Raw genomic sequence first — 115343 nt, 5'->3', positions numbered from 1 at the left:
TGGGGCGGAGTGTGGTCCTCGGACTGGTCGTGCGCGACGGCGTCATGCCGACCGTGGTCCGCCGCGGCGTCGCCAGCGGCGCCCGGGCCCGGTGCCTGACCGGGCACTTGACCCGGGGCCTGGGCCGGGGCTTGGACCGGCGCCTGCGCCTGTGCGGGAATCGGAGCCTGCACGGGAAGGGGGACGGCGACGGGAACAGGGCCGGGACCGGGGGGCTGCGCCGGAAGCGGAGCCTGGGCCTGAACCCGAGATTGGGCCTGAACCGGAGCCTGGGCCTGAAGCGGATCCTGCGCCTGGGGTTGGGCCTGCACTTGGGACTGCGCCGGAACATGAACGGCTCCGGACCCGGAGGGTCCGCCTGCCGCGGGGACCGCGCCGGCTCCCGGCGCGGGAAGGGGACCCGCGCCGCCGGGCGGCACCGGTCCCCCGGCCCGGGCCCGGTCCGCCGCGCTGGTGCCGCCGGGGCCGTCCGGCGTCCGGTCCGCCGCCGCGGGCGGCAGGGCGAACACCGCGCGGGGCCCCGCCTCCTGGGCGGCGGCACGCTCGTTCGCGGCGGCCAGCGCACGCCGACGACGCCCCGTGGGCTGCCCGTTCTCCGCCTCCGCCTCTGCTTCCGCCTCCGAGCCCGAGGCCATGCCCATGCCCGAGGCCGTGGTCGACGTGCCCCGTGGTTCCACCGGTGCGCTCGCGAGCGCGGGTAGGGCGGGCGGCAGGGCGTTCTGTGGCTGCTGCGGCTGCGGCTGCGGCTGCTGCTCGTCCGGCGCGTGCCGGGCCCGTCGTCCGCCCGGAGCCGGGACGCCCTGGGGCGGGACGGTGCCGCCGAGTCCCGTGCCCGAGGCGGCGGTTCCCGCAGCGTGCTCCGCCGCGGTGACGACGGCCCCCTCGCTCACACCGCCCTCGGCCCCCGCGTCCCCGACGACGGCGACCTCGGCCGACCGCCCGCGCCGCCGCCCGGTGCCGCCGGAACCCTCGGCGCCGTCCGCGCCCTCGGCCTCGCCCACCGCGGGCGGAAGCTCGCCCGGGATCTCCTGAGCGGCCGGGCCGCGCCTGCGCCGGCGTCCGGTCGGAGCCGACGCCTCCGCGTCCGCGCCGCCGTCCGCGCCGGGGAGCGGAGCCTCACCCTCCAGGAACGCGTCCACCGAGGAGCGCCGGGCCCGCCGGCGTCCACCGACGCCCTGCTCACCCGGGGTGTCCTCGCCCGCGTCCGCGCCCGCGCCGGGACCGGCCGCGAGGGCGGGCAGCGCCATGGCCGCCGGAGCCGCGACGGCGCCGGCCCCGCCGCCCAGCGGCACCTCCAGCACATAGGCGCTGCCGCTCATGCCCGGCACCTCGTGCGTCTGCAGCACCCCGCCGTGCGCCCGGACGATGCCCCGCACGATCGGCTCGTGCACGGGGTCGCCGCCCGCGTACGGCCCGCGCACCTCGATGCGCACGACCTCGCCGCGCTGAGCGGCCGCCACCACGACGGTGTTGTCCATGTAACCGCCCGCGGAGACGGGCGCGTTGCCGGTCGCGTCCACGCCCGCCACGTCGGCCACGAGGTGGGCGAGCGCGGTCGCGAGGAGCCGCGCGTCGACCTCGGCTTCGATGGGCGGCGCGTGCACGGCGAACTGGACCCGTCCGGGCCCGATGAGGTCCACCGCTCCGTCGACGCCGGCCGCGACGACGGCGTCCAGCATCACCTTCGTCCGGACGACGACCTCCGCGCCCGTGTCCAGCCGCTGGTAGCCGAGGACGTTGTCGATGAGCGTGGTGATCCGCGAGTAGCCGGCCGACAGGTGATGCAGCACCTGGTTGGCCTCGGGCCACAGCTGACCGGCGTCGTCGGCGGCGAGCGCGGCGAGCTCGCGGCGCAGTTCGTCCAGGGGGCCGCGCAGGGAGCCGCCGAGCAGGGTGAGCAGCTGCTCGTGCCGGCCGGCGAGCGCCTCGTACCGGTCCTTCTCCCGTTCGCCCAGCGCGGCGTAGCGCTCCTCGCCCGCCGCGAGCTCCTCCTCGTGCCGCTCGCGCAGCTCCTCCAGCTCGGTGACGTGCTGCTGGCGCAGCGCGGTGAGGTCGGAGGCGTGTTCCTCGGAGAGCTTCTCCAGCTCCGCAGCGTGCCGCTTCTCGACGGAGTCCTTCTCCTCGGCGAGGGCGTCGAAGGGCCGTCGGTCGGTGAAGGTCATGACGGCGCCGACGAGCTGATCGCCGTCGCGCACGGGCGCGGTCGTCAGGTCGACCGCGACCCTGTCCCCGCTCTTGGACCACAGCACCTGGCCGCGCACCCGGTGCTTGCGCCCGGAGCGCAGCGTGTCGGCGAGCGGCGACTCGTCGTACGCGAAGGGCGAGCCGTCGGCGCGCGAGTGCAGCACGAGGTCGTGCAGCTCCTTGCCGCCGAGATCGCTGGCCCGGTACCCCAGAATCTGGGCGGCGGCCGGGTTGACGAGCACGATCCGCCCGTCGGTGTCGGTGCCGACGACGCCCTCGGACGCGGCCCGCAGGATCATCTCGGTCTGCCGCTGTGAACGCGCCAGCTCGGCTTCGGTGTCGACGGTGCCGGAGAGATCGCGCACGACGAGCATCAGCAGCTCGTCGGAGGCGGACGTGTAGCCGTAGCCGTCGTACGCCTGCTGGCCGTTCTCGAGGTTGGCGCTGGTGACCTCGACCGGGAACTCGGTGCCGTCGGTCCGGCGGGCGACCATCCGGGTCGGCTTGGTCTGGCCGCGCGGGTCCATGTGGTCGGGCCGCCGCATGGAGCCCGGGATCAGCTTGGAGTCGAACTGCGGGAGCAGATCGAGCAGCCCCCGCCCCACCAGGGCCGTGCCCGGCGTCTCGAAGGCCTCGAGCGCGATCGTGTTCGCGTTGACGACGGTCCCGTTGGCGTTGACCAGCAACAACGCGTCGGGAAGCGCGTCGAGTATGGCTGCGAGGCGAGCAGCGCCTCGGGATGGCCTGCTGCTCACGAGTCGCTTCCTCCCTGTTACCGCACTTTGCCGACCGCTCGGGCCATCTTGCCAACCGGTCCGCAGCGTGTCACGCGAGGGAGTCTAAGGGCTGGGGTCCCTTCGGCGACGCCGGATGAGAGGGAGCTCGCACGACGAAGCACCACAGAACGTATGTCCGTGCCCGTCCCCACCGGCCCTGTCGCCCTCCGGCCTGCCGCGAAGCCCGCTCGACGCGTGATCCGAACGGTCCGCGACTTCGCGGGACCTTCGCCCGACCTTTACGGAACCGGTGCCTCCGCCCCACCCTTCCGCTCCACCCGACGGACCCCGATCCCCAGGGATCAGTGATCGCGTTTCCGGGACCGGGGGTCCGGGACCGGGGGTCCGGCGGCGCGGAGGCCCGGACCGGGGGTCAGCGGCCCACCGGGCGCAGATCGGGCAGCAGCGGCACGAGCCGGTCCCACCGCTCGATCTCACAACCGTTGCTGCGGTCGTACGCGGCGTCGACCGGACGCCCGGCCCAGCGTCCGGTGACATGCGCGGTGGCCGGCCCGCCGTACCGCATCGTGCAGACTCCGCCCTCGGGCACGGGCGCGAAGACGTCCCGCCCCCACCGGGTGTCCCGGTCCACGGCGTCGCACGCGCCCGCCGGGTCCGGATGACTGCCGCCGGCCGGGTGGCAGTACACCTCGAAGGTCCCGTCCACCCCCGCACCGGCGTGCCGGACGGTGACGGCGAGATGGTCGCCGGAGACCTGGTCCTCCTCCCGGACGGGCGGAGGCGCGAGGGGGACGGAGCCGCCGACGAGCGGCGTGACGGCGGTGAGCGCGTCGACCGTCCCGGCGTACGCGGCGCCGGGGCCCGCGCCGGGGCCCGCGCCCGAGGCGGCGATCACGACGGCGCAGGCGGCGGAGGCGGTGACGGCGAACCGTCGGAGCGGGGTGACCTGGGACATGACCGTACTAACGGCGCACCGCCGAGGACGTTGCGCCCGGACAACGCCTTTGCCCTGCGACCGGGGTGCCTAGTACCGTGGATGCCGATTGGTGACACGACGCTCGACTGTGTCATCATCTGCACGCACCACTCGCACACACGCGAGCGGTTGTGCTGGAGGCGTCGCCTAGTCCGGTCTATGGCGCCGCACTGCTAATGCGGTTTGGGACTTCAATCCCATCGAGGGTTCAAATCCCTCCGCCTCCGCGCGAACGACGAAGCCCCGGTCTCACCCGACCGGGGCTTCGTCGTTCCCTCACCCGGCCCTGCCCTTGCCCCGACCCACCCTGACCCGACCGAGCCTCCGAAGCCCCTTCGGAGGGGTTTTCGCAGGTCACAAGGGGTATGGCGAACGGATTTCACATGACGGCGGCAGTCATGTAATGTTCTTCCTGTCGCCGCGAGCGGGCCGGAAGGGCCGGAAGCGAAGACAGAAAAACCGAATAACAAGCACTCGTAGCTTAACGGATAGAGCATCTGACTACGGATCAGAAGGTTGCAGGTTCGAATCCTGCCGAGTGCACACAGGTCAAAGGCCCCGCCGGTTCATCCGGCGGGGCCTTTGACGTCAGCGGGTGACGGCAACGGCTACATCGGCAACTCGGGCGACGTCATGAAGGCGTTCGCTTACAAGATCTCGTCCCGGTGTCATGGTGATCGTGTTGTGCCCGGGAGTCTTCATGATCGTGCGAGCTTGCTGCGGCGTCCGACGGGAGCATGGGAACGCCCGGCCGCAGCAGCGGTCGATTCGGTGATTTGGCGGATCGTCGTTTCCCCGCCGTCCGGGACATGGCAACGGCGTCAGAGCAGTCCCAGGTCGCCGAGTTCCTTGTGCAGGTCTGCGCGTGGGGTGTCGGCGGGGGTGGGGGGCGTGGCGCCGCGGGGGCGGCGGTCGCGGAAGAGCCATGCGCCGAGCAGGCCGCCGGCCAGGCCTCCGAGGTGTCCGAGCCAGCTCACTCCCGGGGTTCCGGGCACGGCCACCGTGAGCAGATAGGCGAAGGAGGCGGCCATGACGACGCCGATCAGCGTGTCGATCAGGTGTCGGTCGAAGAGCCCGCGCACCACGACATAGCCGAAGTACCCGAAGACCAGACCGCTCGCGCCGACCGTGTCCACGCCGCCCCGTTCGAAGAACCAGACCGTGACACCGCTGGAGACGGCGACGAGCAGGGTCAGCCCCAGGAAGCGGGTCACGCCCCGGTAGGCGGCGAGGAAGCCGAAGACGAACAGCGGTCCGGAGTTGCTTTCGATGTGCGCCCAGTTCCAGTGGAGGAAGGGCGCGGTGAGCACGTGCGGCAGGGCGCCGGCACCGCCGGGGACCACTCCGAACTTGCTGGAGAAGGCGTAGCCGTCGGCGTAGTTGGCGGGTGAGCAGTCGGCGAAGAGGCTGGCGAGGCGGGCGTAGTGCGGCTGGCTGGGCCTACCGTTGCTGTTGATGGCACAGGTGTGGAAGTGCTCGGGGCTGCGGTGGTCGGCGCAGGGCCCCGTGCTGACGTGGGACGGGGGGCGTCGTAGCCTGCTGTCCTGGGGGAAGCGGGTCTCCTTCGAGGTGGCGGCGGGGGGTGTGCGGCAGTGCGTCGGGGCCCGGGGACATCCGTGTCCCCTGCGGGCGGGGGTCTCCGGGAGGAGCACGGGGGCCCGGTGCGAGGAGTGCGCGCGGTTGGACCGGGCGCACTCCGTGGCGGCGGACGGGATCGCCGACGATCCGCGGCCTTACCACGTGTACCTCGCGTGGTTCGGTCCCGGCCTGGTCAAGGTCGGGATCACGGCGGTCGAACGCGGCCCGGCGCGGCTGCTGGAGCAGGGCGCCGTCTGCTTCACATGGCTCGGCGCCGGTCCCCTGATGGCCGCCCGGCGCACCGAGGAACTCCTGCGGGCCGCGCTGCGGGTGCCGGACCGGATCCCGTACGCGGAGAAGCGGGCGGTGCGCGCCGTGTTGCCGGAAACGGAGGAGGAACGGGCGGCCGAGATCAGGGAGGTGTACGGGAAGGCCGTCCGACTGGGCGGTTGGCCGGAGTCGTTGACGCCCGAGCCCTTCCGGCCGGTCGACCACGTGCGGGCGTTCGGGCTGGCGGGCGCGCCCGCAGCCCTCGGGGAGGTGCGCGAACTCGTGGCCGGGGGGTCGCTGAGCGGGGAGCTGGTGGCGGCCGCCGGGCCCGATCTGCATCTCGCCGCACCGGGTGGGGTGGTCGTCCTCGACACGCGGCTGATGCGGGGGTGGGAGCTGGTCCCGGCGGCGAGCGGCGAAGTCGCCTTTCCCGTCCGGCACTTCGAGCTGCCGGCGGACCACCGTCAGGAGGGGCTGTTCTGACCCCGGCTCGCGTCGGGCGGGTGCATGAGCGCGTCGGCCGGGTGCAGGTGCGCGATGGCCGGCTCGTGACGGCCGGCTCGCGATGGCCGGCTCGCGGCGGCCGGGCCCCTCGGTAGCAGCGGCCTGATCCTGTCGATCTCGGTCGGACCCCCTGCGATAGCGGCCTGATCCCGTGGATCCCGGGCGGCTCCCGGCGATTCCGGCCGGGGCCGGCCGGGGCCGGTCGGGTCTCGGGAGGGCGTCGCCCAGGTGGGGCACAGGAAGGATCCCGCGGGGGCGGTCTCCGGGGGCCTCGGGGAGGGCGGTCCCCGGGGGGTGCGGAAGGTGTCGTTCGCGGGCATTCCGGCTCGTGCGGCCGGGGCGCGGCAAGGGGTTCCCAGGTGTTCCCTGAGAGGCGCCTGTGCGTTTCTCAGGGAAATCACAGATGAGTGAAAGAGTGCTCTCAGGGGGCCCCGACAGGGTGTTCATCATGACCACGACCTCGCCCCAGGGGCGCACCGAACTGCTGAGGCCGGACGGGAGCCCCGTCCGAGTGCTTGTGGTGGACGACGAGATGTCGATCACCGAACTGCTCTCCATGGCCCTGCGCTACGAGGGCTGGCAGATCCGCAGCGCCGGGGACGGCACGGGCGCCCTCCAGACGGCCCGTGAGTTCCGGCCCGACGCGGTCGTCCTCGACATGATGCTGCCGGACATGGACGGGCTGACCGTCCTGGGGCGGCTGAGGCGTGAGCTGCCGGACGTTCCGGTGCTGTTCCTGACGGCCAAGGACGCGGTCGAGGACCGCATCGCCGGTCTCACCGCGGGCGGCGACGACTACGTCACCAAGCCGTTCAGCCTGGAGGAGGTCGTGGCCCGGCTGCGTGGGCTCATCCGCCGCTCCGGCGCCGCCGACCGGCGCTCCGAATCCGTGCTCGTCGTGGGGGACCTCACCCTCGACGAGGACAGTCACGAGGTGTCGCGGGCCGGCGACAACATCCATCTGACGGCGACCGAGTTCGAGCTGCTGCGCTTCCTGATGCGCAACCCGCGGCGCGTGCTCTCCAAGGCGCAGATCCTGGACCGCGTGTGGTCGTACGACTTCGGCGGCCAGGCCAACGTCGTCGAGCTGTACATCTCCTACCTGCGGCGCAAGATAGACGCCGGCCGTGAGCCGATGATCCACACGCGCCGCGGAGCCGGCTACCTGATCAAGCCCGCCGTGTCATGAGCGGACGCCGACGACCGCGTCCGCAGAAGCGACGAGCGGGTAAGCCGCGCACCCTTCGGACGCGGCTCGTCGTCGTGTCCGTGACGCTGATCGCGGTGGTCTGCGCGTTGATCGGCACCGTGACCACCCTCGTACTGCGCGATCATCTCTACGGGCAGTTGGACGACAGCCTGAAGGAAGCCGCGATGCGCGTCTCCGGCGGGCCGGTCGGCAGACCCGGCGGCAAGAACGGCAGCGGTGGCGGCAGCGGTCTGCCGCAGCAGCGGGTGGCCGACATCGGCAAGTTCGTCAGCCAGGGTCTTGGGCCGCACGAGGCCCTCGCGGCCACGGTGGTCAACGGCTCGATCACCAGCGGCAAGGTCAGCCACAAGCGGACCGACGACAACGACATCCCGCAGATGAACGCCGAGGACCTCACCGAGGCCCAGATGAAGAAGCTCGGCTCGGTCGCGCAGGACGGCAAGCGGCACACCGTCGAGATCTCCGGCCTCGGCACGTACCGCGTTCAGTACATCCGCGGCAACAACGGCGACTTCTACGTGGGCATCCCGACGTCCGACGTCGACGGCACCATCAGCACCCTGATCCTCGTCGAGATCAGCCTCACCTTCGCCGGGCTCGTCGCCGCCACCCTTGCGGGCACCGTGATGGTCGGCGTCGCCACCCGCCCCCTGCGCAAGGTTGCCGCCACCGCCACCCGCGTCTCCGAACTCCCCCTGCACACCGGCGAGGTCAACCTCAGTGAGCGGGTGCCGGAGGCGGAGACCGATCCGCACACCGAGGTCGGGCAGGTCGGCGCGGCGCTGAACCGGATGCTGAACCACGTCCACGGCGCGCTGCACGCCCGCCAGGAGAGCGAGATGCGCGTCCGGCAGTTCGTCGCGGACGCCAGTCACGAGCTGCGCACGCCCCTCGCCTCCATCCGCGGGTACGCCGAGCTGACCCGGCGCGGACGCGAGGAGGTCGGACCCGACACCAAGCACGCGCTCGGCCGTATCGAGTCCGAGGCCGGCCGGATGACCTTCCTCGTCGAGGACCTGCTGCTGCTGGCCCGGCTCGACGCGGGCCGCCCGTTGCAGTTCGAGCAGACCGACCTCGTCCCGCTGGTCATCGACACCGTCAGCGACGCCCGCGCCGCCGGACGCGAACACGTCTGGCGTCTCGAACTGCCCGACGAGCCCGCCCTGGTGTCGGCCGACTCGGCGCGACTGCAACAGGTGCTCGTCAATCTGCTGGCCAACGCCCGGACGCACACCCCGCCCGGCACCACGGTCACCGCACGCGTGCAGCGCCGCGGACCGTGGCTGTGCGTGGACGTCCAGGACAACGGGCAGGGCATCCCGGCGGACCTCCTCCCGCACGTCTTCGAACGGTTCGCGCGCGGCGACTCCTCGCGCTCCCGCGCCTCCGGCTCGACCGGCCTGGGCCTCGCCATCGTCCAGGCCGTGGCGACCGCGCACGGCGGTGCGGTGACCGTCGACAGCGTGCCCGGACGCACCGTGTTCACCGTGCACCTGCCCGCGCTCGGCCCTGCCCTGCCCCAGCCCGCCCCCGAAACGAACTGGCAACTCGACTCACAGGTCGAGCACAGTGCCACCACATGGGTGCGACAGGGCGCCTGACGAGAGTCGACGACATGCGAACCGACTCTTCTCCCGGCACCCTGCCGGCGCGGGAGCACCTCCCGGCCGCCGCAGCCGGTACGCCTGTCCTGGACGTAGTGATCCCCGTCTTCAACGAGGAGAAGGACCTCCAGCCCTGTGTCCAGAGACTGCACGACCATCTGACGCGCACGTTCCCGTACTCCTTCCGCATCACGATCGCGGACAACGCGTCGACCGACACGACGCCCTCGGTGGCGCGGCGGCTGGAGGCGCGGATCCCGGAGGTGCGGAACGTCCGGCTGGAGCAGAAGGGCCGCGGCCGTGCGCTGCGGACCGTCTGGTCGGCCTCGGACGCCCCGATCCTCGCGTACATGGACGTGGACCTGTCCACCGACCTCAACGCGCTGCTGCCGCTGGTCGCGCCGTTGATCTCCGGTCACTCCGACCTGGCGATCGGCTCCCGCCTGGCCCGTGACTCCCGTGTGGTGCGCGGCCCCAAGCGGGAGTTCATCAGCCGCGCCTACAACCTGATCCTGCGCGGGTCGCTGCAGGCCCGCTTCTCGGACGCGCAGTGCGGGTTCAAGGCGATCCGGCGTGACGTCGCCCGGCTTCTGCTCCCCCTGGTGGAAGACACCGGCTGGTTCTTCGACACTGAGATGCTGGTGCTCGCCGAACGCGCCGGTCTCCGTATCCACGAGGTGCCGGTCGACTGGGTCGACGACCCGGACTCCACGGTGCACATCGTGAGGACGGCGACCGACGACCTGAAAGGGGTGTGGCGCGTGGGCAAGGCCCTGGCCACCGGTTCGCTGTCCCTCGACCGGCTCCGCCGCCCGTTCGGCGACGACCCGCGCGACCGCGACATCCAGGACGTTCCCCAGGGGCTGGCCCGTCAGCTGGTCGGGTTCTGCGTCGTCGGCGGTCTGTCCACCCTCTTCTACCTCCTGCTCTACAGCGGTTTCCGCCAGTTCAGCGGCTCCCAGGTCGCCAACGCGCTCGCCCTGCTGGTCTCCGCGGTCGCCAACACCGCCGCCAACCGGCGTCTGACCTTCGGGGTGCGGGGCCGCGGCGGAGCCGTCAAGCACCAGGCGCAGGGTCTGGTCGTCTTCGGCATCGGCCTCGCGCTGACCAGCGGCTCGCTCGCCGCGCTGAACGCGGCGACCTCCGAGCCCGCGCACTCCACCGAGCTGGCGGTGCTCGTCGCCGCCAACCTCGCCGCCACGGTGCTGCGCTTCCTGCTCTTCCGGGTGTGGGTCTTCTCCGACCGACGCGACGGTGAGGACCCGGCGACGACGACCGCAGCCCCCGCCTCCGCCACGGCCCCCGCCTCCGCCGCGGCCCCCGCCTCCGCCACGGCCCCCGCCTCCGCCGCGGCCCCCGCCTCCGCCACGGCCCCCGCCCTGCCCCTCTCCTCCGCCGCCCCCGGCTCCGCCGCCTCCCCCACGGGTCCGTCGTCCCCGGCGCACCCGGCCGCGGGTCCGTCCGCGACGATGCGTCCGACGACCGCGTCGGCGCAGGCCGGCGGCCCCTTCGTGCCGCTGTCGCTGCCGCAGCGCCCGGTCGCCCACCCGCACGGCGCCGCGGAGACCGCGCACCGCCTCCGCGCGGGCGAAGCCGACGGCACCCTGAGCGACGCCACCCGGAGCGACGCCACCATGCGACTGCAGCCGGTGCGCCCCCATGACACCGAACCGGGGGACGCCCGATGACCACCCATCTCGACCAGCCGACGGCCTGGGGCCCGCCCTCCACCGCGGCTCCGCAGGAACCGCCCGTCCCGGCCCCCGGCGCGGGCGAGCCCGAGCAGCCCCTGTCGCGCAGACTCTGGCGCGGCCGGCCCGAGGACCCCCGCTGGGCCCGCCCGGCCTTCCTCGGCCTGCTGGCGGCCACGCTCCTCCTCTACCTCTACGACCTGAGCGCCTCCGGATACGCGAACTCCTTCTACTCCGCGGCCGTCCAGGCCGGAAGCCAGTCCTGGAAGGCCTTCTTCTTCGGCTCGCTGGACGCCGGCAACGCCATCACCGTCGACAAGCCTCCGGCCGCGCTGTGGCCGATGGCGCTGTCGGTGAGGATCTTCGGCCTGAGCTCGTGGGCGATCCTCGCGCCCGAGGTGCTGATGGGCGTCGGCACGGTAGCCGTCGTGTACGCCTCCGTGCGCCGCCGGTTCAGCCCCGCGGCCGGTCTGATCGCGGGGGCCGTGCTCGCGCTGACCCCCGTCGCCGCGCTGATGTTCCGGTTCAACAACCCGGACGCGATGCTGGCTCTGCTGATGGCCGTGGCCTGCTACTTCACGGCCCGCGCGGTGGAGGACGGCCGGACGAAGTGGCTGGTGTGGGCCGGGGTCGCGATCGGCTTCGCGTTCCTCGCCAAGACGCTGCAGGCGTTCTTGATCCTGCCGCCGCTCGCGCTGGTCCACGCGGTCTGCGCGCCGGTGCCGGTGCGGAAGCGGTTCGGCCAGCTGGCCGTCGCCACGGGCGCGCTGATCGTGTCCGGCGGCTGGTGGGTCGCGATCGTCGAGCTGTGGCCCGCGTCCTCCCGCCCGTACATCGGCGGCTCGCAGAACAACTCCTTCCTGGAGCTGACCTTCGGCTACAACGGTCTCGGCCGCCTCAACGGCGAGGAGACCGGCAGCGTCGGCGGCGGTGGCGGCGGCAACACCGGCCAGTGGGGCGAGACCGGCTGGGACCGGATGTTCAACTCCGAGATCGGCGGCCAGATCTCCTGGCTGCTGCCGGCGGCGCTGATCCTGCTGGCCGGCGGCCTGGTGGCGACCCTCCCCCACGCTCGGCTTCGCTCGAGCGGGGGGACCCCCATGCTGAGGCGGACGTCGGCGACACGGGGCCTGTTCCTGGTCTGGGGCGGCTCGCTGCTGATCACCGTGATCGTCTTCAGCTACATGGCGGGCATCTTCCACCAGTACTACACGGTGGCGCTCGCTCCCTACATTGCCGCCGTGATCGGCATGGGCGCCGGGATCCTGTGGGAGAAGCGGGCCGAGATCTGGGCCTCGATCACCCTGGCGGCCTCGGTCGTGGCGGCCGCGGGCTGGAGCTACGTCCTGCTCGACCGCACCCCCGACTACCTGCCCTGGCTGAAGTGGCTGGTTCTGGTCGGAGGTCTGGCCGCCGCGCTCGGTGTGACCTTCGCGGGCCGCGTCGACCGCCGGCTCGCCCTGGCTGCGGCCTCCGTGGGCCTGGTGGCCGCGCTGGCCGGTCCGACGGCGTACACCGTCAGCACGCTGCAGCAGGGCCACACCGGATCCATCGTGACGGCCGGTCCGGCCGGGGCGAGCATGATGGGCGGCGGCCCGCGAGGCGGCGGTGGCCGAGGCGGCTTCGGCGGCGGCCCCGGCGGCCAGAACCAGCAGAGCCGAGGCCAGGGCCAGGGCGGCGGCACGGGTGGGTTCCCCGGTGGAGCCATGCCGGGCCAGGGCCAGAACCAGGGCCAGGGCCAGAACCAGGGCCAGCGGAACGGCATGCCGGGCGGCGGGACCGGCGACGGCGGCGGCATGGGCGGCGGTGGCGGTGTCGGCGGTCTGCTGAACGGCGCCTCGGTCACCGACCAGGCCAAGAAGCTGCTGGAGGCCGACTCCGGGAAGTACACCTGGGCGGCGGCCGCGATCGGCGCTCAGAACGCCGCGAGCTACCAACTCGCCACGGGTGACGCCGTGATGGCGATCGGCGGCTTCAACGGAACCGATCCGTCACCGACGTTGGCGCAGTTCGAGCAGTACGTGGCCGACGGCAGGATCCACTACTTCGTCAGCAGTGGCTCGGGCGGCGGCACGGCCGGCAGCAGCACCGGTACGTCCTCGCAGATCACGTCCTGGGTCGAGGCCAACTTCAAGAAGGTGACGGCCGGTTCGGCCACCTTCTACGACCTGACGCAGAAGACGGCCAGCTGACCGTTCCCGGGGCGGGCTGAGGCAAGGGCGGTGGCGAATGCCACCGCCCTTCTTCGCATCCGAGGGCGCGGACCGCCGAGGAAACGTGTTGTACAGCGTATGGGAGTCATTCTACGGTGTACGACATGGCAAAGACCCCGCCCTCGTCCCCGCCTCCGCCCTCGTCCCCACCCCCCTCCCCGTCTCCGCCGCTGCCTCCCTCCCTGTCTCCCTCTCCGCAGGGTCACCCGCGACGCTGGCTGATCCTCGGCGTCATCTGCCTCGCACAGCTCACCGTGGTGCTCGACAACACCGTCCTGAACGTCGCGATCCCCTCGCTCACCCGCGAACTGGGAGCGGCCACCTCGGACATCCAGTGGATGATCAACGCGTACTCGCTGGTGCAGGCCGGTCTGCTGCTCACCGCGGGCAGCGCCGCGGACCGGTACGGCCGCAAGAAGATGCTGGCGGCGGGCCTGGCGCTGTTCGGCGCCGGTTCCCTGGTGGCCGGTCTCGCCGACTCCACCGCCCAGTTGATCGCGGCGCGGGCGGGGATGGGCGTCGGCGGCGCGCTGCTGTTCACGACCACGCTCGCCGTGGTGATGCAGATCTTCACGTCCGAGCAGCAGCCGAAGGCGATCGGCGTCTGGGCCGCGGTGAACTCGCTGGGCTTCGCGACCGGTCCGCTCATCGGCGGCTTCATGCTGGACCACTTCCGGTGGGGGGCGATCTTCCTGATCAACCTGCCGGTGGCGGCGCTGGGCCTGGTCGCGGTCGTCTCCATGGTCCCCGAGTCGAAGAACCCGCAGGGTGAACGGCCCGACCTGCTCGGCGCGTTCCTCTCCACGGTCGGCATGTCCTCGCTGGTCTTCGCGATCATCTCCGGTCCGTCGCACGGCTGGACGTCGTCCGGGGTACTGGTGAGCGCGGCGGTGGCGGCCGTCGCCCTCGCCGCGTTCGCCTACTGGGAGAGCCGGATCCCGTACCCCATGCTCGACCTGGCCTTCTTCCGCAACCGGCGGTTCACGGGCGCGGTGGCCGGCGCGGTGCTGGTCACCTTCGGGATGGCCGGGGCGCTGTTCCTGCTCACCCAGCAGCTGCAGTTCGTCCTCGGATACGGCCCCCTGGAGGCGGGCCTGCGGACCGCGCCGCTGGCGCTGACCGTCGTGGCCCTCAACTTCACCGGCATGTCGGCCAAGGTGATGACCAGGCTGGGCGGGCCGTTGTCGGTGCTGGTGGGGATGGTGTCGGTGGCGGCGGGGCTGGCGTCCATCGCCGTGGCCGCCGACGGATACGCCGGGACGGCGGCGGGGCTGGTGCTCATCGGTGCGGGAACGGCGGTCGCCGGCCCGGCGATGGCTCACGCGATCATGAGCTCGATACCGCCGGCGAAGGCGGGCGTCGGGGCCGGTCTCAACGGCACGGTGGCGGAGTTCGGCAACGGGCTGGGCGTCGCCGTCCTCGGGGCGGTGCTGACCGCGCGGTTCGCGGCGGAGTCGCTGCCGACGGCGCTGGCCGGCGCCGCGTCGGCGCGGGAGAGGTCACGCATCCTCGACTCCTTCTGCTCCGGCCTGGCGACCAGTCAGCTGCTCGGAGCGTCGGCGGTCCTGCTGGGCGGGGTGGTGGCCGCGGGTCTGCTGCGCAGGGCGGAGCGGGCCGAGGGGGCGGAGCAGGCGGAGCGCGAGGAGCGCAGGAGGCACAAGGAGCACAAGGAGCACAAGGAGCGCACGGAGCGCACGGAGCGCGGAGGACGCGAGGAGCACGAGGAAGGCCAGGAAGGCGAGGGGAAGCCGCCGGTTCCGGCTGCGTGAACGCGGGGGCGGACACGCGTCCCCGTCCGGCCGCGCGCCCGGGGCCGGCAGCGGCCGCCGGTCTCGTCGTCGCCTCCGCTTAGCATCTTCACCAGTGACCGGAAGTCCAGGAAGGTGCCCAGCCATGGCCGAGACCGCCAAGGATGCCGCGCGGCACAGTGTGTGGCTGGAGGGCAGGGCGCGTCGGCGGGGGCGGGGCGGGGGGCAGCCCTCCGGGCTCGACCGGGACCGGATCACCGAGGTCACCGTGCGGCTGCTGGACGCCGAGGGGCTGGCCAAGTTCTCCATGCGGCGACTGGCGGCCGAGCTGAACGTGACGGCCATGTCCGTGTACTGGTACGTCGACACCAAGGACGACCTTCTCGAACTCGCCCTGGACACGGCCTTCGGCGAACTGGAGGACCTGCCCGACCCGAACGACGAGGACGCCGACTGGCGCGAGCAGATCCGCGCGCTGGCCACCGCCTACCGCGGACTGCTGGTCCGGCACCCCTGGCTGTCTCCGCTCGCCGGCCGCTACCTCAACATCGGCCCGAACTCCCTGCGCTTCGCCCGCACGGTCCAGCAGGTCGTGCTGCGCACGGGCCTGCCCGCGTACGGCGTCACCGGCGCGATCTCGGCCGTCTTCCAGTTCGTGTACGGCTACGGGACGATCGAGGGCCACTTCTTCGCGCGGGTCGCCGACACCGGCCTGACCCCGGACGAGTACTTCCGCGACGCCATGACCGCCACGGCGGAGGCCCCGGACACCGCGGACGTCGTCGAGCAGTCCCGGAACCTCATGGCGGCCCGCGGCGGCGACACGGTCGCGGAGATGATGAACCGCGACTTCACCTTCGCCCTGGACCTGCTGGTGGCGGGCATCGAGGCGATGGTGCGACGCGGCTGAGCCGGGGCCGCCGACCGGCTCCCGGCCCCTGCCGGGCGTCCCGCCGTCAGTCCTGCTGGGCGAGCCGGGCCGGGAAGCCGCCGGTGGCCACCGGGCCCCAGCGCTGCGGCGTGATCCGGATGATCGACTTGCCCTGCTTCAGCATGGCCTGCCGGTACTCGTCCCAGTCGGGGTGTTCGCCGGCGATGTTGCGGTAGTACTCCACCAGCGGTTCGACGGCCTCCGGCGTGTCGATGACCTCGGCGGTGCCGTCGATCTGGACCCAGGGGCCGTTCCAGTCGTCGCTGAGCACGAGGACGCCGACCCGGTCGTCGCGCTTGGCGTTGCGCGTCTTGGCCCGCTCGGGATAGGTGGAGACGACGATCCGCCCCGAGTCGTCGACCCCGCAGGTCAGCGGCGAGGCTTGGGAGCTGCCGTCGGTGCGCCGGGTCAGCAGGATCGCGCGGTGACGGGGGCGGACGAAGTCCAGCAACTCGTCCAGGGAGACCTTGGTGTTCGTCGCGATGTTCGGTGCCATGGGGCCAGCCTAGGCGGCGGACCACCGGATCCGGCTGACCCTGCTGGACCTACGACCGCGCCGCCGCCCCGCCCGGGACGTAGGGCCTCGGACCCGCCCCGCCCGGGACCCGTAGGGCCTCGGACCCGCCCCGCCCGGGACCCGTAGGGCTTCGGATCCGCCCCGCCCGGGACCCGTAGGGCTTCGGATCCGCCCCGCCCGGGACCCGTAGGGCTTCGGACCCGCCCCGCCCGGGACCCGTAGGGCTTCGGATCCGCCCCGCCCGGGACCCGTAGGGCCTGGGACCTGTCCCCCGTCCTGGACCCGTCCTACACCCCCGGCAGGGTGTCGCCCTGCACCGCCTGGACGTCCAGTTCCACCTTCAGGGTCGTGCCGATGGCCGCGATGCCCGCCTGGACGACCTGGTTGTAGTTCATGGCGAAGTCTTCGCGCCGCAGCTCGGTCGTGGCCCGGAACGCCGCCCGGGTGCCGCCCCACGGGTCCGCGCCGGTGCCCAGGTAGGCCAGCTCCAGGTTCACCGGGCGGGCGACGCCGTGCAGGGAGAGGTCGCCGTGGACGGTCCAGCGGTCGGGGCCGGATGGGGTCAGGCCCGTCGAACGGTAGGTGATCTCCGGGTACGTCTCGACGTCGAGGAAGTCCGCCGAGCGCAGGTGGGTGTCGCGCATGGCGTTGCCCGTGTCGATGGAGGCCGCCCGGATCACCGCCTCCACGCGGGAGTGGGCGACGTCCTCGGGGGCGACCTCGATCGCGGCCGTGAAGTCGGTGAACCGGCCGCGGACGCTGGATATGCCCAGGTGCTGGGCGACCGCGCCGACGGTCGAGTGCGCGGGGTCCACGGTCCAGGGGCCGGGTGGGGGCAGTTCCGTGCCGCCCTGCCGGGCCAGGGTCACGGTCCCGACCTCGGCGCGTCCGCTCGCCGTCACGATCGCGCTGGACGCGGCGGGCGCGTACCCGACGGCCGTGACGATCACCGTGTAGGCGCCCGGGGCGAGTTCGGTCGCGTCGCGTACGGCGCCCTCCCCGTCGGCCCCGGCGCGCAGCACCTGGCCGCCCTTCATGTCGGTCACCGTGACGACCGCGTGCGACACGGCCCACCCGTCCCGCGTGCGGATCTTCGCGGTCAGTCCCATCTCACGTACTCCTCATGCTGCGAACTGGAACCGGCCCGGTGCGGGGGGTCGCCCCGCACCGGGCCGGAGCCGATATCTGTCCGGACTACTCGCCGGGGTGGGCGAGTTCGATGTCGTGGCCGTCGACGCCGGCGCCCGACACGGTCAGCGCGGTGGCCACCGGCGGGTAGCCGGTCGCGATGACGGTGTAGTCGCCGCCGTCGAGGTCGGCGAAGGCGTACGCCCCGTCCGCGCCGGTGGTGGCGGTGCCGACCACGTTGCCCGCCGCGTCCACGAGCGTCACCCGCGCGTCGGCCAGCGGACCGTGCGGCGCCCGGACGACGCCCTGCAGCTGGGCTCCCGCGTCGAGGACGACCTCCGCGCGGGTCACGCCCGTCGCGCCGATCTCGACGGGCAGGGCGCGCGGCCGGAACCCGGCGGCGTTGACCGCGACGGTCACGGTGCCCGGGACCAGCTCCGCGAAGGAGAACTCGCCCTGCTCACCGGTGGCCGCGGTGGCCAGCAGATCGCCGCGCACATCGGTGACGATCACCATCGCGTCCTTGACGGCCTCGCCCGACTCGGCGGCGCGGACGACGCCGCTGAGCCCGCTGGTCCCGCTGAGCAGGATGTCGTACGCGACCGGCTCGCCGTTCACCACGATCGTGGACGCCTGCGGCTGGAAGCCGTCGGCAGAGGCGATCAGCACGTACGAACCCGTGCCCGGCGCGTCCAGAGCGTAGGAGCCGTCGCCCTGCGCGACCGAGCGGCCGAGCTGCCGTCCGGCGAGCGAGATGAGCGTGACGGCGGCCTGCGGGACGGGCGCGCTCTCCGCGCCGCGCACGAAGCCGTGCACGGGGACGCCGCCCGAGGGCGTGTGGGGTGCTTCGACGGTGGCGACGGCGGAGAGCCGCTGGGTGCCGTCGCCCTCCGCGCCGGCCTCGGCGCCCGGTCCGGCGACGGCCCAGCTGGGGACCTTCTCACCGGCGGAGGCCGTGTCGGCGGCGGAAGCAGCCGCGGTGGCCGGGATCCCGGCCGTGACCGCGGTGGCGTCCGCAGGGGAGCCCGTGGCCGGGGCCGTGGCCGGGGCCGTGGCGGTGTCCGGAGTGGCGTCCGCGTCCGTGTCGGCGGCCTGCGCCAGCGCGCCCTTGGTCCGCAGCGGGACCTCCTTGATGAACAGGGTGATGAGGAAGGCCAGCAGGGCGAGGCCGCCCGCGATCAGGAAGACGTCCGCGATGCCGTGGCCGTACGCGCTCTCCATGACCGTGCGCAGCGGCGCGGGCAGCTTGTCCATGTCCGGGATCTCGCTCGACGAGCTCGAACCGGCGGCGAGGGAGGCGTACTTCGGGCCGAGGCCGGCGATGCCGTCCTGGGCGTAGTCGGTGATGCGGTGGGCCATGACGGCGCCCAGCGCGGAGACGCCGACCGCACCGCCGAGGGAGCGGAAGAACGTGACCGTGGAGCTGGCCGAGCCGAGGTCGGAGGGGGCCACCTGGTTCTGCGTGGAGAGCACCAGGTTCTGCATCATCATGCCGATGCCGAGACCCAGCAGGGCCATGAAGACGGCCATCTTCCAGTAGTCCGTGTCGTACCGGATGGTGCCCAGCAGGCCGAGACCGGCCGTCACCAGGACGCCACCGCTGACCAGCCAGATCTTCCACTTGCCGGTCCGGGTGATGAACTGGCCGGAGACCGTGGAGGAGATGAACAGACCGCCGATCATCGGGATCGTCATGACACCCGACATCGTCGGCGACTTGTCCCGGGCGAGCTGGAAGAACTGGCTGAAGAACACGGTGCCGGTGAACATCGCGACGCCCACGAAGAGCGAGGCCAGCGACGACAGCGTGATGGTGCGGTTGCGGAACAGCCGCAGCGGGATGATCGGTTCGGCGGCCTTCGACTCGACGAGCACGAAGATCAGGCCGAGCACGATCGAGCCGCCGACCATCGCGGCCGTCTGCCAGGACATCCAGTCGTACTTGTCACCGGCGAAGGTGACCCAGACGAGCAGCAGCGAGACCGCCGCGGAGATGAAGAACGCGCCGCTCCAGTCGACCTTGACGTCCCGCTTCACGACGGGCAGGTGCAGGGTCTTCTGCAGCACGATGAGCGCGATGACGGCGAAGGGCACGCCGACGTAGAAGCACCAGCGCCAGCCCAGCCAGCTCGTGTCCGTGATGACGCCGCCGAGCAGCGGGCCGCCGACGGTGGCGACGGCGAAGGTCGCGCCGAGGTAGCCGGAGTAACGCCCGCGCTCGCGCGGGGAGATCATCGCGGCCATCACGATCTGCGCGAGGGCGGACAGACCGCCGACGCCGACGCCCTGGACGACGCGGCACGCGATCAGCATGCCGGCGTTCTGGGAGAGTCCGGCCGCGGCCGAACCCAGCACGTAGATGACGAGCGCTATCTGGACGAGCGCCTTCTTGCTGTACAGGTCCGAGAGCTTGCCCCACAGGGGCGTGGCCGCCGTCATGGACAGCAGCGCCGCGGTGACGACCCAGGTGTAGGCGGACTGGCCGCCGCCGAGGTCGCCGATGATCTCCGGGAGGGCGTTCGAGACGATCGTGGAGGACAGGATCGCGACGAACATGCCGAGCAGCAGCCCGGAAAGGGCTTCCATGATCTGCCGGTGGGTCATCGGAGCGTCACCGGCGGAGCCGTGGGACCCTCCGCCGTGCTTCGCGTGAGCCCGCACACCGGCTGGTGTGGTCGTTGCCATGGGCTTCCTTCTCTTACGTTGCTTGTGCGGGTGTACGGGTGGTCTGTGTCCGTTCGCCTGCCGGAACGGCGGGAATGGCCGGAACGGCGGGATCGGCAGGTGCGGGGGGCCGGGGCGCGGGAGGAGGCGGCGGCCGGTGCGCGACCGTGCGGCAGTCGCCGAAGCTGGCGCGCAGCCGGGTCAGCAGTCCGATGAGCTGGCCGACCTCGGCGTCCGTCCAGTCGTCCAGCCGTTCGGCCAGGAGGCCGGCGCTGCGGCGGGACAGCTCGACGAGCATCGCGTGACCCTCGGGGGTGAGGCGCAGGATGCGTGAGCGCTTGTCCGCCGGGTCTGGGGAGCGTTCGATCCAGCCCCGCTCGGTGAGGTGCGCGGCATGGCGGCTGGTCACGGACATGTCGACGGCGAGCAACTCGGAGAGGTTGCTCATGCGCATGTCGCCGTGGCTGCCCAGCAGGGCCAGCGCGGCGGCCGACCCGGCGGAGCAGTCCTGCGGCAGGATCCGCCCGAGGTCCCGCTTCACGGCCCCGACGGCACTGAGCTGACGCGCCAGCTCCTCGTACTGCGCCTGCCCTGCCATCACACCTCCCGGTATCGTTGCTTAGGGCAACCATAGGGGCGGTTGGTTGCTGCAGGCAAATAAAGCCGGGGTGCGGTGCCGCAAAAAGTTGGCAAAGGCACGTATTGCTACGGTAAATATGCAGGTGAAAAGCCTGCTCGGCGATGCGGGCAGCCGCCCGGCCGGGACGCCCTCCTGCCGGACTCCGGGAACTCCATGACGACCCCCGCTTGGGCTCGCCCACCCGTTTTCGCTAGTGTCTCGGCCCATGGCTAACACGCAGGGCCCCCAGGGCAACCACGACCCCGCCGGCAGCACCCAGATGTTCCGCGCGTTCGTCGACGAGGGCGCCCCTCGGGCCGCCCAGCCGGCCCCCGCGCCGGCCGGCTCCCGCATCGGCCTGATCGTCGGCATCGTCGCCGCCGTCGTGATCGTCGCGGCAGTCGCCTGGCTCGCGCTGAAGTAACTCCCTTACGCGGCAACGCGGGTGGGCGCGGGCGACCGGGCGGGCGCCGGACGCGCCGATCGACACGGGACACCGTCCCGACGACGTCGACGCGCCCACGCCCGCGCCTTCCGCACGCCCGCGTGTTCGTCCGGGAGTTCCGCACGCCCGCGTGTTCGTCCGGGAGTTCCGCACGCCCGCGTGTTCGTCCGCGAGTTCCCCTCGCCCGTGCTTTCTCCCCGTGCCCGTGCCTTCCGCTGCCTTCCGCGTGCCTGTGCCGACGGCTTCCCCGTGCACGCACTCGTCGTCCTCTCGGCGCCTCGGCGAGGGCGCCCCGGCCTCGCGGGCCGCTGCCTCACGGGCCGCCGCTGCCCGACTGCCTCACAGGTCCCCGCCCCACCGGCCTCCGCCCCACCGGCCTCCGCCCCACCGGCCTCCGCCTCGCCGGCTGCGTCTCACCGACTGTGTCCCGCCGGCCCCAGCCTCACCGGTCTTTGCCTCACTCACTCCCACCGCACCGACACGTCGCGCGTCTCGATGTGCATCCCCAGCGGTACGCGCCATGCGTCGACGCACACCGTCCAGGTCCGCTCCTTGCGCGTCCCCGCGGCGATCGGGACGGGAAGCGGGGCCGTCGACTCGCGGGTGGCCCAGTCCGTGCCGAGCGCGTCCACGACGTGGGAGCCGAAGGTGATCGTCCCCGAACCGACCGCGGTGCCGCCGGAGTTGACGAAGGTCAGGGTCACGTCCTCGCACCACCGCTGATCCGTCTTCGCGCGGAAGGGCTCGCTCACGGCGAGGGAGGCCGGTCCGGCGGACGCACCGCCCGGCGGACCCGAGGACGTCGACGAAGGCGCCGATGGTGATGGCGACGGCGATGGCGGTGGTGATGGCGGTGCGGGGGAGGCCTGGGGCGTGCGACCGACGGGGCCGCCCTCGACGGGTGCGCCCCGCGCCGGAGCCTGTCGGCTGCCGGAAGCGGGCGCGGGGCCGGGCGTCCTGTCGCGCGGCTCGGTGACGGCCGTCGCCCCCGTCCCGCTCGTCGCCGGCCCGCCCGGACCGGGTTCGCCGCCGGGGGAGTCGCTCGGCCCGTCCAGCGGAACGAGACGCACCCCGCCCGTGGGGCCCGCCGAGCCGTCCGCGCCCGACGCCGCCGGGCCTCCGGCCGCGCCGATGGCGACGTAGTCCCCGCCGTGCCCGCCGCCTCCGCAGCCGACGGCCAGTCCCGCCGCTCCCACGACGACGGCGGCAGCCGCCGACGCGCCCCATACGGCGCCCCGCCGGCCACGTGCCCGTGTCGGACTTCGCATCACCGCAGTGTGCCTGACGCGCCGTCAGGACAGAAGCCTCCGGCCGGAGGTGGCTTACAACCGCACCAGGACCGACGGACGGCCGCAGCGAGCGCGACGCATGCGACCGACCGGACCGGCCCTGACGCAGGCGGCCGACTCGACGCATGCGACCTGCTCGCGCGCGTGTGACGAGCGCGGGGCGGGACGCGCTCCCGAGGGGAGAGGCCCACCCCACGCCGGACGACCGGTCGCGAGCCGCTGCTCTCCTAGTCGGAGATCAGGCCCTCGCGCAGCTGGGCGAGGGTGCGGGTGAGAAGGCGTGAGACGTGCATCTGGGAGATGCCGACCTCCTCGCCGATCTGCGACTGGGTCATGTTGGCGAAGAAGCGCAGCATGATGATGCGGCGCTCACGGGGCGGAAGCTTGGCCAGGAGGGGCTTGAGGGACTCCCGGTACTCCACGCCCTCCAGGGCCGTGTCCTCGTAACCGAGGCGGTCCGCCAGGGAGCCTTCGCCGCCGTCGTCCTCGGGGGCCGGAGAGTCCAGCGAGGAGGCCGTGTAGGCGTTGCCGACCGCGAGGCCGTCGACGACGTCCTCCTCGGACACGCCCAGCACCGCGGCGAGTTCGGCGACCGTCGGCGAGCGGTCCAGCTTCTGGGAGAGCTCGTCGCTGGCCTTGGTGAGGGCCAGGCGCAGCTCCTGCAGCCGGCGCGGGACGCGCACCGACCAGGACGTGTCGCGGAAGAAGCGCTTGATCTCGCCCACGACCGTCGGCATCGCGAACGTCGGGAACTCCACGCCGCGTTCGCAGTCGAAGCGGTCGATCGCCTTGATCAGGCCGATGGTGCCGACCTGGACGATGTCCTCCATCGGCTCGTTGCGCGAGCGGAAGCGGGCCGCCGCGTAGCGCACGAGGGGGAGGTTGAGCTCGATCAGCGTGTCCCGGACGTAGACGCGCTCGGGGCTGTCCTCGGCGAGCGTGGCCAGTCGCAGGAACAGGGAGCGGGACAAGGTGCGGGTGTCGATGGCCCCCGTGGCCGTGAGAGCCGGGGCCTCGGGGGCCTCGGCGGTGACGTCGTCGAGCACGTCGGGCTCGACCGGCGCGACAGGCGCGACGGGCGTGGACTCGCTCGGCGTGAGCGTGAGCGTGAGCACCTTCGAGCTGCCCTGTTCTGCGGACATGCCACCCCCTTTGGGTCGCGGGACGGTCGCGGCGCAACGCCCCCGCTTGAGGAACGTCAGCCTTCACCTGAATACCGGAGCCGAAGCCCCGGCAAACGCTCTTCCGGCAGAATGTCACATGTCGGCAACGCGCTGTAGTGACATGTCGACATGTGAGTGACGAATCAGCCCTGGAAACAGGGGGTCTGACGGCTTTTCAGCGCGAATCCGCCGGGAACGGCTCCGGTGGGTGATTCGCTCTCAGCGGTGACGACTCGGTCGTGCTTGCGATCCCTTATCGAGTGACGTGTCCCCGGCCCGTTTTCCGTCAGGCCTCGATGCGGTTCGCCGAGCGGAGCCGCTGGAAGGAGCGCGCGAGCAGCCGGGACACATGCATCTGGGAGACGCCGAGTTCGGCGCTGATCTGGGACTGCGTGAGGTTGCTGTAGTAGCGCAGGAGGAGGATGCGCTGTTCCCGCTCCGGGAGTTGGACGAGGAGGTGGCGGACGAGGTCGCGGTGCTCCACGCCGTCCAGCGCCGGGTCCTCGTAGCCGAGGCGGTCCAGCAGTCCGGGCAGGCCGTCGCCCTCCTGGGCCGCTTCCAGCGAGGTCGCGTGGTACGAGCGGCCCGCCTCGATGCAGGAGAGCACCTCGTCCTCGGCGATGCGCAGCCGTTCGGCGATCTCGGCCGTCGTCGGGGTGCGGCCGAAGGCGGTGGTGAGGTCCTCGGTGGCGCTGTTGACCTGCACCCACAACTCGTGGAGCCGACGGGGCACGTGGACCGTGCGGACGTTGTCGCGGAAGTACCGCTTGATCTCGCCGATGACCGTGGGCATGGCGAACGTGGGGAACTGCACGCCCCGGTCCGGGTCGAAGCGGTCGATGGCGTTGATCAGACCGATGGTGCCGACCTGGACGACGTCCTCCATCGGCTCGTTGCGGGAGCGGAAGCGGCCGGCCGCGTAGCGCACGAGGGGGAGGTTGGCCTCGATGAGGGCCCCGCGCACCCGGTTGTGCTCCGGCGTGCCCGGCTGGAGCTCCTTGAGCTCGGCGAAGAGCACCTGGGTCAGCGCCCGGGTGTCCGCCCCACGCCGCCGTTCCGGGGTCGGCTCCGCTTCCGTGGCGGCTTCCGGCACGGTTTCCAGGGCGGGGGCCGGCGCGGGTGCCGGGGGTGCCTCTTCCTGAGGCGGCGCAGTACTGGCCGACACGGTCAACGCCACCTCTTCGTCAGGTCAACATCGGTCAACTCATCCGTCAAAAGCGGTCATAGCATCACAAGACATGTGCACTGTGTGCAAGCACCCCATAACGCCGTGTTGAAGGATAAGTTGGGATCTTCTCGTCTCTTCGGACGTGCGAAAGCCCTCCGCCGTCAGGGCGGAGGGCTCCGTGCTGCCGAAGGGGCGTGCCGAGCGGGACGGCTCAGAACTCGTAGTCCGCGACCACCCAGGTGGCGAACTCACGCCACAGGGCGACGCCCGACTGGTGGTCGGGGTGCTCGATGTAGCGCTTCAGGGCGTCCGCGTCCTCGACGGCCGAGTTGATCGCGAAGTCGTAGGCGATGGGGCGGTCGCTGACGTTCCAGCCCAGCTCCCAGAAGCGCAGTTCCTCGATCTTCCCGCCCAGCGCCCGGAAGGCCGCCTCGCCCTGTACGACCCGGGGGTCGTCGCGCTCGACGCCCTCGTCGAGCTTGAAGAGGACCAGGTGGCGGATCATGGGCACTCCCTGTGCGTGCGACGGCCTCGGCTACTTGGCCCCGTCGGCGAGCCAGGTGAAGAAGTCGCCGATGGCCTTGGCGGCGTCCGATATGCCCTGGAAGCCTATCTGGACGTAGTCCGCCGCCTTCGCCGGGTCCGTGATGATCACGTACAGCACGAAGACCACGAGCATGTAGACGGCGATCTTCTTGGCGTTCACCGCCACCTGGCCTCCCCTGTAATGCCCGCTCGGGCCCTTGTTGACGGCGGCGAGTGTATCCGTAAGTGCGATTTACACACCGCTTTTTGAACGCCACGGCGCGTTCGTGAACGGTTCGCGCGGGGCGGGGCGTAAGGCGACGGGATCACGGCCGGGGGAAGCCTGCCGGCCGGGGCGGAGTACGACGAAGGGCCCGGTCCACTGGACCGGGCCCTTCGTCTACAGCGGTAGCGGAGGGATTTGAACCCTCGGTGACTTGCGCCACACTCGCTTTCGAGGCGAGCTCCTTCGGCCGCTCGGACACGCTACCGAGGGAGACCTTACAGCAAGGTGAGCCCCGGTTTGAAATCGGTATCGGGCGGCCGTCTCAGCGCTCCCGGAAGAACTCCGTGAGCAGTTCGGAGCACTCCTCGGCGAGGACGCCCTGGACGACCTCGGGGCGGTGGTTGAGCCGGCGGTCGCGGACGACGTCCCACAGGGAGCCGACCGCGCCCGCCTTGTCGTCGCGCGCGCCGTAGACGACCCGGTCCACCCGGGACTGGGTGATCGCGCCCGCGCACATCGTGCACGGTTCGAGGGTCACGACGAGGGTGCAGCCGGACAGCCGCCACTCCCCGATCGCCTCGGCCGCCCGCCTGACGGCGAGCACCTCGGCGTGCGCCGTCGGATCGCCGCCGGCCTCGCGTTCGTTGTGGCCGGTCGCGAGGACCGTCGTGCCGTCCGCGGCCAGCACGACGGCGCCGACCGGGACGTCTCCGCCCCGGGCGGCCAGCCGGGCCTGGTCCAGGGCGAGCCGCATCGCGGCCCGCCAGCGGTCGCGTACGGGGTCCGACGGCGTCTGCGGCGCCGTCAGCGGACGGTCTCCAGGACCTCCGAGGCGCCCAGGGCCTCGGCGATCTCGTTGACGGCGTCCTCGGACAGCGACCTCAGTTGCTTCTCGCCGACGCCGAGGTCGTCGAGGATGCCGGGGTCGCCGACCGGGCCGTGCGGCACGGACTCGGCGGAGCCGCCGCCCACGACGACCTGGACGTCCTCGTCGTCGTCCTGGTCGTCGTCGGTCTCACCGTCCTCGGTGCCGTCGAGGTCGAGGACGTCCAGGTCGTCCGCGTCGCCCGGGTCCCGGCCGAGCAGCTCGTCGGTGAGCAGGATCTCGCCGTACGAGCTGCGGGCGGCCGCAGCGGCGTCGGACACGTAGATGCGAGGGTCCTCCTCGCCGTCGATGCGGACGACCCCGAACCAGGAGCCCTCCTGCTCGATCAGCACGAGCACCGTGTCCTCGTCGGGAGAGGCCTCCCTGGCCAGGTCGGCCAGATCCGACAGGGTTTCCACATCGTCGAGCTCTGTGTCGCTCGCTTCCCACCCGTCTTCGGTGCGCGCGAGCAGTGCGGCGAAGTACACCGTGACTCTCCCACTGGTCATAGGCGTGCCGGTTGGGGGTCCCCCCGGCGGAGGTTGCGGGCGGAGAAAGAGCTCAGGCTCCGAGCCCCACCCACTCGGAATCGTGGCAGAAACAAGGCGTTCAGGGGACGTCTTCGGCTCCCTGTGTCCGGTGGTTTTGATCCCACGTCCGCAGCGACGTCCGTGAGGGGTCACCAGCGCACCGGTTGCGGCCACGAGCGGATCGTACGCGGCTTTGCCGTGCGCTCACGCACGCCCACCCCCGTACGGCACCCGTGACGGTGGCGATCTTCCCCGTATGCCCCAAGTCGCATACGGCCACGGCGATCACGGGACTACCAGCGGAACGTGCGCATGCGCATCGCGTGGCGCAGCCGGGCGGTCTTGGCGCGGCGTGGCTGGACGCGGTCGCGCAGTTCGCGGGCTTCGGTCAGCTCGCGCAGGAACCGGGCGCGCCGTCGGCGGCGCTCGGCGTCGCTCTCGGCGCGGGCGGCCGCGTCCGGCGACTCGTCGTCGGGCAGGTCGGGCAGGTCAGGCATCAGCACACCACCCCGGGTACCCCGGTCCGTCTCCATACCTGTCCCTCACTTTCCCTCCGACGAGCGGTTTGATGCCGACGAACGGCCCAAGCCGAGGGGAGAGGTTCACTGTGTGTGGGAACGCCGGGCGGGTTCGGCACGGTTACTGTTGTGGACATGCGTCTTCACGTCGTCGACCACCCTCTGGTCGCCCACAAGCTCACCACGCTGCGCGACCGGCGCACGGACTCCGCGACCTTCCGCCGGCTGGCCGACGAGCTGGTCACCCTGCTCGCCTACGAGGCCACGCGTGACGTGCGCACCGAACAGGTCGACATCACGACGCCGGTCGCCTCGACCACCGGCGTCAAGCTCTCCTACCCGCGGCCGCTGGTCGTGCCGATCCTGCGCGCGGGCCTCGGCATGCTGGACGGCATGGTCCGGCTGCTGCCGACCGCCGAGGTGGGCTTCCTCGGCATGATCCGCAACGAGGAGACCCTGGAGGCGTCCACCTACGCCACGCGCATGCCGGAGGACCTCTCCGGGCGCCAGGTCTACGTCCTGGACCCGATGCTGGCCACCGGCGGCACGCTGGTCGCCGCGATCCGCGAGCTGATCCGGCGCGGCGCCGACGACGTGACGGCCGTCGTGCTGCTCGCCGCCCCGGAGGGCGTCGCGATCATGGAGCGCGAGCTCGCCGGCTCGCCGGTCACCGTCGTCACCGCGGCCGTCGACGACCACCTCAACGAGCTCGGCTACATCGTCCCGGGTCTGGGCGACGCCGGCGACCGCCTGTACGGAGCGGCCGAGTAGGTCGTTCCCCCGGCCGTTCCCCGGGTCGCCCTGGCCCGTTCCCCTGGTCGCCCGGCCATTCCCCTGGTCGCCCTGCGGGGGCCCTCGGCGGGCACCGGGGCGGGCGCGCTGGGGCGGGCCCGTTCGCGGCTTCTCGGCGGGGCTTCAGCAGCCCTTCTTCGTGGTCGCCGCCGGGTGCGGCGCGGTCAGGGCCGTCAACGCCTTGGCGGCGTCCGCCTGGCCGGTCAGCGCCTTGAAGCCGTTGCCGATGATCAGGTCGACGGCCGTGCCCGCGCGGGCCGCGTCGGTGCGGCGCTCGGCGGCGGTCAGCTGGGTGGCGAGGACCGGCAGCGAGGTGTTGAGCGAGGACGCGGGGCCGAGCAGCAGCCCGGCGCCGGTGACCTTCTTGTCGTACTGCTTGGGGGCGTTGCCCACCTCGCCGATCCGGAAGCCGCGCTTCTTCAGCTCGTCGGCGGTGGTCTTGGCCAGACCGCTGCGGGTCGTGGCGTTGAAGACGTTCACCGTGATCTGCGCGGGCCTGGGCACCGCGCCCGCGGCGGACGCGGACAGGGAGACGGCGGCGGACGCGGAAGGGCCGGCTCCGGCCTTGGTCCTGTTCGGCCCGGTCGTGTCCCGGGAACAGGAGGCGCCGGCGGCCGTGGCCGCCCCTCCGCCGCCCGTGAAGACGTCGATGAGCTGCAGGGTGCCCCAGCCGGCCACGCCGAGCACGGCGCCGCAGCCGACGACCACGACGGCCAGCCTGCCGCGTCGCCGGTGGGGGCGCATGCGGGGGTACTTGTCCCCCGTGATCCGGTACTTACCGCCCATGCCCGGGGGAGTCAGCATGCTCATGGGCGCAGCGTAGTGCGCCCGGGCGGCCGTGACTAATAAACGATCATCCGACACCGGCTGCGGGCAGGGGAAAGAACCCGAAAGGGTCAATCAGGAGTCGCTGCGGGACACGCGGCGGGCTGTCGGAGACACCGTGCGGCGGGCCCCGGAGGGCTCGCGCACCGCCGGACTCCCCGGTCCGGTCCGGCGCGGCCGGGTCAGTCCAGCTCCAGCACGCGCGCGTGCAGCACCTGGCGCTGCTGGAGCGCCGCCCGCACCGCGCGGTGCAGCCCGTCCTCCAGGTACAGGTCGCCCTGCCACTTCACGACGTGCGCGAACAGGTCGCCGTAGAAGGTGGAGTCCTCCGCGAGCAGGGTTTCCAGGTCGAGCTGCTGCTTGGTGGTCACCAGCTGATCGAGGCGGACCGGGCGCGGCGCGACGTCCGCCCACTGCCGGGTGCTTTCCCGGCCGTGGTCGGGGTACGGCCGGCCGTTTCCGATGCGCTTGAAGATCACACGGAAAGCCTACCGGTCCAGACGTTCCGGGCGCAGCCATGGAGACGGAGTGCGACGCTGGAAAAGACGTGATGAACAGGGGTAAAACGGAATGAGGGCTTGACGATGAGTGAGTCGACGAGCGCCGCTGACATCGCCGCCGGGTACGCCTTCACCGGCCCCGCCCTCGACCTGGGCGCCGTGCTGTGGGACGGCGCGTGCCTGCCCGACGCGCCGGTGCGCCTCCCTCTCGCGGTGCTGAACAGGCACGGGCTCGTCGCGGGCGCCACGGGGACCGGCAAGACCAAGACGCTCCAGCTGATGGCCGAGCAGCTCTCGGCGCAGGGCGTGCCGGTCTTCCTCTCCGACGTCAAGGGCGACCTGTCCGGGATCTCGGCCCCGGGGACGGGGAACGACAGGGTGCGGGACCGGGCCGCGGAAGTCGGCCAGAAATGGACGGCGACCGGCTTCCCCGCCGAGTTCTTCGCCCTCGGCGGCCTCGGCCACGGCGTCCCGTTGCGCGCCACGGTCACGAGCTTCGGACCCCTCCTCCTGTCCAAGGTGCTCGGGCTCAACCGGACACAGGAGCAGTCCCTCGGCCTGGTCTTCCACTACGCGGACCAGAAGGGCCTGGAGCTGCTCGACCTCAAGGACCTGAGGTCGGTCGTCGCCTTCCTCACCTCCGACGACGGCAAGGCGGAGCTGAGGAGTCTCGGCGGCCTGTCGAGCGCCACCGCAGGGGTGATCCTGCGCTCCCTCACCGCCTTCGAGGCGCAGGGCATGGCGAGCTTCTTCGGCGAGCCGGAGTTCGACACGGCCGAGTTCCTGCGCACGGCCCCCGACGGCCGCGGCATCGTGTCGGTCCTGGAGCTGCCCGCCGTCCAGGACAAGCCGCAGCTCTTCTCGACCTTCCTGATGTGGCTGCTGGCGGACCTGTTCCACGACCTTCCGGAAGTCGGCGACGCCGACCGGCCGAAGCTCGTCTTCTTCTTCGACGAGGCCCACCTGCTGTTCGAGGACGCCTCGAAGGCGTTCCTCGACTCCCTCACGCAGACGGTCCGGCTCATCCGCTCGAAGGGGATCGGCGTGTTCTTCGTCACACAGACCCCGAAGGACGTGCCCGGCGAGGTCCTCGGCCAGCTCGGCAACCGCGTGCAGCACGCCCTGCGGGCCTTCACCCCGGACGACCAGAAGGCGCTTCGGGCCACGGTGAGGACGTTCCCCGACTCGGCCTACGACCTGGAGGAGCTGCTCACCGGTCTCGGCACCGGCGAGGCCGTCGTCACCGTCCTCGACGAGCGGGGTGCGCCGACCCCGGTCGCCGCCACCCGGCTGCGCGCCCCCGAGTCCCTGATGGGCCCGGTGGACGGACCAGGTCTGGACCGGGCTGTGCGGGCGTCCCCGCTGCGCGAACGGTATGCACAGGCTGTGGACAGAGAGTCGGCGTTCGAGAAGCTCGCGGCCCTGGCCGGGACGGGGGCCGCACGGCCGACGCCCGGGGCGGATGCCGAGCGGGCCGGACGGGAGGGGGCGAAGGCGGCGAAAGGGTCCAAGGGATCGACGGGGGTGGCGAGCCCGACGAGCCCGAAGGGACCCAAGGGGCCCAAGGGGCCCAAGGGATCGAAGGGGCCGGAGGAGGAACGTTCCGTCGTGGAGCAGGTGGTGGGGAGCGGGATGTTCAAGTCGCTGGCCCGTTCCGTCGGCACGCAGATCGGCCGTGAGATCACCCGCTCACTCTTCGGGACGGCCCGGCGGAGGCGGTAGCCACGCGGACCCCGGGGACCGTGAGTCCGGCCCATCCGCGCCCGCGTCTGCTCCCGCGCCCGTCTGCTCCCGCGCCCCCGCCCGGGGCGTTCGCCGGTGCTTCAGTTCTTCGCGGTCGTGGTGGTCGTCGGGGCCTTGGTGGCTTTCGCGGCCTTCGCCGCCGCCTTCATCTCCTGTTTGTGGGCTCGTACCTTCGTCAGCGACTCCGGGCCGGTGATGTCGGCGACGGAGCGGAAGGACTTCGGTTCGCCGTAGGCGCCGGCCGCCTCGCGCCAGCCCGTGGGGCGCACGCCGAGCTGCTTGCCCAGCAGCGCGAGGAAGATCTGCGCCTTCTGCTTGCCGAAGCCGGGCAGCCGCTCGAGGCGTCCGAGGAGTTCCCCGCCGTCGGCGACGTCCTTCCAGACGGCCCCGGCGTCGCCGTCGTAGTGCTCGACGAGGTACGCGCACAGCTGCTGGACGCGCTTGGCCATGGAGCCGGGGTAGCGGTGCACGGCCGGTTTCTCGGAGAGCAGGGCGGCGAAGGAGTCCGGGTCCCGGGCGGCGATGTCGTGGGCGTCCAGGTCGTCGGCGCCGAGCCGGTCGGCGATCGTGCGGGGCCCCTTGAACGCCCACTCCATCGGGACCTGCTGGTCCAGCAGCATCCCGACCAGCGCGGCGAGCGGAGAGCGGCCGAGGAGCTCGTCGGCCTCGGCGTCCTGGGAGAGGTGAAGGGTGACGTCCATGCGTCGATGATCCCGCCTGCGACCTCAGCTCGCGCGCCAGTACCCCAGCGCGTGCAGCCGCTCCCTGGGCACGCCGAGCTCCTTGCGCACGTACGCCGAGAGCGTCCGGGTGGTGCCGGTGTCGCAGGCGATCCAGACGTACGGGTCGGGGGTGGCGCGCAGCAGGCCGGGCAGTTCCGCCTTCACCCGCTCGACGAGGTGGGCGCCGGAGTCCCGGCGCGGCACGTGCCGTATCTCGTGGCGCGTGGGGTCCGTCAGGAAGGGCAGGCCGTCCGCGTCGTCGGCGCCGCCCTCGAACCAGACGGTCGCCGGGGCGGAGCCCAGCGCGCTCTCGCCGTCGCCGAGCAGGGAGTTGACGGCGGGCAGCGAGGCCGGATCGCCGATCACGAGGACGTGGGAGGGGGCCGGGGACGGCGGTGCGAAGCCGGTGCCCTGGACGGTCGCGTCGATGGTGTCGCCGGGCTTCGCCGCCCGCGCCCAGTCGCTGGCGGCCCCGTCGTGCAGGGCGAACTCCAGACCGAAGACCCCGGCCGCAGGGTCGGGGTCGACCAGGGTGTAGGCCCGCTGGTGCGGCCGGCCCGCGTTGTCGAACCAGAGCCGCACCCACATCGTGGGATGGACGCCGGTGGCGGCGAGCAGCCCGCCGTCGGAGAGGCGCAGCCGGCGGTAGCGGTCGGTGACGTCCTGCGTGTCCGTGACGGTGAGGGTGAAGTCCTTCGCCCGCATCATGCGGAGGACCGCGCCCTCCCAGCCCCGCCCCTGCGCCATGACCTGTCCACCCCTCGCGTACGATTCCGGCACGACTAGTTAGGGAAGCCTAACCTAAAGCGCAAAGGGGCCGCAGGGTGACCACCGAGATCTACCGCGACGCCTGGGGCGTCCCGCATCTGCGCGCCCGCAGCGCCCTCGAACTCGCCCGTCTCCAGGGGCTGGTCACGGCCCGCGACCGCGCCTGGCAACTGGAGGTCGAACGGCACCGCGCGCGCGGCGCCTCGGCCGCCTTCCTCGGCCCCGACGCCCTCCCCTGGGACGTGTTCGCCCGCCGCGCCCGCCTCGACGACACGGCGAGCCGCTGCTTCGCCGCACTGGAGAGACAGGACCCGGAGACGGCGGACTGGGTCCGGGCGTACGTCGACGGCGTCAACGAGGGGCTGGCCGCCGCCGACGCCCCCGAGTTCACCTCGGTCGGCCTCGCTCCGGGCCGCTGGGAGCCCTGGACCCCGCTCGCCGTCTGGCTGGCCACGCACATCCTGTTCGCCGGGTTCCCGGCCAAGCTGTGGCGCGAGGAGGCCGCCCGCCACCTCGGCCCCGAGGCGGTCGGCCTGTTCGCCGCCGACGGACCCGGCTCCTCCGGCAGCAACGGCTGGCTGGTCGGCGGGGACCGCACGGTCACCGGCCGGGCGGTCATCGCCGGCGACCCGCACCGCTTCGTCGAGGACCCCGGCGTCTACCAGCAGATCCGCCTGGCCTGCGACGAGTTCGACGTCGTCGGCCTCGCCGTCCCCGGCGTCCCCGGCATCGCGCACTTCGGCCACACCGGCACGGTCGCCTGGGCCATCACCAACGCCATGGCCGACTACCAGGACCTCTACCGCGAACGGCTGCGCCGCACCGGCGCCGGCGTCGAGGCGCTCGGCCCCGACGGCCTCTGGCGGCGGGTCGCCCGCCATACCGAGACGGTGCGCGTCGCGGGCGGCGAGAGCGTCGAGGTGGAGGTGCTGGAGACCGATCGGGGGCCGGTGATCGCGGGCGGCCCGGAGGGCCTCGACGACGGCGCTCCGCTCGCCCTCACCCTGCGCTACCCGCCCCGCGTCACCGTCGACCTGGGCTTCCAGGCGCTGCTGCCCCTGCTCAGGGCCCGCCGGGTCGACGACGTGGACCGCGCCTTCGACCTGTGGGCCGAGCCGGTCAACGTCGTCCAGGCCGCCGACGCCGAGGGGGGCGTCCTGCACCGCGTCGCGGGCCGGGTGCCGTTGCGCGCCCGGGCCAACGGCACGCGGCTCGTCCCCGCCTGGGAGCCCGGTCACGAATGGACCGGCTGGCACGAGACGCCCCGTGCGGGACTGACCGACGGCGTCGCCGTGATGGCCAACCAGCGAGGCCCGGCAGCGGAGTTGGGCGTCGAGTTCGCCGCGCCGCACCGCGCCGACCGTATCCGCGCCCTGCTCGCGCAGCGCCGGCGCTGGTCCGCGTCCGACATGCCGGCGCTCCACACGGACACGTATCTCGCCTCCGCCGCGCCCTTGTTGGACCGTCTGCCGGCCCTCGAGGGACTGACCGGGCCGGCCGCCGCACTGCGCGAACGCCTGCTGCGCTGGGATCGCCGCATGGACGCCGGCAGCGGGGACGCGGCCCGCTTCGCGGCCTTGCGCAGCGCCCTCGTCCGCCGCCTGGCCGCCCACCCCGCCTTCGCGCCCCTGGCCGTCCCGCCCGCCTACCCGGAGGTCTTCCTCCCCTGGCTGGCCCTGCTCCCGCGCGTCGGCTTCGCCCTCGAACACCTCCTGCGGGCAAAGGAGTTGTACGGGATCGACCGGCAGCGGCTGCTGCGCGAGGCCGTGGAGGAGGTCGCCGAGGCGTTCGCCGGACAGCCGGCCGCCCGCTGGGGCGACACCCACCGCCTCGCCCCCTGGCGGGCCCTGCCCGACCCGTCGGACGAGGCCCCGGCCCTCGATGGCGACCACGACTGCGTGCTGTGCACCTCGGCCGTGCCCGGCTGGACCGACCTCGCCGCGCGGGGTCCCGCAGCCCGCTACGTCTGGGACCTGGCCCGCCGCGAGGACAGCCTGTGGGTCGTCCCGTTCGGCGCGTCCGGCCTCCCCGGCCACCCCCACCACCACGACCAGCTGCCCCTGTGGCTCAAGGGCGAGCTGGCCCCGGTCGTCACCGACTGGGCACGGCTGAAGAAGGAGAGCGACCATGGCTGACCGCCGCGCGCCCGCATACGTCCACGTGGAGACCGTCGAGGGGTTGGGCGCCGTCGGCCTGCGTCCCCTCGCCCCCGAGGACGACGCGACGACCGTCCACGCGTGGGTGAGCGAGGAGCGGGCCGCGTTCTGGGGCATGAACGGCCTGACGCGCGACCGGATCGCCGAGATCTACGCCCACCTGGCGACCCTGGACACCCATCACGCCCTCCTGGCCGAGCTGGACGGCGTCCCGGTCGCGCTGCTGCAGACCTACGAGCCCGCCGCGGACCGGGTCGGGGAGGTCTACGCGGTGGAGTCCGGCGACATCGGCGTCCACGTGCTCATCGCGCCGGCCGACGAGCGGGGCCCCCGGTCCGGCTGGTCGGCGGCGCTGATGGGCGTGTTCGCCTCGTACGTCCTGCTCGGCCTGGACCGGCGGCGCGTCGTGGTGGACCCCGACGTGCGCAACACCAGGGCGGTCGACCGCTTCCTTCGGCAGGGCTTCGAGGCGGGCCCCGTCGTCACGCTCCCGGAGGTCGACCTTCCCGACGTGTACCTGCCGGAGAAGAAGGCCCAACTCGCCTTCCTGCGCCGGGAGACCGCGTTCCCCGGGTGACGGCCCCGGCGAGGCCCGGGAACGGGGGCGTCCGGCGCCGGCCCGGGCGCACGCGTCGACCGGGCCGGCACGGTGAACCGGATGCCCAGTGCATGCGTACGTATCTGCGAGCACGCGAGTCTCGGATCACGAGTTCCGAGCAGGTCGAGCAAGGCGGAGCGGTGACGTGAGCGAAGGCCACGAGGACGGACGACGACAGGGCGGCGGACCCCACGGCGTCGATCGCCGGAACGACGATCGCCGGAGCGACGATCGCCGGAGCGGCGGTCGCCGGAGCGGCGGTCGCCGGAGCGGCGGTCGCCGGAGCGGCGGTCGCCGGAGCGGCGGTCGCCGGAGCGGCGGTCGCCGACGGCGGCTCCGAGGGCTGGTGCTGCTGGGCTCCGTGCTGACGCTGCTCCTCCTCGGCGGCGGACCGGCCTCCGCGCACGCGGCCCTGCGCGGCGCCGACCCCGTCGACGGAAGCGTCGTCAAGACGGCCCCCCGCTCCATCACGCTCGCCTTCACCGAGTCCGTGGGCCTCCTCGACGACTCCTTCCGCGTCTTCGACCCCGACAACCAACGGCTGCGCATCGGCAAGCCCGAGCACGCGGACGGGCGCGCCGACACCGCGCGGGTGACGCTGCCCGGCGGCCTCGGCACCGGTACGTTCACGGTGGCCTGGCGGGTCGTGTCGGCGGACAGTCACCCGATCGCCGGCGCCCTCACCTTCTCCGTCGGCAAGCCCTCCGCCGTCCCGCCCGCCCTGCCCAGCACCTCCGTCGAGGACCCGGCCACCAGCGGCCTGTTCACCATCGGCCGCTACGTCGCGTACCTCGCCGCGGCCCTCCTCATCGGCACGGCCGCCTTCGTCGCCGTGTGCGGCCCGCCGGACGTCCGGCCGCTGCGCAGGCTCCTGCTGGCCGGCTGGTGGGCGCTCGTCGGATCGACGGTGTTCCTGCTCCTGCTGCGCGCCCCCTACGAGACCGGCGCCGGCCCGGCCGAGGCCCTGGACCCCTCGGGTCTCGCCCGCACCCTGGGCACCCGCCCCGGCCTGGCCCTGGTCACGCGCCTCGCCCTGCTGGCGGCCGTCGCGGTCCTGCTGAGGTGGCAGCGAGGGCCCGTGCGGGAACGCAAGGGCGAGCGGCCGTCGCGTCCGGCGCTGCTGGCCGGCGCCGCGCTGGCGGTCGGCCTCGCCCTGACCTGGGCGTCCGCCGAGCACGCCTCGGCCGGCATCCAGGTCCCGGCGGCGATGGCGTCCTCGGTACTGCACCTGCTCGCGATGGCCGCCTGGCTGGGCGGCCTCGCGGCCCTGCTCACCCTGCTCCACCGCGCGTCCGTCCCCTCGCGCGTGGTCAACCGCTTCTCCCGGCTGGCGGCCCTGTCGGTGACGGTCCTGGTGGTGACGGGCGTCTACCAGTCCTGGCGCGGCCTCGGCTCGGTGTCCGCCCTGACGGACACCACGTACGGGCGGGTCCTGCTGGCCAAACTCGCCACGGTGGCGCTGCTGCTGCTCGCGGGAGCATGGTCGCGCCGGACGGTGCACGGGGCCGCCCGGACGATCACCATGCCCACGGCGACGACCGCCGCCACGCCCGAGGCGACGACCGCGAACACGACCACGACCACGACCACTAACGCGAACGCGACCACGAACGCGAACGCGAACGCGAACGCGACGGTCGGGGCGGCTGTGGCGTCCGTGGCGGTGAGGAAGGAAGTCCGGGTTCCGGAGCCGGTGGGCGGCCCGTCCGACCGGCCGTCGGACGACGACTCAGCGTCGTCCGGGATCGCGCAGGCCGAGGACACCCGCCCCGAGCAGCCCGCCGACCCCGGGAACGAGCCCGCGGACCGGCGGAGATCCTCCGCCGAGGGGCCTCACCACGACCACCGGCCGCTCGCCCCGGCCGGCGAGGACCGGCGCCGGTCGTTGCGCCGCTCCGTGCTGGCCGAGGTCGCCGTCTCGGTCGTCGTCCTGGTCCTGACGACCGTGCTGACCGGCACCCTCCCGGGCCGGGCGGCGACCGAGGCGGCGGCGGCCGAGCAGTCGGCCGGGCTGCCCGTGGCCTCCGTGACCGACGTGCCCTTCTCCCTGGACTCCCCGCAGACCGGCGACTTCCGCGGCAAGGTGCAGGTCACCCTCGACCCGGGCCGGGTCGGCGGCAACCAGCTCCAGGCCGTGGTCTACGGCCCCGACGGCGGCTTCGTCAGCATCCCTGAACTGCGCATCTCCTTCAGCCTTCCCGCGCGGGACGTCGGCCCCCTCGACTCCGGGATCACCGACCGGGGCGGCTACTGGGGCGCCGACGCCGTGAACCTGCCCATGCCGGGCGAGTGGGAGATGAAGGTGACGATCCGGGTGTCGGACATCGACCAGGTCAGCGTGTCGGAGCCGGTCCGGATCGAACGCTGAGCCGACCACCCGGGCGGGGACGGGCGGGGCCGGGCGGGGACGGGTGGTGGCTCAGCGGGCCGCCTCGGGCGTCGCGTGCCGGGCCGCCAGGGCGCGCTCCGCCTCCTCCAGCCGGCGCGAGCAGCGGGCGTCCGGGTCGTAGGCGACGGCCGTGCTCACACACGTGCAGAACACCCGGGCGTCGCGGGTGACGCGGCTGGTGACGCGGAAGGACGAGCGGCGCAGGTCGCCGATCGTCGTGGTGATGGTGACGGGCTCCGGCTGCAGCGTCAGAGGCTCCGAGTAGTCGAGCTCGTGGCGTGCGTAGACGAACCGGGGGCGGATCTCCTGGCCGGGCAGCCCGGGGCGCAGATAGAACATGTCGATGTGGGCGTCCTGGATCATCTCCAGCAGCCGGACGTTGTTCACGTGGTTCATCGAGTCCAGGTCGCTCATGCGGACCTGGCGCAGATACAGGTGCGGCCGGCACTCCGGCACGGTGCTCGTGCGGCGGATGTCGGCCGCCAGGGCGTGGGTCACGACGTCACTCCTAGAAAAGGGCTGCGGGCCTACAGGGCCCGCTCGATCAGGTCCGCGGCGGCGCCCGCCCCTCCCGCCGCCGCGATCTCCCGGCGCATGTCCGCCACGGCGGCGCGGATGTCCCGGTCGGAGGAGACCCGCAGGACGGCCTCGCGCAGCGCCTCCGGAGTGACGGTCTCGCGCGGCAGGTGGACGCCGAGCCGCAGGCGCTCGATCTGCGCGGCGTTGACCCGCTGCTCGGCCATCTGCGGCACCGCGACCAGCGGAACGCCGTAGTGCAGCGCCTCCATCGTGCCGCCCATCCCGGCATGGGTGACGAAGGCGTTCGCCTGCGCGAGCACGGCCAGTTGGGGCACGTGCGGATGCACCTCGACGCTGTCGGGAAGCGGCCCCAGCTCGTCCGGCGGGACGGCGCGGCCGACGGACATCACCACATGCCAGGGCAGCTCGGCGAAGGCCTCGACGCAGGACCGGTAGAACCGGGGCCGCCGGTTGAACTGCGAGCCCAGCGACACCAGCAGCACCGGCCGGTCCTGCCGTGGGGGCTGCCAGGAGCCCTGGTAGGAGCGGTCCCCGAGCGCCGGTCCGACATAGGCGACGCGCCGCGCCATGACCGTGCCGGGCCTGCGCTGGAAGGCGCGCGGGAAGAACGCGACGGCGTGCTCCGGCTGCACGAGATCCTGGATCCGCGCGCTGTCCACCCCGTGTTCCGCGAAGGCGGCCACGAGTTCCGCGAAGCCGGGCACCTGGGGGAGGCCCGGCACGCCGAAGAACTCGGGGACGATGCCGTCGTAGGCGAGGTGGGTGGGCGAGGCCACCACCGTGGGGATCTGCCAGCGCGCGCCCAGCAGCAGACCCGCCAGCCCGTAGACGTCGCACAGCGCCAGATCGGGCCGGTCCCTGTCGTACGCCCTGGCCAGGGCGGGCAGACCGGCCAGCGCCAGCCGGACGACCCGGGCGAACCCCTCGCCCATCTCCTCCGGCGCCTCCGAACCGTCCCCCGTGTCCGGGTAGAACACGGGCTCGGCGCCGGCCGCCTTCACCTGGTGCACGAAGTCCTCGGTGACGGCGTAGGTGACCCGGTGCCCCCGTCGTACGAGCTCCTCGACGACCCCCAGCGTCGGATTCACGTGTCCGTGCATCGGGACGTTGAACACGGCGATGTGCGCGGGATTCGCACGGGTACCAGGCACGACACGTAACTCCTGTCCGGCGCGGAGCCGGTGCGGGGACCAAAAAGGGTGACGGCGCGTCCCAACGCGGACGCGGAGTCCCGATTAAAGGCGCTCGGACACCGCTCCCGACCGCAAACCTGCTGCAGTGTCACCCCATCAGGGAGCCCGCGGGCCCGCGCGTTGACACCCGCGCGAGGCGCGACACGTGACCGCCGGTCGCATCGGCCGTTGGGGGTACAGGACGTCGTCCGCCAGCGGCCGGTCCACGACAGGACCGGTCCTCGACAGGGACGGCCCATGACAGGAGCAGTCTCATGCCCGGATCGCATCTGCCCTTGCTGGAAGAGGGGATGGCCCGCTGGCCGTTCGGCCCGCCCAACGCCGGGATCGCGCTGGACTTCACGGGCGCGCCGCCCGCGCCGGACGAGCTGCGGGCGTTGGTGGAGGAGCGGTGGAAGGCGCTGCCGCGGCTCACCCGGACCCTGGTCGCCCCGGGCGCCCGGCCGGGTCTGGCCTGGTGGACCGGCCGGCACCGCTGGGCCCGCGCGGACGGCCACGAGCTGGGACGACAGGTCGACTGCGTGGACGGCACCCTCCGGGACGCGGTGGGGCGGTGGTTCCACACCCCCTTCCCCGCCGACCGCCCGCCGTGGGGCCTGCACCTCCTGCGGGGCTCGACGCAGGGCGAGTTCTCCCTGCTGTTCCGGATGCACCACAGCCTGCTCGACGGGCGCTCCCTGACGACCCTGCTGCGCTCCCTCTTCGACGACGGCCGGCCCCTGGACGGCGCCGCCTCCCTTGCGGTGCCCGGCCCCCGGCGGCGGACGGCGCGCCCCGCCCCGGCGGCGGGCGGGCCGCCCGGTCTGCTGACCGCGGGGCGCGCCGTGCCCCTGCCGCACCAGGGCCCGCGGGAGCCCGCCTACGCGCTCGTCGGGCTGCGCGCCGACGTCCTGCGGGCGGCGCGGGAAGCCGCCCCGGGCCGTAGGGCGACCACCAACGAGGTGTTCCTGGCGACGGTGTCGGGAGTCCTGCGGTCCCGGCTCCCCGACGGCGGCTCCGGCGCCGGTCCGGACGCCGGTCCCGGCATCGGTCCGGGCACCGGTCCGGGCGTTGCCCCGCGTCCGGTCTGGCTTTCGGTCCCCGTCGACGAACGCCCGGACGACTGCGGGGAGTTCCTCGGCAACGCGTTCGCCAACGTGCGGGTCCCCGCACCGGTGACGCTGGCCGACCCCGCGGCCCGGCTGACCGCCTGCACCGGCCTGCTGACGACCGTCACCCGGGCCCGGAGCACCTCGGAGAGACTCGTCGAGGGCACGCTCGCGGCGCTTCCCGGGGCGACCATGGCGCTGGCCGGCGGCACGATCTTCGCGCCCGCCTACGCCCCGGCCGCCTGCTCCTACGTCCACCTGCGCGAACAGGGCCAGACCCTGGCCGGACGACCGCTGCGCAGCCTGAACATCGTCCCGATGGTGCCCCCGGCCGGCACGGTCACCTTCGCCCTGGGCGGCTGCGCCCAGGGGCACACCCTGAGCGTCGCCACCAACTCGGGAAGCCGGGACGCGACCCTCCTGGCAGAGGCCTTCCTGACCGAGCTCGCCGCACTGGCCGAGCGAGGCCGGGAGCAGACGGCGGACGACGCCGGACGGGGGTGAACGCCGTCAGGCTCGACGGGCGCGAGATGCGAGGCGGTCGGCGAACGCGACGACGAGGCCGCGCAGTTCGTCGGGGCGCTCGACGACGAACGGCCGGTCGAGCGAGGCGAGGAGGGGCGGCAGCCAGTCGAGCCGTTCCGCCCGCAGCCCGACGCGCAGCCAACGCTCGGCCGCCGGACCGCTCGCCGGACCGCTCGCCGGACCTGTCTCCGGACCTGTCTCCGGATCGGCGTCCGGATCGGCGTCCGCCGGGGGCTCCGCCTCTTCCAGGGTCGCCACGGTGGCAGGGAGGCGGGCGCGGATCTGATCGACCGTCGCGTGGATGCGCAAGGTCACCTCGTGGCGGTACTCGGCTGCGGCGAACCCGGACACCACGCGCTGCGCCGGATCGACTCCGGCGGGCGCCTCGAACGAACCGGATAGGGTCCGCGCGGTCGCGATGCGATCGAGCCGGAAGGTCCGGTCCTCGCCGGCCTCGGGGTCCGTGCCCGTGACGTACCACCGGCCCGCATGGGCGACGATCCCATAGGCGTGCAGCCGGCGTTCGCTGCGGCGGCCGTCACGGTCGGTGTATCTGATCGAGAGCGGACGCCGATGGCGGACCGCGTCGGCGACGGTGAGCAGGACCTCGGCGTCCGGGCCGGTGAACTCCCCGGGCGCGGCCGTGAAGGCGAGAGACTCCAGGACGGTGTCGAGCCTGCGGGCCAGGCGGTGGGGCAGCACCCTGCGGATCTTGGCCGCCGCCGTCTCGCCCGCCGTGTCCGCCGTCGTCATGAGCCCCGACCGGCGGCCGGCGAGCAGGCCGAGCAGCACGGCGAGCGCCTCGTCGTCGCTGAACATGAGCGGCGGCAGACGGTACCCGGAGGCGAGCCGGTACCCGCCGTAGCGGCCCCGCACGGACTCCACCGGCACGTCGAGGTCGATCAGCTGGTCCACGTACCGGCGCACGGTCCGCCCGTCCACGCCGAGCCGGGCGGCGAGCTCGGCCATCGTCCGGACGCCGCCCGACTGCAGCAGCTCCAGGAGAGTCAGTACGCGTCCGGTGGGTCGAGACATGTTTCGGAGCCTAACGCGGATAGTGGACCGATTCTGACCACTATCCGTCCTAGTCTGCGGCGTACAGCGACTCCACCGACCTGGGAGAACACCATGGACTTCGTCTCGATCCGCATCGTCACCAGCGACGTCGCACGCCTGGTCGCGTTCTACGAGAAGGCCGCGGGGGTGCCGGCGACCTGGGCCACCGAGGACTTCGCCGAACTCACCACCCCGAACGCCACCCTGGCGATCGCCGGCGCCCGCACCATCGCGCTGTCCGCTCCGGGGTCCGCCCGCCCGGCGGACAACCACAGCGTGATCATCGAGTTCCTCGTCGACGACGTGGACCGCGTGCACGCGGACCTCTCCGTCTTCGTCGCCGACTTCGTCAACGAGCCCACCACGATGCCGTGGGGCAACCGGTCGCTCCTCTTCCGCGACCCCGACGGCAACCTCGTCAACTTCTTCACCCCGGTGACCCCGGCCGCCATCGAGAAGTTCGCCCGCTGAATCCGCACGGGACAGAGCGACCGCCACCGAGTGCGCGCGTACGACGAAGGGCCCCACCGCGAACGGTGGGGCCCTTCGACATCGTGCCCGGTGAGGCACTGGCGGAGGATACGAGATTCGAACTCGTGAGGGTGTGAACCCAACACGCTTTCCAAGCGTGCGCCCTAGGCCTCTAGGCGAATCCTCCGCGGCAAACAATACAAGACGTTGAGGAGTGCTCGCGAACTCGTTCCCCCCGCTCAGATCCTGTAGCCTGTGCGGAGCCCCTCACGCGGCGCTATCTGACTGAACTCCCCCAGGGCCGGAAGGCAGCAAGGGTAGGTCGGCTCTGGCGGGTGCGTGGGGGGCGCTTTGCGTTCACGGGGACCGGGCGGCGGTCGGGCGGGGGCCGGCGGGAACCGGGCGTGGGTCCGATGTCAGCGGTCGCCTATAACCTCGTATGCGTGTCGTCTCTCGCGCTGTACCGCCGCTATCGCCCGGAGTCGTTCGCCGAGGTCATCGGGCAGGAGCATGTCACCGACCCGCTGCAGCAGGCGCTACGGAACAACCGGGTCAATCACGCGTACCTGTTCAGCGGGCCGCGTGGATGCGGGAAGACCACCAGCGCGCGGATCCTGGCCCGGTGCCTGAACTGCGAGCAGGGGCCCACGCCGACGCCGTGCGGAGAGTGCGAGTCGTGCAAGGACCTGGCCAGGAACGGCCCGGGCTCCATCGACGTCATCGAGATCGACGCCGCTTCCCACGGTGGTGTGGACGACGCCCGTGACCTGCGGGAAAAGGCGTTCTTCGGCCCTGCCCGCAGCCGCTACAAGATCTACATCATCGACGAGGCCCACATGGTCACGTCGGCCGGTTTCAACGCGCTGCTCAAGGTCGTCGAGGAGCCCCCGGAGCATCTGAAGTTCATCTTCGCCACCACCGAGCCCGAGAAGGTCATCGGGACCATCCGGTCGCGGACGCACCACTACCCGTTCCGGCTCGTGCCGCCGGGAACGCTGCGGGAGTACCTGGGCGAGGTGTGCCGGCAGGAGGGCATCCCCGTCGACGAGGCGGTGCTGCCGCTGGTCGTGCGCTCCGGCGCGGGATCCGTGCGTGACTCCATGTCCGTCATGGACCAGCTGCTCGCCGGTGCGACCGACGCGGGTGTGACATACGCCATGGCGACCTCCCTCCTCGGTTACACGGAGAGCTCGCTGCTGGACTCCGTCGTCGAGGCCTTCGCCACGGGGGACGGGGCCGCCGCCTTCGAGGTCGTCGACCGGATCATCGAGGGGGGCAACGACCCCCGGCGGTTCGTCGCCGATCTGCTGGAGCGGCTGCGGGACCTCGTCATCCTCGCCGCCGTCCCCGACGCGGCGGACAAGGGGCTGATCGACGCCCCGGCCGACGTCATCGAGCGCATGCAGGCCCAGGCCGGCGTCTTCGGCGCCGCCGAGCTGAGCCGGGCCGCCGACCTGGTCAACGAGGGCCTCACCGAGATGCGCGGCGCCACCTCGCCCCGCCTCCAGCTGGAACTGATCTGCGCGCGCGTGATGCTGCCCGCCGCCTATGGGGACGAGCGGTCCGTCATGGCCCGCCTCGACCGCATCGAGCGCGGCGTGAACTTCTCACCGGGCGGCGCCGCGTCCGGGCAGGGCCCCGTGCAGGGGGCGCCCGCCATGCCGGCGATGGGGTACGTGCCCGGGCCGCAGGCGCACGGCGGCGGCGCCATGGCCGACGACGCGTCGATCCCGCCGGGCGGCGGGGCCGCCGCGGCCCGCGCGGCGGTGCGGGGCCAGGGACCGGGCCAGGCCGCGGCGCCCTCCCCGGCCGTGACGTCCGCGCCGCCCACCGCGCCCGACCACCCCCCGGCCGCTCCCCCCGCGGCCCCTCCGACGCAACCGCCCACACCCACGCCCACGCCCACACCGGTTCCCGCTCCCGCGCCCGCCGCCGCCCAGGCGGTCCCGCCGGCGGACGAGCCTCCCGCCCAGCCCGCTCCGGGCGCCTGGCCCACCGCCACGGCGGTCGGCAGCGGGCGGCGACCGGGCGGCTGGCCCACGGCCGCACCCGCGGGCGGCGGCGCACGGCCCCCGGCGAGCCCGGCCCCCGCCCCCCAGGCGGGTCCCGCGGCCTCGGCTCCGGCAGCCGCCCCCGCGCCGGCGTCGGCGGCCGCGCCCGCCGGGTACGCGCCCCCCTCCGGCGGTCCCGACCCCCGCATGCTCTGGCCCAACATCCTCGAAGCCGTCAAGAACCGGCGCCGCTTCACCTGGATCCTGCTCAGCCAGAACGCCCATGTCGCCGGCTTCGACGGCACGACCCTCCAGATCGGCTTCGTCAACGCCGGAGCCCGTGACAACTTCACGAGCAGCGGCAGCGAGGACGTGCTGCGGCAGGCGCTGGCCGAGCAGTTCAACGTCCAGTGGAAGATCGACGCGGTCGTCGACCCGTCCGGCGGTTCGGGCCCCTCGCCGTCCGGCGGCTTCAGCGGCGGCGGTGGCGGCGGCTTCGGCGCGGGCGCTCCCGGCGGCTACGGGACACCCGGCGGGTCCGGTGGATCCGGCGGCCCCGGCAACGCGGGCGGTTACGGCAGTCAGGGCGGCTCCGCGGGCTCCGGCGGTTCCGTCGGCTACGGGGGGCACGGCGACGGCGGGACGGCGAACCCGTCGGCCTCCTCCTCTTCCCCGGCCTCGGCCGCCGGGCCGGGGGGCGGCGGCCCGGCCCAGCACAGACCCTCCTCGGCGGCGACGCAGTTCTCCGCGCCCGCCGGTTCCGCGCCGGGCCCGTCCCGTCCCCCCGCCCCGGAGCCGGTGGCCCCCGAGGACGACACCCCCGAGGACGACGATCCCGACCTCAACGAGTCCGCCCTCTCCGGCTACGAGCTGATCGTGCGTGAGCTGGGAGCGACCGTGGTGGAGGAGTTCACCAACGAGTAGCGGTCCGGTCGGTCCGGTCGGTCCGGTCGGTTTGGCGGAAGGCCCGGCGGCCGTCGGTGGAACGCCGCGCTCGGAGCGACGCCGCGCTCGGAGCGACGCCGCGCTCGGAAACGGCGTCGCGCTTGGAGGAACGCACAGGGCCCCCGGCCCTGGTCCCTCGGCGGCCCGCACAAAGCGCGCCGCCCGCGCCGGTTAGGCTGACCCCCGTGAACGTCCTCGTCATCGGCAGCGGCGCCCGCGAACACGCCCTGTGCCGCTCACTGTCCCTCGACCCCGCCGTCACCGCGCTGCACTGCGCGCCCGGCAACGCCGGCATCGCCGAGGTCGCCGAGCTGCACCAGGTCGACGCCCTGGACGGCGCGGCCGTCCGCGCGCTGGCCGTCGAACTCGGCGCCGAACTGGTCGTCGTAGGCCCGGAGGCGCCGCTGGTCGCCGGTGTCGCCGACGCCGTGCGCGAGGCGGGCATCCCGGTGTTCGGCCCCTCGAAGGAGGCCGCGCAGCTGGAGGGCTCCAAGGCGTTCGCCAAGGATGTGATGGCGGCGGCCGGTGTGCCGACCGCCCGCTCCTATGTCTGCACCACCGCCGAAGAGGTCGCCGAGGCCCTGGACGCCTTCGGCACGCCGTACGTCGTCAAGGACGACGGTCTGGCCGCCGGCAAGGGCGTCGTCGTCACCGACGACCCGCAGGCCGCCGCCGCGCACGCCGCCGCCTGCGACCGGGTCGTCATCGAGGAGTTCCTCGACGGCCCGGAGGTCTCCCTCTTCGCGATCACCGACGGCGTGAGCGTCGTCCCGCTGCAGCCCGCCCAGGACTTCAAGCGCGCGCTCGACGGCGACGAGGGCCCCAACACCGGCGGCATGGGCGCGTACTCGCCGCTGCCGTGGGCCGACCCGAAGCTGGTCGAGGAGGTCATGGAGACCGTTCTCCAGCCGACCGTCGACGAGATGCGCCGCCGCGGCACCCCGTTCTCCGGGCTGCTGTACGCGGGCCTCGCGATCACCGGCCGCGGTGTCCGCGTCATCGAGTTCAACGCCCGCTTCGGCGACCCCGAGACGCAGGTCGTGCTGGCCCGGCTGAAGACCCCGCTGGCGGGCGTCCTCGCGGCGGCCGCGACCGGTGAGCTCGCCGCCCTGCCGCCCCTGCGCTGGAGCGAGGACGCCGCCGTCACGGTCGTCATCGCCTCGCACAACTACCCCGGCGACCCGCGCACCGGCGACCCGATCACCGGGCTCGCCGAGGTGGCCGCCGAGGACGCCCCGCACGCGTACGTGCTGCACGCCGGCACGAAGCGGGACGGCGACGCGGTCGTCAGCGCCGGCGGCCGTGTCCTGTCCGTCACCGCGACCGGCGCCGACCTCACCGAGGCCCGCGACCGCGCGTACCGGGCGGTCGCGCGCGTCGGCCTCGACGGCTCCCAGCACCGTACGGACATCGCCGCGAAGGCGGCGGCCGACGCGTAACGCGGCTCCCGCCACAGGCCCGGTACCGGACCTCCGGCCGGCGTTCCACCAGGTGTTTCTCAGGCCCCGGGTCACCAGGGCCCTCCGCACGGAGGGTCCAGGGAACCCGGGGCCTGATCGTTGCCCAGCGTCATACACCTTTCCCCAAAGCAATTCCATCGAGTGACGCTCCAGCATCCGGCTGACGGGGGCCGGACCGCCAACTAGGGTGCGGCGCAAGCCTCCCGGCCCTCGTTCCGGCACTTGGCCCACCGGCATTGCGATGTCAGTGGTCGGTGCCACAGTGGGGGAGTGAGCACTGCGAAGACAGCCGGGGGCCACAGGACTGCAGGGAGGGGGTGACGTCCGGTCGTGACCGGTATGGGTGTGGAGGTGGGCGCGCAGGCAGCCCGTGCCCGGGCACTGGCCGTGCTGCGCATCCGCAGCCGGGCGCTGGCCGTCGCGCTGCTGCCCGCGGCAGCCGCCGTGATCCTGGGCGCGGGCGGTGCCACCGGGCACCTCGTGGGCCCGGGCTGGGACAGCGCACGCGCGGTCGTGGGCGCCGTCGCCGCCGTCGTGCTGCTCGCCGCCGCGGTGATCGGGCTGGTCGTCGCCCGGGCCCGGCCCGCCGTCAGCCCCACGGTGGCCGTCGCCGAGGGAGCGGCCCCCGATCTGTACCGGCTGGTCCGCGACCTGGCCGACCGCCTCGACGTTCCCGCGCCCTCGGCGATAGCCCTCACCCCGGACTGCGACAGCTGGCTGGAGGACCGCACCCATGCGGCCCACGGCCCGCCGCCGCCCCGCGACGGCGACGAGATAGCCGGTCCGGGCGGCGCCCACGGACCGCTCCACCGGCGTACGGCGGCCGCGCCCGTCCTCGTCATCGGCTCCCCGTTCCTGTGGTGGATGCGCGTCGGCGAGCTCCGCGCCGTCCTCGCACCGGTCGTGGCCGGCACGGGCCCCTCGGCGCACCCCGACATAGCCGCCGCCCGGCGCTTCGTGCGCGGGCTGGACGCGGCCGTGGCCGTCTGCGCCCACCAGGGCAGCCGGCGGCCCGTCCTGCGGCCCGCGTGTTCGGGCATCGGCTGGGTCGCGCGCCTGATGCTGCGCGGCTGTCAGCTGCACGTCGGCGAGATGGAACGCGGGGTGGCCGCCGCGGCCGCCGAGCGCGCACAGGCTGTGGACTACGGGCTGCGCATCGTCGCCCAGGAACAGGTGGGCCTGGCGTACGCGGGCTGGGACCGGCTGCTCACCCGCGTGGCGCTGCCGGCCTGGCGCATGGGCCGCTGGCCCTCCCGGCTGGACGCGGGAGTCGTCGCGGCGCTCACCGAGCTGTCCCGGCGCGACCGGCTGGCGGAGGGTTTCGCCTCCCGCCTCGGCGAACGCCCCGCCTGCGACCTGCTCGAAGAGCCCGGCACCGTCGACGAGGCCGCCTCGCTGCTCGCCGCCCGACTCTTCCACGGCGGCCCCGCGGAGCCCGGCCCGGACTGGTCCCCGGTGGCCTGGGACGACTACCCGGACGAGGTCGTCGACCGCAAGTGGCGCACCGACGCGGCCCGCCTCCACCGCGTCCTGGACGCCCTCGGCGTCCGCCGCGCCCCCGACCCCGCGACCGTCCGCCACCCCGGCGGCCCCACCCTGGCCAGGGTCCTGGACCACCTCACGGACGGCCTCCCCCCGGCCCCTGGAGCGACGTACGGCACGTCGGACCCGGGCCACCGGCCGGCGGAACAGCCTCCGACGAGCACGGGCCCCTTGGCGGGCACGGGTCCCTCGGCGGGCACGGGCCCCTCGGCGGGCACGCGCCCCTTGACGGGTACGGCCCCGGCGGCGGACAAGGCCCCCAGCCCGAACCCGAATCCGGGCTCCTCGCCCTCCTCCGGCTCCGCGCCCTCTTCCGCCGCCCCGGGGGAGCCCCTCATCCCTCCTGAGGCCGGCCCCGGCCCCGCCCCCGCGGCGGCGTCCACCGATCACCGGGAGACCGCCCCCGACCTCGCGCGCCTGGTCTCCGCCTTCGGCCCCGACAGCGACGGGAACGACGACCCCCCGCCCGCCAACCCCCGCAGCGCCGCGCTGGCCGCCCGGCTCGGCGCCGAGGTCGGCCGGGAGGAGGCGGCGGTCGTGCCCGCGGCCGGCGCCGGGCCGCTCGCCGCCGGTCAGGGGCCCGACTCGGCCCTCTGGGACGACACCGCGTTCCCGCTGTTCCCCCTCCAGCCCCCGCGCACCGACCGGGAGCTCCTCGCCGACCACGTCACGGCGATGGTCTGCTGTGCCGCGATGGACACCGTCGGCGCGACGCCGGGCCTCGACTGGCTCGACGGGCCGACCCTCCTGGTCGACGGCGAGCGGGTGCCCGACCTGACCCCCCGGGTCCTCAGCCTCGTGGAGGACGGCGACGCGGCCCCTCTGCGCACCTGGCTCGTGGAGCTCGGCATACGACCGGAGAAGCCGGTGCGGCTGGGCTGACCACGCCCGGCCGCACCGCCGCCCCGGCCGCACCGCCCCGCTGTCGCAGCCCGCAGCCTTCCACCCCACCACCCGCAGCCTCCCGGAGCTCGAAGCCCGAGGCCCGAAGCCCGAGGCCCGAGGCCCGAAGCCCGAGGCCCGAAGCCCACGGCCCACGGATTACGACCCAGGGCCCCCTGCCCAGTGCACCGCAGGCGTCCGTCCAGCCCCGTCTCGTCCCGCCCCGCGTCCGCCGCCGGGGCTATCGGAGGAGCGAATTCCACTTTCGGCCAATTCGCAACGAATAGTGACTGCCTGCGCGCGTTATGTGATGTGCTGGGATCGATAGAGCCCATGGCAAGGGCTTGCGACATAGGACAGGCCGCACAAGACCGAACACACACGGCGGTCACGTCCGTACGAGCCATCACGGGGGCACGAGGGAGGGGAGCACCATGGGACCCGGACCAGGACCGGAGCACATCCGCCGATGGGAGTCGGGAGCACTGGCCCACGCCGTGACCGACCCCTTCGGCCAGGGCCCGGTGCCCTGGCTGCGCGGCAGCGAGACGTACTTCGACGACACCGGCCAGGTGGTCCCCTGGTACGTGGACCCGGCGGTGCCCGTCGCGGCGCAGGGCGCTCCCCGCATCCCCGGCCCCCGCCCCGCTCCGAGGGCCGGCGGCCCCCGTTCCGCCGACGACGTGGGCCGTCAGATCAAGGGGTTCGTCTCGACGGGCGCGGTCGCTCCCGGGGGCGCCGTCGACTTCCACGTCACCGTCGACCCACCCCAGGAATTCAGCGTCGACGTCTACCGCATCGGCCACTACGACGGCGACGGCGCGGCCAAGATCACCACCAGCCCGCGCCTGTCCGGCATCGTCCAGCCGCCGCCCCTGACCGCCGACCGCACGGTCTCCTGCCACCACTGGTGGCTCTCCTGGCGTCTGCAGGTCCCGTCGTACTGGAACGTGGGCGCGTACGTCGCCGTCCTCACCACCGTCGACGGCTACCGCTCCCACGTGCCCTTCACGGTCCGCGACCAGCACCCCGCCGACCTGCTCCTGCTGCTGCCCGACATCACCTGGCAGGCCTACAACCTCTACCCCGAGGACGGCCGCACCGGCGCCAGCCTCTACCACGCCTGGGACGAGAAGGGCCGTCTCCTCGGCGAGGCCGACGCGGCGACCACGGTCTCCTTCGACCGGCCGTACGCGGGCGCGGGCCTACCCCTGCACGTCGGCCACGCCTACGACTTCATCCGCTGGGCCGAGCGCTACGGCTACGACCTCGCCTACGCCGACGCCCGAGATCTGCACGCCGGTCACATCGACCCCGGCCGCTACCGGGGCCTGGTCTTCCCCGGCCACGACGAGTACTGGTCCACGAACATGCGCAGGACCGTGGAACTCGCCCGCGACAGCGGCACCTCGCTCGTGTTCCTGTCCGCCAACTCCGTCTACTGGCAGGTGGAGTTGGGGCCGTCGCCGTCCGGCGTCCCCAGCCGGCTGCTCACCTGCCGCAAGCGCAGGGGCCCCGGCAGGCCCGTGCTGTGGCGGGAGATCGACCGCGCCGAGCAGCAGCTGCTGGGCATCCAGTACGCGGGCCGGGTGCCCGAGCCGAACCCGTTGATCGTCCGCAACGCCGACCACTGGCTGTGGGAGGCGACCGGCACGGGCGAGGGCGAGCGCATCGAGGGTCTGGTCGCGGGCGAGGCCGACCGCTATTTCCCGCGCACCCCGCTTCCGCGGCACGAGGACCGCATCCTCCTCGCCCACTCGCCGTACCGCGACGGCGAGGGTGTCCTGCGCCACCAGGAGACCTCCCTCTACCGCGCCCCCTCGGGCGCCCTGGTGTTCGCCTCCGGCACCTTCGCCTGGTCGCCGGCCCTGGACCGCCCCGGCCATGTGGACCCCCGGGTCCAGCGCGCCACGGCCAACCTCCTGGACCGCATCTGCAAGCGCGACTGACCCTCTCCGGTCTCGCGTCTCGCGCAACCCCCGCCTGCCCCCGCCCCGCCCCCGTCTACCTCCCGTCCGTCCCCTCGGACCCCGCGCAGCCCCCGTCCCGCCCGCCGTTCCGGGCGGTCCCGCCACCCGGCGTCCCAGATCAATCCTGAACTAAGGGACAATCGATCCTCCAGGTCAGAACCACGGGGAGGAACCGTGTCCGGATTCGTAGAAAAGCCCGAGCCGCTTCAGGTGCCGGGCCTGGTGCATCTGCACACCGGCAAGGTGCGCGAGCTGTACCAGAACGAGGCGGGCGACCTCGTGATGGTCGCCAGCGACCGCACGTCCGCCTACGACTGGGTGCTGCCGACCGAGATCCCCGACAAGGGCCGCATCCTCACCCAGCTCTCCCTGTGGTGGTTCGACCGGCTCGCCGACCTGGTCCCGAACCACGTCCTGAGCACGGAGCCGCCCGCCGGCGCCCCCGCCGACTGGGCCGGACGCACCCTGATCTGCAAGTCGCTGCGGATGATCCCGGTCGAGTGCGTGGCCCGCGGCTACCTCACCGGCTCGGGCCTCGTCGAGTACCGGGAGTCCCGCACGGTCTGCGGCCTCGCCCTCCCCGAGGGCCTGGTCGACGGCAGCGAGCTCCCGGCGCCGATCTTCACCCCGGCCACCAAGGCCGCCGTCGGCGAGCACGACGAGAACGTCTCCTACGAGGAGGTGGCCCGCCAGGTCGGCGCCGACACCGCGGCCCAGCTCCGTCAGGCCACCCTCGCCGTCTACGGCCGGGCCCGCGACATCGCCCGCGACCGGGGCGTCATCCTCGCCGACACCAAGTTCGAGTTCGGCTTCGAGGGCGAGACCCTGGTCATCGCCGACGAGGTCCTCACCCCGGACTCGTCCCGTTTCTGGCCGGCCGACCAGTGGCAGCCGGGCCGCGCCCAGCCCTCGTACGACAAGCAGTTCGTGCGCGACTGGCTGACCTCGGCCGAGTCGGGCTGGGACCGCCACAGCGAGCAGGCCCCGCCGCCGCTGCCCCAGCACATCGTGGACGCGACCCGCGCGAAGTACGTCGAGGCGTACGAGCGTCTGACGGGCACCGCCTGGGTGTGAGCGGACCATGCGAAAGGCCCCGGTCGATGACCGGGGCCTTTTCGATGGAGCGGACGACGAGGCTCGAACTCGCGACCTCAACCTTGGCAAGGTTGCGCTCTACCAACTGAGCTACGTCCGCACTGCGCCGTGGTGAACGTGCCGTGGCGCGACGCCAACTATACCCAACCCCGCTCCCGCGCGATCCGCACCGCCGTGTGCCGGTTCTCCGCCCCGAGCTTGGAGACGGCCGACGACAGATAGTTCCGCACGGTCCCCTGCGACAGCGCGGCCCGCTCGGCGATCTCTGCTACGGGCGCTCCGTCGGCGGCGAGTTCGAGCACCTCCGCCTCGCGCGAGGTCAGCGGCGAGTCGCCGGCGGCGATCGCGTCGGCCGCCAACTCCGGGTCCACGTAACGGTTCCCGGCGTGCACCGTGCGGATGATCTCGGCGAGCCGCTGGGCGCTGACCGTCTTCGGGACGAACCCGCGCACACCGGCCGCAAGCGCCCGTTTGAGATGTCCCGGCCGGCCGTGGCTGGTGACGATCAACGCCCGGCAGCCGGGCAGTTCGGCCCGCAGGGATGTGGCGACCTTCACACCGTCGGCGCCCGGCATCTGCAGGTCGAGGACGGCCACGTCGGGCTCGTGGGCCCGCGCCATCGCCAGCGCCTCCGGCCCGGTGGCCGCCTCGGCGACGATCACCAGGTCGTCCTCCAGGGACAGCAGCGCGGCCAGGGCGCCCCGGATGAGGTGCTCGTCGTCGGCGAGCAGCACTCGCACCGTCATGAAGTGACCTCTCTCACAGCCGTCTTCTCGCTCAGCGGCACCTCGGCGACCAAGCGGAACGTTCCGGTTCCGACGGGCCCGGCCTCCAGTGTCCCGTCGACCCCCCGCAGCCGCTCCCGCAGCCCGGCGAGCCCCGACCCGCCGCCCGCGTCGGCGTGCCCCGACCCGCCGCCCGCGTCGGCGAGCGCCGACCCACCGCCCGCGTCGGCGTGCCCCGATCCGCCGCCCGCGTTGGCGAGTCCCGTCCCGCCGTCCGCGTCGGTGTGCCCCGCCCCGTCGTTCTCCACGGTCAGCACCACGCCTCCCGCCGTCCTTCGCAACGTCACCGAGCATCGGCCCGCGTCTCCGTGCCGCAGCACGTTGGTGGTGGCCTCGCGCACCACCCAGCCGAGCGCGGACTGCACCGCGGCGGGCAGCCCGCCGGGCTCCCCGCTCACCTCGCAGGCGATGCCGGCTGCCGTCAACACGCCCTGCGCACCCGCGAGTTCGACGCCCAGGTCGGCCTCCCGGTAGCCGCGTACGACGTCGCGCACCTCGCGCTGCGACTCCCGCGCTATGCGCTGCACCTCGATCATCTGCTCCACGGCGTCCGGCCGCCCGCGCCGGGCCAGCTGCACGGCCAGCTCGCTCTTCAGGGCGATCACCGCCAGGTTCCGGCCCATCACGTCGTGCAGATCCCGCCCGAACCGCAGCCGCTCCTCGGCGACGGCGAGCCGGGCCCGGGTGTCACGGGCCTCGTCCAGCCGGAAGACGGCGTCGAGCAGCCAGGCCGAGAAGACCGAGGTGAAGGCGAGGACTCCGCCGCCGAGGAACACCGCTGCCATCGCCGCCAGGACGGCAGCGCCGGACAGTCCGAGCGGGAGCGCCACGACCCCCGCGCCCAAGGCGAAGGCGGCGACGACCGCGAGCACCCGCCGCCGTCGGCGCACGCCGAGCGCGGTGAAGCCGGCCCCGAAGGCCAGGACGGCGCCGAGGACGGCGCTCGCGGCGGCGTCGACGCTCTCGTGGTCCGGGCCGTGCTCCGCGACGCCGACCGCGGCGAAGGCGACCGTCGCGGTGACGGCGGCGAAGGTCCACAGCAGCCGGACGGGCCGGGGGCGGCTCCCGCGCGTCCAGTCCAGCGCCCGTGACGCCGTCACCGCGCCGAGCGTGCAGTGCGCGAGCGTCAGCGCCGGCAGCCACAGGCCCAGCCCGGCCGGGAGCCCCCCGACGGAGGGCAGTCCGACCGCCATGAACTCCGCCGCGGCGAAGAAGTGGAACGACCACCGTGTGTACGTCTCGACCTTCGCGGGCGTGCTCTTGCGCCGCCACCATCCCCACGGCCTGCGCATCCGCGCGCCCCCCGTCTCCCCGTGTCCGTGCTCCCGGCGCCGCCGGTGCTCCCCGTGTCCGTGCTCCCGGCGCTGCGTGCCCCTCAGCGCCGGGGTTCCCACCGGAACCACCGCCGTACAGCAAACACCGCCAACGCGGTCCAGGCCAGCGCGGTTCCCACGGCGCCCAGGGCGTCGTGCGCCGACAGGGCGCCGGTCCAGCCGCCGCGTACCAGGGCGATCACCGGGGACAGCGGCAGCAAGGCGCAGGCCGAGGCGAGCCCGTGGGGCATCAGCTCCAGGGGGACGGCCATCCCGGAGCAGGCCATCGACACGAGCACCATCGGCGCCGTGGTGACCTGTGCGCTCTCCACGGTCCGGGTCGCCGCGGCCGTGACCCCCGCGAGCGCCGCGCACATCACCAGGCCGAACAGCAGGCCCAGAACGGCGAGAAGAGGCGCCTTGGGGGCCGGCACGTCCAGCAGGACGGTGGAGCCGGCCACCAGCACCGCCGACTGCACCAGCCCCGTCGCGAGGACCGGCAGCGCCGACCCGCCGAGGATCTCGACGTCCCGCAGCTCGCCGGTGCGCAGCCGCTTCAGCACCAACTCCTCGCGCCGGGCGGTGTAGATGACCGTCAGCGCCGAGTACACCCCGAACAGCAGGGAGAAGCCGATCCCGGCGGGCAGCAGCACCAGGCCGGCGGTCAGCCCGGCGTCCTGGACGTGCATGCCGCCGATGGCCGGGGCGAGGCTGACCGGCAGCGCCAGTGGCATGAGCACGGCCGTGAGGAGTGTGCTCCTGCTGCGGCCGAGCAGCGTCAGTTCGGCCCGCGCGAGGGCGGCCATCCGGCGCGCGGGAGTCGTGACCGCTCCTCGCGCCGCACGGCCGCCCGTGTCCCGCACCGTCACCCCGCTCATGCCGCGGCCTCCTCTGCCTCGCCGGCATCCCCGATCTCGCCGTTCTCGCCGTTCTCGCCGATCTCGCCGATCTCACGGTTCTCGCCGATCCCGCCGGCCGCGGTGTCGCCGGACGCCTCCCGGGCGATCCCCAGGAACGCCTCCTCCAGCGAGGCCGACCGCACGTCGAGCCGGCGCAGCTCGAGCCCGGTCCGCTGCGCCCACACCAGAAGTCCGGTCGCGGCCCGCTGCAGCTGCCGGGTGCGCAGCCGGATGACGCGCCCGTCGAGCTCGTGTCCGCACACGCCCAGCTCGTCCAGCGGCGGCAGATCGCCCGGGAGGTACCCCTCGGGCAGTTCGAAGGCGATCCGGGAGGGCTGGGCGGCGGTCACCTCGGCGGGCGTCCCGGCGGCGGCGATGCGGCCCTTGTGCAGGATGGCCAGCCGGTCGGCGAGGTTCTCGGCCTCCTCCAGGTAGTGGGTGGTCAACAGCACCGTGGTGCCCGCGTCACGCAGGGCGCGCACCAGTTCCCAGGTGTCCCGCCGGCCCTCGGCGTCCAGACCGGTGGACGGCTCGTCCAGGAACAGCACCTCGGGTTCGCCGAGCACCGCGAGCGCCAGGTCCAGGCGCCGCCGCTCACCCCCGGACAGCTGCTTGACCCGCACGTCGGCCCGCGCGGTGAGCCCGGCCAGCGCCAGCGCCCGCCCCACCGGACCGGCGCCGCTCACGCATCCGGCCCACATCCGCGCCGTCTCGGCGACGGTCAGCTCGGAGGGGAAGCCGCCCTCCTGGAGCATCACGCCGGTGCGCGGCCGTACGGCGGCCCGCTCGGTGTACGGGTCGTGGCCGAGCACCGAGATCCGTCCGCCGTCGGGCCGTGCGAGCCCTTCCAGCAGCTCGACCGTCGACGTCTTGCCGGCGCCGTTGGTGCCGAGCAGGGCGAAGATCTCGCCGCGGCCGACGTGGAAGGAGATTCCGCGGACCGCTTCGAACCCGCCCCCGTACACACGCCGGAGGCCGGTGACCTCGATCACGTGTTCATTCGTGTTCATGCCTCCAGGCTCCCGGCGGGCGGCGGCCGGCAGCAGTGCGAGGTGTCATCACTCCGTATGACATATGTCAGACGACGCCGTCGGCGCCCGTGCGCTCAGGTCGCCCTGAAGGGCTCAAGGCACCCGACGGGCTCAAGCGCACGACGGACGCAAGCACACGAGGGGCTCAGGGCACACGAGGGGCTCAGGGCACACGAGGGGCTCAGGGGGCACGAAGGGCTCAGGAGGCACGGCGCGTTCAAGGCACACGAAAAGACCCCGGTCCAGTGGACCGGGGTCTGATTCCCGAGCGGACGACGAGGCTCGAACTCGCGACCTCAACCTTGGCAAGGTTGCGCTCTACCAACTGAGCTACGTCCGCATTGCCTCCGACCGGCTCTCACCGATCGGCGCGAGCACCAGCCTACCTGATCCAGAAGACTGGTCAGACCGGCGGTGCAGAGCGGGTGACAGGAATTGCACACTGCGCCTTCCCCCTGGAAGGGGGATGTTCTACTACTGAACTACACCCGCATGTACTCCGTGAGCTGGGCTTTTCGGCCTCGCCCCTCGGCGTGCTCCAGACTCTAGCCGACCGGGAGGGGTGCAGCGCAAGTCGGGTCGTCCGAGGGGCGGGTGACCGGCCGTCGGCCCGGGCCCGCGGGGAGGGCGCGAGGAGCGCCGTTCACCGGGTGCCGCTCAGCGTGCCTCGCTCACTGGGCGTCGGTGAACGCCTCGTAGACCTTCTTGGGGATACGGCCGCGGGCCGGCACCTCCATCTTGTTGGCCTGGGCCCAGGCCCGGACGGCCGCGGGGTCGGGGGCGACCTCCGTCTGCTTGTAGGCCTTGCCCGACTTCGACCGCTTGCGGCCGGCCTCGACGTAGGGCGCGAGCGCCTTACGCAGTTTCTCGGCATTGCCTTCATTCAGGTCGATCTCGTACGACTTGCCGTCGAGCCCGAAGGCGATCGTTTCCGCCGCTTCCGAGCCGTCGATGTCGTCAAAGAGAGTGACCACGACCTTCTGCGCCACGAATATCGGTCCCTTCGTCCGGCGCCACAAACGGTTCAGTCGTGGCGTCGCGCCGAGTCTCGGCTATTTCTAATTCATTTGTACAGTGCGCGGCAATGCATTGTGAAGCCCGACTAAATCTGTCCGCGTGTCCGCGCGCAATAGGTATCCGAGGATGGTCGGGGATCTTTCCCGTAACTTTTCGTGAACATCCCCCGCCGATGCGGGATCGTGATGGCCGTCACGTAGCTTCCTCCAACTCTACTCGCGTAGAAATTTTGTGCGGGTAGTCTGAAGCCACCTGTTGGAGACACCTGCAGGAACCAGCTCAGCACCACACCACCGGGAGTGCCAGTGGCGCGCGTCGTAGTCGACGTCATGCTCAAGCCGGAGATCCTCGACCCCCAGGGCCAGGCGGTGCAGCGCGCACTGCCGCGGCTCGGTTTCGAAGGCATCTCCGACGTACGTCAGGGAAAGCGATTCGAACTGGAAGTTGACGGCCCCGTCGACGAGGCCGCCCTCGCCCGCATCCACGATCTTGCGGAATCCTTCCTCGCCAACACCGTGATCGAGGACTTCACCGTCAAGGTCGAGTCGGAAGAAGCCGTCGCGGGGGCCGCGAAGTGACCGCTCGTATTGGCGTCGTCACTTTCCCGGGCAGCCTCGATGACCGGGACACCCAGCGCGCGATCCGCCTCGCGGGGGCCGAACCCGTCGCTCTCTGGCACAAGGACAAGCACCTCCACCAGGTCGACGCCGTGGTGTTGTGCGGTGGTTTCTCCTACGGCGACTATCTGCGCGCCGGAGCGATCGCGCGCTTCTCGCCGGTGATGGAGCCCCTGATCGAGCAGGCGAAGGCCGGTCTCCCGGTCCTCGGCATCTGCAACGGCTTCCAGATCCTCACCGAGGCCCACCTCCTCCCGGGCGCGATGCTCGGCAACGACCACCTCCACTTCATCTGCCGCGACCAGAAGCTGCGGGTGGAGAACGCGGACACCGCCTGGACGACCGACTACTCGGCCGGCCAGGAGATCCACATCCCGCTGAAGAACATGGACGGCCGGTACGTCGCCGACGAGCGCACGCTCGACGAGCTGGAGGCGGAGGGCCGGGTCGCCTTCCGCTACGTGGACGTCAACCCCAACGGCAGCCTCCGCGACATCGCCGGCATCACCAACGCGGCCGGCAACGTCGTGGGTCTCATGCCGCACCCGGAGCACGCCGTCGAGCCGCTCATCGGCTCCGGCCGCACCGACGGTCTCCCGTTCTTCACCTCGATCCTCAAGAAGCTGGTCAACGCATGAGCCGGACGCCTCTGGACACGGTCGAGCACGCGGCCGAGACCCCCGACGTCGAGCTGCCCTGGGCCGAACTCGGCCTGAAGAAGGACGAGTACGAGCGGGTCGTGGAGATCCTCGGCCGCCGCCCGACCGGCGCCGAGCTCGCCATGTACTCCGTCATGTGGTCCGAGCACTGCTCGTACAAGTCCTCCAAGGTGCACCTGCGCCAGTTCGGCGAGAAGGCCCCCCAGTCCGACGCGCTGCTCGTCGGCATCGGCGAGAACGCCGGCGTCGTCGACGTCGGCCAGGGCTACGCGGTCACCTTCAAGGTCGAGTCGCACAACCACCCGTCCTACGTCGAGCCGTACCAGGGCGCGGCCACCGGCGTCGGCGGCATCGTGCGCGACATCATCGCGATGGGCGCCCGCCCGGTCGCGGTCGTGGACCCCCTGCGCTTCGGCGCGGCGGACCACCCCGACACCAAGCGCGTCCTGCCCGGCGTCGTCGCCGGCATCGGCGGCTACGGCAACTGCCTGGGCCTGCCGAACATCGGCGGCGAGGTCGTCTTCGACGCCTGCTACCAGGGCAACCCGCTGGTCAACGCCGGTGCCATCGGTGTGATGCGGCACGAGGACATCCACCTCGCGAAGGCGTCCGGCGCGGGCAACAAGGTCATCCTCTACGGGGCCCGGACCGGTGGCGACGGCATCGGCGGCGCGTCGATCCTGGCCTCCGAGACCTTCGACGACGCCAAGCCCTCCAAGCGTCCCGCCGTGCAGGTCGGCGACCCCTTCCAGGAGAAGCTCCTCATCGAGTGCACCCTGGAGGCCTTCAAGGAGAAGCTGGTCGTCGGCATCCAGGACCTCGGCGCGGCCGGTCTGTCCTGTGCCACCTCCGAGCTGGCCTCCAACGGCTCCGGCGGCATGCGCGTGACGCTGGACGACGTGCCGCTGCGCGACTCCACGCTCTCGCCCGAGGAAATCCTCATGAGCGAGTCGCAGGAACGCATGTGCGCGGTCGTCGAGCCGGGCAAGGTCGACCGGTTCCTGGAGATCTGCGACAAGTGGGATGTCATCGCCACCGTCATCGGCGAGGTGACCGACGGCGACCGGCTGGAGATCTTCTGGCACGGCGGCAAGATCGTGGACGTCGACCCGCGCACGGTCGCCCACGACGGCCCGGTCTACGAGCGCCCCTACGCGCGCCCGGACTGGCAGGACGCCCTCCAGGCGGACGACGCGAACAAGCTGCCCCGGCCGCAGTCGGGCCAGGAGCTCAAGGACCAGGTCCTGCGGCTGGTGTCGTCCCCGAACCAGGCCTCCAAGAAGTGGATCACGTCCCAGTACGACCACTTCGTGCAGGGCAACACGGTGCTGGCCCAGCCCGAGGACTCCGGGATGATCCGCATCGACGAGGAGACCGGCCTCGGCGTCGCCATCGCGACCGACGGCAACGGCCGCTACGCCAAGCTCGACCCGTACGCGGGCGCGCAGCTGGCCCTGTCCGAGGCGTACCGCAACGTGGCCACGACCGGCGCCAAGCCGCTCGCCGTCTCGGACTGCCTGAACTTCGGCTCGCCCGAGGACCCGGCGGTGATGTGGCAGTTCGCGGAGGCCATCCGCGGCCTCGCCGACGCCTGCCAGCAGCTGGGCACCCCGGTGACCGGCGGCAACGTCTCGCTCTACAACCAGACCGGCGAGGCGGCCATCCACCCGACCCCGGTGGTCGCGGTGCTGGGCGTCATCGACGACGTGGCCCGGCGCACGCCCGTCGCCTTCCAGGAGGAGGGCCAGCTGATCTACCTCCTCGGCGACACCCGTGAGGAGTTCGGCGGCTCGGCCTGGTCCCAGGTCGTCCACGACCACCTCGGTGGCCTGCCCCCGAAGGTCGACCTGGAGCGGGAGCGGCTGCTCGCCGAGATCCTGATCTCCGCCTCCCGCGACGGCATGATCGACTCGGCGCACGACCTGTCCGACGGCGGTCTGATCCAGGCGGTCGTCGAGTCGGCGCTGCTCGGCGGCAAGGGCGCGCGGCTGATCGTGCCCGACGGCCTCGACGCCTTCACCCTCCTCTTCTCCGAGTCGGCAGGCCGTGCGGTCGTCGCGGTGCCGCGCTCCGAGGAGCTCCGTTTCAACGACATGTGCGGGGCGCGCGGTCTGCCCGTCACCCGCATCGGCGTCGTCGACGGTGACACGGTCGAGCTGCAGGGCGAGTTCGAGCTGTCCCTGGAGGAGCTGCGCAGGGCCCACGAGGACACCATCCCGGCGCTGCTCGCGTAAGCGCCTGGACGCCTGCATCCGCGGTGGCGAAGGGCCCGCCCGTTCCCACGGGCGGGCCCTTCGCCGTGGCCGCCCCCTTGCGAGCCGGTCCGCACTGCGAGCGTCGGAGGCGGCATGCCGGGAGGGCGGAACGCCGGAGGACCGGGAGGGTGGGGAGGGCCGGAGGGCCTGGAGGCGGGGCGCGCCGGAGGGCCTGGAGCGCGGGACGCCGGGAGACCGGAGGACGGGAGCACCGGGGAGGACCGCAAGGACCGGGAGGGTGGGAGCGTACGGGAGCGGGTGGGCTTCGGGGACGGCGGTCACACCGCCACCGGTTCCCGTGCCGGCTCGGGCGCGCCCGTGGACGGACGCGACGTGGGCAGCAGGACCGCCAGCAGCACGCACACCGCCATCAGGCCGGCCCCGCACAGGAACACGGTGTCCATGGCGGAGACGTACGACTCCAGTGCCGCCGTCCGTGCCGCGCCCGGCAGGGAGGCGAGCGGGCCGGGGCCGTCGTAGAGCCTGGTGATGAGGGTGCCGAAGAGAGCCGCGCCCAGGGCTGTTCCCAGGGTCTGGAAGAAGCGGACGCCCGTGGTGGCCACGCCGAGCTGATGGCGTGGGGCGGCGTCCTGCACCAGTTGGATGAGCTGGCCGAGGAGGAGGCCGAAGCCTGTGCCGATGAGCAGCAGGTAGCCGCGGAGCAGCCACAGCGAGGTGCCCGAGCCGAGGGTGGCCAGGAGCAGGAAGGCGACCGCGGCGACGGCCGAGCCCGCTATGGCGAAGGTCCGTTCGGCCCAGCCGCGCGCGGCGAGCTTGGCGGAGACGATGCCCACGACCGTCATGCCCGCCGCCATGGGCAGCAGGTACAGGCCCGCGGAGGAGCTCGCGATCCCGCGGGCCACCTGCAGATAGACCATCACGTAGTACATCGAGCCGACCATGGCCGCGCCCATCAGACCCTGTATCGCGAAGCCCCAGCGCAGTTCGGGGACGCGGAACAGGGACAGCGGGAGGATCGGCTCGGCGGCCGTGGCCTGCCGCCGCAGGAACAGGCTGAGGGTGGCTGCCGAGGCGAGCGCGAGTGTGGCGATCTGCGGTGAGGTCCACGCGTACTGCTTGCCGCCCCACTCGGTGACCAGCAGGAGAGCGGTGGAGAAGGCGGCGGCCAGGCCCGCGCCGAGGAAGTCGATGCGGTGGCGTCGGCCGTGCCGGGGGAGCTTCAGGACGAGTGCGCCCACGACCAGCACGGCGGCCCCGAGCGGCAGGTTGATGTAGAAGATCCAGCGCCAGCTCGCGTGGTCGGCGAGCAGACCGCCGATCCACGGACCCACCGCCATGCCGCCGCCGGCCACGACCCCGCCCACGCCCGTGCCCTTGGCGTCCTTCTCGCCGACCCCTCTGAGCTGGGCAATCACGACCATCGTGACGCTCATCAGGCCGCCGGCACCGATCCCCTGCACGGCTCGGGCGGCGATCAGCTGGCCGATCGACTGGGCCGCCCCGCACAGCGCCGAGCCGACGAGGAAGGAGCCCACGGCCGCCAGGAACACCCTCTTGGCGCCGAGGACGTCGCACAGCTTGCCGTACAGCGGGAGCACGGCGGCCGACGCCAGTGAGAAGGCGCTGACCAGCCAGGGGATGCGGTCCATGCCGTGCGCGGGATCGAGGTCGCGCACGATCGGGACGGTGGCCGCGGACACGATCTGCATGTCGAGCACGGCCAGCACGATCGTGACGAGGCAGACGAGGAAGCCGATCTTGCGTTGGGTGTCGGTCATGGCACCACCATGCCCGGCATTCATGGACTGGGTCAATCTTTTATCCGGTATTATTTTTCATCCTGGATCAAGAATGGGCTTGGTACAGTGGGGGCATGGCTGCCGAGGCGACGATGGGGCTGCGCGAGCGCAAGAAGCTGCAGACCGCGATGCGGATCTACCGGACCGCGGTGGAGCTGTTCCTGGAGCGGAGCTTCGACGACGTCTCCGTCCAGGAGATCGCGGACGCCGCCGAGGTCTCCAAGATGACGGTGTTCAACTACTTCGGCACCAAGGAGGACCTGGTCTTCCGGCCCATGGAGGAACACTTCTCCGACGCGGCCCGTGCGGTGCGGGAGCGGCGGCGGGGCGAGTCCGCCGCGGAAGCCGTCCGACGGCAGTTCCTGGAGATGGTGGAAGGGCGCGACCCTGCGATCGGCCTGCACGGCGAGCCCCTCGCCCGTGAGATCCGCGCGGTCATCCTGGCGACACCGGTGCTGCGGGAGCGCGCCTACGTCCTGTCCGAGAAGGGCGCCCGCGAGCTGGCCGGCCTGCTGGCCGAGGAGACGGGCGACGAGACCCTCGCCGTGATCGCCGCCGCCACGCTCACCGCCGCCCGCAACGCCCTGGTCGAGGAGCACCACCGCCGCATCGCGGCCGGCGAGAGCGTGGACGACGTCGCCGCCGACGCCGCCGAACGGGCCCGCAAGGCCTTCGCCCTGGTGGAGGCAGGCCTGGGCGACTACGCCCGCAGAACCTGACCGCGCCCCCGCCGTCTAGGCTCACCGCCATGCCTCCGGCCAAGAAGCGCACCCGCGCCTACGACCCCGTCAAGATCCGCGCCGCCGTCCTCGCGCAGTTCGGGAACGTACGGCGGGCCGTGGGCACGCTCACCCCCGGGCAACTCGCCCTGCCCACGCGGCTGGCGGGCTGGACCGTGCGGGATCTGGCCGCGCACATGACGGCGGCGGTGGAGAGCGTGAGCCGCAACCTCGACCGGGACGAACCCCCGAAGGCGGACCTCGCCCTCCTGGACTGGCCGTTCGCCACCGGGGCGCGGGCCGCCGACATCTCCGACGGCGCCCTGGCCCTGGCCGCGGCCCACCCCGACCTGGACGCCCTCTCCGCCCGTACCGAGGAGCGCCTGGCCGCCGCCCTCGCCGGAGCCTCCGGCGACCGGATCCTCGCCACCCGCACCGGCGCCATGACCCTCGCCGACCACCTGGTCACCCGGACCGTCGAACTCGTCGTCCACACCGACGACCTCAACGACGCCGTCGCCGGCCTGGACGTCCCCTACGACCGGCAGGCCCTCGCCGCCGCCACCCGGCTGCTGGCCGACGCCCTCGCCGTCAGGGCCCCCGGCGGCGCGACCGAGGTGCGGATCCCGCCGTTCGCCGTCGTCCAGTGCGTCCAGGGCCCCCGGCACACCCGGGGCACCCCGCCCAACGTCGTCGAGACCGATCCGCTGACCTGGATCCGGCTGGCCACCGGCCGCGTGACCTGGCGGGAAGCCGTCGAGGCGGCGAAGGTCGGCGCGAGCGGAGAGCGGGCGGACCTCGCCGCCCTCCTGCCGCTCATGTCCTGATCGTCGTCGAGGGCGACAGCGTCCCGTGCGGCGACGCCAGAGCGGCCAGACGGCCTGCTCGGGCCGGTCCATGGCGTTCGAGCGCACACGGGCCGCCGCCCTCGCCGACGGCGCTCCGACCACCGAGGTCAAGGGCGGCACGCTGACCCTCGGCACGGCCGACGGCGACCAGGTCCGGTCGACCAGGAAGTGAGACCGGCCCCGCCGCCGGGCCGTTCGGTGTGCGACACCTCACTCGCACCCACGCGACGCCTGCCCGTGAGACGGCGGCGGCGGCGCGCACGGGCCGTCGGGGGATCACTGGAATCCCGGTCTGACCTGCGTAAATGAGGTGATCATGATGGTGGCCGCCGACAGGTGATCCAGTTACCCGCGGGTATCCCCAATTCGGACCAGTGGTCGACCTCGCCTACACTCGGAGGCGTGCCACGTGGTGACGGTCGACTCAGTCATGATCTGCTCCCCGGCGAGAAAGGCCCCCAGGACGCTTGCGGCGTCTTCGGTGTCTGGGCTCCCGGTGAAGAGGTCGCCAAGCTCACTTACTTCGGGCTCTACGCCCTCCAGCATCGAGGCCAGGAATCCGCGGGGATCGCCGTCAGCAACGGCTCCCAGATCCTCGTCTTCAAGGACATGGGCCTCGTGTCCCAGGTCTTCGACGAGACCTCGCTCGGTTCGCTCCAGGGTCATATCGCGGTCGGACACGCCCGCTACTCGACCACCGGCGCCTCCGTGTGGGAGAACGCGCAGCCGACGTTCCGCGCCACTGCGCACGGTTCGATCGCGCTCGGCCACAACGGCAACCTGGTCAACACGGCCCAGCTCGCCGAGATGGTCGCCGACCTGCCCAAGCAGGAGGGCCGCTCCCCGCGCGTCGCGGCGACCAACGACACCGACCTGCTCACCGCGCTGCTCGCGGCCCAGGTCGACGAGGACGGCAAGCCGCTGACCATCGAGGAGGCCGCCCACCAGATCCTCCCGCAGGTCAAGGGCGCCTTCTCGCTGGTCTTCATGGACGAGCACACCCTGTACGCCGGCCGCGACCCGCAGGGCATCCGCCCGCTGGTCCTCGGCCGCCTGGAGCGCGGCTGGGTCGTCGCCTCCGAGTCCGCCGCCCTGGACATCTGCGGCGCCGCCTACGTCCGTGAGATCGAGCCCGGCGAGTTCATCGCCATCGACGAGAACGGACTGCGGACCTCCCGGTTCGCGGAAGCGAAGCCCAAGGGCTGTGTCTTCGAGTACGTGTACCTGGCCCGCCCTGACACCGACATCGCCGGGCGGAACGTGTACCTGTCCCGCGTGGAGATGGGCCGCAAACTCGCCGAGGAAGCGCCGGTCGAGGCCGACCTGGTGATAGCGACCCCGGAGTCCGGCACCCCGGCCGCCATCGGCTACGCGGAGGCCTCGGGCATCCCCTTCGGCGCGGGCCTGGTGAAGAACGCCTACGTCGGCCGGACCTTCATCCAGCCCTCGCAGACCATCCGCCAGCTGGGCATCCGCCTGAAGCTGAACCCGCTGAAGGAAGTCATCAAGGGCAAGCGCCTGGTCGTCGTCGACGACTCGATCGTGCGCGGCAACACCCAGCGCGCCCTGGTCCGCATGCTCCGCGAGGCGGGCGCGGCCGAGGTCCACATCCGGATCTCCTCGCCGCCCGTGAAGTGGCCCTGCTTCTTCGGCATCGACTTCGCCACGCGCGCGGAGCTCATCGCCAACGGCATGACCATCGACGAGATCGGCACCTCCCTGGGCGCCGACTCCCTCGCCTACATCTCCATCGACGGCATGATCGGGGCGACCACCATCGCCAAGCCGAACCTCTGCCGCGCCTGCTTCGACGGCGAGTACCCGATGGAGCTCCCCGACCCCGAGCTGCTCGGCAAGCAGCTCCTGGAGACGGAACTGGCCGCCGGGCCCGCCGCCACGGCCGCCGCCGACGCGATCCGTCGCCCGTAGAGGGCCCGCCACACCTGCCGTACGACACGAAGGTTCTCACTAGCCATGTCTGAGACAACTGGTGCCAGCTACGCAGCCGCGGGCGTCGACATCGAAGCGGGCGACCGCGCCGTCGAGCTGATGAAGGAGTGGGTGAAGAAGACGCAGCGCCCCGAGGTCCTCGGCGGCCTCGGCGGCTTCGCCGGTCTCTTCGACGCCTCCGCCCTCAAGCGTTACGAGCGCCCGCTCCTCGCCTCCGCCACGGACGGCGTGGGCACGAAGGTCGACATCGCGCGCCGGCTCGGCGTGTACGACACGATCGGCCACGACCTGGTCGCCATGGTCATGGACGACATCGTGGTGTGCGGCGCCGAACCGCTGTTCATGACCGACTACATCTGCGTCGGCAAGGTCCACCCCGAGCGGGTCGCCGCCATCGTCAAGGGCATCGCCGAAGGCTGTGTGCTGGCCGGCTGCGCCCTGATCGGCGGCGAGACGGCCGAACACCCGGGGCTGCTGGGCGAGGACGACTTCGACGTCGCCGGCGCCGGCACGGGCGTCGTGGAGGCCGACCGGCTGCTCGGCCCGGACCGCATCCGCACGGGTGACGCGGTGATCGCCATGGCGGCCTCCGGACTTCACTCGAACGGATACTCGCTGGTCCGGCACGTCCTGCTGAACCAGGCCGGTCTCTCCCTGGACGCGCGCGTCGACGACCTCGGCCGCACGCTGGGCGAGGAGCTCCTGGAGCCCACCAAGATCTACTCGCTGGACTGTCTGGCGCTCACCCGCACGGCTGACGTCCACGCCTTCTCGCACATCACCGGCGGCGGCCTCGCGGCCAACCTGGCCCGCGTGATCCCGGACGGGCTGCACGCGCGCGTGGAGCGTTCCACCTGGACCCCGGGGCCGATCTTCGACCTGGTCGGCAGGACCGGATCCGTCGAGCGCCTGGAACTGGAGAAGACGCTCAACATGGGCGTGGGCATGATGGCGATCGTGCCCGCCGAGTCGACGGACGTCGCCCTGACCACCCTCGCCGACCGAGGCGTCGAAGCCTGGGTCGCCGGCGAGATCACCGACCGCGGCGAGCACGCCACAGGAGCCGAACTGGTCGGCGACTACGCGAGCTGACCGTACCGGGCGGACCGGTCCGGCGAGCCGCCGGGCCGGCCGGACCGAGCAGGCAGCACAAGACCCGGTCGGTGACCGAAGTCACCGACCGGGTGAGTGCTCAGTACAAGGTCAAGCGCCGCGACGGTGTTGCGAGGAGTCCTCGCCGTCATCCTCGTCATCGTCCCCGTACAACTCGGCGTACCGAGCGTACGGGTCGTCGTCTTGCTCATCGTCATCATCCTCGAACGGTTGCCCGTTCGGCGGAATGTTCGATGGCGATGCGCCCAGCTCTTCGGCCAGGCGTGAGAGATCAGTCCCGCCGCTGTTGTACTTCAGCTGGCGGGCGACCTTCGCTTGCTTGGCCTTGGCCCGGCCGCGCCCCATGGCTCGACCCCCTCAACGACGGGGCTCGACGGCCCCAGGTTGACACGCGTTCATGATCCAGGACGGCCTCTCCGTGGAGAGCCCGTCGTAGGGCTCCCACGGTACCTGAGCCCACGCCCGTACGGTACGTCGCCCGTACCACGCGCGTGTGCGCAGCCCCTTGAGAACGCCCCGTCCTCGCTGGTCAGTGGCGATTTTAACCACTTATCGACGGGCGACCCGCCCGGAGGAGTGAGAGTTCTCTCCAACTTTCCACCGGCCGGTACCGCCGAAACCCGGGGACGGGGCGTCACACAGTCCCGTCCGGACGTCAGCTGGCGCGCGTCCGGGCCGCCTCGTGCATACGCTGCTCGGCGATCCGGTCGGCCGCCGCGGCCGGCGGAATCCCGTCCGTCTTCGCACGTGCGAAGATCGCGAGCGTTGTGTCGAAGATCTTCGCGGCCTTCGCCCTGCACCGCTCGAAGTCGAAGCCGTGCAGTTCGTCGGCCACCTGGATGACTCCGCCGGCGTTCACCACGTAGTCCGGTGCGTAGAGGATGCCGCGGTCGGCGAGGTCCTTCTCCACGCCCGGGTGGGCGAGCTGGTTGTTGGCCGCACCGCAGACGATCTTCGCGGTCAGCACCGGCACGGAGTCGTCGTCCAGCGCCCCGCCGAGCGCGCAGGGGGCGTAGACGTCGAGCCCGTCGAGCTCGATCAGCCGCTGGGTGTCGGCGACGACGTCCACCGAGGGGTGCTTGTCGGCGATCCGCCGCACGGCCTCCTGGCGGACGTCCGTGATCACGACCCGGGCGCCTTCCGCCAGCAGGTGCTCCACCAGGTGGTGGCCGACCTTGCCCACACCCGCGACGCCGACCGTGCGGTCGCGCAGCGACGGGTCGCCCCACAGGTGCTGCGCGGAGGCCCGCATGCCCTGGTAGACGCCGAACGCGGTCAGCACGGAGGAGTCGCCCGCACCGCCGTTCTCCGGCGAGCGCCCGGTCGTCCAGCGGCATGCGCGCGCCACGACGTCCATGTCGGCCACATAGGTGCCGACGTCGCACGCGGTCACGTAGCGCCCGCCCAGCGAGGCCACGAAGCGGCCGTACGCGAGCAGCAGCTCCTCGGTCTTGATCACATCGGGATCGCCGATGATCACGGCCTTGCCGCCGCCGTGGTCCAGACCGGCCATGGCGTTCTTGTACGACATCCCGCGCGCGAGGTTCAGCGCGTCGGCGACGGCCTCCGCCTCGGTCGCGTACGGGTAGAAGCGGGTACCGCCGAGGGCGGGGCCCAGCGCGGTGGAGTGCAGGGCGATGACGGCCTTGAGGCCGGTCGCGCGGTCCTGGCAGAGCACGACTTGCTCATGGCCGCCCTGATCCGAGTGGAACAGGGTGTGCAGAACATCAGCAGGTGCGCCGGATACGTCGGTCACGGTGGTGACTCCAGGGTAACTAGCGGCGGTCGGGGCGCAGGCGCCGTAGGGGTGGCGGAGCCTGTGGGACGAGCGTAGAGCCTGCACGCCCCGCTGATCCCGCAGTGTCGGGGATCACCCCCTCCTGGAGTAGCGCCGTGGGACGATCGCAGGGTTTCCCGGTCGGCCGAAGGGGGAGGGAGCAGGCGTGCCCAAGGTGTCCTCGGTGATCGTTCCCTACGCGGTCTATCTGCGCGTGTACGAGCCGCTGGCCGCCTTCCCGGAGCCCGAGCGCTCCCACTGGGCGCGCTACGCCCGCCGCCCCGAGCTGCCCTCCTACCAGGAGGAGCTGCGCCGCTCGCTGGCCGACCTGCTGCCCACCCCGCCGATCGCGGTGCCCGTGCAGGAGAGCGGCGACGCGTTCGTGACCGAGGTGGACGGCGTGCTCTGCGTGTGCCCCTGGCGCACCCGGCTGCGCGGCTGGCTCGCCCTGGCCGAGTTGGAAGAGGAGCTGCCCGGGCCGGTCCTGGACGCCGCGCTCCCCGAGGTCGTACGGCTGCAGGCGGCCAAGGACCACGAGCGGTGGCTGGAGCGCAACCCGGACGCCCGCCCGTGGATCCGCACCGCGGTCTGGCAGGTTCCGCTCAACTGGTTCGTGCTGGTCTCCGACGACGAGCGGGAGTACCAGAAGGAGACGGCGGAGGTGGCCCCCGTGCTGCGCTACCGCACGCCGATGGTGCAGGCGCGCCGCCGGGTGGCCCGGTCGCTGCGCACGCTGAAGGACGCCGTCGAGGAGGGACCGCTCATCGACGGGCTGGTGGACGTCGGCCGCTGGCTGGAGGAGTTCCACCCGCGTTCGCTGGTGGAACTGGACTACGGCGGCCTGGTGCATGTGCTGCCGGCCGGTGATCTGGAGGACGACCACTCGGCGAAGGACGTGGCCGACAGCGTGGAGGCGCTGCGGGTGGGCGACGGCGAGGCGGCGGGCGAGGCGTACGGGCGGCTCGTGGAACGGTGGCGTTCGGTCCGGGACCGGCGCTCGGCGAACTGAGGCGCACGCTTCGCGGTGGTGTGCCGACCCTCGTGGTGACGGCCGAGGCGGTGAGCTGACGATGTGACAGATGCGACAGCGCATTCCGAAGTGACGTGCGTCACGGCCGGGAGGCGCTCGAACAGCGTACGGTCAGCGGCACTTCACGGAACTCACGGGACGTAGGTCCCGATCCGGGCTTATGTCCCAAGGGTGACGGACCGCACGTACGCGGCCCTTGCGCCGCTTGCCCCTCCTCGTGCCAAAATAGGACAAGGAGTCCGGGGAGGGCTCCGTCCGCCTACTTATGCTCCATGGTGGGGGGAATCTCGGCATTGCACTGCTTTGGGGGTTCTGGTGACTCCTGAGCGCCCCTGTGACTGATCGTCACAGGGGCGTGACTGTCCGCTATGGCATGGTCCATCGGCTTCCGTCGCCGATGAACACCTGGGGGGCAATTCCATCGGTTTGGCCGACGCGGCTGGACGGATGGTGTAGTTGTAGTGCCGAGGACAAGCCGTTCGTCCTATAACCGACTCGACTCGCGTCCGCCATTTCGGGCAACGCGGGTCAAGGTGCAGAATTTAGAGGAAAGAACCGAGAAGGTTCGGTTCTCCCGAGGAGGCCGCTCATGACCGCTCGCACCCCTGATGCTGAGCCGCTGCTGACCCCGGCTGAGGTTGCCACGATGTTCCGCGTCGACCCTAAGACGGTCACGCGGTGGGCGAAGGCCGGCAAGCTCACGTCGATCCGCACGCTCGGCGGACACCGCCGTTATCGCGAGGCTGAGGTCCGCGCACTGCTCGCGGGCATCCCGCAGCAGCGCAGCGAGGCCTGAACAAGTGAATAACCGGGCAACACGTCAGGTCCCCCCATCTGTGCGGACGCCCGAAACCTAGCTCCAAGCGACGTGGGTCCTGCCCCAACAGGCCCCTCGCCCCCTGGGAACGTCGTCGATCGCGCTGGACTCCGCCGGGTCCAGCGCGATCTTTTTTGTGCGCTTGAGGGCGTCTCGTGAGCGGTATCAGGTGGCTCTGTGAGCGCCCTTGTCGGAGTCTGGGGAGGGTCTGGGAGGGTTCTGGGAGGCATCCTCCGCAGTGGTGCAATTGCACATATAAAATTGACTAGTTGTAGGAGCGGGGTAAGAACCTGCTTTTTCAAAACTCATGCAGTGACACCCGTCACATGACAGAGGCCTTGTTGCCGTCGGTTCGGGTGGACTAGTGGAAGCTTCCGTTCCCCTCCGCTCGCTCCCGCTTCCGGCGCCCCGCGCGGCCAGGGGCGTCACCGGCGTCGCCACCGCCGCGAGCGGTCCGGCGGCGGCGGTCGGGCCGCGTCCGCCAGGCCGCCTCCGTCAGGCCGCTTCTGTCAGGCCGCTTCTGTCAGGCCGCTTCTGTCAGGCCGCTTCTGTCAGGCCGTCAGGCCGCCGGCACGGCTCTCGCCCTCCGTGGCCCCCACGGCCTCGCCAGGGGCCTGGACGCCCCGTGTGCCGCCGTCCATCGCCAGCCGCTGCAAGCGGTGGCAGATCGGGCAGTGGCGGGTCAGGTGCCGATAGGACGACGCGGCCGACAGATGCGCGCGGAGCAGGGCCCGCGTCTCGTGCCTGACCGATGCCGTCATGCCCCACCTCCACCGGGGCGCCGCGCGCAACGGGCCCTGGGTTCTGGGGTACCGGCCCGAGGGGGCGCCGTCAAGAGCGCCGCAGGAAAGCCGCGCGGAACGCCGCGGGGACGCCGAGGAGGCGTCGCGGGCGCGCTGAGGGGCTCGGATCCGATGACCAGGGCCCTTCGGGCATGCATCCCCGGCACGCAGAAGGCCCGCGTCCCTTGCGGGATGCGGGCCTTCCTTCTTCACTGCGGTCCTGACGGGATTTGAACCCGCGGCCTCCACCTTGACAGGGTGGCGAGCACTCCAAACTGCTCCACAGGACCAGGTTTTCGCGGCACTTGATGTTGCGTTGTGCTGCGAGAAGGACTGTACAGGAGGGTGAGCCCGCTGGTCGAACTCACCCTGTGTACATCCTCCGTCACGGAGCGGCGGCGTCGATCGCCTTCACGATCCGCTTGTCGGAGACCGGGTACGCCGTGCCCAGCGCGTGGGCGAAATAGCTGACCCGGAGCTCCTCGATCATCCAGCGGATGTCCAGGACCTGCTGGGGCACCGGCCGGCCCTGGGGCAGTTGCTCCAGCAGCCACGCGTACTCGTCCTGCATCTCGTGGACCTTCTCCATGCGGCTGGTGTCGCGCTGCACACCGGTCGGCATCTGCTGCAGGCGCCGGTCCACGGCCACCAGATAGCGCATCAGGTCGGGCAGCCGGCGCAGTCCCGCCCAGGTCACGAAGCCGGGCTTCACGAGGGCGTCCAGCTGCCCCCGCACGTCCGCCAGGTTCGCCAGCAGCACCGGGCTGCGCACGCCCTTCAGACGGCGCTCGCAGGCCTGCCAGGCGGCCAGCACCTGCTGCACCTGAGCGACCGTCCGCACCGTCGTGTCGACGATCTCCGCCCGCACCTTCTCGTAGAGCTTGCGGTACGACTCCTCGTCCCACGCCGGGCCGCCGAAGTCGGCGATCAGCCGGTCCGCCGCCGCCATCGCGCAGTCGTCGAACAACGCCTGGATCGAACCGTGCGGATTGGCGGACAGCGCGAGCTTCTGGGCGTTCGTCAGCTTCTCGGATGCGAACTTCGCCGGATTGACCGGGATGGTGCGCACGATCAGCCGGCGGGTGCCCTTCCACATCGCCTCCGCCTGCTCCGCCTCCGTGTCGAAGAGGCGCACCGAGACCGTGTCGCCGTCGTCGACCAGCGCCGGGTAGGCCTTCACCGGCTGTCCCGCCCGGCGGGTCTCGAAGACGCGGGTGAGCGTGCCGATCGTCCAGTCCGTCAGGCCCGAACGCTCCAGGGACTCGCCGCCCTGCCGTTCGGCGGTGGCCGCGGCCGCCTGGGAGATGGCCTGCCTCGCCTTCGGTCTCAGCCGGAGCTTCAGAGCCTCCAGGTCCTTGTCCTCGGCCAGCTTGCGACGCCGCTCGTCGACGATCCGGAAGGTGATCTTCAGATGGTCGGGGAGCCGCGACCAGTCGAAGTCGTCCGCCTCGAAGGGAACGCCCACCATCCGCTTCAGCTCACGGGCCATGGCCGTGGTGAGCGGCTCCGCCAGGGGCGCCGCCCGGTCCAGGAAACGCTTGGCGAAGTTCGGGGCCGGCACGTAGTTGCGGCGGATCGGCTTCGGCAGGGAACGGATCAGCTCCGTGACGACCTCCTCCCGAAGCCCCGGGATCTGCCAGTCGAAGCCCTCGTCCGTGACCTGGTTGAGCACCTGGAGGGGGATGTGGACGGTCACGCCGTCCGCGTCCGCGCCCGGCTCGAACTGGTACGTCACGCGGAACTTCAGCGGGCCCTGCTGCCAGGAGTCCGGATAGTCGGCCTTGGTGACCGCCTCCGCCGACTCCCGGATGAGCATCTCGCGCTCGAAGTCGAGGAAGTCGGGCTGCTCGTGGCGCTTGTGCTTCCACCAGGAGTCGAAGTGCGCGCCCGACACCACGTGGTCGGGCACCCGCTGGTCGTAGAAGTCGAACAGCGTCTCGTCGTCGACCACGATGTCCCGGCGCCGGGCGCGGTGCTCCAGCTCCTCGACCTCGCTGAGCAGCCGGCGGTTGTCGGAGAAGAACTTGTGGTGCGTGCGCCAGTCGCCCTCGACCAGGGCGTTGCGGATGAACAGGTCCCGGCAGGTCTCCGGGTCGATCCGCCCGTAGTTGACCTTCCGCTGGGCGACGATCGGCACGCCGTACAGCGTCACCTTCTCGTCCGCCATCACGGCCGCCTGGTCCTTCTCCCAGCGCGGCTCGCTGTACGTCCGCTTCAGCAGGTGCCCGGCGAGCGGCTCGACCCACTCCGGCTCGATCCTGGCGTTGACGCGGGCCCACAGCCGGCTCGTCTCCACCAGCTCGGCGGACATCACGAACCGCGGCTGCTTCTTGAACAGCGACGAGCCCGGGAAGATCGCGAACTTGGCGCTGCGCGCGCCCAGGTACTCGTTCTTGCTGCCGTCCTTCACGTCCTTCATGCCGACGTGGGAGAGGAGCCCGGCCAGGAGGGAGACATGGACGCTCTGCTCGGGCGCGTCCTCCTCGTTCAGATGGATGCCCATCTGCTTGGCGACCGTGCGCAGCTGCGTGTAGATGTCCTGCCACTCCCGGATACGCAGGAAGTTCAGGTACTCCTGCTTGCACATCCGCCGGAAGGAGGAGGAGCCGCGCTCCTTCTGCTGCTCGCGGACGTACCGCCACAGGTTGAGATAGGCGAGGAAGTCGCTGGTCTCGTCCTTGAAGCGGGCGTGCTGCTGGTCGGCCTGCGTCTGCTTGTCTGCCGGGCGCTCACGCGGGTCCTGGATGGACAGCGCGGCGGCTATGACCATGACCTCGCGGACGCAGCCGTTCTTGTCGGCCTCCAGGACCATGCGGGCCAGGCGGGGGTCGACGGGCAGCTGGGCCAGCTTGCGGCCGGTCTCGGTGAGCCGCTTGCGCGGGTCCTTCTCGCCGGGGTCCAGCGCGTTCAGCTCCTGCAGCAGCTGGACGCCGTCGCGGATGTTGCGGTGGTCCGGCGGGTCGATGAACGGGAACTTCTCGATGTCGCCGAGGCCGGCCGCGGTCATCTGGAGGATGACGCTCGCCAGGTTGGTGCGCAGGATCTCCGCGTCCGTGAACTCCGGGCGGGCCAGGAAGTCGTCCTCGTCGTACAGCCGGATGCAGATGCCGTCGCTGGTACGGCCGCAGCGGCCCTTGCGCTGGTTGGCGCTGGCCTGCGAGATCGGCTCGATGGGCAGTCGCTGGACCTTGGTGCGGTGGCTGTAGCGGCTGATCCGGGCGAAGCCGGGGTCGATGACGTACTTGATGCCGGGGACGGTCAGGGACGTCTCGGCGACGTTCGTCGCCAGAACGATCCTGCGGCCCGTGTGCTGCTGGAAGACGCGGTGCTGTTCGGCGTGCGAGAGCCGGGCGTAGAGGGGCAGTACCTCCGTGAACCTGAACTTCCTCTTCTCCAGCGCGTCGGCCGTGTCGCGGATCTCGCGCTCGCCGGAGAGGAAGACGAGGATGTCGCCCTTCCCCTCGGCCTGGAGCTCCTCGACGGCGTCGCAGATGGCGGTGATCTGGTCGCGGTCGGCGTCCTCGGAGTCCTCTTCGAGGAGCGGCCGGTACCGGACCTCCACCGGGTACGTCCGCCCGCTGACCTCCACGATCGGCGCGTCGCCGAAGTGCCGGGAGAAGCGCTCCGGGTCGATGGTCGCGGAGGTGATGACGACCTTGAGGTCCGGGCGGCGCGGGAGCAGCTGGGCGAGGTAGCCCAGCAGGAAGTCGATGTTGAGGGACCGCTCGTGGGCCTCGTCGATGATGATCGTGTCGTAGGCGCGCAGCTCGCGGTCGGTCTGGATCTCCGCGAGGAGGATGCCGTCGGTCATCAGCTTCACGAAGGTGGCGTCCGGGTTCACCTGGTCGGTGAAGCGCACCTTCCAGCCGACGGCCTCGCCCAGCGGCGACCGCAGCTCCTCCGCCACGCGCTCGGCGACGGTGCGGGCGGCGATACGGCGGGGCTGGGTGTGGCCGATCATGCCCCGGACGCCGCGCCCCAGCTCCATACAGATCTTGGGGATCTGGGTGGTCTTGCCGGAACCGGTCTCACCGGCCACGATGACGACCTGGTGATCGCGGATGGCGGCCGCGATCTCGTCCTTCTTCTGGCTGACCGGCAGCTGCTCGGGATACGAGACGGCGGGCACACGGCCGCGCCGGACGGCCATCCGTTCCTCGGCCTTGGCGACCTCCGCCTCGATCTCGGCGAGGACGGCGTCGCGGGCCTCCGGCTTGCGGATCTTGCGCGCGCCTTCGAGCCGGCGCCCGAGCCGGTGCGCGTCGCGCAGGGACAGCTCGGCCAGGCGGGGGGCGAGGGCGCCGAGGGCGGGGGCGGGGTGCGTAGACATACGGAACCAGGATCGCACCTCGGCGAAATACGTGGCGAACCCTTTTGCGCCGGGGCGGAGAGCGCCGGGCACACGACGTCGGGCATACGACTCCGGGCATACGACTCCGGGCATGCAACTGCGGGCATGCAACTCCGGACATACAACAAGGCCCCGATCCGAGGATCGGGGCCTTTGTTGTGGCTGGGGCCGGGGTCGAACCGGCGACCTACCGCTTTTCAGGCGGTCGCTCGTACCAACTGAGCTACCCAGCCGAGGAGTCCTCGAGGAACTCCAGCGGTCCTGACGGGATTTGAACCCGCGGCCTCCACCTTGACAGGGTGGCGAGCACTCCAAACTGCTCCACAGGACCAAGCTGTGTGTACGACAGTGTCGCACACGGTGTTGCGTGCCCCCAACGGGATTCGAACCCGTGCTACCGCCTTGAAAGGGCGGCGTCCTAGGCCGCTAGACGATGAGGGCTATCGGCCCGCCTGGGCGCTTCGCAGCGCGTCGGGGACGTCATGAGCATATGGGATGGCGGGGGGTATCGCCAAAACGGTTTACGGGGCCCTCCTGGAGCCGGTCCCCGAGGGGCCGACGGACGGACTCGCGGACGGCCCGGCGGGCGCACCCGTGGGGGATCCGGTGGGGGATCCTGCGGTCGGGCTGCCCGTCGGGTCGGGGGAGGGGCTCGGCGACGGGGCGGCTCCCGGCTGGTTCTCCTTGGGGAGGTGGCGGCTGACCTCGGCCGTGGTCAGCCCCAGCCCGCCGAGCTTGATCTCGTCCCAGGCCTGCAGCCGGCGGGTGTCGCGGTCGAGGTAGAGGATCGACGCCTCGATGGGGTCGGGGTACTTGCCCTCGACGGCGCGCAGGCCGCTGCCGCCCGTGGAGCCCTCGATCCGCAGCCGGGTGCCCTGCTTCATGACCTCCATCCCCTCGTGGTGGAGATGACCGGCCAGGACGAGAGGCACCTCGCCGTCCGTGCCGCGGGCGGCGGAGGGTTCGTGGGCGATGGCCACGTCGACAGGGGCGCCCTGGGCCTTCTGCCCGCGCAGGGCCTCCGCCAGACGGGCGCCGGCCGCCTCCTCGCTCTGCTCCGCGCCCGGCACGCCGGAGCGGTCGGGGGTGAACTGGGGGTCGCCGATGCCGGCGAAGCGCACCCCGGCGACGGTGACCGCGCGCCCGTCGTCGAGGACGTGCACGTTCTTCATGCCCTCCAGATAGCGCTGGGTGACGCGGGAGTCGTGGTTGCCCCTGACCCACACGTACGGCGCGCCCAGGGTGGCGATGGGGTCCAGGAAGCCGTTCTCGGCGGCCGTGCCGTGGTCCATGGTGTCGCCGGAGTCCACGATCACGTCGACCTTGTACTGCCCCACCAGCGAGGCGATGATCTTCCAGCTCGCGGGGTTGAGATGGATGTCGGACACGTGCAGGACGCGGACGGTCGTCGGGTCCGGCTGGTAGGCGGGGAGCGTGGAGGTGACGTCGTAGAGCTTGGTCACGTTGGTGACCAGGCGGGCGAGTTCCTGCTGGTAGACGTCGAACTCGGTGACGATGCTGCGGGCGTTGCCGACGAGCGAGGGCGCCGAGGACAGCAGGCCCGAGAACCGGGGCTCCAGCACCGAGTTGGGGTTCCAGGTGGCGAACGCGCTCGCGCCCGAGGCGGCCAGCAGGGCGAGGGCCAGCCCGCCGGCGGCGAGGGCCCGGCGCGGACGGCGGTAGACGGCGAGCCCGAGGGCGGTGGCCCCGGTGACGACGGCGACGCAGGAGCGCAGCGCGAGGTCGAGGGTGCCGTGCTCGACGTCGCGGGCGACCTCGTCCTGGAGGCCGGAGAGGCGTTCGGGGTGGTCCACGAGGGCCTGGGAGCGGACGGGGTCGAGCTGGTCGACGTTCACGTCCAGGCGGACCGGCGCGGTGTGGCTGTCCAGGGTGAGCGCGCCGAGCGGAGAGACGTTGATCTTCGTGCCGCCGGTGACGGACGGCCGCAGGGTCATCGTCGTGTCCATGGGGCCGACGGGGACGCGGACGTCGCCGACGACGAGCAGGCCGAGCCAGGCCCCGAGGAGGACGACGGCGGTCAGGCCGAGGGCGCGGATCCAGGGGTTGGGGCGGGCGTCGAGTTCGGGGACGTGACGGGTGCGCTCTCTGCGCGGGGCGGGCTTGCGGCGGGCGGGCTTGAGGCGGTTCAGGGCTGCGGCGGGGACACGGGCGCGGGCCATTGGTGCCCTATGCCCCGGTCCCGGCGCTGGTATGCGGACCGTTCACGCCCTCCGCCCGGCGGCTTCTTGCCGGACAATGGGGCCTGTGCTGGAGATGACGCGCGAGGAGTTCGAAGAACTGGTGGCCGAGGCGCTGGACCGGATTCCGCCGGAGTTGACGCGGCTGATGGACAACGTCGCGGTGTTCGTCGAGGACGAGCCCCCGGCGGACGATCCCGAGCTGCTCGGGCTGTACGAGGGGACTCCGCTGACCGACCGCGGGGAGTGGTACGCCGGGGTGCTGCCCGACCGGATCACGATCTACCGGGGGCCGACGCTGCGGATGTGCGCCTCGCGCGAGGAGGTCGTCGCGGAGACCGAGGTCACGGTGGTGCACGAGATCGCCCACCACTTCGGCATCGACGACGCGCGGCTGCACGCCCTCGGCTACGGCTGAGCCGTCCGGCGGAGGGGGCGCGTGAGCCGCGCGTGTCCTCTTGCGGGCGGCGGGAGTTGGACACGTCGACTCTTGCGTCTGCTCCGGAGGTGGCCCCGTGCGCCCCTTGTACGTACCTGTTCGTCTGGTCGCGACGGTCATGGCCGTCGCCGCGGCCTCCGGTTGTATGAGCGTCGGGGACGAGGACGGTGGCCGGGCCCGGCCCTCGCACTCGGCCGGGCAACGGGCCGGTGAGGCGCCGGAGGGGGGCTCGGCGGGCGCCGGCGGGGGCTTCGGGATGGGCCCGGCGGGCGGGGACGGCAGGCACGGGCGCGGAAAGGGCTCCGGGGGCGGGGCGAGCGCCTCGGCGGCCGCCTCCGCGTCGCCGTCGGCGGGCGGGAGCGCGCCGGCCCCGAAGGGCCCGGTGAAGCCGGGCAGGACCGACGGGCCGGGGGCGCCGGCGCCGACCGGGGCGCAGCCCACGGCGCCCACGCGTTCGCCGGACCCCGAGCCGCCCGCGCCGTCGCCGGACCCGCCGTCGCCCTCGGCGGAGCCGACCGTCGCCGAGCCGTCGGCGTCGGCACACGACGACGGCGGCGGGACGGTGCCGCAGCTGGCGGAACGGGAGCCGGCGCCGGAGGCGGGGTGGCCGGCCGGGTGACGGCGCCCCGGGGGCCGGGGCGGCCGGTGAGCCTGCCGCGCCCAGGCTGCTGAGCTGCGACGATGAGCTCGGTTTGCCTTCCCCGGACAGGGTGCGTATGGTAGTAGATCGTTTGATCCCATTTGCCCGGCGCCACCGCAGAGCGCGCCGTGTGGCGCGTACTCTCCCTTGCCGTGGCTGACCGCATAGAGGCGGTCGTAATGCAATGCGAACACGGAGTTGACGGGCGCGTGCCGAGGAGACTCCGGAAGGTTTCGCATTCGCATGTCCATTTCCAGTACTGATCACTCCGTCGTGTCCGAGAACAACGACGAGCCGATCACCCTCGAGGCGATCGAGGGCACCGAGACCGCTGAGACCGCTGAGGCCGCAGAGGTCGTCGAGGTCGTCGAGGTCGCCGACGAGACCCCCGAACTCACCTTCGCCGACCTCGGGCTGCCCGAGGGCGTCGTGCGCAAGCTCGCGCAGAACGGCGTGACCAGCCCCTTCCCGATCCAGGCCGCGACCATCCCGGACGCGCTGGCCGGCAAGGACATCCTCGGCCGTGGCCGCACCGGCTCCGGCAAGACCCTCTCCTTCGGTCTGCCCACCCTGGCCACGCTGGCCGGCGGCCACACCGAGAAGCGCAAGCCGCGCGCCGTCATCCTCACGCCGACGCGTGAGCTGGCGATGCAGGTCGCGGACGCGCTCCAGCCCTACGGCGACGTCCTCGGCCTGAAGATGAAGGTCGTCTGCGGCGGTACGTCGATGAGCAACCAGATCTACGCCCTGGAGCGCGGCGTCGACGTCCTCGTCGCCACCCCGGGCCGGCTGCGCGACATCATCAACCGCGGCGCCTGCTCCCTCGAGAACGTGCGGATCGCCGTCCTCGACGAGGCCGACCAGATGTCGGACCTGGGCTTCCTGCCCGAGGTCACCGAGCTGTTCGACCAGATTCCGGCCGGCGGCCAGCGGATGCTGTTCTCCGCCACGATGGAGAACGAGATCTCCACGCTGGTCAAGCGCTACCTGACCAACCCGGTCACGCACGAGGTCGACAGCGCCCAGGGCAACGTCACGACCATGTCGCACCACATCCTGATCGTGAAGCCCAAGGACAAGGCGCCGGTCACCGCCGCGATCGCCTCCCGCAAGGGCCGCACCATCATCTTCGTCCGCACCCAGCTCGGCGCCGACCGTATCGCCGAGCAGCTGCGCGACTCCGGCGTGAAGGCGGACGCGCTGCACGGCGGCATGACCCAGGGCGCGCGCACCCGCACGCTGGCCGACTTCAAGGACGGTTACGTCAACGCGCTCGTCGCGACCGACGTCGCCGCCCGCGGCATCCACGTGGACGGCATCGACCTGGTCCTGAACGTGGACCCGGCCGGCGACCACAAGGACTACCTGCACCGCGCGGGCCGCACGGCGCGTGCCGGCCGCACCGGCACGGTCGTCTCCCTGTCGCTTCCGCACCAGCGTCGTCAGATCTTCCGTCTGATGGAGGACGCGGGCGTCGACGCCGGACGGCACATCATCCAGGGCGGCGACGCCTTCGACCCCGAGGTCGCCGAGATCACCGGCGCCCGGTCGATGACGGAGGTCCAGGCCGAGTCCGCGGGCAACGCGGCCCAGCAGGCCGAGCGTGAGGTGTCCGAGCTCACCAAGGAGCTGGAGCGCGCGCAGCGCCGGGCGACCGAGCTGCGCGAGGAGGCCGACCGTCTGGTGGCCCGCGTGGCGCGTGAGCGCGGCGAGGACCCGGAGGCGGCTGTCGCCGCGGCCGTCGAGGCGGTCGTGGAGCAGGACGCCGTCGTGGAGGCGCCGGTTCAGGCCGCCGTGGTCGCCGAGCAGCCCGCCGAGCGTCCCGCGTACGAGCAGCCGCGTCAGCGCCGGGACGAGCGGGGCAACTACGAGCGCCGTGACGACCGTCGCGACGACCGTGGCGGCCGTTCGTTCGAGCGTCGTGACGACAACCGCGGTGACCGTGGCGGCTTCAACCGCGACGACCGCGGTGGCTTCAACCGTGACCGCCGTGACGGCGACCGCGGCGGGTTCCGCCGTGACGACCGTCGTGACGACCGTGGCGGCCGTTCGTTCGAGCGTCGTGACGACCGTCCGTCGGGCGGCTTCAACCGCGACCGCCGTGACGACCGCGGTGGCGCCGGCCGTGACGACCGTGGCGGCCGCTCCTTCGAGCGTCGTGACGAGCGTCCCTCCGGCGGCTTCCGCCGCGACGACCGCCGTGACGGTGACCGTGGTGGTTTCCGTCGTGACGACCGTCCGTCGGGCGGCTTCAACCGTGACCGTCGTGACGAGCGCCCCTCCGGCGGCTTCCGCCGCGACGACCGCCCCTCGGGCGGGTTCAACCGCGACGAGCGCCCCTCCGGTGGCGGCTTCCGCCGCGACGACCGTCCGTCGGGCGGCTTCAACCGCGACCGTCGCGACGAGCGTCCGTCCACCCACCGGGGCAGCGACCGTCCGTTCAACCGTGACCGTCGCGACGACCGCCCGGGCTTCCGTTCCGGCGGCCACGAGCGCCCGTACGGCCGCCGTGACGACCACCGCGGCACCGGCTCCGGCACGACCGGCCGCCGCGACGACAAGCCGCGCTGGAAGCGCAACGGCTGACGCACCCGCTGACGCCGGCTCACCTGAGTGAACGCCGTGGCCCCCACCGACCGACCGGTGGGGGCCACGGCGTTTTCGCGCGTCCGATGGCCGGAAACCCCTTTCTCCGGCATCGCCGGATGACTGTACGATCAGCCGACTTGTGAGACGGATGCGAAGGCCGGGGGGCCGGGGACCGTGGACGCCGAAGAACGTCCGGTCCCACCCGTCTCCGTTCCCGGGGAGGGACCCTCTTGCCTCGTCATGGCTTCGCCCGTCTGCGTCTCGTGGCCGCCTCCGCCGTCCTGGCGGCAGGACTGACCCCGCTGCTCCCGTCGACGGCGGTGGCGGACACACCGCAGGAGACGGTGGTGCCGGCGACGTTGCGCTCCACCAACGTCACGGCCACCCTCTACGGCGGCCCGTCGTACGCCGGACGCGACGGGGCCGGCGCGCAGGGCGTGTTCCACTCCCTCGAGGGCTCCGGGCTGGTCTGGACGCGCTACGCGGACGGCACGTCCGTCAAGGTGGTTCTCCCCGCGGGGCTGACGGGTTGGTCCACGACGGGCGGCGACGTCCTCGCCTACCGCTTCGCCGATGGCCGGGTCGACCTGTGGAGCCCGGCCGACGACGTCACGCGGACGATCCGAACGCCTGAGGGGATGACGCTGCTCACCGTCTACGCCGACCTGGCCGTCGCCTACCGTGCGGTGCGGGACGAGAACGGCACGACGGTCGGGCGCGAGATGCACCTGCTGTCGCCGCAGCCAGACGGCAGTACGCGGGACGTGCCGGTGACCGGCCTGCCCGAGGGGTACGTGCTCGGACAGCCCGCAGGCGGGGACGCGGACGGGCTGCTCTTCGGCGCCGGGACGACGGGCGGGTCGTATCTGTCGGTCATGGTCGACCGGCGAACGGGTGAGGTCCTGAGCTCGACTCCGCCGCGCGCCAAGCCCTATGCGAACGCCCGGGTCACCGCCGCTCACGTGGTCCTCTTCGACATCGGCGACCCGGTCGTCCAGGTCTTCGCACGCCACGACCTGTCCGCGGCCCCCGCCGAGGTCACCCTCGCCGACGGCTCCCTCGCCCCCGCGACGGACCTCACCGTGGTCGGCGACTGGCTGGTGACGCGGCCGCCCGGCGCCGAGATGGTCGCTCAGCCCATCGCGGGCGGTCCCAGGAAGACGCTGCTGTCCGCGTCGCACCTGCATGTCGTCGCCGGGGCCGACGGCAGTGCCCTGGCCATCGGGCGCACCGCCGCGGCCCAGGACGACTGGGGCATCCAGCGCGTCCTCCCGGGCCCGGACGGCAGCCCGGTCGTGACCCAGGTCAAGGCGCTGCCCAAGCCGCTGAACCGGATTCAGGGGCTGTCGCTGAACCAGGGACGGCTCGTCGTGGCCCAGGACGAGTACGGCACCATGCGGACCACGCTCCTGCGGACGGTCGCCGCGACCGGCACGCCCACGTTCGGCGATTCTTCCCGCTTCCTCGACACGCGGAACAGCATCGATAACTGCCCGGACGACGACGCCGGGTGCGGTGCGATCCACGGCATGGGGGACGGTGAGATCGCCTGGCTGAACCGCAACGCGGAGGCGGGCTACGACCGGTTGAGGGTCGCCGCGCAGGGTTCGGCCGTCTCCGCCGCCTTCAAGGTGCCCGAGGGCGGCCGGATCGCCGACGTCTCGAGCCGCTATCTGCTCTACACCACACCCGACGGGCAGTACGTCCACCGGTTCCGCGACGCGTCGGCCCCGGTGCTGACCCGGGGCCCCGGCGTGTCGGCCCTCGACGGCGACACCCTGTGGAGCGTCACACCGACCGCCGGCGCCGTGGTCCCCTACAACCTGACGACGCAGAAGAGCGGGACGGCGGTCACCACGGACGCCGGTTGCACCCCCACCGAGCTGCAGGTGCTGGGCCGCTGGCTCTACTGGGCGTGCGACGGCCGGGCCGGTGTCTACGACCGCACGGCCGGCAGGTCCGTGCCCGTGCCGGCGGACGAGGCCGAGCTCGGCGACGGTTATGTCGTCACCCACGACAAGCGGGCCGGAAAGCTGGTCCTCACCACGGTCGCGAACGGCACGCCCGCCGGCCGTGTCGTCGGTGACCTTCCGGACACCGGGACCTCACAGAGGGGCGTGCGCTGGACGGTCGACGACTCCGGCCCCGACTTCGCCTACGTCGACGACGAGCAGCGGGTGCACCTCGTGCCGTCCGGTGTGCCGCAGCAGGCACTGCGCCTGCTGGACCCGGTGGAGGTCGCGAGCCAGGTGGTGGGCGGTCAGGAGAACTCCCTCGCCCAGGTGCTGCTGTCCAAGCCGGCCGGGAGCTGGCTGCTGACCGTACGCGACGCGACCGGCAAGGTCGTGGACACCCGGCAGGGGGGTCCCGCGCGCGGCCGACTCCACGTCAACTGGACGGGCGTCTCCGCCGGGCGGGGGCTGCTGCCCAACGGCCGATACAGCTGGACGCTCTCGGTCGCCCCCGCGGACGGCGTGGGCGCGCCCCTGGGGGTCGCGGGCTCGACGCAGCTCCTGCACGGCAGCCCCGCGCGCCACGACTTCGTGGGCCGCCCGACCGGCTGGGTGGACCCGGACGGCATCGGCGACCTGCTCACCCTCCACCCCCTCGGCCGGCTGACGTTCCATCACGGCACGGGCACGGGCGCGTTCTCCTCGGAGACCACCGGCACCGGCTGGCCGACGAGCGTCACTCCGGTGCCGTTCGGCGACCTCAGCGGCGACGGCTGCAACGACGTCGTCGTGCGGCTGAGCAGCGGGGCCCTGCGCCTGTACAAGCCGGCCTGCGGTGCGGCGCCGGAGGCGACGACGCCGTACACCACGCTCGGCGCCGGCGGCTGGAAGCCGTTCGACGTGCTCGCCTCTCCCGGCGACGTGAGCGGCGACGGCCGCCCCGACCTGCTCGCGCGCAACGCCACGACCGGCGCGGTGTACCTCTACGCGGGAACCGCGGCGGGGCGGCTCGCGAGTCCCGTGAAGCTGTACGCGAACTGGAAGGCGTACAAGAAGGTGGTCGCGGCCGGTGACCTGAACGGGGACGGCGTCGGCGACCTGTTGACCCAGGACAGGGCGAACAACCTGTACCGGTTCTACGGGACCGGCAGGGGGACTTTCGGGTCGGCGGTGAAGGTGTTCGCCGGCTGGGGCTCCACGTACGACACGCTCGTCGGCGTCGGCGACATCACCGGGGACGGGAAGGCGGACCTGGTCGCGCGGGACACGGCCGGCGGGCTGTACCGGATTCCCGGCGACGGCAGGGGTTCCTTCACCGCCCGGGTGAAGATCGGCACCGGCTGGCAGCGCTACAAGGGCATTTTCTAGCCAAGTTGTGACGTGTGTCACGCCCTCGGCTGGGGAATTGCTGGGGGCATGACAGATGACGGCACAGTGGGCGCAGGCTCTCCCGGGAACCTCTCGGACGAAGAGCGGCTGGCCCAGCTCGGCTACACCCAGGTTCTCGCCCGCCGCATGTCGGCGTTCTCCAACTACGCGGTCTCCTTCACGATCATCTCGGTCCTGTCGGGCTGCCTGACGCTGTACCTGTTCGGGATGAACACCGGCGGCCCGGCGGTGATCACCTGGGGCTGGGTCGCCGTCGGTCTGATGACGCTCTTCGTGGGCCTGGCCATGGCCGAGATCTGTTCGGCGTACCCGACCTCGGCCGGCCTGTACTTCTGGGCCCACCGCCTCGCACCCCCGCGTTCGGCCGCGGCCTGGGCCTGGTTCACGGGCTGGTTCAACGTGCTGGGCCAGGTCGCGGTGACCGCCGGAATCGACTTCGGGGCCGCGTCCTTCCTCGGCGCGTACCTGAACCTGCAGTTCGACTTCGAGGTGACGCCGGGCCGCACGGTCCTGCTCTTCGCGGGCATCCTGGTGCTGCACGGCCTGCTGAACACCTTCGGGGTGCGGATCGTCGCGCTCCTCAACAGCGTGAGCGTGTGGTGGCACGTGCTGGGCGTGGGCGTCATCGTGGGGGCGCTGGCCTTCGTCCCCGACACGCACCAGTCGACGTCCTTCGTGTTCGGCGAGTTCGTCAACAACACGGGCTGGGGCAGCGGGTTCTACGTCGTCCTGCTCGGCCTGCTGATGGCCCAGTACACCTTCACCGGCTACGACGCCTCCGCCCACATGACCGAGGAGACGCACGACGCGTCCACCGCCGGCCCGAAGGGCATCGTGCGGTCCATCTGGACCTCGTGGATCGCCGGCTTCGTCCTGCTGCTCGGCTTCACGTACGCCATCCAGTCCTACGACGCCGCGCTCGGCTCCCCGACCGGCGCGCCGCCCGCACAGATCCTGCTCGACGCCCTCGGCGCGACCGCCGGCAAGCTGCTGCTGCTCGTGGTGATCGGCGCCCAGCTGTTCTGCGGCATGGCGTCGGTCACCGCCAACAGCCGCATGATCTACGCGTTCTCCAGGGACGGCGCGCTGCCCTTCTCCCACGTCTGGCACACGGTCAGCCCCCGCACCCGCACGCCCGTCGCGGCGGTCTGGCTGGCGGCCGGCGGCGCGCTGCTGCTGGGGCTGCCGTACCTGATCAACGTGACCGCGTACGCGGCCGTCACCTCCATCGCCGTCATCGGCCTGTACATCGCCTACGTCATCCCGACGCTGCTGCGCCTGCGCAAGGGCGAGGCGTTCGAGCGGGGGCCCTGGCACCTGGGCCGCTGGTCCCGGGCGATCGGTGTGGTGTCGGTGGCGTGGGTGGCCGTCATCACCGTCCTGTTCATGCTGCCGCAGGTCTCGCCGGTCACGTGGGAAACCTTCAACTACGCCCCGGTCGCCGTCCTCGTCGTCCTGGGCTTCGCGGGCGTGTGGTGGCAGGCGTCGGCCCGGGACTGGTTCCTCAACCCCGAGCACGAGAAGACCCTCGCCCGAGAGGCGACACGGGCCGCCGCGCCCGCGAAACTGCCCGATCTGTGACCGATCCCGGCCACTTCCCGTCCTTCGACGCGGCCGTGTCCCCGATACCCGATCGGAGACACGGCCGCGTCCGGCTATGCTCGGGGAGGCAACATCACGCACCACCGCCTGGGCCCTTAGCTCAATTGGCAGAGCAGTGGACTTTTAATCCATTGGTTGTGGGTTCGAGTCCCACAGGGCCTACCGGTGCGGGGAGGGAACACCCCTTCCGCCCTGCAGCGCCCGACCCGGCTTCGACCGGGCCGGGCGCTGCGGCGTTGGCACCCTGTGTGCGCGACAGACTCGGCGGCCGGTGCGAAGAGGCTTCTACGATCTCAATTCATGACGACTCCCGACTGCTTCACCTGCAGCAAGGAAGAAGAGTTCGACGACCTTCCACCACGCGAGTGCGTCGTACACGACCGGTATTGGCGGGTGGCCCACGCCTTCAACGCGGCGGTCCCCGGGTGGCTGGTGCTGCTGCCTCGGCGCCACGTTGCCGCAGTCCACGACCTCACCGACGCTGAGGCGTCCGCCCTGGGGACGTGGCAGGTCAGGCTCTCCCGGGCGCTCCGCAGCCTGACGGGTTGCGCCAAGACCTACGTCGTCCAGTTCGCCGAAGCCCAAGGCTTCGCCCACGTGCACTTCCACATCGTTCCGCGCATGGCGGATCTGCCGCCGGAACATCGTGGGCCGGGCGTCTTCGAGTTGCTTCGGCGGCCCGAGTCGGAGTGGGTGACGGCCGACCAGGCAGACCGGACGGCGCGCCTTCTCCGAGCCCAACTCCGGTGAAGGTCAACGGTATGCGCTGAGGCGAACCCGGCCACCGTTTCCTTTCGTCAGGCGTCCGGTTGGTCCTCTTCGCGGAGTCCCGGGGCATGCGCCCGCCAGTACCGGACGCCGAAGGCATCAGCCCACGCCGATCCCGGTCAGGTCGGCCAGTGGCAGGGTGTGCTGGGTCTGCAGGACCTTCGCGCGCAGATAGAGGACGTTGTGCGGGGTGGTGAACACGCCGGTGGGGACGCGGTCGTGGACGTCGATGCCGAGCCCGCGCAGCTGGTCGGCCTTGTCGGGGTTGTTGGACAGCAGGTCCAGGCTCGTGATGCCCAGGGCGCGCAGCATCTGGGCGGCGGCCGTGTAGTCCCGGTCGTCCTCGGGCAGGCCGAGGGCGGCGTTCGCCGCGTAGGTGTCCAGGCCCTGGTCCTGGAGGGCGTACGCGTCGAGCTTGTTGTAGAGGCCGATGCCGCGGCCCTCCTGGCGGAGGTAGAGCAGTACCCCGCCCGTCACGGCTATGCGTTCGACCGCCTCGCGCAGCTGCGGCCCGCAGTCGCAGCGGGCGGAGCCGAAGACGTCGCCGGTGAGGCACTCGGAGTGCAGCCGCACCAGCGGGGTGGCGCCGGGCGCGGGCTCGCCGAGGACGACGGCGACGTGCTCCTGGCCGTCGGTGAGGCCGTGGAAGGTGACCAGTTCGGCGTCCACCGAGTAGCCGTCGGGGAAGCGCAGCGGAACCCGGACGCGGGCGCGCTGGGTGGCGGCGGGGGTGTCGGGCATGCGGGGCTCCCGGGTCCGGAGGGCGGTGACAGGGCGGTGCGGGCCGACCGATGCTTCAGATTTGAAGCAAGTCCGGCGAAACGAGACCCTACCCCATGCTTTAAATTTGAAGCAACTGGATTGTGGCGCGGCTCACGCCGTCTCGGAGGCCCCCTAGGCCCCGGAGGCCCCGGAGGTCCCGGTGGTCCCGGTGGTCTCGGGGGCCCCGGAGGTCCCCGAGGTCCCGGAACAGGGTGACGAGCGCCGCCGCCAGGGGAGCTCCTCGGGGCCGGCCTCACCGTCGCCGTCGCCCTGGAAGCCCTGGACGACCTGCGTGAAGATCTGTTCCAGCTGCCCCACCTGCTCCGGGGTGAGCCGGTCGAACAGGCCGGCCCGTACCGTCTCGACATGACCGGGCGCGATGTTCTCCAGGATCGCGTGACCCTCGTCCGTCAGAACCGCGACGGTCCCGCGCTTGTCCCACCGGCACTCCTCGCGCCGCACCAGGCCGTCCTTCTCCAGCCGGGCCACCGCGTAGGTCAGCCGGCTGCGAGTGATCTTCAGCTGCTCGGCGAGGTCGGTCATCCGCAGCCGCCGCTCCGGGGTCTCGGAGAGGTTGGCGAGGATGGAGTAGTACAGGTGGGGCATGCCGGCCTCCTGCTGGAGCTGCCGGTCGATCGCGTCCTCCAGCAGGAGGTAGCCGGCAACGTAGGCGCGCCAGGCGCGCTGCTCCTCGGGGGTGAGCCAGCGGGTCGTCATGCACCCAGTGTAGGTTTGTTTCAAACTTGAACCAAGATCGCCGTCGGACCGAGCCCGGGGAGCATGCCGATGCCGTACCCGTACGTCCTGCTGTCCGCCGCCGTCTCCCTCGACGGTTTTCTGGACGACACCACCCCCGAGCGCCTGCTGCTCTCCAGCCCCGCCGACTTCGACCGCGTCGACGAGGTGCGGGCCTCCGTGGACGCCATCCTCATCGGCGCCGGCACGATCCGCGCGGACAACCCGCGGCTCCTCGTGAACTCCCCGGAGCGCCGCGCCGCCCGCGTCGCCGCCGGGCTGCCCCCGTACCCCCTCAAGGTCACCGTCAGCGGCTCCGGCGAACTGGACGCCCGGGCGAACTTCTGGCACACGGGCGGCGCGAAGGCCCTGTACACGACGGACAAGGGCGCCGAACGGGCCCGCGCGCTCGGCATCGCCGCGGACGTCGTCCCGCTCGGCCCCGAACTCGGCTGGCGCCGCCTCCTGGAACACCTCCACGACGAGCTCGGCGTGCGACGCCTCATGGTCGAGGGCGGCGGAACCGTCCACACCCAGCTGCTCCAGCAGGGCCTCGCCGACGAACTCCAGCTCGTCCTCGCCCCGCTCTTCGTGGGCGACCCCGACGCGCCCCGCCTCTTCGGGCCCGGCGGGTACCAGGGCGGACGCCTGCGCCTGATGGAGACACGGCGCATCGAGGACGTCGTCCTGCACCGCTATCAGCCCACCGCCCCCGGCGCCGGACCGCTGACCGTCGCGGCCGACCGGCACTGGCTGGCCCTCGCCTGCGAGCTCGCCGAACGCTGCCCGCCCTCGGCGACCGCGTTCAGCGTCGGCGCGGTGATCGTGGCCGCCGACGGAACGGAGCTGGCGCGCGGTCACTCCCGTGAGGCCGGCGATCAGGTCGTGCACGCCGAGGAGGCGGCCCTCGCCAAGCTCGACCCCGCCGACCCCCGACTGCGCACGGCCACCGTCTACAGCAGCCTCGAACCCTGCGCCCGCCGCTCCTCCCGCCCCGCTCCCTGCGCCCGGCTCATCCTCGACGCGGGCGTGCGCCGGGTGGTCACGGCCTGGCGCGAGCCGGACACCTTCGTGACGGAGGCGGACGGCACCGGTCTGCTGACGGCGGCGGGCGTCGACGTCCTCGTCCTGGCGGAGTACGAGGAGCGGGCTAAGGCCCCCAACCGGCACCTGACGTGAGGCTGCGGAGGACCGTGGTCATTCACGCCCCGGAAGTAGCGTAGACTGGAGTCACAACGACGCGGGGTGGAGCAGCTCGGTAGCTCGCTGGGCTCATAACCCAGAGGTCGCAGGTTCAAATCCTGTCCCCGCTACTGAAGGCCGAGGGCCGGAATCCGAAAGGGTTCCGGCCCTCGGTGTTTTCCCCCCGAGCCTCCGAGGTCTCCCCCGAGGCTTCGCCGGAGACGGACTCTCACGTTCTGTGACCGCACGACCGCCCTGCGCAGAGCAACTGAGCCGTCGTCAGAACCCCTGTGGCTGCCGGGGTGTGCGTGGCCGAGGTCAACTCGCCCGTTTTCGACCGCTGGTGGCCTGAAAGTCCAGGTCGGAAATGTTATTGATCAAGCAGAACAGCTTGGAAACCTACCCCTGGGTCTATTAACGTTCGATAACGCAGCGCGGCCGTCCCAGCCGGCAACAGAGCCGGCTCCGTGCGCACGCGCCGAATCCCGCAAGGGAACCGGGGAACCACCACCTTGGGGTGAATCACGCGGAAGCCGCCGTGAACTCGTAGAGTCCACGGCCGGTATACGCGCGTAGGAGACCTTCCCGCTCCGAACCCGTCAGCTAACCCGGTAGGCGACGGAAGGAAAGGAGTGCGCCCGCGTGGCGTCCAACCCGCCTGCCCCCGAGGCCCCGTACGCGCCGACCCAGCGGTCCACCGAGATCTTCGGCTACGGCGACTACCGCACCGACGAGGGCCCCTGGGAGGAATGGAACCCCACCGCGGAGTCCGTCCGCCCGGTCCGGGGCAAGCACCGGGTCGCCAAGCAGCGCGGCGGCGGGTTCGCCCGCAGCTCCACCGTCCTCGGCGTCGGCGTCATAGCCGCAGTCAGCGCGGGCGGGATGGCCAGCGCCAACACCGGCAAGGCCCCGGTCTCCATCTCGATCCCCGACCTGCCGAACGTGGGCTCGCTCATCTCCGACGACGCCCCCGCCCCGGAGGCCGCGTCCGCCCTGGCCGACTTCGGGTCCGAGGCGGCCGTCGACACCGACGACAGCGCCGCCGACGCGGGCGAGGCCCTGCGCAGCCGGATCATGGCGCAGGTCGAGTCGCAGCAGACCCAGTACCAGGTCAAGGCCGCGGCCGCCGCGAAGAAGGCCGAGGCCGACGCCGTCGCCAAGGCCGAGAAGGAAGCGCAGGCCAAGGCCGCCGCCGCCAAGAAGAAGGCCGCCGACGAAGCCGCCGCGAAGGCCGAGGCCGCGCGCCTGGCCGAACTGGCCAAGCAGTTCACGCTGCCGACCTCCTCGTACACCATCACCTCGACCTTCGGTCAGGCCGGCTCGCTCTGGTCCTCCGGCTACCACACCGGTCTCGACTTCGCAGCGCCCACCGGCACTCTCATCAAGGCCGTCCACAGCGGCACCGTCACCGAGGCGGGCTGGGCCGGTTCCTACGGCTACCGCACCATCCTCACGCTGGACGACGGCACCGAGCTGTGGTTCTGCCACCAGTCGTCGATCAACGTCAGCGTCGGCCAGAAGGTCGCCACCGGCGAGGTGATCGGCCGCGTGGGCGCGACCGGGAACGTGACCGGCGCGCACCTCCACCTGGAGGTGCACCCGGACGGCAACCCCACCGGCATCGACCCGGCGGCCTGGCTGCGCAGCAAGGGCCTCAACCCCTGAGACGCCCGGGGACGTCCCGGAGAACGCCCCCTCGGGGACGTCCCGGAACACGTCCTCGGGAAGACCCCGACGGGCGGGGTGCACCACGCCCCGTTCACACGTTCTTCGCGGGCCGCGTGGAATGGGCGTGCCACCCGTGACCGTTGAGTTGAACCATGACTGTTCTTCGCGCACTCGGCTCCTCCGGCCTCGAGGTCTTCCCCCTCGCCCTCGGCGGCAACGTCTTCGGCTGGACCGCGGACGAGGCGGCCTCCTTCGCCGTGCTCGACGCCTACGCGGCCGCGGGCGGCAACTTCGTCGACACCGCCGACTCCTATTCGGCCTGGGCCGACGGCAACTCGGGCGGTGAGTCCGAGACCGTCCTCGGCAGGTGGCTGAAGGCCCGCGGCAACCGCGACGACGTCGTGATCGCCACCAAGGTGAGCCAGCACCCCGAGTTCCCGGGCCTGTCCGCCGACAACATCAAGGCCGCCGCGGACGCCTCGCTCCGCCGCCTGGACACCGACCGCATCGACCTCTACTACACGCACTTCGACAAGACCGAGGTGCCTGTCGAGGAGATCGTCGGCGCGCTCGACGAGCTGGTGAGGGCGGGCAAGGTGCGGCACATCGCCGCCTCCAACATCTCTCCCGAACGCCTCCAGGAGTCCCTGGAGTTCTCCGACCGCGAGGGCCTGGCCAGGTACGTCGCCCTCCAGCCGCACTACAACCTGGTCTCGCGCGACACCTACGAGGGCGGCCTGCAGGACGTCGCCGCCCGCTTCGGTCTCGCCGCCGTCCCGTACTTCTCGCTGGCCTCCGGCTTCCTCACCGGCAAGTACCGGCCCGGTACGACGGTGGAGAGCGCCCGTTCCGCCGGCGCGGCCAAGCACCTCGACACGGAGCGCGGCCGCCGGGTCCTCACCGCCCTGGACGAGATCGCTCGGGCCCACGACACGCAGGTCGCCACGGTCGCCCTGGCCTGGCTCGCCGCGCAGCCGACGGTGGCCGCACCGATCGCCTCCGCCCGGACGCCGGAGCAGCTGCCCGCGCTGCTGGCCCTGGCGGACCTGGAACTGACGAGCACCGAGATCGCCGCCCTGACCCGGGCTTCGGCCTGACCCGAGGGGTCACCCGGCCGGGAAGGCAGCCGTTGGCGGGACGGCAGCCGTTGGCGGGACGCGGTGGCTGCCGGGACGGCGGTGGCTGCCGGTGTCCGTCGGCCGGCCCTGCGGCCCAGCGGTACGGGTAGGGCCTGCGGCCCAGCGGTACGGGTAGGGCCTGCGGTCTAGCGGTACGGGTAGGGGGAGGGGCGCGGGTCCGCCGGGTGTCCGGGGCCGCCCTGACCCGTGGGGTGCCCGGGGGCCGGTCCGGCCGGGCCGCCGTACGCGGGGCCCGGCGGATACCCGTAGCCGTACCCCGGGCCGGGGGCCTGACCGTACGGCTGGAGCGGTCCGTGACCCGGACCGTACCCGTACGCCCCGTGCACCGGCCAGGGAGGCGGAACCACCCGGACCGGAGGCGCCGTCATCCGGGCCGCGTGGTCCAGCGCGGGCCGGGCGACGTCCTTGCGGCGCCACAGCTCGTTCAGCAGTTCCCGCTCCCGTACGACGAAGTCCGCGTTCGCGCGTCCTCGTCGGCCCCGGTGCCGAAGGAACGCGAGGGACGTCGCGTACGCCTCGTACCGGGCCACCTCCCGCGCCGCCGCCTTGCCCAGGTGGCGGCCGGCGTGGTTCCTGGCCAGCCGTCGGGCCCGCATCGAGGCGAGGGCGAACGGCTCGGCCGGGGTGAGCCAGCCGGCGGCCGCGTAGGCGGGCAGCTCCTCGCGGACGGTGCGCAGCTCCCGCTGCCGGGTCCACACCACCAGCCAGGTCAGCAGCCCGAGCGCGGGCAGCATGAACGCCGCGTACACCGCGAAGAAGCCGAACTCGCCGAACGTCGACGAGCCGTTCCACAGGGCGTGCATGCCCATGGCGAGAAGCAGGCCGCCCAGCGGAAGCAGCACGCGTCGCAGGTGCTGACGGTCCCCGGAGAGCGCGGCGACGCCGAAGCCGATGCCGGTCAGCACGGTGAACAGGGGGTGCGCGAACGGCGACATGATGACGCGCACGAAGAAGGTCGCGGCGGTGACCGAGGCGATGCCGGTGTCGCCCGTGAGCTGGTCGGTGCCGAAGGCGGTGCCGAGGTAGAGGATGTTCTCGGTGAACGCGAAGCCGGTGGCGGTGATCCCGGCTATGACGACGCCGTCGACGATGCCGGTGAAGTCCCGCCTGCGGAAGAGGAACACGAGCAGGACGGCCGCGGCCTTGGCGGACTCCTCGACGATCGGCGCTATGACGGTCGCCCCCAGGGTGTCCGCGCTGGACGGGTCGGCCGTGGCGGTGGCTATCCAGCGGGTCGCGAAGCTGTTGGCGACGATGGCTATCAGCGCCGCCGCGCACGCGCCCCAGGCGAAGGCGAACACCAGGTTGCGCCAGGGCCCCGGCTCGACCCGGTCGAGCCACCGGAAGGCGGCGACGAGCAGCGGCACGGGCAGCACCGCGAGACCCAGCCCGACCAGGAAACCCTCGGTCCCGGTCTGTTCGCGCACCAGCGCGAGGATGACCAGCCCGGACAGGGTGAGCAGGGTGATCAGCGCCCCGTACCGCACCCATCTGCGCTGCCACCAGTGCGCGTGCCTGAGCACACCGTCCTCGGGCGCCCCGCCGGGCGGATGCGGCGGGTAGGGCGGAAACGGAAAACTGATGGCCACGGCATCGACCCTAACGAGGGAGGGGACTGTGGTGCGGAGGGCGGTCGGTCGGTGATCCTTTGACCGGTCAGCGATCCCCGGGCCGGACGCGATGCTGTACGCGACGGAAGAGCAGATCGTTCACCACGTGGCCCTTGTCCAGACCCTGCCCCTCGAAACGGGTCAGCGGGCGGAACTCGGGCCGGGGCGCGAACCCGCCGTCGGTCCGGGTGTTCTCGAACTCGGGGTGCCCGGTGAGCACCTCCAGCATCTGTTCCGCGTACGGCTCCCAGTCCGTGGCGCAGTGCACGATCGCGCCGGGCTTCAGCCGCGTCGCGGCCAGGTCGAGGAACTCCGGCTGGATGAGACGCCGCTTGTGGTGGCGCTTCTTGGGCCAGGGGTCGGGGAAGTAGACCCGCAGCCCGTCGAGCGAGTCCGCGGGCAGCATCTCGCGCAGCAGGATGATCGCGTCGCCGTTGGCGACCCGGACGTTGGTGAGCCCGTGGTGCTCCGCGAGGTTGAGCAGATTGCCCTGGCCTGGCGTGTGCACGTCGACTGCGAGGATGTCGGTCCCCGGGTCGGCGGCCGCCATCTGCGCGGTGGCCTCGCCCATGCCGAAGCCGATCTCCAGCACGACCGGGCGCTCGCCGCCGAACAGCCCGGCGAGGTCGACGGGGTGACCGTCGATGTCCAGCCCCCACTTGGCCCACAGCCGCTGCAGCGCGTCCGCCTGCCCGGCCGTCACCCGGCTGCGACGGGGCTGGAAGCTCCGGATACGCCGCTCGAAGTGCGAACCGGCGGGATCGGCCTTCGGCCCGTCGGGGAAGCGGGGCTCCCCCTTGGCACGGGTGCGCCGGACGGACTCACCCGGGTGGTGGTGCTCGCCGCCGGGGGAGGGCTGGGGGGCTGCGGGGGTGTTCACGGAATCAGACACAGTGAGGACGATTTTACGGGGGCCCGGCAGGTGGGTACGGCGCGGAGCCGGGCGTGCGGAGCCGGGCGCGCGCCCGGCGACGCCGTGGCTCACGCGCTCGTCAGCGCGTCCAGCGCTCTGCGGGCCACCTCACGGCCGATCGGCAGCGAGGCCGTCGCCGCCGGAGAGGGGGCGTTCAGCACGTGGACGGCCCGCGGGCCCTCCCGGATGAGGAAGTCGTCCACCAGGCCGCCGTCCCGCAGTACCGCCTGCGCCCGCACCCCGGCCGCCGTGCGCACCAGGTCCCCCTCCTCGACCGCCGGCAGCAGCCGGCGCACCGCGTCGACGAACGCCGCCTTCGACACCGACCGCCGCAGCTCGCCCAGCCCGTACCGCCAGTGCCGTCGCCCCATCCGCCACACTCCGGGCCACGCCGCCGTCGCCAGGGCCTCCCCGGGCCGTACGACGCCCCACCCGTAGCCCTCGCGGGCCAGCGCCGGCACGGCGTTGGGTCCGACGTGCACGCCGCCGTCGATGCCTCTGGTCAGGTGCACCCCGAGGAACGGGAACGCGGGATCGGGCACCGGGTACACCAGTCCGCGCACCAGGTCGGGCCGGGCCAGCTCGTAGTACTCGCCCCGGAACGGCACGATCCGCACCTCCGGCTCGTCCCCCGTCAGCCGGGCGATCTCGTCGCAGTACAGCCCGGCGCAGTTCACCAGCACCCGGCCCCGTACGACGTCCCCGCGCGAGGTGAGCACGGCGACCCCGCGCTCGGGGCGCCGGTCGATGCGCACGACCTGCGCGCCGTAGCGGATCTCCGCCCCCGAAGCCGCCCCCAGCTGCTGTGCGACGGCCGAGTAGTCGCAGATCCCGGTGGTGCCCACATGGAGGGCGGCGAGCCCCCGCACCTCGGGCTCGTACTCCGTGATCTGGGCGGCGCCCAGTTCCCGCACCGGGATCCCGTTCTCCCGGCCGCGCTGCGCCAGCGCGTGCAGCCGGGGCAGCTCGGCCCGGTCCGTGGCGACGATCAGCTTGCCGGTCACGGCGTGCGGGATGCCGTACTCCGCGCAGAACTTCGTCATCTCGACGGCGCCCCGCACCGCGTACCGCGCCTTGAGCGAGCCCGGCCGGTAGTAGATCCCGCTGTGGATGACGCCGCTGTTGCGCCCCGTCTGGTGCCGGGCCGCTCCCGGCTCCTTCTCCAGCACCGTCACCCGCGTGCCGGGCGCCGCCCGCGTGATCGCGTACGCCGTGGACAGCCCGACGATGCCCCCGCCGACCACGAGCACGTCACAGTCGTGAGCGATCTTCGACACGTGCACACCACCTCCCGGCATCGATAGTGCACTGCGCCACTGACAACGCCTTCAAACCCGGGGCGGGGCCCCTCATGGTTCAGGGGCGCGGGTCCTTCCCTCGTCTTCCCGCGCCCACCTGCGCACGGCTCACTTTCACGCCGGCGTCATGAGCAGCGGCCGGGCCCGCTCCCGCAGCTCCACCACGCGCGGCTCGTCGCCGTAGGGCTCCAGCCGGTGCAGCAGATCCTTGACGTACTCCGTGGTCCGCGCGGACGAGATGCGCCCGGCCACCTCCACCGCCCGCACCCCCTGCTCGCAGGCCGCGTCGAGGTTGCCCGACTCCAGCTCGGCGACCGCCGAGACCACGAGCCGTAGCCCGTGCGACCGCACGAACTCCTCCGTCGGCTGGGACAGCGCCTGCTCGGTGAACCGCCGCACCTGGCGCGGCGCCTTCAGGTCGCGGTAGCACTCGGCGGCGTCGGCGGCGAAGCGGTCGTAGGAGTAGAAGCCGAGCCAGGACGGGTCGTGGTCGCCCTCGCGGGACCGCTCCAGCCAGCCCTCGGCGGCCTTCAGCGCCGCGCCGGCCGCGTGCGCGTCCCCGGCGCGTGCGTGGGCGCGTGCCTCGACGAGCCGGAAGAAGCTCATGGTGCGCGCGGTCGCCAGCCCTCTGTTGCGCTCCAGCGCGGCCTGCGCGAGGTCGACGCCTTCGTCGCCGAAGCCGCGGTAGGTGGCCTGCAGCGACATGGAGGCCAGCACATAGCCCCCGAGGGGTACGTCGGCCGCCGCGCGGGCCAGCCGCAGCGCCTGGATGTAGTACCGCTGGGCGGCCTCCTGCTGGCCGGTGTCGAAGGCCATCCAGCCCGCCAGCCGGGTCAGCTCGGCGCTCGCGCCGAACAGCGCGCGTCCCACTTCGTCGGAGTACGAGCCGAGCAGCAGCGGGGCCGCCTCCACCCGCAGACATTCGGGGACCATGGACGAACGCCAGTCGCCGCCTCCGTACTTGGAGTCCCAGCGCCTGGCGTCCTCGGCGGCCTCCCGCAGCTTCTGCACGTCGCTGTGGCCGACTTTGAGCGGTGCGCCGGACTCCTCCACGAGGTGGACCTCCCGCGCCACCGAACTGTCGGCCGGGGTTATCAGCCACCTGGAGGCGGGCGTGGCGTACGCGCTTACTGCGAACGATCCGGCCAGTGACTGCCAGATGCCTCCGGAGCCGGCCCGGCGGCCCGCGAGATCGAGGCGGTAGAGGTCCGTGGCGGAGCGCACGGCCTGGCCGACGTCCCTGGGGAAGGCGAGGCCCACTTCGGGCGCGGGATCCGCGTCCGCCAGGCCGATCTCGTGGAGCGGCACCGGACGGCCGAGCTTCTGACCGATGGCGGCAGCGATGAGGTGGGGCGCGGCGCCCTGCGGCACCATGCCCTTCGACACCCAGCGCGCCACGGAGGTCTTGTCGTAGCGAAGAGTCAACCCGCGTTGAGCGCCGAGGTCGTTGACGCGTCGTGCGAGTCCTGCGTTGCTGATTCCCGCGAGGGCGAGAACGGCGCCGAGTTTTTCGTTCGGCCCGCGTTGCTCCCTGGACATTGCGCCACCCCTCGACACAGACGGCTGCCGCGCTGGCATAACCATGCGGCATTCGTAAACCCAGCGTAGTTCGCCGCATCCCAAGCGTTAAGGGGCATTCTTCCGGTTGGCGGGATTGTGGTCCGTACGAAAATGCGGACGCAGGTACGGACGGTCGCGGTGTGCTCCCGCCCGTGTGGCCGTGCGCCCGGCCGTGCGCTCTTCTCCGGCCATCGGCGGAACGGTTCCATGGGCCGTGCGTGGGTCGGCCCGCTGTACTGGATCCAGTGGGCTGGGGGACACCGCCGCCTTCATCCCCGCGGGTGGCGGAGCGGTCCGGGGGGCGGACTCCGCCTCCCGGACCGGCGCGGGCCTTCGAGGCACGCGCGTGTGTACGGAGCGTGTGCGAAGCCTGCTCGACGCGCTCCCAACGCCGGACGTACGCCCGGGATTTGGCCGAAAAGCGACCCTGTGTTCCGTGGGCGACAACGCCTCTCACCACGGAAATCGAGGGCGCGCAGGGCGTCTTGGGGGAGCGTACCGGGGGCGCATTCAGGTCGTGGACACCGGGGTGCGCGCGGTCGCACGGGTCGGCGCCGCCGCGATGGCGCGAGCGCGCTCCCAGGATCACAAGCGGTGCCGCCTCCCTCTGTGGTGCGCTCTTCGTGGCAGCATGGTGAACCGTTCGTACGGTGCACTCGGTTGTCCACAGCCTGTGGAGGCGTCGATGCGGTGGTTGGTGGGGTGGAGCAGCACCGCCGCGGGCGCGCTCGGCGGGCCCGTCGGCCACGACGGCCGCCAGGGCGACGGCGCGTCCTACGGGGGCCAAGTCGGCTACGAGGGCGAGACCTTGCAGCCCGTCGGCTCCCACCTTCTGTGGGGAGACCCCGATCCGCTGTGGGCGGTCGGCGACTGGCGCCCCGACGAGGTGCGCGTGGTGAAGGCCGACGCGCAGACCCGGATCGCCGTCCTCGGCACCTGCGGCGCGACCGACGAACAGCTGCGCGTCGGGCTGTTCGCCGCGCGCGGAGGCGCACTTCGGCACCTCACGGCCTGGGCGGGCAGTTACACGGCGATCGTCCAGGTCGGCCGGCGCATCACCGTCTGCGGCGATCTCGCGGGCGCACGCCCGGTGTTCCACACCCCCTGGGCGGGCGGCACGGCCTACGCCACGGCCGCGCTGCCGCTCGCCGACCTCATCGAGGCCAACCTCGACTTCGGCCACCTCGCGGCCCTGCTCGCCGCCCCCGACGTGCCGGCGGCCCTGCACGACTCCACCCCGTACGACGGCGTGCGTCGCGTTCCGCCCGGGCACGCGCTGATCCTGCGCGCCGGGGCGCGCGAGATCGCCGGGTACGAGCCGGTCGCCTCCCTCGCCGTGGCCGCGCCCCCGGCCGACCCCGACAGCGCCGTCGACGCCGTACGCGACGCGCTCGTCGAGGCGGTGCGCGCGCGGCTGTCCGCACCCCGGCACGTCCCCGACATCGACCCCGGCCCCGTCCCCGGCATGGGACCCGCCGAGCGGCGCGCCGCGCGCGGGATGCCCGTTCCGGGCATCGGCGCGGACCTCTCCGGCGGCCCGGCCTCCGGCACGCTGGCCCTCCTCGCGGCCGGCCTGCCCGGCAGACCGGGCACACTGCTCGGCCACGGCACGGGCGCGGGGGAGCGGCTGCTGGCCGTCACCTTCAACGACCTGGCCGTGGGCGGGCGCGAGGCCGAACTGGAACGGGCCGGCGCCCTCGCGGCCAACCCGCGGCTGCACCACGTCGTCGTGACCGGCGGCGAGGAAGCCCTGCCGTACGCCGACCTGGACGGCCCGCTCACCGACGAACCCGGCCAGAGCCTGGTCACGGCCGCCCGCCACCGCGCCCGCCTCGCCTCGGGCAGCGCCGACCACTTCACGGGCTACGGCGCCCGCCAGGTCCTGGACGCCCACCCGGCCCGCCTGGCGGACCTGTTGATGGACCGCAAGCGCCGCCACCTCGTGCGCCCGGTCGCCGCGCTCACCAAGGCGGACGGCTCCGTGCTCGTCCCCGCGCGCGTGTACGGTGCGGCCCGACGGCTCGCCCGGACGCCGTACCGCACCGGCCTGGAGGGACTCGCCGACCGGCTGCTGCACCGCAGTTTCAGCTTCGACGACCCCGCCGGCGCGGTCGGCGCCTCCCTGGCCGCGCTCTCCTGGGGCGGCGTCGGCCCGGCCGCACGCTGGCTGACCGGGGAGGCGCTGGCTGAAGTATCGGTTCGCCTGCAGGGCGCGGCGCACCGCACCGGCGTGGGCCCCGGCCAGCGTCCCGGCGACTACCGCGCGCGGTCGGCCCTCACCCGGCACGCCATGGACCTGCGCGTCCTGGAACAGGCCGCCGAGATCCGCTCGCAGCGCCTGCACGCCCCGTTCCTCGACAACCAGGTCGTACGGGCCTGCCGCGCGCTCCCCGAGACGCTGCGCGTGCAACCCGGGGCGCGCGCCGCGATCCTGCGCACCGTGCTCAAGGGCGCCGGCGTCACGGAGCTCCCGCACGGCTGGGGCGCCCCCACACAGGCCTCCGCCACCGCGGCGGCCCGGGCCGGTCTGCGCATGGCCATGGACCCCCTTCTCACCCTCTTCGAAGCCCCGCTCCTGGCGGAGGCCGGCCTGGTCGAGGCCAGAGTGGTCCGCAAGGCCCTGCGGGCCGCCGCGGCGGGCGAACCCCTCCCCCTGGACGGACTCGCCGACCTGATCTCCCTGGAACTCTGGCTCCGGCGCCTCCTGTCCCGCAGGGGCACCTGCTGGACCGGCACCCCGGCCCGCGCCCGCGCGGTACCGGCAGGCATCGCCCCCCAACGCCGGGCGGTCTCGTCCGGGGGGTGACGGCCTGGCGGCGGCGGTGGAGAAGGTGGCGGTGGCGGTGGCGACGATGACGGGCCGTCCTGCCCGGGGAGGGCGAGTGTCCGGCCCTGGCGGGGCCGCGGTTCTCACGCTCTCGGCAGCTCACCGCTGGGGGCGGTCGGCCGGGAGTCGGTCCCTGCCCCGCCCGTCGTTCCCGGACGCCGACGCGGTGAGGACGGGCGCGACGGCGGTCCGCGCGGCCGAGGCCGCCGACGCGTCGCCCGAATTTCCGTGCCCCGTGGCCCGCCGCCGGGCGACAATGAGCCGGTGCGGTACAGAATCCTGGGCGTCACCCAGACAGAGGACGACCAGGGCAGCGCCGTATCCCTCCCCGGCGCCCGCCTGCGGACCCTGCTCACGGCCCTGGCCCTGCGCCCGGGACGCGTCACCGCTCCGGAGACCCTCATCGACGAGGTCTGGGCCGACGACCCGCCCCAGGACGCCCTCGCCGCCCTCCAGGCCCTGGTCGGCCGACTGCGCCGCGCCGTCGGCAAGGACGTCGTCGTCTCCGCGCCGGGCGGGTACCGGCTCGCCGCGACCGAGGACGACGTCGACCTGTTCGTCTTCGAACGGCTGATACGCCGGGGCGTCGAGGCGTTGCGGCGCGGCGACGCCCCCACCGCGGGGCGCACCTTGGACGACGCCCTCGGCCTGTGGCGCGGGCCCGCCCTCGCCGACCTGCCCGACCGCACCGCGGCCGTCCGCGCCGAGGCACTGCGCCTGGAGGCCGTCCGGGCCCGTGCCGAGGCCGACCTGCTCCTCGGGCGGGCCCGCGAAGCCGTCCCGCGCCTGACGGAACTGACCGCCGCGCACCCGTACGACGAGACGCTGCACGTCCTCCTCATCCGCGCCCTGCGCGACACCGGCCGCGCCGCCGACGCCCTGGCCGTGTACGAGTCCGCCCGTCGCACCCTCGCCGACGGTCTCGGCGCCGACCCCGGGCCGCAGCTGCGAGCCCTGCACGCCGAGCTCCTGACCCGCCCGGAACCGACCCGCCCGGAACTGATGGGCCCGAAGTCGATGGCCCCGGAGTCGACGAGCCCGACGCCGACCCGCCCTGAAGAGGCCCCCTCCCGACCCGACCGCCCGGAGACGACCCGCCCGAACGCATCTCTCTCGCCGCCCCGGAACCCCGAACGCACCGGCAACATCCGTCCGCGTCTTAACTCCTTCGTGGGCCGGGAACCCGAACTCGACTCCATCCGTTCCGAATTGCACAGGGCCCGACTGGTCACGCTCACCGGACCGGGAGGCTCTGGGAAGACCCGTCTGTCCGAGGAGGCCGCCGCCGGGCTTCCGCAGGCGTGGCTGGTCGAGCTGGCGCAGCTCGAACGGCCGGAGGCGGTGCCGGACGCGGTGGTCAGTGCCCTCGGTCTGCGCGAGACCGTGCTGCTGACCACCGAGATGTCGACCCCGCAGGACGACCCCGTCGCCCTGCTCGTCGAGCACTGCGCACCGCGCAGCCAGCTCCTGATCCTTGACAACTGCGAACATGTCATCGGCGCGGCCGCCGCCCTCGCCGAGACCCTCCTCACCCACTGCCCCGGGCTCACGATCCTCGCCACCAGCCGTGAACCCCTGGGCGTCCCCGGCGAGTCGGTCCGTCCGGTCGAGCCCCTCCTCCCCGACCAGGCGCACCGTCTCTTCACCGAGCGCGCGGCCGCCGTCCGCCCCGACGCGGCCGCCGTGCTGCGGGACGAGGAGGCGGTCGCGGAGATCTGCCGCCGGCTGGACGGGCTGCCGCTGGCCATCGAGCTGGCCGCCGCCCGGCTCCGGCTGCTCACCCCGCGCCAGATCGCCGACCGCCTCGACGACCGCTTCCGCCTCCTCACCTCCGGCAGCCGCACGGTCCTGCCCCGTCAGCAGACCCTGCGAGCCGTGGTCGACTGGTCGTGGGATCTGCTCGACGAGCCGGAACGCATGCTGCTGCGCGAGCTGTCCGTGTTCGCGGGCGGCTGGGACCTGGAGGCCGCCGAGGCCGTGTGCACCGGCCCGGTCGCCGACGGCGTGGGAGCGCTCGTCGACAAGTCCCTGATCGTGGCGGCCCCGAGTGAGGGGTCCGGCAGCGCCGGCATGCGCTATCGCATGCTGGAGACGATCCACGAGTACGCCGTCGAACGCGCCGCCGAGCTCCCGCAGTGCCGTGCGACGGCCGAGCGGCGACACCGCGCGTGGGTGCGCGCGCTCGTCGAGCGGGCCGACCCGCTGCTGCGCTCCGCCGAGCAGCTCCCCTGGATCTCCCGTCTGGAGACCGAGCTGGACAACATCCGCGTGGGCCTCCACCGCGCGCTCACGGCGGCCGACGAGGAGGAGGCGGCCGCCGTCTGTCTCGGCGCGGGCTGGTTCTGGTGGCTGCGCAACCACCGTCGTGAGGGTGCCGAGTGGACCGACCGAGCCCTGCGCCTGGGTGCGGTCCTGGACGCCCTGAGTCTCTCCGGGGAGGAGAGCGTCCCCGCCGATCTCGCCGCCCGCATGGCCGTCACCGACCCCGTGGACGCCTTCCTCGACGCGGCCGCCGAGGACGACGGACACACCGGGCGCTCCCAGCGGATGGACCTGCGGATGCAGCACATGTTCCTGCTGTCCGAGTCCGAGACCGAGCCGGCGGACCGGACGGCGAACGTGCGCCGCCGGGAGTACCTCGCCCGGCTGCGGGCCGTGTACGAGCCCGGCGGTCCGCGGGCGGCCCGCATGCCCGGTCTCATCTGGCCGCTGACGGCGTTTCCCGCGCGCGACACGGTGGACGTCCGCAGGATGCTGGACGGGGCCGTCGCCAACTGCCGCGAGCACGGCGGCGACTGGGAGCTGGGCTGCACCCTGATGTTCCGCATGCACATGGTCGTCGACTCGCCCGGCGGGCTGCACGGCCTGGACGACGACCTGGAGGAGCTGCGGGTGCTCAGCCGGCGCGTGGGCGACCGCTGGATGCGGGCCCAGGTGTGCGGGGTGGCGGGCGAGGCGGATCTGGCGCGCGGCCGCTTCGCGGACGCGGAGCGGGAGTACCGCGAGGCGCTGCGGCTCGCCTACGAGGTCGGGGCGTACGCCGAATCGCCGTTCCTCGTCGTGCGGCTCGCGGAGATCGCCTACCGGTCGGGCGACCTCGAAGGGGCCACGGCCGCGCTGGACGAGGCGAACGACGCCGCCGACCGGTACGGCGTGGCGGACGTGCGCGCGTTCGCCCTGCTGCTGCGCGGCCACATCGCCCTGGACCGGGGCGAGCTCGCCCGTGCGCGGGTGCTGTGCGACGAGACCCGGGTGGCGATCGGGCTGGGCACCCCGCCACCGCAGGTAGCGGCGTTGGTGGGAGTCCTGGACGCCACCCTCACGGCTGCCGAGTCCCGGCCCGAGCGCGGTCTGTCGATGCTCGCCGACACGCTGAGACAGGCGGTGGCTCACCAGTGCGCCGAGGCGGTCACCTCGCCGATCGTCGACGGCGCGGCGCTCCTCCTCGCCGAGATCGGGGACTTCACACGCACGGCACGCCTCCTCGCCGCAGCCGACGGGCTGCGCGGCCCGTACCCGCGGCCCGCTCAGCAGCGCGCCTGCGCCGAGCGGGCCGAGGCCGCCGCCCGCGAGTCCCTGGGCGCGCAGCGCTACGCGGCCGAGCGCACCCGGGTCTCGCACCCGACGGTGACGGACGCTCTGCGCGAGCTCACGGAGGCGGTGCGCGTCCACCCGGCCCCGCCCGGCCCCCGGGCGGCTACGAGCAGGTGAACCCGGACTCCGCCCAGTCGGCGAGCGTCACCGGGCCGAACGGGCCGTGCGGTTCGACCACCAGTCGCACCCGGGCCGGCCCTGCGAGGTTCACATGGACGGGCACGGCCGGGTCGCCGCCCGCGACCACCCCGGACGACCAGAGCCGGTTCCCGTCGGCGTAGACGGCGAAGGAGACCTTGCCGAGCTTCATCGTCAGGTCGTCCACGCCGAAGAGCGCGTCGTAGGACGTGCACCGCCGGTTGAGGTCGACGGTGACGGAGGAGCCGCCGCGCACGGTCACCCCGCCTTCGTAGCGCCGGTCCGCGATGGACAGCGCGGACCGCTGCCACACCCAGCTGCTGTCGCGGAGCAGGATCTCGGGCCCGCTTGCGTCGCCGGTGACGTCGAAGGCCAGCTCGTTCAGCCGGTAGACGGTCGGCGCGGGCGGAGGAGTGGGCGCGGGCCGCGGAGTGGGCGCGGGCGTCGGGACGGGCGCCGGCGCAGGCGCCGCCGTCGGCGGGGGGACGGGGGCCGGGGTGGGCGTCGGGGACGGCACGGACGAGGGGGTCGCCCGGGGAGCCGCCGTCGGCGTCGTCGGCGCCGCCACGGGGACGATCACCGCGGGCCGGGGCTCGGGTTCCCCGGCGCGTGCGGACGGGGGCGTGGGCGTGGGCGTCGGCTCCTCGGGCCGCGCGACCGGAGCGGGCGCGGAGGCCGGGGGTCTCGCCTCGGGCGGCCCGGCGGGGTGGCCGTGGCCGACGAGCGCGAGGGCGACCGCGGCCGCCGCCACCGCGACCACCCCGGCCGCGATGCCGGCCTTCACGGGCGCTCCCAGTCCCTCCGCGGCCGCCGCACCGCTCCCGGCGCCGCCCCCGCCAGAGGAACCGCTCGCCGCGACGGCCGCGCCCGCGACGCCCGCCGCCCCCGCTCCCGTGCCGCCGGCGACGAGCGCGAGCGCCTTGGCGTACCCGGCGGCGCCGAACCAGCCGATGACCGCGACCGGTACGACGGCGGGAATGCTGCCGGCCACCTCCTCGATCTGCAGGGCGGCCAGCCGGCACTTGGCGCACTCCTCCAGGTGCTTGCGCAGCCCTCGTTCGGCACGGGTGCGCAGGCGGCGGCGGGCGTAGGTGCCGAGCTGGTCGGCGTAGTGGGCGCACTCCTCGTCGCTGGTGAGGGTGGCGCTGACGTGCGCCTGGAGGTAGGCCTGCTTGAGACCCTCGCGGGCCCGGCTGGCCAGTACGCGCGTGCCGTTGGCGTCGAGGCCGAAGAGCATGGCGACCTCGCTCGGCGACTCGTCCTCGACCTCGGTGTGCCACAGGACCGCCTGCCAGCGCTCGGGCAGCGAGAGGAAGGCCTGCATGGCCATCGACTGCTCGGCCTCGTGCATCGCGCGTACGTCGGCGCCCAGCTCCAGCCCCGCTCCGAAGGATCCGAAGGAGCCGGCGGACGCGGTGTCGTCGGCGACGTCCGAGGAGCGGGCGGACTGCGCGGCGAACACCGCGAAGTCGTCGACGAGCTGTTCCCGCTTCGCCGACCGGGTCCAGTCCGCGGCCACGCGCCGCACGCAGGTGAGGAGATAGGCGCGGACGGCGTACTCGGGCCCTGAGCCGCCGCGCACCGCCTGCAGCATGCGGGCGAAGACCTCGGCGGTGAGATCGTCGGCCGTGTGCGCGTCCCGGCAGCAGGTGCGGGCGTAGCGGCGTACGGCGTCGGCGTGGCGCCGGTACAGCTCCTCGTACGCCGTGTCGTCGCCCGAGCGCATCCGGCCGATCAGATCGGTGTCGGCGGCCGGCAGGGCGCGGGGCGGCGGCAGGATGCCGTCGGCACGTCCTTCGCGCTGCGCCGGAACCGTCTCCGACGGCTCGTCCGGCGCAGGGGCGACCGGTTCGCGGGCCGGACCGCGTGCGCGGCCGCCCTGGCTCGGCACCTGCTCGTCCCGACCGTCAACGCTCATCGCGGAAAGCCCCCGCCCCGACCCGCGGTCCCGACCACCGGGTCAGAGTGCCATATCGGCTTGTGGTCAGAACCCCGTGCGGCGGGCCGCCCACCCGTCCGTGGGGACCTGCCGCAATCCAGTACTACCTTTCCACCGACAGGGCGAGGTACAACTCCCGCCCTGTCGGCGTGCGTTGAGGTCCCCGGCCGTGCGGTGCCCGGTATGCCCGAGCGGCGGAGAGGGGGCGGGGGCCGCGTGGCCCCCGCCCCCTCCTCACCCTTACGAGACCCACCCCCAGAAGGTCCGCCCTTGCAGGACGCCTCCCGAGGGACCCGCTCCGGCGAACCGGACCGGACCGGACCGGACCGGGTCAGGACGACCGCGAGCGCAGGCCCTCCAGCAGGATGTCCAGCAGTCGCGCCGAGGCCGCCGCCTGCTGGGCCGGGTCGGGCAGCGACGGCGCCGCCGTCGCGATGACCAGCAGCACGTCCGACACCGACACGTCGGCGCGCAGCTCGCCCGCCTCCCGCGCCCGCTCCACGAGCCGGCCCACGACGTCGAGCAACGCCGCGGCGCCCGTGTCGTCGACCGCGGCCGTGGAGCCGCCTTCGGGGACGAGCCGCAGTTCGCCGCCGCCCGGCTGGGTCCGCTGCTGCGGCACCCGCGCCGCGTCGGCAGGCGTCGCCTCGGCGTCGTCCTCCGCGACCCCGACGCGCAGCACCTGCGGCGGCAGCAGCCGCCCGGCTCCGGACGCCACGGACGTGCGCAGGAAGCGCGACAGCGCCGACCACGGCTCGTCCTCCTGGCCCAGCGCGGCCCGCGCCTGGTCGGTCAGCCGGGAAGTCTCCTCCTCGGCTATCCGACGCACCAGGACGTCCTTGCTCGGGAAACGCCGGTACACGGTGCCGACGCCGACCCGCGCGCGCCGCGCCACATCCTCCATCGGCGCGCCGTAGCCCAGCTCGCCGAAGACCTCGCGCGCCGCTCGCAGTACGTGTTCCAGATTGCGCTGTGCGTCCACGCGCAGCGGTGCCGTCCGCGCGCTGTCTCCTCGTCCGCCGCCCACCGCGGCGCCGATCGCGCCACTTGGTGCGAGAGCCGACGCCGTCGACCAATGCGAGTTCTGAATGGTCATGATTGATCCCCCGGTAATGACGTCTCCCCCCGGAGACGCTCCCCGCAATCGAAAGCCGGGGTGTGCAGCACAGGGGACGGTCTCCGTGGACCCGCCCGTCGCAGACCCGCGGAGCGCTTCCCCCTGACACCCCGTCGACACACGAACATAGTTGAGTGGGAGTCAATTCAGAAGGGGCAGGTTCCGCACGGAGCGCCCCCCGATCGGAGTACGGGTCGTATACGTCCCGATTGCGCCCCTTCCCGCACCCCGGCGCACGCCCTCTGACCTGCACATCTGCTGCTCACTCCGGTGTTTCGGCCAACCCCGGGCCCACGCGACTCGCGGTCACACAAATTGTCGGGGCTGTGGACAAACTCCGATGTCCGGTGCGTCATGGGATGGTGAAGGAACGTGCGCGCATTCTCGTTGTCGGCGGCGGCTACGTCGGGATGTACACGGCCCTGCGGCTCCAGCGGAAGCTCAAACAGGAACTCGGCCGGGGCGAGGCCGAGATCACGGTCGTCACACCTGACCCGTACATGACCTATCAGCCCTTCCTTCCCGAGGCGGCCGCGGGCTCCATCTCCCCCCGGCACGTCGTCGTGCCCCTGCGCCGCGTCCTGCCCCACTGCCGGGTCCTGGTCGGCGAGGTCACCGCCGTCGACCACGCCAAACGCACCGCCACCCTCACCACCCTCGCCACGGAGGAAGAGGGCACCGGCCCCCGGCAGCTGACGTACGACGAACTCGTCCTCGCGCCCGGCTCGATCTCCCGCACGCTGCCCATCCCCGGCCTCGCCGACTTCGCCATCGGCTTCAAGACCGTCGAGGAGGCCATCGGGCTGCGCAACCACGTCATCGAGCAGATGGACATCGCCTCCTCCACCCGCGACCCCGCCATCCGCGACGCCGCCCTCACCTTCGTCTTCGTCGGCGGCGGCTACGCGGGCGTGGAGGCGCTCGGCGAGCTGGAGGACATGGCCCGCTACACCACCCGCTACTACCACAACATCCAGCCCGACGACCTGAAATGGATCCTCGTCGAGGCTTCCGACCGGATCCTGCCCGAGGTCGGCGCCGACCTGGGCCGCTACACCGTCAGCGAGCTGCGCCGCCGCAACATCGACGTACGCCTGAACACCCGCCTGGAGTCCTGCGCCGACCGTGTCGCCGTCCTCAGCGACGGCGCCCGCTTCCCGACCCGCACGGTCGTGTGGACCGCCGGCGTCAAGCCCCACCCGCTCCTCGCCGCCACCGACCTGCCGCTCACCGAACGAGGCCGGCTGAAATGCACCCCTGAGCTGACCCTCGACGGCGCCACGCACGCGTGGGCGGCCGGAGACGCCGCGGCCGTCCCCGACGTCACGGCCGACGTCCCCGGCAGCCAGACCGCCCCCAACGCCCAGCACGCCGTCCGCCAGGCCAAGGTGCTCGCCGACAACGTCGCCCGCTCCCTGCGCGGCGAACCCCTGCAGACGTACTCCCACAGATACGTCGGCTCGGTCGCCTCACTCGGCCTGCACAAGGGCGTCGCCCACGTCTACGGGCGCAAGCTCAAGGGCTATCCCGCCTGGTTCATGCACCGCGCGTACCACCTCAGCCGCGTGCCCACCTTCAACCGCAAGGCGCGGGTGCTCGCCGAATGGACCCTCTCCGGACTCTTCAAACGGGAGATCGTCTCCCTGGGGTCACTCGAACATCCCCGCGCGGAGTTCGAACTCGCTGCCGGTGGAAAGCCTTCTGACGAGCCTTCCGGCGACCCGAAGGGGTCGTCCTGACCCGATCCAGGAACTCCGCCGACCACCCCCACGTCTGACGAATGTCGGCCCGGACGGCGGCCGCACTGCCAGACTGCCCCCTGCTCATCGCCCTTCCCGAGCCCCTTTCGAGCCCCCCTTCCGAGCCGGGGCGGACCATCACCCGCCCCCGCCAGACCCACGAGCTGTTCCCACGTGCCCCACACCCCGGGTGCTGTAACAATGTGCGGCCACCGCCGCACGGCCCCCGGAGCCCAGGCCGGGCCCGGAGCCGGCCGACGACGACTACGCGAGGCAAGGATTCGTGAACTTCACGCGCTGGAGCGCCCGGCTCCCCGGAACGCAGCGCCGCGCCGCCGCGCGAGCCGAGCACCCGGTCACCACCACGGACCGACGGAGCGAGGGCTCCGTGCCAGCGGCCCGCGCCGAACAACACACCGACGGGCCGCCCCCGGTGCCCGCCGTCGACGAACTCCCGGTCCGTGAGGTCCTCGACCGCGTCCCGGCCCTCGTCGCGCTCGTCCATGGCCCGGACCACCGCCTCGCCTACGTCAACGACGCCTACAAGGCCGCCTTCGGCGCCCGCTCCTGCGGCGAACCCGCCGCCGACGCACTCCCCGAACTGCGCGACCTCGGCCTGCTGCCCCTCCTCGACCAGGCCCTGCGCAGCGGCAAGCCCCGCACCCTGAAGTCCCGCAAGGCCCCTGACGGCCGCCACTACACGTTCACCTGCACCCCGGCCGCCGAGGACAACGGCAAGGGCGCCGTCCTGGTCTTCGCCACCGACGTCACCGACCACGCAGAGGCCGCCGAACGCCTCAGAACCAGCGAACGACGCCAGCGCGAGACCGCCGTCACCCTCCAGCGCTCGCTGCTGCCCCAGGAGCTCGAAGAGCCCGACGACCTGCGCATCGCCGCCACCTACCAGCCCGGCGGCACCGAGGCCGCGGTCGGCGGCGACTGGTACGACGTCATCACGCTGGGCGGCGGCCGTACCGCCCTCGTCATCGGCGACGTCATGGGCCGGGGCGTCCGCGCGGCCGCCGTCATGGGCCAGCTCCGCACGGCCGTCAGGGCGTACGCCCGCCTCGACCTGCCCCCGCACGAGGTCCTCCAGCTCCTCGACGGCCTCGCCACGGAGATCGACGCCAACCAGATCGCCACCTGCGTGTACGCCATCCACGACCCCAACGAGGGCAGCCTGGTGTACGCCTCGGCGGGCCATCTGCCCATCCTCGTCCGCGACGACAACGGCACCGTCCTGCGCGCCGACGAGCCCACCGGCCCTCCGCTCGGCACCGGCGGCTGGATGCACGCCTCCGGCTCGATCCCCCTCGGCCCCGGCTCGACGGCCGTCCTCTACACCGACGGCCTCGTGGAGCGCCGCAACGAGGACCTCGACGAAGGCATCGCCGCCCTGGAGCGCGCCCTGGCCGGTGCCACCGGCAGCCCCCAGGTCGTCTGCGACCGACTGGTCCGCTCGGCCGGCGTCACCGCCGACCACGACGACGACGTCGCCGTCCTCGTCCTGCAGCACCCGGCCCGCACCGGCCCCGACGGCGAGCTGTTCCGCAACGCGGCCCTGGAGCTCCTCGGCGGGGTGGAAGCCGCACCCCGCGCGCGTGCCTTCGCCTCCGGCGTCCTGACCAGCTGGCGCTTCCCGGCCGACCTGCACGACCTCGGCGTCCTCGCCGCCAGCGAACTCGTCGCCAACTCGCTCCAGCACGGCATCCCGCCCATGCGGCTGCGGCTGCGCCGCACCGACCGCCGCCTGATCATCGAGGTCACCGACGGCGACGACCACCTCCCGCGCCGCCGCCGAGCGGAACCGGGCGACGAGTCCGGCCGGGGCATCGCCATCGTCGCCACCATCGCCTCGAACTGGGGCAGCAGACGCACCCCGGGCGGTGGAAAGGCCGTGTGGTGCGAGTTCGTCCTGCCGAAACCGTCCGACTGAGAGCAGGCCGGGGAAAGGCCCGAACACGGCCCGAACGCCCGTTCCCCCGCGCGCGGCATCTAGGCGAACACGTCCCCCGGTGCTAGTAGCTCCCCATGGCAGACGCAACGGGCTTTGACCTCAAGGGAAGCGCTCCCGAGCGCTACGAACACTACGTCGCGCCCCTCATGGCGCCCTTCGTCACCGCACTCGTGGACGCCGTGGACCTCTACCCCGGCGCCACCGTCCTCGACCTCGCCTGCGGCACGGGCTTCGCGGCACGTGCCGCCGCCGCACAGACCGGCCCCGCCGGCCGGGTCGCCGGCACGGACCTCAACGAGGGCATGCTCAAGATCGCCGTGGCATGCCACCCACGCCTCTACCCGGACATCGAGTTCACCCCCGCCCCCGCCGACGACCTCCCCTACCCCGACGCCGCCTTCGACGCCGTCCTCTGCCAGCAGGGCGTCCAGTTCTTCCCCGACCTCGACGCGGCCCTGGCGGAGACGGCCCGTGTCACCCGCCCCGGCGGCCGCTTCGCCGCCACGGTCTGGGCCCGCCTGGACGACTCCCCGTACTTCCTGGCCCAGCTCCGCGCCCTCGAACAGTTCGACGGCCCGGACGCGGCGGCCACCTTCCGGGCCGCCTTCGACGCCGCGGACCGCCTCACCGCCGCCCTCGACCGCGCCGGCTTCCACTCCACGACCCGCCGCGACCTCACATTCGCCGTCGACCTCCCCCCTCTGGAGGACTACGTCGCCGGCCACCTCTCCGCGATCCCCTGGGGCCGGTCGCTCATCGACTCCGGAGGCGACGAGGCCCTCACCCGCGCCGCCGAGACGATCCGCGCCCACCTGCCCGCAGCGACGACGACGTTCCCGTTCACGGCGACCCTGGTGACCGCGACCCGCTGACCGCGCCGCCCCGCGTCAAGAGGCGAAGCCGGACAAGAGGCGAAGTCGGACAAGAGGCGAAGTCGGACAACAGACGAAGACAGAAAGGCGGCCGTCGTCCCGAAGAACGACGGCCGCCTCTCCACAGGGAGCCCGGCGCACGGCCGGGCAGGCTCAGGCCTCCGCCCCCACGGGCTCCACAGCGGCCCCACCACGGGCCACGACCCGGTTGCGCACCAGCCACGGCTGATCCTGGACGGCGGTCAGCCGCCGCCCCAGTCGCAGCGCCAGGTAGGTGATCCCGAGCGAGAACAGCAGGAACGTGACGATGTACGGGGCGGGCAGGGAGGCCCCCATCGGCCCGCCCACCGCCGGCCCGACCGCCAGCGCCAGCTGCTTCACCAGGGCGAACGCCGAGTTGTACTGGCCCGCCAGCCCGGCCGGCGCGAGATCCGCCACCAGCGGCGCGACCGTCGGCGACAGCATCGCCTCACCCAGCCCGAACAGCGCGTACGTCGACACGAACGCCGCCGTCGCCATCGCCTGGCTGCCATGTCCGAGCCCGGCGTACCCGGCCACGACCCAGGCCACCGCCCAGATCAGCCCGACAGCCGCGATCACCCGAGACCGCTTCTGCCGCTCGACGAACTTCAGCACGGCGAACTGCGCGACCACGATCATCGCCGTGTTGGCGGCGAGCGCGGTTCCGAGGGCGGACGTCGAGATCCCGGCGGCCTCGACGCCGTACGCGCTCAGCCCGGACTCGAACTGCCCGTAACAGGCGAAGAACAGCACGAAGCCGAGCACGCACAGCTGCACCATGGCCCGGTTCCCGAGCATCTGCTTCCAGCCGCCCCGCGCGGACTGCGGGACGTCCCCCACACGCGGGGCGTGCGGCAGTCGCACCGTCGACATCACCACGGCCAGCAGCAGGAACATCGCCGCCTCGATGGCGAACAGCAGCGTGAAGGAGGACACGCGCGTGGTGTCGACGAGGTGCCCGCCGATCAGCCCGCCGACGCCGAGCCCCAGGTTCTGCAGAAAGAACTGGGTCGCGAACGCCCGCGAACGGGTCTCCGAGGTCGAGCTGTCCACGATCATCGTCGCCAGCGCCGGCTGCATCACGGCCTGACCGGCCCCGAGCGCAGCCGCGGCGGTCAGGACGGCGGTGGCGTTGCCGGCGAGCCCCAGACCCAGTGAGCCGACGGCGGCGGTGACCAGGGCGGTGAGCAGGACCGGCAGGGGACCGCGCCGCACGATCGCCCGGCCGGCGAACGGAAGCACGATCAACGCGGCCACGGCGAACACGGCGAGGACGAGCCCCGCCGTCATGGCCCCCAGCCCCCGCACCTGCGCCACATAGACGTACAGATAGGGGACGGTGAAGCCCAGCCCGAACGCGCTGAGCGCGTTGCCCACGTGGATCCGGCGCATCGCTGCGCCCATCGCCCTGGTCACGTTCACCTCTCTCAGACAGTGCCGACGCGCCTTCGGGGCGACGACACCTTGGGAAGCTTCCACTGCCTCAGTACTTAGCACCGAAGACTTCAAAGCTAAAGTTCGAGATTGAACAGTACACCTCGAAGTACTTCAATGCGAATGGGGCCCGTGCGATACTTCGTCCATGGGCGACACCCCCGGCACGATCGGCACCGGCCTCGGCGGCGAGCCGACACTGGAAGAGCAGATCGCCGCCTACCAGCGCGAGTTCCAGGACCTCGACCCCCAGGTCGAGAAGATCGTCTCGGCGCTCTCCCGCCTCAACCGCCGTATGAACGTCGCGTACGGCCGCCAGACCGCCGACCTCGGCATCAGCAACGCCGAGTGGGAGGTCCTCAAGGCCCTCGTGCTCTCCGGCGCCCCCTATCGCCTCGGCCCCAGCGACCTGGCCAAGCGTCTCGGTCTGACGCCGGCCGCCATGACCCACCGGATCGACCGCATGGTCGCCGAGGGACTGGTGACCCGTGAGCGGGACGAGTCCAACCGGGTCCGCGTGATCGTGGAGCTCACGCCCGAAGGGCGCGAGAAGTGGCTGCAGGCGATGCGCATGGCGACGGTCTTCGAGGGGGACCTCCTGCAGGACCTCACCGCCGACGAGCGCACCAGCCTCGGCGAGGTCCTGACCAGGCTCCTGCGCAGGGTGGAGCACGCCCAGCCGGACGCCGGCGGCAGGCTCAGCGACCTCGACTGATCCACGGGTCCGACCCGCAGGAAAAGATCTTGACAGGGGGTGCTTGACACCGCCATGCAGGATCAGTAAAGTTCTTCGGGTTGCCACGGAGCCGTAACGGTTCTTCGGTAGCACCTCCGCCGCAGCAGCGGCACAACAAACCACAGCACGATCTCCCGACGGGGTTGAATTTCGGCATGCCCGAATTCAATTCGAATAGGGGCCGGCAGCCCGATTAGGAACTGCCCACCGGATCCGCTAAGGTTTGAGACGTCGGAACGGCCCAACGG

General features: G+C 72.6%; 87 protein-coding genes, 13 tRNA genes, 1 other RNA gene and 1 riboswitch (1 of these 102 running past the window's edge). Of the genes, 50 read left to right on the top strand and 51 right to left on the bottom strand.

Annotated features, from left to right (window positions below; genetic code table 11):
- Positions 1–2939, bottom strand: the 5' portion of a protein-coding gene (locus tag Sri02f_RS31940) for a hybrid sensor histidine kinase/response regulator (RefSeq protein WP_109004799.1). It extends 1846 nt beyond the left edge of the window; only the first 2939 of its 4785 coding nucleotides appear in the window; it begins with the start codon at positions 2937–2939; its stop codon lies off the left edge, out of view.
- Positions 2940–3333: 394 nt separating this feature from the next.
- Complete coding sequence (locus Sri02f_RS31935) at positions 3334–3876, bottom strand: SSI family serine proteinase inhibitor (protein ID WP_109004798.1); 543 nt, start codon at positions 3874–3876, stop codon at positions 3334–3336.
- Between the two features lie 157 nt (positions 3877–4033).
- On the opposite strand from Sri02f_RS31935, the gene Sri02f_RS31930 reads away from it, so the two are divergent.
- Positions 4034–4124, top strand: a tRNA-Ser gene (locus Sri02f_RS31930).
- A gap of 243 nt (positions 4125–4367) precedes the next feature.
- A tRNA-Arg gene (locus Sri02f_RS31925) sits at positions 4368–4440 on the top strand.
- A gap of 278 nt (positions 4441–4718) precedes the next feature.
- On the opposite strand, the gene Sri02f_RS31920 is transcribed toward Sri02f_RS31925, so the two are convergent.
- Positions 4719–5354 carry a rhomboid family intramembrane serine protease gene (locus Sri02f_RS31920; RefSeq protein WP_109004824.1) on the bottom strand — a complete coding sequence of 212 codons (636 nt, stop codon included), beginning with the start codon at positions 5352–5354 and terminating at the stop codon, positions 4719–4721.
- Here Sri02f_RS31920 and Sri02f_RS31915 point away from each other — a divergent pair.
- The 7 genes from Sri02f_RS31915 to Sri02f_RS31885 all read left to right on the top strand — a co-directional run bounded on the left by Sri02f_RS31915 (position 5353) and on the right by Sri02f_RS31885 (position 15625).
- Positions 5353–6228, top strand: coding sequence for a DUF2797 domain-containing protein (locus tag Sri02f_RS31915; protein WP_109004823.1), 876 nt, complete (start codon positions 5353–5355; stop codon positions 6226–6228). The genes Sri02f_RS31920 and Sri02f_RS31915 overlap by 2 nt on opposite strands.
- A 469-nt stretch (positions 6229–6697) precedes the next feature.
- On the top strand, positions 6698–7438 hold the full coding sequence (locus Sri02f_RS31910; protein ID WP_174855746.1) for a response regulator transcription factor: 741 nt from the start codon (positions 6698–6700) through the stop codon (positions 7436–7438).
- Positions 7435–9060 carry a sensor histidine kinase gene (locus tag Sri02f_RS31905; RefSeq protein ID WP_109004796.1) on the top strand — a complete coding sequence of 542 codons (1626 nt, stop codon included), beginning with the start codon at positions 7435–7437 and terminating at the stop codon, positions 9058–9060. The genes Sri02f_RS31910 and Sri02f_RS31905 overlap by 4 nt, the downstream gene beginning before the upstream one ends.
- 14 nt (positions 9061–9074) lie before the next feature.
- Positions 9075–10751 carry a bifunctional glycosyltransferase family 2/GtrA family protein gene (locus tag Sri02f_RS31900; RefSeq protein WP_109004795.1) on the top strand — a complete coding sequence of 559 codons (1677 nt, stop codon included), beginning with the start codon at positions 9075–9077 and terminating at the stop codon, positions 10749–10751.
- Positions 10748–12946, top strand: a complete 2199-nt coding sequence (locus Sri02f_RS31895; RefSeq protein WP_109004794.1) for a glycosyltransferase family 39 protein — start codon at positions 10748–10750, stop codon at positions 12944–12946. The genes Sri02f_RS31900 and Sri02f_RS31895 overlap by 4 nt, the downstream gene beginning before the upstream one ends.
- A gap of 125 nt (positions 12947–13071) precedes the next feature.
- Positions 13072–14736 carry an MFS transporter gene (locus tag Sri02f_RS31890; protein ID WP_109004822.1) on the top strand — a complete coding sequence of 555 codons (1665 nt, stop codon included), beginning with the start codon at positions 13072–13074 and terminating at the stop codon, positions 14734–14736.
- 124 nt (positions 14737–14860) lie between these two features.
- On the top strand, positions 14861–15625 hold the full coding sequence (locus Sri02f_RS31885; RefSeq protein ID WP_174855745.1) for a TetR/AcrR family transcriptional regulator: 765 nt from the start codon (positions 14861–14863) through the stop codon (positions 15623–15625).
- A gap of 46 nt (positions 15626–15671) precedes the next feature.
- On the opposite strand, the gene Sri02f_RS31880 is transcribed toward Sri02f_RS31885, so the two are convergent.
- From Sri02f_RS31880 to Sri02f_RS31865, 4 genes are all read right to left on the bottom strand, one after another.
- Entirely contained in the window at positions 15672–16142 is a 471-nt protein-coding gene (locus tag Sri02f_RS31880; RefSeq protein ID WP_109004793.1) for a PPOX class F420-dependent oxidoreductase, read from the bottom strand.
- A gap of 308 nt (positions 16143–16450) precedes the next feature.
- Positions 16451–17272 (bottom strand): YceI family protein, encoded by an 822-nt coding sequence (locus tag Sri02f_RS31875; protein WP_109004792.1) that lies wholly within the window; start codon positions 17270–17272, stop codon positions 16451–16453.
- An 85-nt stretch (positions 17273–17357) separates the two neighbouring features.
- Positions 17358–19895: an MFS transporter gene (locus tag Sri02f_RS31870; protein ID WP_167467659.1), complete on the bottom strand. Its 2538-nt coding sequence runs from the start codon at positions 19893–19895 to the stop codon at positions 17358–17360.
- A 94-nt stretch (positions 19896–19989) separates the two neighbouring features.
- The gene (locus Sri02f_RS31865; protein ID WP_109004790.1) at positions 19990–20553 is read right to left on the bottom strand and encodes a MarR family winged helix-turn-helix transcriptional regulator; all 564 of its coding nucleotides are present in this window, start codon (positions 20551–20553) and stop codon (positions 19990–19992) included.
- A 247-nt stretch (positions 20554–20800) separates the two neighbouring features.
- Here Sri02f_RS31865 and Sri02f_RS31860 point away from each other — a divergent pair, with 247 nt between their 5' ends.
- On the top strand, positions 20801–20998 hold the full coding sequence (locus Sri02f_RS31860) for a hypothetical protein (protein ID WP_069773421.1): 198 nt from the start codon (positions 20801–20803) through the stop codon (positions 20996–20998).
- 482 nt (positions 20999–21480) lie between these two features.
- Here Sri02f_RS31860 and Sri02f_RS43905 read toward each other — a convergent pair whose 3' ends face one another.
- The 9 genes from Sri02f_RS43905 to Sri02f_RS31820 form a co-directional block, all read right to left on the bottom strand.
- Positions 21481–21771, bottom strand: a complete 291-nt coding sequence (locus Sri02f_RS43905) for a hypothetical protein (RefSeq protein WP_307721054.1) — start codon at positions 21769–21771, stop codon at positions 21481–21483.
- A 764-nt stretch (positions 21772–22535) separates the two neighbouring features.
- Positions 22536–23450 (bottom strand): RNA polymerase sigma factor SigF, encoded by a 915-nt coding sequence (locus Sri02f_RS31850; protein ID WP_109004789.1) that lies wholly within the window; start codon positions 23448–23450, stop codon positions 22536–22538.
- A 307-nt stretch (positions 23451–23757) separates the two neighbouring features.
- The gene (locus Sri02f_RS31845) at positions 23758–24642 is read right to left on the bottom strand and encodes an RNA polymerase sigma factor SigF (RefSeq protein WP_109004788.1); all 885 of its coding nucleotides are present in this window, start codon (positions 24640–24642) and stop codon (positions 23758–23760) included.
- A 208-nt stretch (positions 24643–24850) separates the two neighbouring features.
- Positions 24851–25144 (bottom strand): Dabb family protein, encoded by a 294-nt coding sequence (locus Sri02f_RS31840; protein WP_109004787.1) that lies wholly within the window; start codon positions 25142–25144, stop codon positions 24851–24853.
- Between the two features lie 30 nt (positions 25145–25174).
- Complete coding sequence (locus Sri02f_RS41865; RefSeq protein ID WP_167467658.1) at positions 25175–25351, bottom strand: hypothetical protein; 177 nt, start codon at positions 25349–25351, stop codon at positions 25175–25177.
- Between the two features lie 219 nt (positions 25352–25570).
- Positions 25571–25655: transfer RNA gene (locus Sri02f_RS31835), tRNA-Ser, on the bottom strand.
- A 57-nt stretch (positions 25656–25712) separates the two neighbouring features.
- Positions 25713–26144, bottom strand: coding sequence for a tRNA adenosine(34) deaminase TadA (tadA, locus tag Sri02f_RS31830; RefSeq protein WP_109004786.1), 432 nt, complete (start codon positions 26142–26144; stop codon positions 25713–25715).
- 50 nt (positions 26145–26194) lie between these two features.
- Positions 26195–26743 carry a tRNA adenosine deaminase-associated protein gene (locus Sri02f_RS31825; protein WP_109004785.1) on the bottom strand — a complete coding sequence of 183 codons (549 nt, stop codon included), beginning with the start codon at positions 26741–26743 and terminating at the stop codon, positions 26195–26197.
- Positions 26744–27078: 335 nt separating this feature from the next.
- On the bottom strand, positions 27079–27282 hold the full coding sequence (locus Sri02f_RS31820; protein ID WP_109004819.1) for a hypothetical protein: 204 nt from the start codon (positions 27280–27282) through the stop codon (positions 27079–27081).
- A gap of 156 nt (positions 27283–27438) precedes the next feature.
- On the opposite strand from Sri02f_RS31820, the gene upp reads away from it, so the two are divergent.
- A complete protein-coding gene (gene upp, locus Sri02f_RS31815) occupies positions 27439–28074 on the top strand; it encodes a uracil phosphoribosyltransferase (protein ID WP_069773435.1) in 636 nt (211 codons plus the stop codon).
- Between the two features lie 144 nt (positions 28075–28218).
- Here the strand turns inward: upp and Sri02f_RS31810 are convergent, their stop codons facing one another.
- Positions 28219–28881 (bottom strand): LytR C-terminal domain-containing protein, encoded by a 663-nt coding sequence (locus Sri02f_RS31810; protein ID WP_109004784.1) that lies wholly within the window; start codon positions 28879–28881, stop codon positions 28219–28221.
- A gap of 221 nt (positions 28882–29102) precedes the next feature.
- Entirely contained in the window at positions 29103–29399 is a 297-nt protein-coding gene (locus tag Sri02f_RS31805) for a type II toxin-antitoxin system VapB family antitoxin (RefSeq protein ID WP_004943146.1), read from the bottom strand.
- Positions 29400–29504: 105 nt separating this feature from the next.
- Here Sri02f_RS31805 and Sri02f_RS31800 point away from each other — a divergent pair, with 105 nt between their 5' ends.
- A complete protein-coding gene (locus tag Sri02f_RS31800; protein ID WP_109004783.1) occupies positions 29505–31142 on the top strand; it encodes a helicase HerA-like domain-containing protein in 1638 nt (545 codons plus the stop codon).
- A 101-nt stretch (positions 31143–31243) separates the two neighbouring features.
- Here the strand turns inward: Sri02f_RS31800 and Sri02f_RS31795 are convergent, their stop codons facing one another.
- The gene (locus tag Sri02f_RS31795) at positions 31244–31864 is read right to left on the bottom strand and encodes an HhH-GPD-type base excision DNA repair protein (protein WP_109004782.1); all 621 of its coding nucleotides are present in this window, start codon (positions 31862–31864) and stop codon (positions 31244–31246) included.
- A gap of 24 nt (positions 31865–31888) precedes the next feature.
- Positions 31889–32632, bottom strand: coding sequence for a siderophore-interacting protein (locus tag Sri02f_RS31790; RefSeq protein ID WP_109004781.1), 744 nt, complete (start codon positions 32630–32632; stop codon positions 31889–31891).
- 77 nt (positions 32633–32709) lie between these two features.
- Here Sri02f_RS31790 and Sri02f_RS31785 point away from each other — a divergent pair, with 77 nt between their 5' ends.
- The 3 genes from Sri02f_RS31785 (at position 32710) to Sri02f_RS31770 (ending at position 37775) form a co-directional block, all read left to right on the top strand.
- The gene (locus tag Sri02f_RS31785) at positions 32710–34788 is read left to right on the top strand and encodes a penicillin acylase family protein (RefSeq protein WP_109004780.1); all 2079 of its coding nucleotides are present in this window, start codon (positions 32710–32712) and stop codon (positions 34786–34788) included.
- Positions 34781–35386: a GNAT family N-acetyltransferase gene (locus Sri02f_RS31780; RefSeq protein ID WP_109004779.1), complete on the top strand. Its 606-nt coding sequence runs from the start codon at positions 34781–34783 to the stop codon at positions 35384–35386. Before Sri02f_RS31785 ends, Sri02f_RS31780 begins: the two co-directional genes overlap by 8 nt.
- A 367-nt stretch (positions 35387–35753) precedes the next feature.
- Positions 35754–37775 (top strand): copper resistance CopC/CopD family protein, encoded by a 2022-nt coding sequence (locus tag Sri02f_RS31770; RefSeq protein ID WP_109004778.1) that lies wholly within the window; start codon positions 35754–35756, stop codon positions 37773–37775.
- Positions 37776–37826: 51 nt separating this feature from the next.
- On the opposite strand, the gene Sri02f_RS31765 is transcribed toward Sri02f_RS31770, so the two are convergent.
- Positions 37827–38294, bottom strand: a complete 468-nt coding sequence (locus tag Sri02f_RS31765; protein ID WP_109004777.1) for an acyl-CoA thioesterase — start codon at positions 38292–38294, stop codon at positions 37827–37829.
- 29 nt (positions 38295–38323) lie between these two features.
- Positions 38324–39487, bottom strand: a complete 1164-nt coding sequence (locus tag Sri02f_RS31760) for a macrolide family glycosyltransferase (protein WP_245970897.1) — start codon at positions 39485–39487, stop codon at positions 38324–38326.
- A gap of 296 nt (positions 39488–39783) precedes the next feature.
- Here Sri02f_RS31760 and Sri02f_RS31755 point away from each other — a divergent pair, with 296 nt between their 5' ends.
- On the top strand, positions 39784–41121 hold the full coding sequence (locus Sri02f_RS31755) for a wax ester/triacylglycerol synthase domain-containing protein (RefSeq protein ID WP_109004776.1): 1338 nt from the start codon (positions 39784–39786) through the stop codon (positions 41119–41121).
- A gap of 6 nt (positions 41122–41127) precedes the next feature.
- Here Sri02f_RS31755 and Sri02f_RS31750 read toward each other — a convergent pair whose 3' ends face one another.
- Positions 41128–42177: a helix-turn-helix transcriptional regulator gene (locus Sri02f_RS31750; protein ID WP_109004775.1), complete on the bottom strand. Its 1050-nt coding sequence runs from the start codon at positions 42175–42177 to the stop codon at positions 41128–41130.
- A 93-nt stretch (positions 42178–42270) separates the two neighbouring features.
- On the opposite strand from Sri02f_RS31750, the gene Sri02f_RS31745 reads away from it, so the two are divergent.
- Positions 42271–42669, top strand: coding sequence for a VOC family protein (locus Sri02f_RS31745; RefSeq protein ID WP_109004774.1), 399 nt, complete (start codon positions 42271–42273; stop codon positions 42667–42669).
- Between the two features lie 99 nt (positions 42670–42768).
- Here Sri02f_RS31745 and Sri02f_RS31740 read toward each other — a convergent pair.
- Positions 42769–42856 (bottom strand) — tRNA-Ser (locus Sri02f_RS31740).
- Between the two features lie 72 nt (positions 42857–42928).
- On the opposite strand from Sri02f_RS31740, the gene ffs reads away from it, so the two are divergent.
- The 6 genes from ffs to Sri02f_RS31710 all read left to right on the top strand — a co-directional run bounded on the left by ffs (position 42929) and on the right by Sri02f_RS31710 (position 52533).
- Positions 42929–43023, top strand: an RNA gene (ffs, locus tag Sri02f_RS31735) — signal recognition particle sRNA small type.
- Between the two features lie 89 nt (positions 43024–43112).
- A complete protein-coding gene (locus Sri02f_RS31730) occupies positions 43113–45584 on the top strand; it encodes a DNA polymerase III subunit gamma and tau (protein ID WP_109004773.1) in 2472 nt (823 codons plus the stop codon).
- A 206-nt stretch (positions 45585–45790) separates the two neighbouring features.
- Positions 45791–47044 (top strand): phosphoribosylamine--glycine ligase, encoded by a 1254-nt coding sequence (gene purD / locus Sri02f_RS31725; RefSeq protein WP_109004772.1) that lies wholly within the window; start codon positions 45791–45793, stop codon positions 47042–47044.
- Between the two features lie 360 nt (positions 47045–47404).
- On the top strand, positions 47405–49489 hold the full coding sequence (locus Sri02f_RS31720; protein WP_174855749.1) for a M48 family metalloprotease: 2085 nt from the start codon (positions 47405–47407) through the stop codon (positions 49487–49489).
- 434 nt (positions 49490–49923) lie between these two features.
- Positions 49924–51438 carry a N,N-dimethylformamidase beta subunit family domain-containing protein gene (locus tag Sri02f_RS31715; protein ID WP_109004771.1) on the top strand — a complete coding sequence of 505 codons (1515 nt, stop codon included), beginning with the start codon at positions 49924–49926 and terminating at the stop codon, positions 51436–51438.
- A 195-nt stretch (positions 51439–51633) separates the two neighbouring features.
- Entirely contained in the window at positions 51634–52533 is a 900-nt protein-coding gene (locus Sri02f_RS31710; protein ID WP_109004770.1) for a phosphoribosylaminoimidazolesuccinocarboxamide synthase, read from the top strand.
- A 45-nt stretch (positions 52534–52578) separates the two neighbouring features.
- On the opposite strand, the gene Sri02f_RS31705 is transcribed toward Sri02f_RS31710, so the two are convergent.
- The 8 genes from Sri02f_RS31705 to Sri02f_RS31670 form a co-directional block, all read right to left on the bottom strand.
- A tRNA-Gly gene (locus Sri02f_RS31705) sits at positions 52579–52654 on the bottom strand.
- Positions 52655–52691: 37 nt separating this feature from the next.
- On the bottom strand, positions 52692–53300 hold the full coding sequence (locus Sri02f_RS31700; RefSeq protein ID WP_069773560.1) for a response regulator transcription factor: 609 nt from the start codon (positions 53298–53300) through the stop codon (positions 52692–52694).
- On the bottom strand, positions 53297–54631 hold the full coding sequence (locus Sri02f_RS31695; RefSeq protein ID WP_109004769.1) for a sensor histidine kinase: 1335 nt from the start codon (positions 54629–54631) through the stop codon (positions 53297–53299). Before Sri02f_RS31695 ends, Sri02f_RS31700 begins: the two co-directional genes overlap by 4 nt.
- 83 nt (positions 54632–54714) lie before the next feature.
- Positions 54715–55530, bottom strand: coding sequence for an ABC transporter permease (locus tag Sri02f_RS31690; protein ID WP_109004768.1), 816 nt, complete (start codon positions 55528–55530; stop codon positions 54715–54717).
- Complete coding sequence (locus tag Sri02f_RS31685; protein WP_109004767.1) at positions 55527–56561, bottom strand: ABC transporter ATP-binding protein; 1035 nt, start codon at positions 56559–56561, stop codon at positions 55527–55529. Before Sri02f_RS31685 ends, Sri02f_RS31690 begins: the two co-directional genes overlap by 4 nt.
- A 288-nt stretch (positions 56562–56849) precedes the next feature.
- Positions 56850–56922: transfer RNA gene (locus tag Sri02f_RS31680), tRNA-Gly, on the bottom strand.
- An 80-nt stretch (positions 56923–57002) separates the two neighbouring features.
- Positions 57003–57074: transfer RNA gene (locus Sri02f_RS31675), tRNA-Gly, on the bottom strand.
- 179 nt (positions 57075–57253) lie between these two features.
- Entirely contained in the window at positions 57254–57571 is a 318-nt protein-coding gene (locus Sri02f_RS31670; RefSeq protein ID WP_109004766.1) for a histone-like nucleoid-structuring protein Lsr2, read from the bottom strand.
- Positions 57572–57904: 333 nt separating this feature from the next.
- Between Sri02f_RS31670 and purS the strand changes: the two genes are divergently transcribed.
- Genes purS through purL form a run of 3 tightly spaced genes read left to right on the top strand, consistent with a single transcriptional unit; the run spans position 57905 to position 61109 of the window.
- Positions 57905–58177 (top strand): phosphoribosylformylglycinamidine synthase subunit PurS, encoded by a 273-nt coding sequence (purS, locus tag Sri02f_RS31665; protein ID WP_020131278.1) that lies wholly within the window; start codon positions 57905–57907, stop codon positions 58175–58177.
- A complete protein-coding gene (gene purQ / locus Sri02f_RS31660) occupies positions 58174–58854 on the top strand; it encodes a phosphoribosylformylglycinamidine synthase subunit PurQ (protein ID WP_109004765.1) in 681 nt (226 codons plus the stop codon). The genes purS and purQ overlap by 4 nt, the downstream gene beginning before the upstream one ends.
- The gene (gene purL / locus Sri02f_RS31655) at positions 58851–61109 is read left to right on the top strand and encodes a phosphoribosylformylglycinamidine synthase subunit PurL (RefSeq protein WP_109004764.1); all 2259 of its coding nucleotides are present in this window, start codon (positions 58851–58853) and stop codon (positions 61107–61109) included. The genes purQ and purL overlap by 4 nt, the downstream gene beginning before the upstream one ends.
- 299 nt (positions 61110–61408) lie before the next feature.
- Here purL and Sri02f_RS31650 read toward each other — a convergent pair whose 3' ends face one another.
- Positions 61409–62869 (bottom strand): MFS transporter, encoded by a 1461-nt coding sequence (locus Sri02f_RS31650; protein ID WP_109004763.1) that lies wholly within the window; start codon positions 62867–62869, stop codon positions 61409–61411.
- A gap of 95 nt (positions 62870–62964) precedes the next feature.
- Here Sri02f_RS31650 and Sri02f_RS31645 point away from each other — a divergent pair, with 95 nt between their 5' ends.
- The 5 genes from Sri02f_RS31645 (at position 62965) to purM (ending at position 67499) form a co-directional block, all read left to right on the top strand.
- Positions 62965–63609, top strand: a complete 645-nt coding sequence (locus Sri02f_RS31645; RefSeq protein WP_109004762.1) for a TetR/AcrR family transcriptional regulator — start codon at positions 62965–62967, stop codon at positions 63607–63609.
- 29 nt (positions 63610–63638) lie between these two features.
- A complete protein-coding gene (locus Sri02f_RS31640; protein WP_109004761.1) occupies positions 63639–64436 on the top strand; it encodes a maleylpyruvate isomerase family mycothiol-dependent enzyme in 798 nt (265 codons plus the stop codon).
- Positions 64437–64461: 25 nt separating this feature from the next.
- On the top strand, positions 64462–64629 hold the full coding sequence (locus tag Sri02f_RS31635; protein ID WP_159106806.1) for an META domain-containing protein: 168 nt from the start codon (positions 64462–64464) through the stop codon (positions 64627–64629).
- A 230-nt stretch (positions 64630–64859) separates the two neighbouring features.
- Positions 64860–66386, top strand: coding sequence for an amidophosphoribosyltransferase (gene purF, locus Sri02f_RS31630; RefSeq protein WP_109004759.1), 1527 nt, complete (start codon positions 64860–64862; stop codon positions 66384–66386).
- Between the two features lie 45 nt (positions 66387–66431).
- The gene (gene purM / locus Sri02f_RS31625) at positions 66432–67499 is read left to right on the top strand and encodes a phosphoribosylformylglycinamidine cyclo-ligase (RefSeq protein ID WP_109004758.1); all 1068 of its coding nucleotides are present in this window, start codon (positions 66432–66434) and stop codon (positions 67497–67499) included.
- 111 nt (positions 67500–67610) lie between these two features.
- Here the strand turns inward: purM and Sri02f_RS31620 are convergent, their stop codons facing one another.
- Together Sri02f_RS31620 and Sri02f_RS31615 are read right to left on the bottom strand one after the other, a co-directional pair.
- The gene (locus tag Sri02f_RS31620; protein ID WP_057576334.1) at positions 67611–67865 is read right to left on the bottom strand and encodes a DUF3073 domain-containing protein; all 255 of its coding nucleotides are present in this window, start codon (positions 67863–67865) and stop codon (positions 67611–67613) included.
- A gap of 310 nt (positions 67866–68175) precedes the next feature.
- On the bottom strand, positions 68176–69276 hold the full coding sequence (locus Sri02f_RS31615) for a Leu/Phe/Val dehydrogenase (RefSeq protein WP_109004757.1): 1101 nt from the start codon (positions 69274–69276) through the stop codon (positions 68176–68178).
- Between the two features lie 187 nt (positions 69277–69463).
- Between Sri02f_RS31615 and Sri02f_RS31610 the strand changes: the two genes are divergently transcribed.
- The gene (locus tag Sri02f_RS31610) at positions 69464–70306 is read left to right on the top strand and encodes a DUF8083 family protein (RefSeq protein ID WP_109004756.1); all 843 of its coding nucleotides are present in this window, start codon (positions 69464–69466) and stop codon (positions 70304–70306) included.
- Between the two features lie 610 nt (positions 70307–70916).
- Entirely contained in the window at positions 70917–71123 is a 207-nt protein-coding gene (bldC, locus tag Sri02f_RS31605) for a developmental transcriptional regulator BldC (RefSeq protein ID WP_003949541.1), read from the top strand.
- A gap of 572 nt (positions 71124–71695) precedes the next feature.
- On the opposite strand, the gene Sri02f_RS31600 is transcribed toward bldC, so the two are convergent.
- The 7 genes from Sri02f_RS31600 to Sri02f_RS31570 all read right to left on the bottom strand — a co-directional run bounded on the left by Sri02f_RS31600 (position 71696) and on the right by Sri02f_RS31570 (position 78457).
- Positions 71696–71905 (bottom strand): DUF6274 family protein, encoded by a 210-nt coding sequence (locus tag Sri02f_RS31600; RefSeq protein ID WP_109004755.1) that lies wholly within the window; start codon positions 71903–71905, stop codon positions 71696–71698.
- 236 nt (positions 71906–72141) lie between these two features.
- Positions 72142–72216 (bottom strand) — tRNA-Asp (locus Sri02f_RS31595).
- 95 nt (positions 72217–72311) lie between these two features.
- Entirely contained in the window at positions 72312–76256 is a 3945-nt protein-coding gene (hrpA, locus tag Sri02f_RS31590; protein WP_109004754.1) for an ATP-dependent RNA helicase HrpA, read from the bottom strand.
- Positions 76257–76436: 180 nt separating this feature from the next.
- Positions 76437–76510 (bottom strand) — tRNA-Phe (locus Sri02f_RS31585).
- A gap of 23 nt (positions 76511–76533) precedes the next feature.
- Positions 76534–76608 (bottom strand) — tRNA-Asp (locus Sri02f_RS31580).
- A gap of 37 nt (positions 76609–76645) precedes the next feature.
- A tRNA-Glu gene (locus Sri02f_RS31575) sits at positions 76646–76718 on the bottom strand.
- Between the two features lie 80 nt (positions 76719–76798).
- Positions 76799–78457 carry a metallophosphoesterase family protein gene (locus tag Sri02f_RS31570; RefSeq protein ID WP_109004753.1) on the bottom strand — a complete coding sequence of 553 codons (1659 nt, stop codon included), beginning with the start codon at positions 78455–78457 and terminating at the stop codon, positions 76799–76801.
- An 85-nt stretch (positions 78458–78542) separates the two neighbouring features.
- Between Sri02f_RS31570 and Sri02f_RS31565 the strand changes: the two genes are divergently transcribed.
- From Sri02f_RS31565 to Sri02f_RS31535, 7 genes are all read left to right on the top strand, one after another.
- The gene (locus Sri02f_RS31565) at positions 78543–78893 is read left to right on the top strand and encodes a metallopeptidase family protein (RefSeq protein WP_109004752.1); all 351 of its coding nucleotides are present in this window, start codon (positions 78543–78545) and stop codon (positions 78891–78893) included.
- 97 nt (positions 78894–78990) lie between these two features.
- Positions 78991–79533: a hypothetical protein gene (locus tag Sri02f_RS31560; protein WP_109004751.1), complete on the top strand. Its 543-nt coding sequence runs from the start codon at positions 78991–78993 to the stop codon at positions 79531–79533.
- A gap of 264 nt (positions 79534–79797) precedes the next feature.
- Positions 79798–82140, top strand: a complete 2343-nt coding sequence (locus Sri02f_RS31555) for a DEAD/DEAH box helicase (RefSeq protein ID WP_109004750.1) — start codon at positions 79798–79800, stop codon at positions 82138–82140.
- A gap of 233 nt (positions 82141–82373) precedes the next feature.
- Positions 82374–85463 (top strand): FG-GAP-like repeat-containing protein, encoded by a 3090-nt coding sequence (locus Sri02f_RS31550; RefSeq protein WP_109004749.1) that lies wholly within the window; start codon positions 82374–82376, stop codon positions 85461–85463.
- Positions 85464–85511: 48 nt separating this feature from the next.
- A complete protein-coding gene (locus Sri02f_RS31545; protein ID WP_109004748.1) occupies positions 85512–87065 on the top strand; it encodes an amino acid permease in 1554 nt (517 codons plus the stop codon).
- 110 nt (positions 87066–87175) lie between these two features.
- Positions 87176–87248 (top strand) — tRNA-Lys (locus Sri02f_RS31540).
- Positions 87249–87386: 138 nt separating this feature from the next.
- The gene (locus Sri02f_RS31535; RefSeq protein ID WP_109004747.1) at positions 87387–87836 is read left to right on the top strand and encodes an HIT family protein; all 450 of its coding nucleotides are present in this window, start codon (positions 87387–87389) and stop codon (positions 87834–87836) included.
- A 117-nt stretch (positions 87837–87953) separates the two neighbouring features.
- Here the strand turns inward: Sri02f_RS31535 and Sri02f_RS31530 are convergent, their stop codons facing one another.
- Entirely contained in the window at positions 87954–88595 is a 642-nt protein-coding gene (locus Sri02f_RS31530) for a GTP cyclohydrolase II (RefSeq protein ID WP_109004746.1), read from the bottom strand.
- Between the two features lie 153 nt (positions 88596–88748).
- The gene (locus Sri02f_RS31525; protein WP_109004745.1) at positions 88749–89333 is read right to left on the bottom strand and encodes a MarR family winged helix-turn-helix transcriptional regulator; all 585 of its coding nucleotides are present in this window, start codon (positions 89331–89333) and stop codon (positions 88749–88751) included.
- Between the two features lie 69 nt (positions 89334–89402).
- Between Sri02f_RS31525 and Sri02f_RS31520 the strand changes: the two genes are divergently transcribed.
- The 4 genes from Sri02f_RS31520 (at position 89403) to Sri02f_RS31505 (ending at position 93298) form a co-directional block, all read left to right on the top strand.
- A complete protein-coding gene (locus Sri02f_RS31520) occupies positions 89403–90530 on the top strand; it encodes a dihydrofolate reductase family protein (protein WP_109004744.1) in 1128 nt (375 codons plus the stop codon).
- Between the two features lie 60 nt (positions 90531–90590).
- Positions 90591–90664, top strand: a tRNA-Met gene (locus Sri02f_RS31515).
- Between the two features lie 335 nt (positions 90665–90999).
- Positions 91000–91166: riboswitch (cyclic di-AMP (ydaO/yuaA leader) on the top strand.
- Between the two features lie 9 nt (positions 91167–91175).
- Positions 91176–92198 carry a M23 family metallopeptidase gene (locus Sri02f_RS31510; RefSeq protein WP_109004743.1) on the top strand — a complete coding sequence of 341 codons (1023 nt, stop codon included), beginning with the start codon at positions 91176–91178 and terminating at the stop codon, positions 92196–92198.
- Positions 92199–92353: 155 nt separating this feature from the next.
- The gene (locus Sri02f_RS31505; protein WP_109004742.1) at positions 92354–93298 is read left to right on the top strand and encodes an aldo/keto reductase; all 945 of its coding nucleotides are present in this window, start codon (positions 92354–92356) and stop codon (positions 93296–93298) included.
- A gap of 167 nt (positions 93299–93465) precedes the next feature.
- On the opposite strand, the gene Sri02f_RS31500 is transcribed toward Sri02f_RS31505, so the two are convergent.
- The 4 genes from Sri02f_RS31500 to Sri02f_RS31485 form a co-directional block, all read right to left on the bottom strand.
- Positions 93466–94929 carry a PrsW family intramembrane metalloprotease gene (locus tag Sri02f_RS31500; protein ID WP_373865144.1) on the bottom strand — a complete coding sequence of 488 codons (1464 nt, stop codon included), beginning with the start codon at positions 94927–94929 and terminating at the stop codon, positions 93466–93468.
- A 67-nt stretch (positions 94930–94996) separates the two neighbouring features.
- Complete coding sequence (gene trmB / locus Sri02f_RS31495; RefSeq protein WP_174855744.1) at positions 94997–95842, bottom strand: tRNA (guanosine(46)-N7)-methyltransferase TrmB; 846 nt, start codon at positions 95840–95842, stop codon at positions 94997–94999.
- An 89-nt stretch (positions 95843–95931) separates the two neighbouring features.
- On the bottom strand, positions 95932–97161 hold the full coding sequence (lhgD, locus tag Sri02f_RS31490; protein WP_109004739.1) for an L-2-hydroxyglutarate dehydrogenase: 1230 nt from the start codon (positions 97159–97161) through the stop codon (positions 95932–95934).
- Positions 97162–97275: 114 nt separating this feature from the next.
- Complete coding sequence (locus Sri02f_RS31485; protein ID WP_109004738.1) at positions 97276–98700, bottom strand: NsdA family TPR-like regulatory protein; 1425 nt, start codon at positions 98698–98700, stop codon at positions 97276–97278.
- 706 nt (positions 98701–99406) lie between these two features.
- Here Sri02f_RS31485 and Sri02f_RS31480 point away from each other — a divergent pair.
- Both Sri02f_RS31480 and Sri02f_RS31475 read left to right on the top strand, forming a co-directional pair.
- Positions 99407–101527, top strand: coding sequence for an asparagine synthase-related protein (locus Sri02f_RS31480; protein ID WP_109004737.1), 2121 nt, complete (start codon positions 99407–99409; stop codon positions 101525–101527).
- 285 nt (positions 101528–101812) lie between these two features.
- Positions 101813–105259: an AfsR/SARP family transcriptional regulator gene (locus Sri02f_RS31475; RefSeq protein ID WP_109004736.1), complete on the top strand. Its 3447-nt coding sequence runs from the start codon at positions 101813–101815 to the stop codon at positions 105257–105259.
- Here Sri02f_RS31475 and Sri02f_RS31470 read toward each other — a convergent pair.
- Together Sri02f_RS31470 and Sri02f_RS31465 are read right to left on the bottom strand one after the other, a co-directional pair.
- A complete protein-coding gene (locus Sri02f_RS31470; RefSeq protein WP_109004735.1) occupies positions 105246–107198 on the bottom strand; it encodes a sigma-70 family RNA polymerase sigma factor in 1953 nt (650 codons plus the stop codon). The genes Sri02f_RS31475 and Sri02f_RS31470 overlap by 14 nt on opposite strands.
- A gap of 352 nt (positions 107199–107550) precedes the next feature.
- The gene (locus Sri02f_RS31465) at positions 107551–108315 is read right to left on the bottom strand and encodes a TetR/AcrR family transcriptional regulator (protein ID WP_109004734.1); all 765 of its coding nucleotides are present in this window, start codon (positions 108313–108315) and stop codon (positions 107551–107553) included.
- 380 nt (positions 108316–108695) lie between these two features.
- On the opposite strand from Sri02f_RS31465, the gene Sri02f_RS31460 reads away from it, so the two are divergent.
- The 3 genes from Sri02f_RS31460 to Sri02f_RS31450 all read left to right on the top strand — a co-directional run bounded on the left by Sri02f_RS31460 (position 108696) and on the right by Sri02f_RS31450 (position 112904).
- Complete coding sequence (locus tag Sri02f_RS31460) at positions 108696–110075, top strand: NAD(P)/FAD-dependent oxidoreductase (RefSeq protein WP_109004733.1); 1380 nt, start codon at positions 108696–108698, stop codon at positions 110073–110075.
- A 283-nt stretch (positions 110076–110358) separates the two neighbouring features.
- Positions 110359–112011 carry an ATP-binding SpoIIE family protein phosphatase gene (locus Sri02f_RS31455; RefSeq protein ID WP_109004732.1) on the top strand — a complete coding sequence of 551 codons (1653 nt, stop codon included), beginning with the start codon at positions 110359–110361 and terminating at the stop codon, positions 112009–112011.
- A 95-nt stretch (positions 112012–112106) separates the two neighbouring features.
- Positions 112107–112904 carry a class I SAM-dependent methyltransferase gene (locus tag Sri02f_RS31450; protein WP_109004731.1) on the top strand — a complete coding sequence of 266 codons (798 nt, stop codon included), beginning with the start codon at positions 112107–112109 and terminating at the stop codon, positions 112902–112904.
- 153 nt (positions 112905–113057) lie between these two features.
- Here Sri02f_RS31450 and Sri02f_RS31445 read toward each other — a convergent pair whose 3' ends face one another.
- The gene (locus Sri02f_RS31445; protein WP_245970896.1) at positions 113058–114341 is read right to left on the bottom strand and encodes an MFS transporter; all 1284 of its coding nucleotides are present in this window, start codon (positions 114339–114341) and stop codon (positions 113058–113060) included.
- Positions 114342–114507: 166 nt separating this feature from the next.
- Here Sri02f_RS31445 and Sri02f_RS31440 point away from each other — a divergent pair, with 166 nt between their 5' ends.
- Positions 114508–115074, top strand: coding sequence for a MarR family winged helix-turn-helix transcriptional regulator (locus Sri02f_RS31440; protein ID WP_069773598.1), 567 nt, complete (start codon positions 114508–114510; stop codon positions 115072–115074).
- Positions 115075–115343: the final 269 nt, after the last annotated feature.

Origin of the sequence: Streptomyces rishiriensis (assembly GCF_003112535.1) — a bacterium.
Classification (GTDB): domain Bacteria; phylum Actinomycetota; class Actinomycetes; order Streptomycetales; family Streptomycetaceae; genus Streptomyces; species Streptomyces rishiriensis.
The sequence above is the reverse complement of the archived record's forward strand: the minus strand, read 5'-3'. Positions and strand labels throughout refer to the sequence as shown.

Coding starts and splice junctions, on each gene's coding strand:
- bldC (WP_003949541.1), top strand. CDS start 70,917: ATGACCGCTCGCACCCCTGATGCTGAGCCGCTGCTGACCCCGGCTGAG.
- Sri02f_RS31860 (WP_069773421.1), top strand. CDS start 20,801: ATGGCTAACACGCAGGGCCCCCAGGGCAACCACGACCCCGCCGGCAGC.
- Sri02f_RS31690 (WP_109004768.1), bottom strand. CDS start 55,530: ATGAGCGGGGTGACGGTGCGGGACACGGGCGGCCGTGCGGCGCGAGGA.
- purL (WP_109004764.1), top strand. CDS start 58,851: ATGAGCCGGACGCCTCTGGACACGGTCGAGCACGCGGCCGAGACCCCC.
- purM (WP_109004758.1), top strand. CDS start 66,432: ATGTCTGAGACAACTGGTGCCAGCTACGCAGCCGCGGGCGTCGACATC.
- Sri02f_RS31750 (WP_109004775.1), bottom strand. CDS start 42,177: ATGTCTCGACCCACCGGACGCGTACTGACTCTCCTGGAGCTGCTGCAG.
- Sri02f_RS31535 (WP_109004747.1), top strand. CDS start 87,387: ATGACGACTCCCGACTGCTTCACCTGCAGCAAGGAAGAAGAGTTCGAC.
- Sri02f_RS31870 (WP_167467659.1), bottom strand. CDS start 19,895: ATGACCCACCGGCAGATCATGGAAGCCCTTTCCGGGCTGCTGCTCGGC.
- Sri02f_RS31700 (WP_069773560.1), bottom strand. CDS start 53,300: ATGACGGTGCGAGTGCTGCTCGCCGACGACGAGCACCTCATCCGGGGC.
- Sri02f_RS31865 (WP_109004790.1), bottom strand. CDS start 20,553: ATGGCAGGGCAGGCGCAGTACGAGGAGCTGGCGCGTCAGCTCAGTGCC.
- Sri02f_RS31525 (WP_109004745.1), bottom strand. CDS start 89,333: ATGACGACCCGCTGGCTCACCCCCGAGGAGCAGCGCGCCTGGCGCGCC.
- Sri02f_RS31820 (WP_109004819.1), bottom strand. CDS start 27,282: ATGCCTGACCTGCCCGACCTGCCCGACGACGAGTCGCCGGACGCGGCC.
- Sri02f_RS31905 (WP_109004796.1), top strand. CDS start 7,435: ATGAGCGGACGCCGACGACCGCGTCCGCAGAAGCGACGAGCGGGTAAG.
- Sri02f_RS31720 (WP_174855749.1), top strand. CDS start 47,405: ATGGGTGTGGAGGTGGGCGCGCAGGCAGCCCGTGCCCGGGCACTGGCC.
- Sri02f_RS31790 (WP_109004781.1), bottom strand. CDS start 32,632: ATGGCGCAGGGGCGGGGCTGGGAGGGCGCGGTCCTCCGCATGATGCGG.
- Sri02f_RS31810 (WP_109004784.1), bottom strand. CDS start 28,881: ATGGGCGGTAAGTACCGGATCACGGGGGACAAGTACCCCCGCATGCGC.
- tadA (WP_109004786.1), bottom strand. CDS start 26,144: ATGCGGCTCGCCCTGGACCAGGCCCGGCTGGCCGCCCGGGGCGGAGAC.
- Sri02f_RS31520 (WP_109004744.1), top strand. CDS start 89,403: ATGCCGTACCCGTACGTCCTGCTGTCCGCCGCCGTCTCCCTCGACGGT.
- Sri02f_RS31465 (WP_109004734.1), bottom strand. CDS start 108,315: ATGACCATTCAGAACTCGCATTGGTCGACGGCGTCGGCTCTCGCACCA.
- Sri02f_RS31530 (WP_109004746.1), bottom strand. CDS start 88,595: ATGCCCGACACCCCCGCCGCCACCCAGCGCGCCCGCGTCCGGGTTCCG.
- Sri02f_RS31460 (WP_109004733.1), top strand. CDS start 108,696: ATGGTGAAGGAACGTGCGCGCATTCTCGTTGTCGGCGGCGGCTACGTC.
- Sri02f_RS31640 (WP_109004761.1), top strand. CDS start 63,639: ATGCCTCCGGCCAAGAAGCGCACCCGCGCCTACGACCCCGTCAAGATC.
- Sri02f_RS31850 (WP_109004789.1), bottom strand. CDS start 23,450: ATGTCCGCAGAACAGGGCAGCTCGAAGGTGCTCACGCTCACGCTCACG.
- Sri02f_RS31555 (WP_109004750.1), top strand. CDS start 79,798: ATGTCCATTTCCAGTACTGATCACTCCGTCGTGTCCGAGAACAACGAC.
- Sri02f_RS31620 (WP_057576334.1), bottom strand. CDS start 67,865: ATGGGGCGCGGCCGGGCCAAGGCCAAGCAAGCGAAGGTCGCCCGCCAG.
- Sri02f_RS31910 (WP_174855746.1), top strand. CDS start 6,698: ATGACCACGACCTCGCCCCAGGGGCGCACCGAACTGCTGAGGCCGGAC.
- Sri02f_RS31470 (WP_109004735.1), bottom strand. CDS start 107,198: ATGAGCGTTGACGGTCGGGACGAGCAGGTGCCGAGCCAGGGCGGCCGC.
- Sri02f_RS31715 (WP_109004771.1), top strand. CDS start 49,924: ATGGGACCCGGACCAGGACCGGAGCACATCCGCCGATGGGAGTCGGGA.
- Sri02f_RS31570 (WP_109004753.1), bottom strand. CDS start 78,457: ATGGCCCGCGCCCGTGTCCCCGCCGCAGCCCTGAACCGCCTCAAGCCC.
- Sri02f_RS31745 (WP_109004774.1), top strand. CDS start 42,271: ATGGACTTCGTCTCGATCCGCATCGTCACCAGCGACGTCGCACGCCTG.
- upp (WP_069773435.1), top strand. CDS start 27,439: ATGCGTCTTCACGTCGTCGACCACCCTCTGGTCGCCCACAAGCTCACC.
- Sri02f_RS31885 (WP_174855745.1), top strand. CDS start 14,861: ATGGCCGAGACCGCCAAGGATGCCGCGCGGCACAGTGTGTGGCTGGAG.
- Sri02f_RS31450 (WP_109004731.1), top strand. CDS start 112,107: ATGGCAGACGCAACGGGCTTTGACCTCAAGGGAAGCGCTCCCGAGCGC.
- Sri02f_RS31900 (WP_109004795.1), top strand. CDS start 9,075: ATGCGAACCGACTCTTCTCCCGGCACCCTGCCGGCGCGGGAGCACCTC.
- Sri02f_RS31755 (WP_109004776.1), top strand. CDS start 39,784: ATGCCCGGATCGCATCTGCCCTTGCTGGAAGAGGGGATGGCCCGCTGG.
- Sri02f_RS31480 (WP_109004737.1), top strand. CDS start 99,407: ATGCGGTGGTTGGTGGGGTGGAGCAGCACCGCCGCGGGCGCGCTCGGC.
- Sri02f_RS31895 (WP_109004794.1), top strand. CDS start 10,748: ATGACCACCCATCTCGACCAGCCGACGGCCTGGGGCCCGCCCTCCACC.
- Sri02f_RS31545 (WP_109004748.1), top strand. CDS start 85,512: ATGACAGATGACGGCACAGTGGGCGCAGGCTCTCCCGGGAACCTCTCG.
- Sri02f_RS31800 (WP_109004783.1), top strand. CDS start 29,505: ATGAGTGAGTCGACGAGCGCCGCTGACATCGCCGCCGGGTACGCCTTC.
- Sri02f_RS31780 (WP_109004779.1), top strand. CDS start 34,781: ATGGCTGACCGCCGCGCGCCCGCATACGTCCACGTGGAGACCGTCGAG.
- Sri02f_RS31685 (WP_109004767.1), bottom strand. CDS start 56,561: ATGAACACGAATGAACACGTGATCGAGGTCACCGGCCTCCGGCGTGTG.
- Sri02f_RS31440 (WP_069773598.1), top strand. CDS start 114,508: ATGGGCGACACCCCCGGCACGATCGGCACCGGCCTCGGCGGCGAGCCG.
- Sri02f_RS31840 (WP_109004787.1), bottom strand. CDS start 25,144: ATGATCCGCCACCTGGTCCTCTTCAAGCTCGACGAGGGCGTCGAGCGC.
- Sri02f_RS31600 (WP_109004755.1), bottom strand. CDS start 71,905: ATGACGGCATCGGTCAGGCACGAGACGCGGGCCCTGCTCCGCGCGCAT.
- Sri02f_RS31875 (WP_109004792.1), bottom strand. CDS start 17,272: ATGGGACTGACCGCGAAGATCCGCACGCGGGACGGGTGGGCCGTGTCG.
- Sri02f_RS31915 (WP_109004823.1), top strand. CDS start 5,353: ATGGCACAGGTGTGGAAGTGCTCGGGGCTGCGGTGGTCGGCGCAGGGC.
- Sri02f_RS31485 (WP_109004738.1), bottom strand. CDS start 98,700: ATGTCCAGGGAGCAACGCGGGCCGAACGAAAAACTCGGCGCCGTTCTC.
- Sri02f_RS31645 (WP_109004762.1), top strand. CDS start 62,965: ATGGCTGCCGAGGCGACGATGGGGCTGCGCGAGCGCAAGAAGCTGCAG.
- Sri02f_RS31880 (WP_109004793.1), bottom strand. CDS start 16,142: ATGGCACCGAACATCGCGACGAACACCAAGGTCTCCCTGGACGAGTTG.
- Sri02f_RS31795 (WP_109004782.1), bottom strand. CDS start 31,864: ATGGACGTCACCCTTCACCTCTCCCAGGACGCCGAGGCCGACGAGCTC.
- Sri02f_RS31935 (WP_109004798.1), bottom strand. CDS start 3,876: ATGTCCCAGGTCACCCCGCTCCGACGGTTCGCCGTCACCGCCTCCGCC.
- Sri02f_RS31890 (WP_109004822.1), top strand. CDS start 13,072: ATGGCAAAGACCCCGCCCTCGTCCCCGCCTCCGCCCTCGTCCCCACCC.
- Sri02f_RS31695 (WP_109004769.1), bottom strand. CDS start 54,631: ATGCGCAGGCCGTGGGGATGGTGGCGGCGCAAGAGCACGCCCGCGAAG.
- Sri02f_RS31505 (WP_109004742.1), top strand. CDS start 92,354: ATGACTGTTCTTCGCGCACTCGGCTCCTCCGGCCTCGAGGTCTTCCCC.
- Sri02f_RS31650 (WP_109004763.1), bottom strand. CDS start 62,869: ATGACCGACACCCAACGCAAGATCGGCTTCCTCGTCTGCCTCGTCACG.
- hrpA (WP_109004754.1), bottom strand. CDS start 76,256: ATGTCTACGCACCCCGCCCCCGCCCTCGGCGCCCTCGCCCCCCGCCTG.
- lhgD (WP_109004739.1), bottom strand. CDS start 97,161: ATGCCGGGAGGTGGTGTGCACGTGTCGAAGATCGCTCACGACTGTGAC.